Origin of the sequence: Streptomyces sp. F001, from assembly GCF_004187715.1 — a bacterium.
GTDB classification, from domain to species: Bacteria; Actinomycetota; Actinomycetes; order Streptomycetales; family Streptomycetaceae; genus Streptomyces; species Streptomyces flavusporus.
In genome coordinates this window covers 620,239-733,211 of the sequence record NZ_QZWF01000002.1, presented here as the reverse complement: position 1 = coordinate 733,211, position 112,973 = coordinate 620,239, and the positions used below count along the sequence as shown (strand labels likewise).

103 protein-coding genes and 15 pseudogenes (1 of these 118 running past the window's edge) are annotated in these 112,973 nt (G+C 68.8%); 39 read left to right on the top strand and 79 right to left on the bottom strand.

The genetic code is table 11. The features are described from left to right. The 6 genes and pseudogenes from StrepF001_RS11050 to StrepF001_RS47480 form a co-directional block, all read right to left on the bottom strand. A protein-coding gene (locus StrepF001_RS11050; RefSeq protein ID WP_129798101.1) for an amino acid adenylation domain-containing protein crosses the window boundary here: on the bottom strand, positions 1 to 671 show its 5' portion. Its footprint begins 2,488 nt before the window's first position; only the first 671 of its 3,159 coding nucleotides appear in the window; its start codon is at positions 669 to 671; the stop codon falls past the left edge of the window. Further along, a complete protein-coding gene (locus StrepF001_RS11045) occupies positions 671 to 3,172 on the bottom strand; it encodes a Pls/PosA family non-ribosomal peptide synthetase (RefSeq protein ID WP_129798100.1) in 2,502 nt (833 codons plus the stop codon). The genes StrepF001_RS11050 and StrepF001_RS11045 overlap by 1 nt, the downstream gene beginning before the upstream one ends. 176 nt (positions 3,173 to 3,348) lie before the next feature. Then, positions 3,349 to 5,139 (bottom strand): pentapeptide repeat-containing protein, encoded by a 1,791-nt coding sequence (locus StrepF001_RS11040; RefSeq protein ID WP_240797380.1) that lies wholly within the window; start codon positions 5,137 to 5,139, stop codon positions 3,349 to 3,351. A 177-nt stretch (positions 5,140 to 5,316) separates the two neighbouring features. Next, positions 5,317 to 5,748, bottom strand: coding sequence for a DoxX family protein (locus StrepF001_RS11035; RefSeq protein WP_240797379.1), 432 nt, complete (start codon positions 5,746 to 5,748; stop codon positions 5,317 to 5,319). 172 nt (positions 5,749 to 5,920) lie between these two features. Then, complete coding sequence (locus StrepF001_RS11030) at positions 5,921 to 6,103, bottom strand: hypothetical protein (RefSeq protein WP_240797378.1); 183 nt, start codon at positions 6,101 to 6,103, stop codon at positions 5,921 to 5,923. A 67-nt stretch (positions 6,104 to 6,170) separates the two neighbouring features. Next, positions 6,171 to 6,611: pseudogene (locus StrepF001_RS47480) on the bottom strand (AbfB domain-containing protein); the annotation flags it as partial. 616 nt (positions 6,612 to 7,227) lie between these two features. Here StrepF001_RS47480 and rpmG (StrepF001_RS11020) point away from each other — a divergent pair. The 5 genes and pseudogenes from rpmG (StrepF001_RS11020) (at position 7,228) to StrepF001_RS47470 (ending at position 8,626) form a co-directional block, all read left to right on the top strand. Further along, positions 7,228 to 7,392 carry a 50S ribosomal protein L33 gene (gene rpmG, locus StrepF001_RS11020; protein ID WP_129798097.1) on the top strand — a complete coding sequence of 55 codons (165 nt, stop codon included), beginning with the start codon at positions 7,228 to 7,230 and terminating at the stop codon, positions 7,390 to 7,392. Between the two features lie 48 nt (positions 7,393 to 7,440). Further along, a pseudogene (locus StrepF001_RS11015) lies at positions 7,441 to 7,617 on the top strand (50S ribosomal protein L31); the annotation flags it as partial. A gap of 72 nt (positions 7,618 to 7,689) precedes the next feature. Continuing rightward, complete coding sequence (gene ykgO, locus StrepF001_RS11010; RefSeq protein WP_129798095.1) at positions 7,690 to 7,812, top strand: type B 50S ribosomal protein L36; 123 nt, start codon at positions 7,690 to 7,692, stop codon at positions 7,810 to 7,812. Between the two features lie 64 nt (positions 7,813 to 7,876). Then, positions 7,877 to 8,164: a hypothetical protein gene (locus tag StrepF001_RS47475; RefSeq protein ID WP_240797377.1), complete on the top strand. Its 288-nt coding sequence runs from the start codon at positions 7,877 to 7,879 to the stop codon at positions 8,162 to 8,164. A gap of 48 nt (positions 8,165 to 8,212) precedes the next feature. Beyond that, a complete protein-coding gene (locus StrepF001_RS47470) occupies positions 8,213 to 8,626 on the top strand; it encodes a hypothetical protein (RefSeq protein ID WP_240797376.1) in 414 nt (137 codons plus the stop codon). 96 nt (positions 8,627 to 8,722) lie between these two features. Here the strand turns inward: StrepF001_RS47470 and StrepF001_RS11000 are convergent, their stop codons facing one another. The 3 genes from StrepF001_RS11000 to StrepF001_RS47460 are packed head-to-tail and all read right to left on the bottom strand — an operon-like array spanning position 8,723 to position 9,800. Then, complete coding sequence (locus StrepF001_RS11000; RefSeq protein WP_129798094.1) at positions 8,723 to 9,145, bottom strand: spore germination protein GerW family protein; 423 nt, start codon at positions 9,143 to 9,145, stop codon at positions 8,723 to 8,725. Next, complete coding sequence (locus StrepF001_RS47465; protein WP_240797375.1) at positions 9,142 to 9,543, bottom strand: class I SAM-dependent methyltransferase; 402 nt, start codon at positions 9,541 to 9,543, stop codon at positions 9,142 to 9,144. Before StrepF001_RS47465 ends, StrepF001_RS11000 begins: the two co-directional genes overlap by 4 nt. After that, the gene (locus StrepF001_RS47460; protein ID WP_240797374.1) at positions 9,474 to 9,800 is read right to left on the bottom strand and encodes a class I SAM-dependent methyltransferase; all 327 of its coding nucleotides are present in this window, start codon (positions 9,798 to 9,800) and stop codon (positions 9,474 to 9,476) included. The genes StrepF001_RS47465 and StrepF001_RS47460 overlap by 70 nt, the downstream gene beginning before the upstream one ends. 92 nt (positions 9,801 to 9,892) lie before the next feature. Here StrepF001_RS47460 and StrepF001_RS10990 point away from each other — a divergent pair, with 92 nt between their 5' ends. Continuing rightward, complete coding sequence (locus StrepF001_RS10990; protein WP_165396220.1) at positions 9,893 to 10,348, top strand: MarR family transcriptional regulator; 456 nt, start codon at positions 9,893 to 9,895, stop codon at positions 10,346 to 10,348. 715 nt (positions 10,349 to 11,063) lie between these two features. Then, entirely contained in the window at positions 11,064 to 11,708 is a 645-nt protein-coding gene (locus tag StrepF001_RS10975; RefSeq protein WP_129798092.1) for a dihydrofolate reductase family protein, read from the top strand. Positions 11,709 to 11,941: 233 nt separating this feature from the next. Here StrepF001_RS10975 and StrepF001_RS10970 read toward each other — a convergent pair. The 5 genes and pseudogenes from StrepF001_RS10970 to StrepF001_RS10950 all read right to left on the bottom strand — a co-directional run. Further along, a pseudogene (locus StrepF001_RS10970) lies at positions 11,942 to 13,156 on the bottom strand (IS256 family transposase). Positions 13,157 to 13,436: 280 nt separating this feature from the next. Beyond that, positions 13,437 to 16,238, bottom strand: a complete 2,802-nt coding sequence (locus StrepF001_RS10965; protein ID WP_129798091.1) for a SpoIIE family protein phosphatase/ATP-binding protein — start codon at positions 16,236 to 16,238, stop codon at positions 13,437 to 13,439. Positions 16,239 to 17,027: 789 nt separating this feature from the next. Beyond that, positions 17,028 to 18,146, bottom strand: coding sequence for a PP2C family protein-serine/threonine phosphatase (locus StrepF001_RS10960; RefSeq protein ID WP_240797373.1), 1,119 nt, complete (start codon positions 18,144 to 18,146; stop codon positions 17,028 to 17,030). A 358-nt stretch (positions 18,147 to 18,504) separates the two neighbouring features. Beyond that, complete coding sequence (gene ltrA / locus StrepF001_RS10955; RefSeq protein ID WP_346656917.1) at positions 18,505 to 20,349, bottom strand: group II intron reverse transcriptase/maturase; 1,845 nt, start codon at positions 20,347 to 20,349, stop codon at positions 18,505 to 18,507. 599 nt (positions 20,350 to 20,948) lie between these two features. Then, positions 20,949 to 21,873: pseudogene (locus StrepF001_RS10950) on the bottom strand (IS200/IS605 family accessory protein TnpB-related protein); the annotation flags it as partial. Between the two features lie 198 nt (positions 21,874 to 22,071). On the opposite strand from StrepF001_RS10950, the gene StrepF001_RS10945 reads away from it, so the two are divergent. Then, positions 22,072 to 22,605 (top strand): hypothetical protein, encoded by a 534-nt coding sequence (locus tag StrepF001_RS10945; RefSeq protein WP_129798089.1) that lies wholly within the window; start codon positions 22,072 to 22,074, stop codon positions 22,603 to 22,605. Between the two features lie 330 nt (positions 22,606 to 22,935). Here the strand turns inward: StrepF001_RS10945 and StrepF001_RS10940 are convergent. Both StrepF001_RS10940 and StrepF001_RS10935 read right to left on the bottom strand, forming a co-directional pair. Further along, positions 22,936 to 23,190: pseudogene (locus StrepF001_RS10940) on the bottom strand (helix-turn-helix domain-containing protein); the annotation flags it as partial. 11 nt (positions 23,191 to 23,201) lie between these two features. Continuing rightward, entirely contained in the window at positions 23,202 to 23,492 is a 291-nt protein-coding gene (locus tag StrepF001_RS10935; protein ID WP_346656928.1) for a helix-turn-helix transcriptional regulator, read from the bottom strand. Positions 23,493 to 23,935: 443 nt separating this feature from the next. Between StrepF001_RS10935 and StrepF001_RS10930 the strand changes: the two genes are divergently transcribed. Beyond that, a protein-coding gene (locus StrepF001_RS10930) for an IS5 family transposase (RefSeq protein WP_165396255.1) occupies positions 23,936 to 24,732 on the top strand; the annotation gives its coding sequence in 2 pieces (ribosomal slippage) (positions 23,936 to 24,269 and positions 24,269 to 24,732; 798 coding nt in all). A 44-nt stretch (positions 24,733 to 24,776) separates the two neighbouring features. On the opposite strand, the gene StrepF001_RS10925 is transcribed toward StrepF001_RS10930, so the two are convergent. After that, entirely contained in the window at positions 24,777 to 25,952 is a 1,176-nt protein-coding gene (locus StrepF001_RS10925; RefSeq protein WP_240797372.1) for an IS630 family transposase, read from the bottom strand. Positions 25,953 to 26,021: 69 nt separating this feature from the next. On the opposite strand from StrepF001_RS10925, the gene StrepF001_RS10920 reads away from it, so the two are divergent. The 5 genes and pseudogenes from StrepF001_RS10920 to StrepF001_RS47455 all read left to right on the top strand — a co-directional run. Then, positions 26,022 to 26,357, top strand: coding sequence for a hypothetical protein (locus tag StrepF001_RS10920; RefSeq protein ID WP_206306814.1), 336 nt, complete (start codon positions 26,022 to 26,024; stop codon positions 26,355 to 26,357). A gap of 258 nt (positions 26,358 to 26,615) precedes the next feature. Continuing rightward, complete coding sequence (locus tag StrepF001_RS10915) at positions 26,616 to 26,840, top strand: hypothetical protein (RefSeq protein WP_165396187.1); 225 nt, start codon at positions 26,616 to 26,618, stop codon at positions 26,838 to 26,840. Next, positions 26,834 to 27,016 (top strand): annotated as a pseudogene (locus tag StrepF001_RS10910) (chitinase); the annotation flags it as partial. The gene StrepF001_RS10915 and the pseudogene StrepF001_RS10910, both read left to right, overlap by 7 nt. A gap of 70 nt (positions 27,017 to 27,086) precedes the next feature. Then, complete coding sequence (locus StrepF001_RS10905) at positions 27,087 to 29,351, top strand: RICIN domain-containing protein (protein ID WP_240797371.1); 2,265 nt, start codon at positions 27,087 to 27,089, stop codon at positions 29,349 to 29,351. A gap of 23 nt (positions 29,352 to 29,374) precedes the next feature. After that, positions 29,375 to 29,684 (top strand): annotated as a pseudogene (locus StrepF001_RS47455) (1,4-beta-xylanase); the annotation flags it as partial. 98 nt (positions 29,685 to 29,782) lie between these two features. Here the strand turns inward: StrepF001_RS47455 and StrepF001_RS10895 are convergent. Next, the gene (locus StrepF001_RS10895) at positions 29,783 to 30,397 is read right to left on the bottom strand and encodes a TetR/AcrR family transcriptional regulator (RefSeq protein ID WP_129798423.1); all 615 of its coding nucleotides are present in this window, start codon (positions 30,395 to 30,397) and stop codon (positions 29,783 to 29,785) included. Between the two features lie 184 nt (positions 30,398 to 30,581). Between StrepF001_RS10895 and StrepF001_RS10890 the strand changes: the two genes are divergently transcribed. Together StrepF001_RS10890 and StrepF001_RS10885 are read left to right on the top strand one after the other, a co-directional pair. Continuing rightward, the gene (locus StrepF001_RS10890; RefSeq protein ID WP_129798084.1) at positions 30,582 to 31,352 is read left to right on the top strand and encodes an SDR family oxidoreductase; all 771 of its coding nucleotides are present in this window, start codon (positions 30,582 to 30,584) and stop codon (positions 31,350 to 31,352) included. A gap of 240 nt (positions 31,353 to 31,592) precedes the next feature. After that, positions 31,593 to 32,639, top strand: a complete 1,047-nt coding sequence (locus StrepF001_RS10885) for a LacI family DNA-binding transcriptional regulator (RefSeq protein ID WP_129798083.1) — start codon at positions 31,593 to 31,595, stop codon at positions 32,637 to 32,639. A gap of 108 nt (positions 32,640 to 32,747) precedes the next feature. On the opposite strand, the gene StrepF001_RS10880 is transcribed toward StrepF001_RS10885, so the two are convergent. Next, the gene (locus tag StrepF001_RS10880) at positions 32,748 to 35,018 is read right to left on the bottom strand and encodes a glycosyl hydrolase family 65 protein (RefSeq protein ID WP_129798082.1); all 2,271 of its coding nucleotides are present in this window, start codon (positions 35,016 to 35,018) and stop codon (positions 32,748 to 32,750) included. A gap of 47 nt (positions 35,019 to 35,065) precedes the next feature. On the opposite strand from StrepF001_RS10880, the pseudogene StrepF001_RS10875 reads away from it, so the two are divergent. Next, positions 35,066 to 35,858: pseudogene (locus StrepF001_RS10875) on the top strand (IS5 family transposase). Positions 35,859 to 35,867: 9 nt separating this feature from the next. On the opposite strand, the gene StrepF001_RS10870 reads toward StrepF001_RS10875, so the two are convergent. The 4 genes from StrepF001_RS10870 to StrepF001_RS10855 form a co-directional block, all read right to left on the bottom strand. After that, positions 35,868 to 36,728: a carbohydrate ABC transporter permease gene (locus StrepF001_RS10870; RefSeq protein WP_129798081.1), complete on the bottom strand. Its 861-nt coding sequence runs from the start codon at positions 36,726 to 36,728 to the stop codon at positions 35,868 to 35,870. Further along, complete coding sequence (locus StrepF001_RS10865) at positions 36,725 to 37,678, bottom strand: sugar ABC transporter permease (protein ID WP_129798080.1); 954 nt, start codon at positions 37,676 to 37,678, stop codon at positions 36,725 to 36,727. The genes StrepF001_RS10870 and StrepF001_RS10865 overlap by 4 nt, the downstream gene beginning before the upstream one ends. A gap of 21 nt (positions 37,679 to 37,699) precedes the next feature. Then, on the bottom strand, positions 37,700 to 39,064 hold the full coding sequence (locus StrepF001_RS10860; protein ID WP_240797370.1) for an ABC transporter substrate-binding protein: 1,365 nt from the start codon (positions 39,062 to 39,064) through the stop codon (positions 37,700 to 37,702). 151 nt (positions 39,065 to 39,215) lie between these two features. After that, on the bottom strand, positions 39,216 to 39,887 hold the full coding sequence (locus tag StrepF001_RS10855; RefSeq protein ID WP_129798079.1) for a hypothetical protein: 672 nt from the start codon (positions 39,885 to 39,887) through the stop codon (positions 39,216 to 39,218). A gap of 337 nt (positions 39,888 to 40,224) precedes the next feature. Here StrepF001_RS10855 and ctaD point away from each other — a divergent pair. Together ctaD and StrepF001_RS10845 are read left to right on the top strand one after the other, a co-directional pair. After that, positions 40,225 to 41,951: pseudogene (gene ctaD / locus StrepF001_RS10850) on the top strand (cytochrome c oxidase subunit I). Continuing rightward, positions 41,948 to 42,289 carry a hypothetical protein gene (locus StrepF001_RS10845; protein ID WP_129798078.1) on the top strand — a complete coding sequence of 114 codons (342 nt, stop codon included), beginning with the start codon at positions 41,948 to 41,950 and terminating at the stop codon, positions 42,287 to 42,289. The pseudogene ctaD and the gene StrepF001_RS10845 overlap by 4 nt, the downstream one beginning before the upstream one ends. Positions 42,290 to 42,336: 47 nt before the next feature. On the opposite strand, the pseudogene StrepF001_RS10840 reads toward StrepF001_RS10845, so the two are convergent. Next, a pseudogene (locus tag StrepF001_RS10840) lies at positions 42,337 to 42,608 on the bottom strand (IS481 family transposase); the annotation flags it as partial. Here StrepF001_RS10840 and StrepF001_RS47450 point away from each other — a divergent pair. After that, a pseudogene (locus StrepF001_RS47450) lies at positions 42,603 to 42,835 on the top strand (leucine zipper domain-containing protein); the annotation flags it as partial. The pseudogenes StrepF001_RS10840 and StrepF001_RS47450 overlap by 6 nt on opposite strands. Positions 42,836 to 42,948: 113 nt before the next feature. Here StrepF001_RS47450 and StrepF001_RS10830 read toward each other — a convergent pair. From StrepF001_RS10830 to StrepF001_RS10805, 6 genes are all read right to left on the bottom strand, one after another. Then, positions 42,949 to 44,289: a DUF2254 family protein gene (locus StrepF001_RS10830; RefSeq protein WP_129798077.1), complete on the bottom strand. Its 1,341-nt coding sequence runs from the start codon at positions 44,287 to 44,289 to the stop codon at positions 42,949 to 42,951. A gap of 216 nt (positions 44,290 to 44,505) precedes the next feature. Next, positions 44,506 to 44,628: a 50S ribosomal protein L36 gene (locus tag StrepF001_RS10825; protein WP_129798076.1), complete on the bottom strand. Its 123-nt coding sequence runs from the start codon at positions 44,626 to 44,628 to the stop codon at positions 44,506 to 44,508. A 38-nt stretch (positions 44,629 to 44,666) separates the two neighbouring features. Next, complete coding sequence (locus tag StrepF001_RS10820; RefSeq protein WP_129798075.1) at positions 44,667 to 44,927, bottom strand: type B 50S ribosomal protein L31; 261 nt, start codon at positions 44,925 to 44,927, stop codon at positions 44,667 to 44,669. Between the two features lie 51 nt (positions 44,928 to 44,978). After that, positions 44,979 to 45,143 carry a 50S ribosomal protein L33 gene (gene rpmG, locus StrepF001_RS10815; protein WP_129798074.1) on the bottom strand — a complete coding sequence of 55 codons (165 nt, stop codon included), beginning with the start codon at positions 45,141 to 45,143 and terminating at the stop codon, positions 44,979 to 44,981. 361 nt (positions 45,144 to 45,504) lie between these two features. Further along, entirely contained in the window at positions 45,505 to 45,744 is a 240-nt protein-coding gene (locus StrepF001_RS10810; protein WP_129798073.1) for a hypothetical protein, read from the bottom strand. A gap of 7 nt (positions 45,745 to 45,751) precedes the next feature. Then, complete coding sequence (locus StrepF001_RS10805; protein ID WP_129798072.1) at positions 45,752 to 46,495, bottom strand: methyltransferase domain-containing protein; 744 nt, start codon at positions 46,493 to 46,495, stop codon at positions 45,752 to 45,754. A 240-nt stretch (positions 46,496 to 46,735) separates the two neighbouring features. Between StrepF001_RS10805 and StrepF001_RS10800 the strand changes: the two are divergent. Beyond that, positions 46,736 to 47,591, top strand: a pseudogene (locus StrepF001_RS10800) (GNAT family N-acetyltransferase); the annotation flags it as partial. Positions 47,592 to 47,701: 110 nt separating this feature from the next. Here StrepF001_RS10800 and StrepF001_RS10795 read toward each other — a convergent pair. Continuing rightward, the gene (locus StrepF001_RS10795) at positions 47,702 to 49,144 is read right to left on the bottom strand and encodes an NAD(P)/FAD-dependent oxidoreductase (RefSeq protein WP_129798071.1); all 1,443 of its coding nucleotides are present in this window, start codon (positions 49,142 to 49,144) and stop codon (positions 47,702 to 47,704) included. 539 nt (positions 49,145 to 49,683) lie between these two features. Between StrepF001_RS10795 and StrepF001_RS10790 the strand changes: the two genes are divergently transcribed. Continuing rightward, entirely contained in the window at positions 49,684 to 50,157 is a 474-nt protein-coding gene (locus StrepF001_RS10790) for a VOC family protein (RefSeq protein WP_129798070.1), read from the top strand. 782 nt (positions 50,158 to 50,939) lie between these two features. On the opposite strand, the gene StrepF001_RS47440 is transcribed toward StrepF001_RS10790, so the two are convergent. Then, a complete protein-coding gene (locus tag StrepF001_RS47440) occupies positions 50,940 to 51,113 on the bottom strand; it encodes a hypothetical protein (protein ID WP_240797484.1) in 174 nt (57 codons plus the stop codon). A 94-nt stretch (positions 51,114 to 51,207) separates the two neighbouring features. On the opposite strand from StrepF001_RS47440, the gene StrepF001_RS10785 reads away from it, so the two are divergent. Continuing rightward, a complete protein-coding gene (locus tag StrepF001_RS10785; protein ID WP_346656916.1) occupies positions 51,208 to 51,645 on the top strand; it encodes a BlaI/MecI/CopY family transcriptional regulator in 438 nt (145 codons plus the stop codon). A gap of 443 nt (positions 51,646 to 52,088) precedes the next feature. Here StrepF001_RS10785 and StrepF001_RS10780 read toward each other — a convergent pair whose 3' ends face one another. Together StrepF001_RS10780 and StrepF001_RS10775 are read right to left on the bottom strand one after the other, a co-directional pair. Continuing rightward, positions 52,089 to 53,453 (bottom strand): MFS transporter, encoded by a 1,365-nt coding sequence (locus tag StrepF001_RS10780; RefSeq protein ID WP_129798069.1) that lies wholly within the window; start codon positions 53,451 to 53,453, stop codon positions 52,089 to 52,091. A 205-nt stretch (positions 53,454 to 53,658) separates the two neighbouring features. Next, positions 53,659 to 54,168 (bottom strand): nuclear transport factor 2 family protein, encoded by a 510-nt coding sequence (locus StrepF001_RS10775; protein ID WP_129798068.1) that lies wholly within the window; start codon positions 54,166 to 54,168, stop codon positions 53,659 to 53,661. A gap of 465 nt (positions 54,169 to 54,633) precedes the next feature. Between StrepF001_RS10775 and StrepF001_RS10770 the strand changes: the two genes are divergently transcribed. Next, positions 54,634 to 55,173: a MarR family transcriptional regulator gene (locus tag StrepF001_RS10770; protein WP_129798067.1), complete on the top strand. Its 540-nt coding sequence runs from the start codon at positions 54,634 to 54,636 to the stop codon at positions 55,171 to 55,173. A gap of 219 nt (positions 55,174 to 55,392) precedes the next feature. Here the strand turns inward: StrepF001_RS10770 and StrepF001_RS47435 are convergent. The 5 genes and pseudogenes from StrepF001_RS47435 to StrepF001_RS10745 all read right to left on the bottom strand — a co-directional run. Further along, positions 55,393 to 55,655 (bottom strand): annotated as a pseudogene (locus StrepF001_RS47435) (PIG-L family deacetylase); the annotation flags it as partial. A 75-nt stretch (positions 55,656 to 55,730) separates the two neighbouring features. Beyond that, entirely contained in the window at positions 55,731 to 56,699 is a 969-nt protein-coding gene (locus StrepF001_RS10760; RefSeq protein WP_129798066.1) for an NADPH:quinone reductase, read from the bottom strand. A 2-nt stretch (positions 56,700 to 56,701) separates the two neighbouring features. Beyond that, positions 56,702 to 57,601: an alpha/beta hydrolase gene (locus StrepF001_RS10755; protein WP_206306812.1), complete on the bottom strand. Its 900-nt coding sequence runs from the start codon at positions 57,599 to 57,601 to the stop codon at positions 56,702 to 56,704. After that, positions 57,598 to 57,903, bottom strand: a complete 306-nt coding sequence (locus StrepF001_RS10750; protein WP_129798064.1) for an antibiotic biosynthesis monooxygenase — start codon at positions 57,901 to 57,903, stop codon at positions 57,598 to 57,600. Before StrepF001_RS10750 ends, StrepF001_RS10755 begins: the two co-directional genes overlap by 4 nt. Positions 57,904 to 57,950: 47 nt before the next feature. Continuing rightward, complete coding sequence (locus StrepF001_RS10745) at positions 57,951 to 59,054, bottom strand: NAD(P)-dependent alcohol dehydrogenase (RefSeq protein ID WP_129798063.1); 1,104 nt, start codon at positions 59,052 to 59,054, stop codon at positions 57,951 to 57,953. A 124-nt stretch (positions 59,055 to 59,178) separates the two neighbouring features. Here StrepF001_RS10745 and StrepF001_RS10740 point away from each other — a divergent pair, with 124 nt between their 5' ends. Continuing rightward, entirely contained in the window at positions 59,179 to 59,733 is a 555-nt protein-coding gene (locus tag StrepF001_RS10740) for a YceI family protein (protein ID WP_129798062.1), read from the top strand. On the opposite strand, the gene StrepF001_RS10735 is transcribed toward StrepF001_RS10740, so the two are convergent. Next, complete coding sequence (locus StrepF001_RS10735; protein ID WP_129798061.1) at positions 59,720 to 60,058, bottom strand: hypothetical protein; 339 nt, start codon at positions 60,056 to 60,058, stop codon at positions 59,720 to 59,722. The two genes, StrepF001_RS10740 and StrepF001_RS10735, sit on opposite strands and share 14 nt — an antisense overlap. Positions 60,059 to 60,265: 207 nt before the next feature. After that, positions 60,266 to 60,910 carry an isochorismatase family protein gene (locus StrepF001_RS10730; RefSeq protein WP_206306811.1) on the bottom strand — a complete coding sequence of 215 codons (645 nt, stop codon included), beginning with the start codon at positions 60,908 to 60,910 and terminating at the stop codon, positions 60,266 to 60,268. Positions 60,911 to 61,588: 678 nt separating this feature from the next. Between StrepF001_RS10730 and StrepF001_RS10725 the strand changes: the two genes are divergently transcribed. Then, on the top strand, positions 61,589 to 62,389 hold the full coding sequence (locus tag StrepF001_RS10725; protein WP_129798059.1) for a DUF427 domain-containing protein: 801 nt from the start codon (positions 61,589 to 61,591) through the stop codon (positions 62,387 to 62,389). 466 nt (positions 62,390 to 62,855) lie between these two features. Further along, complete coding sequence (locus StrepF001_RS10720; protein WP_129798058.1) at positions 62,856 to 63,131, top strand: hypothetical protein; 276 nt, start codon at positions 62,856 to 62,858, stop codon at positions 63,129 to 63,131. Between the two features lie 156 nt (positions 63,132 to 63,287). On the opposite strand, the gene StrepF001_RS10715 is transcribed toward StrepF001_RS10720, so the two are convergent. After that, a complete protein-coding gene (locus StrepF001_RS10715) occupies positions 63,288 to 64,172 on the bottom strand; it encodes a PhzF family phenazine biosynthesis isomerase (RefSeq protein ID WP_129798057.1) in 885 nt (294 codons plus the stop codon). A 360-nt stretch (positions 64,173 to 64,532) separates the two neighbouring features. On the opposite strand from StrepF001_RS10715, the gene StrepF001_RS10710 reads away from it, so the two are divergent. Both StrepF001_RS10710 and StrepF001_RS10705 read left to right on the top strand, forming a co-directional pair. Beyond that, positions 64,533 to 65,774 (top strand): SpoIIE family protein phosphatase, encoded by a 1,242-nt coding sequence (locus StrepF001_RS10710; protein WP_129798056.1) that lies wholly within the window; start codon positions 64,533 to 64,535, stop codon positions 65,772 to 65,774. Positions 65,775 to 66,346: 572 nt separating this feature from the next. Then, positions 66,347 to 66,562 (top strand): hypothetical protein, encoded by a 216-nt coding sequence (locus tag StrepF001_RS10705; RefSeq protein ID WP_129798055.1) that lies wholly within the window; start codon positions 66,347 to 66,349, stop codon positions 66,560 to 66,562. A gap of 24 nt (positions 66,563 to 66,586) precedes the next feature. On the opposite strand, the gene StrepF001_RS46315 is transcribed toward StrepF001_RS10705, so the two are convergent. The 3 genes from StrepF001_RS46315 to StrepF001_RS10690 all read right to left on the bottom strand — a co-directional run bounded on the left by StrepF001_RS46315 (position 66,587) and on the right by StrepF001_RS10690 (position 69,580). After that, positions 66,587 to 68,014, bottom strand: coding sequence for an IS1634 family transposase (locus tag StrepF001_RS46315; RefSeq protein ID WP_206306810.1), 1,428 nt, complete (start codon positions 68,012 to 68,014; stop codon positions 66,587 to 66,589). A gap of 285 nt (positions 68,015 to 68,299) precedes the next feature. Further along, complete coding sequence (locus StrepF001_RS10695) at positions 68,300 to 68,821, bottom strand: hypothetical protein (RefSeq protein ID WP_129798054.1); 522 nt, start codon at positions 68,819 to 68,821, stop codon at positions 68,300 to 68,302. 399 nt (positions 68,822 to 69,220) lie between these two features. Further along, positions 69,221 to 69,580 carry a peptidoglycan-binding domain-containing protein gene (locus StrepF001_RS10690; RefSeq protein ID WP_129798053.1) on the bottom strand — a complete coding sequence of 120 codons (360 nt, stop codon included), beginning with the start codon at positions 69,578 to 69,580 and terminating at the stop codon, positions 69,221 to 69,223. 323 nt (positions 69,581 to 69,903) lie between these two features. Here StrepF001_RS10690 and StrepF001_RS10685 point away from each other — a divergent pair, with 323 nt between their 5' ends. Continuing rightward, positions 69,904 to 70,143 carry a hypothetical protein gene (locus StrepF001_RS10685; RefSeq protein WP_240797369.1) on the top strand — a complete coding sequence of 80 codons (240 nt, stop codon included), beginning with the start codon at positions 69,904 to 69,906 and terminating at the stop codon, positions 70,141 to 70,143. Between the two features lie 326 nt (positions 70,144 to 70,469). Then, entirely contained in the window at positions 70,470 to 70,658 is a 189-nt protein-coding gene (locus StrepF001_RS10680; protein WP_079077019.1) for a hypothetical protein, read from the top strand. An 84-nt stretch (positions 70,659 to 70,742) separates the two neighbouring features. Here StrepF001_RS10680 and StrepF001_RS47430 read toward each other — a convergent pair. Further along, positions 70,743 to 71,647: pseudogene (locus tag StrepF001_RS47430) on the bottom strand (transposase). Between the two features lie 309 nt (positions 71,648 to 71,956). On the opposite strand from StrepF001_RS47430, the gene StrepF001_RS10665 reads away from it, so the two are divergent. After that, positions 71,957 to 74,038 (top strand): NPCBM/NEW2 domain-containing protein, encoded by a 2,082-nt coding sequence (locus tag StrepF001_RS10665; RefSeq protein ID WP_129798048.1) that lies wholly within the window; start codon positions 71,957 to 71,959, stop codon positions 74,036 to 74,038. Positions 74,039 to 74,351: 313 nt separating this feature from the next. Here StrepF001_RS10665 and StrepF001_RS10660 read toward each other — a convergent pair whose 3' ends face one another. From StrepF001_RS10660 to StrepF001_RS10620, 10 genes are all read right to left on the bottom strand, one after another. Next, positions 74,352 to 74,840 (bottom strand): hypothetical protein, encoded by a 489-nt coding sequence (locus StrepF001_RS10660; RefSeq protein ID WP_276322809.1) that lies wholly within the window; start codon positions 74,838 to 74,840, stop codon positions 74,352 to 74,354. A gap of 71 nt (positions 74,841 to 74,911) precedes the next feature. Continuing rightward, a complete protein-coding gene (locus tag StrepF001_RS49455; protein WP_276322808.1) occupies positions 74,912 to 75,076 on the bottom strand; it encodes a hypothetical protein in 165 nt (54 codons plus the stop codon). After that, positions 75,076 to 76,062: an NAD-dependent epimerase/dehydratase family protein gene (locus StrepF001_RS10655; protein WP_129798047.1), complete on the bottom strand. Its 987-nt coding sequence runs from the start codon at positions 76,060 to 76,062 to the stop codon at positions 75,076 to 75,078. The genes StrepF001_RS49455 and StrepF001_RS10655 overlap by 1 nt, the downstream gene beginning before the upstream one ends. Next, complete coding sequence (locus StrepF001_RS10650; RefSeq protein ID WP_129798046.1) at positions 76,053 to 76,826, bottom strand: phosphotransferase; 774 nt, start codon at positions 76,824 to 76,826, stop codon at positions 76,053 to 76,055. The genes StrepF001_RS10655 and StrepF001_RS10650 overlap by 10 nt, the downstream gene beginning before the upstream one ends. 43 nt (positions 76,827 to 76,869) lie before the next feature. Beyond that, entirely contained in the window at positions 76,870 to 77,379 is a 510-nt protein-coding gene (locus StrepF001_RS10645; protein WP_129798045.1) for a topology modulation protein, read from the bottom strand. A gap of 30 nt (positions 77,380 to 77,409) precedes the next feature. Then, the gene (locus StrepF001_RS10640; RefSeq protein WP_240797368.1) at positions 77,410 to 78,459 is read right to left on the bottom strand and encodes a hypothetical protein; all 1,050 of its coding nucleotides are present in this window, start codon (positions 78,457 to 78,459) and stop codon (positions 77,410 to 77,412) included. After that, on the bottom strand, positions 78,441 to 80,159 hold the full coding sequence (locus StrepF001_RS10635; RefSeq protein ID WP_129798044.1) for a carbamoyltransferase C-terminal domain-containing protein: 1,719 nt from the start codon (positions 80,157 to 80,159) through the stop codon (positions 78,441 to 78,443). Before StrepF001_RS10635 ends, StrepF001_RS10640 begins: the two co-directional genes overlap by 19 nt. Beyond that, positions 80,156 to 81,124 carry a thymidylate synthase gene (locus tag StrepF001_RS10630; protein ID WP_129798043.1) on the bottom strand — a complete coding sequence of 323 codons (969 nt, stop codon included), beginning with the start codon at positions 81,122 to 81,124 and terminating at the stop codon, positions 80,156 to 80,158. Before StrepF001_RS10630 ends, StrepF001_RS10635 begins: the two co-directional genes overlap by 4 nt. A 27-nt stretch (positions 81,125 to 81,151) precedes the next feature. Further along, positions 81,152 to 82,753 (bottom strand): hypothetical protein, encoded by a 1,602-nt coding sequence (locus StrepF001_RS10625; protein WP_129798042.1) that lies wholly within the window; start codon positions 82,751 to 82,753, stop codon positions 81,152 to 81,154. After that, positions 82,750 to 83,415, bottom strand: a complete 666-nt coding sequence (locus StrepF001_RS10620; RefSeq protein ID WP_240797367.1) for an HAD family hydrolase — start codon at positions 83,413 to 83,415, stop codon at positions 82,750 to 82,752. Before StrepF001_RS10620 ends, StrepF001_RS10625 begins: the two co-directional genes overlap by 4 nt. Before the next feature lie 373 nt (positions 83,416 to 83,788). Here StrepF001_RS10620 and StrepF001_RS10615 point away from each other — a divergent pair, with 373 nt between their 5' ends. Then, a complete protein-coding gene (locus StrepF001_RS10615; RefSeq protein ID WP_129798041.1) occupies positions 83,789 to 84,232 on the top strand; it encodes an ATP-binding protein in 444 nt (147 codons plus the stop codon). Here the strand turns inward: StrepF001_RS10615 and StrepF001_RS10610 are convergent. Both StrepF001_RS10610 and StrepF001_RS10605 read right to left on the bottom strand, forming a co-directional pair. Continuing rightward, positions 84,159 to 84,893 carry a 2'-5' RNA ligase family protein gene (locus StrepF001_RS10610; protein WP_129798040.1) on the bottom strand — a complete coding sequence of 245 codons (735 nt, stop codon included), beginning with the start codon at positions 84,891 to 84,893 and terminating at the stop codon, positions 84,159 to 84,161. The genes StrepF001_RS10615 and StrepF001_RS10610 overlap by 74 nt on opposite strands. 19 nt (positions 84,894 to 84,912) lie before the next feature. Beyond that, entirely contained in the window at positions 84,913 to 86,280 is a 1,368-nt protein-coding gene (locus StrepF001_RS10605; RefSeq protein WP_129798039.1) for a hypothetical protein, read from the bottom strand. Between the two features lie 217 nt (positions 86,281 to 86,497). Between StrepF001_RS10605 and StrepF001_RS10600 the strand changes: the two genes are divergently transcribed. Together StrepF001_RS10600 and StrepF001_RS10595 are read left to right on the top strand one after the other, a co-directional pair. Then, positions 86,498 to 87,379 (top strand): helix-turn-helix transcriptional regulator, encoded by an 882-nt coding sequence (locus StrepF001_RS10600; protein WP_129798038.1) that lies wholly within the window; start codon positions 86,498 to 86,500, stop codon positions 87,377 to 87,379. Next, positions 87,376 to 87,600: a DUF397 domain-containing protein gene (locus tag StrepF001_RS10595; protein WP_346656914.1), complete on the top strand. Its 225-nt coding sequence runs from the start codon at positions 87,376 to 87,378 to the stop codon at positions 87,598 to 87,600. The genes StrepF001_RS10600 and StrepF001_RS10595 overlap by 4 nt, the downstream gene beginning before the upstream one ends. A 126-nt stretch (positions 87,601 to 87,726) precedes the next feature. Here StrepF001_RS10595 and StrepF001_RS10590 read toward each other — a convergent pair whose 3' ends face one another. The 7 genes from StrepF001_RS10590 to StrepF001_RS10555 all read right to left on the bottom strand — a co-directional run bounded on the left by StrepF001_RS10590 (position 87,727) and on the right by StrepF001_RS10555 (position 94,172). Then, positions 87,727 to 88,605, bottom strand: coding sequence for a hypothetical protein (locus StrepF001_RS10590; RefSeq protein ID WP_129798037.1), 879 nt, complete (start codon positions 88,603 to 88,605; stop codon positions 87,727 to 87,729). A gap of 191 nt (positions 88,606 to 88,796) precedes the next feature. Further along, entirely contained in the window at positions 88,797 to 89,159 is a 363-nt protein-coding gene (locus StrepF001_RS10585; protein WP_129798036.1) for a hypothetical protein, read from the bottom strand. A gap of 76 nt (positions 89,160 to 89,235) precedes the next feature. Continuing rightward, positions 89,236 to 89,763 (bottom strand): transposase, encoded by a 528-nt coding sequence (locus tag StrepF001_RS10580; protein ID WP_240797467.1) that lies wholly within the window; start codon positions 89,761 to 89,763, stop codon positions 89,236 to 89,238. Continuing rightward, complete coding sequence (locus StrepF001_RS10575) at positions 89,760 to 90,299, bottom strand: winged helix-turn-helix domain-containing protein (protein WP_129798035.1); 540 nt, start codon at positions 90,297 to 90,299, stop codon at positions 89,760 to 89,762. The genes StrepF001_RS10580 and StrepF001_RS10575 overlap by 4 nt, the downstream gene beginning before the upstream one ends. Positions 90,300 to 90,651: 352 nt before the next feature. Then, on the bottom strand, positions 90,652 to 91,971 hold the full coding sequence (gene ltrA, locus StrepF001_RS10565) for a group II intron reverse transcriptase/maturase (protein WP_206306809.1): 1,320 nt from the start codon (positions 91,969 to 91,971) through the stop codon (positions 90,652 to 90,654). Between the two features lie 698 nt (positions 91,972 to 92,669). After that, a complete protein-coding gene (locus StrepF001_RS10560; RefSeq protein WP_129798032.1) occupies positions 92,670 to 93,224 on the bottom strand; it encodes an AAA family ATPase in 555 nt (184 codons plus the stop codon). A 198-nt stretch (positions 93,225 to 93,422) separates the two neighbouring features. Further along, on the bottom strand, positions 93,423 to 94,172 hold the full coding sequence (locus StrepF001_RS10555; protein ID WP_129798031.1) for a transposase family protein: 750 nt from the start codon (positions 94,170 to 94,172) through the stop codon (positions 93,423 to 93,425). A 393-nt stretch (positions 94,173 to 94,565) separates the two neighbouring features. Here StrepF001_RS10555 and StrepF001_RS10550 point away from each other — a divergent pair, with 393 nt between their 5' ends. Next, entirely contained in the window at positions 94,566 to 94,982 is a 417-nt protein-coding gene (locus StrepF001_RS10550) for a DUF6093 family protein (RefSeq protein WP_129798030.1), read from the top strand. A gap of 113 nt (positions 94,983 to 95,095) precedes the next feature. On the opposite strand, the pseudogene StrepF001_RS10545 reads toward StrepF001_RS10550, so the two are convergent. Further along, positions 95,096 to 96,377, bottom strand: a pseudogene (locus StrepF001_RS10545) (IS701 family transposase). 220 nt (positions 96,378 to 96,597) lie between these two features. On the opposite strand from StrepF001_RS10545, the gene StrepF001_RS10540 reads away from it, so the two are divergent. The 3 genes from StrepF001_RS10540 to StrepF001_RS10530 all read left to right on the top strand — a co-directional run bounded on the left by StrepF001_RS10540 (position 96,598) and on the right by StrepF001_RS10530 (position 98,909). Continuing rightward, complete coding sequence (locus StrepF001_RS10540) at positions 96,598 to 97,161, top strand: hypothetical protein (protein WP_129798029.1); 564 nt, start codon at positions 96,598 to 96,600, stop codon at positions 97,159 to 97,161. Positions 97,162 to 97,775: 614 nt separating this feature from the next. Beyond that, positions 97,776 to 98,321, top strand: coding sequence for a hypothetical protein (locus StrepF001_RS10535; protein WP_129798028.1), 546 nt, complete (start codon positions 97,776 to 97,778; stop codon positions 98,319 to 98,321). Positions 98,322 to 98,396: 75 nt separating this feature from the next. After that, the gene (locus StrepF001_RS10530; RefSeq protein WP_240797366.1) at positions 98,397 to 98,909 is read left to right on the top strand and encodes a hypothetical protein; all 513 of its coding nucleotides are present in this window, start codon (positions 98,397 to 98,399) and stop codon (positions 98,907 to 98,909) included. On the opposite strand, the gene StrepF001_RS10525 is transcribed toward StrepF001_RS10530, so the two are convergent. The 13 genes from StrepF001_RS10525 to StrepF001_RS10460 all read right to left on the bottom strand — a co-directional run bounded on the left by StrepF001_RS10525 (position 98,881) and on the right by StrepF001_RS10460 (position 112,568). Continuing rightward, positions 98,881 to 99,822, bottom strand: coding sequence for an IS5 family transposase (locus StrepF001_RS10525; protein WP_206306808.1), 942 nt, complete (start codon positions 99,820 to 99,822; stop codon positions 98,881 to 98,883). The two genes, StrepF001_RS10530 and StrepF001_RS10525, sit on opposite strands and share 29 nt — an antisense overlap. Positions 99,823 to 100,686: 864 nt before the next feature. Then, positions 100,687 to 100,983 (bottom strand): GYD domain-containing protein, encoded by a 297-nt coding sequence (locus StrepF001_RS10515; RefSeq protein WP_129798026.1) that lies wholly within the window; start codon positions 100,981 to 100,983, stop codon positions 100,687 to 100,689. A gap of 349 nt (positions 100,984 to 101,332) precedes the next feature. Further along, positions 101,333 to 102,334, bottom strand: a complete 1,002-nt coding sequence (locus StrepF001_RS10510; protein ID WP_129798025.1) for a sugar kinase — start codon at positions 102,332 to 102,334, stop codon at positions 101,333 to 101,335. Beyond that, the gene (locus StrepF001_RS10505) at positions 102,331 to 103,221 is read right to left on the bottom strand and encodes an SMP-30/gluconolactonase/LRE family protein (protein ID WP_129798024.1); all 891 of its coding nucleotides are present in this window, start codon (positions 103,219 to 103,221) and stop codon (positions 102,331 to 102,333) included. Before StrepF001_RS10505 ends, StrepF001_RS10510 begins: the two co-directional genes overlap by 4 nt. Then, on the bottom strand, positions 103,218 to 103,850 hold the full coding sequence (locus StrepF001_RS10500; protein WP_129798023.1) for a bifunctional 4-hydroxy-2-oxoglutarate aldolase/2-dehydro-3-deoxy-phosphogluconate aldolase: 633 nt from the start codon (positions 103,848 to 103,850) through the stop codon (positions 103,218 to 103,220). Before StrepF001_RS10500 ends, StrepF001_RS10505 begins: the two co-directional genes overlap by 4 nt. 28 nt (positions 103,851 to 103,878) lie before the next feature. Then, positions 103,879 to 104,697, bottom strand: coding sequence for a hypothetical protein (locus StrepF001_RS10495; protein ID WP_129798022.1), 819 nt, complete (start codon positions 104,695 to 104,697; stop codon positions 103,879 to 103,881). Beyond that, a complete protein-coding gene (gene dgoD / locus StrepF001_RS10490) occupies positions 104,694 to 105,839 on the bottom strand; it encodes a galactonate dehydratase (protein ID WP_129798021.1) in 1,146 nt (381 codons plus the stop codon). Before dgoD ends, StrepF001_RS10495 begins: the two co-directional genes overlap by 4 nt. Beyond that, complete coding sequence (locus tag StrepF001_RS10485) at positions 105,836 to 106,567, bottom strand: FadR/GntR family transcriptional regulator (protein ID WP_129798020.1); 732 nt, start codon at positions 106,565 to 106,567, stop codon at positions 105,836 to 105,838. The genes dgoD and StrepF001_RS10485 overlap by 4 nt, the downstream gene beginning before the upstream one ends. Positions 106,568 to 106,607: 40 nt before the next feature. Next, complete coding sequence (locus StrepF001_RS10480) at positions 106,608 to 107,357, bottom strand: glucose 1-dehydrogenase (RefSeq protein ID WP_129798019.1); 750 nt, start codon at positions 107,355 to 107,357, stop codon at positions 106,608 to 106,610. 55 nt (positions 107,358 to 107,412) lie between these two features. Then, a complete protein-coding gene (locus StrepF001_RS10475) occupies positions 107,413 to 109,491 on the bottom strand; it encodes an alpha-galactosidase (RefSeq protein WP_129798018.1) in 2,079 nt (692 codons plus the stop codon). Beyond that, entirely contained in the window at positions 109,488 to 110,342 is an 855-nt protein-coding gene (locus StrepF001_RS10470; protein ID WP_129798017.1) for a carbohydrate ABC transporter permease, read from the bottom strand. Before StrepF001_RS10470 ends, StrepF001_RS10475 begins: the two co-directional genes overlap by 4 nt. Beyond that, entirely contained in the window at positions 110,342 to 111,277 is a 936-nt protein-coding gene (locus StrepF001_RS10465) for a sugar ABC transporter permease (RefSeq protein WP_129798016.1), read from the bottom strand. Before StrepF001_RS10465 ends, StrepF001_RS10470 begins: the two co-directional genes overlap by 1 nt. Position 111,278: 1 nt before the next feature. Then, a complete protein-coding gene (locus tag StrepF001_RS10460) occupies positions 111,279 to 112,568 on the bottom strand; it encodes an extracellular solute-binding protein (protein ID WP_129798015.1) in 1,290 nt (429 codons plus the stop codon). Between the last annotated feature and the right edge of the window lie 405 nt (positions 112,569 to 112,973).

Sequence of the window (112,973 nt, the reverse complement as noted above, 5' to 3'; positions counted from 1 at the left end):
GCGGCGAGGTGGTATCCGGCGATCCGGGCCGCGCAGTCCGCGTCCAGCAGATCGGTCCGGTAGCGCAGGCGCACGACGCGGCGGCCCTCCTGCTCCGCCGCCGTCACCATGAGAACGGTGCCGTTCTCGCCCGCGGGCCCGCGTCCGGTCGGGTCGTACACGGCCTCGGGGCGGGGTGCGGTCCCGCCCGTGCGCGGCGGCGCGTCGGCCGACGAGCTGGTCCGGGACGACAGCAGCTCCGATTCGGCCCGGTGGGATGCCAGCAGCAGTTGGCGCCAGGTACCGGGCCCGACGGTCAACTGGACGATCAGGGGCGTGGTGCCCGCCGTGGACAGGTAGCCGGTGCGGACGACGGGGTCACCGGAGAGTGTGGCGAGCACCTTGGCGTGCGCGGCCAGGAACACCGCCGTGAGCGGCACGCCGAGTTCCCGGGCCCGCCGGTGCAGGGCCGTCGTCACCGCTGCGGGGACGGGCGTGACATGCTCGGCGGTGCCGGGCACCGGGGCACGGGTCCAGCGCGGTACGGCTGTGAAGCCGCCCTCGGCCGGTGTGCCGCCGACGGCGGGCGCGGCGTCCCCGGCCTGTGCGGCGACGTCGGCCGTGGGCCCCCCGCCGGACCGTGCGTCGCCGCCGTGGGTTCGGTCGTCGGTCGGTGCCGTCGCCCTCGCCATCACCCTTCACCTCCGCCGCCGTCGAGTGCGGGACGAGCCGGATTCCCTGCCCAGCGAGCACGCTCGGGGACCACCTCGCCCTTCATCAGGAAGGAGTCCGCCGCCAGCACGGCACCGTCACCGACCTGCACGCCGTAGTGCACGAACGCTCCGACGCCGAGGGTGCAGCCGGAGCCGATCACGCTGCGGTCCGACTTGAACGTGGCGTCCTCCTGCGAGTGGGGCTGGACGACGCTTCCCGCGTTGAACGTGCAGCTGTCCCCGATCGTGACCATCCCGCGTTCGGTCACGCTGAGTCCGTCGTCGAACAGCCTGGTGCCGACGCTTGCACCCAGCAGGCGCCACGCGGATCCCTTGAACGGCGTGCCGTTGAGGACCTGCACATACGTCTCCGAGGGAACTTTCCAGTACCGCTCACGCCGCCAGAAGCGGCGGTCGTAGATCGAGCAGAACAGCGGTCCCGGAGGGTGCAGTGCCGTCACGGCCCGCTCGACCAGGATGAAGTACAGGACGGTGAACGGCAGTGCGAGGGCGTTGGCGAGCGCGATGGCTGCCGTGCCCCACTGCGGGTAGAGGCTCGCGGCGCACGCGAAGAGCAGAGTGATGCAGAAGAAGTACAGCCATCCCGCGAACAGGAACCACGCCATTGTGACGACGTTGTGCCGGTTCTTGGCCGCCAGGCGGCGGCGCAGCCCGTTCCCGTTCGTCAGCTCGTCGAAGGTGCTGTCCCGCATCACCGACCGTGGGATCTCGAAACAGGGAGACCCCAGCAGTCCCACGTCGTGCCGGACCGGGCCGTCGACGGGGACCATCACCTTGGTCGCCAGGAGGCAGTTGTCACCGGTCCTGCCGCGTGTGGGGTAGGCGACCCGGTTCCCGAGGAAGTTGTGCGCTCCGATCGCGGTCCGCGACAGGCGGAAGGACGTGCTGGAGTAGTCGGCGTTCATCAGGGAGAGGCCGTCGGCGACCATGGTGCCCGTGCCGATCGCGCTCATGAACGGGCTCTCGTGCTTGACCCGGGTGCCGAAGTTCGATCCGGTCTGCTCCACGCGGGACAGGTCGTAACCGATCCAGCGCAGATAGTGCACGATGCACGTGCTGTCACCGAACAGGCGGGCGAGGAACCTGCTGTTGGTCAGCAGGAGGATCGCCCGGTGCACGGCATGGTGGAAGCCGAACAGCGGATACGTCCGGCCCGGGGTGACGAACCGGGCGAGCAGCCGCGGGACGGTGGCCAGGACGACGAGGGCGGCGGGCACGGCGCAAGCAAAGATCACGGCCGTGACCACCAGCACGTCCACGTAGAAGGCCCAGCCGGCCGGGGACGTCTGCGCCTGCTCCAGCGCCGTGTCTCCCTCCAGGATGCGGGAGAGCAGCACGTCAAGGCAGCCCACCGCCAGCGGCACGTACGCCAGCACCGCGGTCAGCAGCAGCAGGACTCCGTGGACCGCTCGCCGCAGGGTGCCGCAGCGGGCGGGCTCCACCGGCTGGAATTCGGCGTCCGTGGGCTGGGCCGGCGACCCGTGCCAGTGCTCGCCGTCCGGGACCTCCTGACCGGTCTGCAACGAGGACGCGTGGCCCAGCTGGGATGCGTCGCCGAGGCGGCTGCCGATGTCCAGCACCGTCGCCTCACTGACGACCGCGTCCCGGCCCAGGGTGACCGGACCCGTCTCGATCACACCGTCGTGGGCGCGGTAGCAGTTGATCAGCGAGTCCTTGCGGACCACCGTGCCGTCGCCGATCGTCAACAGGTCGGTGCAGACAGGCACATTGCGCGAGAGGAAGGTCACCCCCCGTCCGATCCGGGCGCCCAGGACTCTGAGGTACAGCGGGTACAGCGGCGACCCGGCGAGCAGCAGGACCGGACTCGACCGGATCAGCGTCTTGACCAGCCAGAAGCGAACGTAGACCAGACTCCAGACGCGAATCCGCTGCGGTTTCCACCGGCCGATCAGCAGCCACTTCACGATCACGGGCAGAGCGCACAGGACCACCAGCAGGATGGCGCCGAACACAACGGACCGCAGGTAGGCCTGCAGCAGGCCGCTCCCGCCCGAGATCCAGTCGTAGCCGCGGGCGGTGACGACGGCGAGGAGGCAGGCGTAGCCGAGATAGCACAGAACTTGCAGGACGCCGCAGAGCACGTAGTGGGGACGGCCCGTCGGTTCCGCCGGTGGCCGTGGCCGTGTGCCGGGGGCGGGAACCGGCGGCGTACCCGGAGCCGTGCCCTGAGGTGCGCCGTCCACCATCGCCGCCGACAGCGCGCTGATGGTGGGGTACCGGTAGATGTCGCGCATCGACACCGACGGCAGGTCGGGCCGCTTCCTGACACGCGCGCAGAAGTGCGCCATGACCAGGGAGTCGGCCCCCAGATCGTTGAAGAAATGACTGTCGAGCGGCACCTCATCGAGCTTCGCGACGTCCGCGAGCAGCCGGGCGAGCGTCTCTTCCCTCCCCGGGACGGCCGCGGTGCCCATCACCTCGAGCTGGTGTCCCGTCATACGCACTCCCTGGGCTGGCGGCGACCGACCGTCCTGCTTGCCAGGTATTCGTTGCCAGGGGGACGAGGTATGAAGGCGCCGTGCACCTTCTTGCATCGTGAGCGCCCCATCTCGCCAGGTGACACCGACCACGGTGGCCCGGACCCAGCGCCCAGAGTCGGTGCAGCGGTCGCCGACTACCGTTTCACTCTGCTGCGTACAGCAAGGACGGCAAGGCCGAGCAGGGCCGGCTCCACCAGACGGGAGGCCATCTCCGTGTACGTGCCCGCCGTGGTCAGGTCCTGGCCGGAGGAGCGGAAGACCACCGAGTTGATCACCACCCGCAGGGACTTCTCGAACCGCACGGTCGACATCCGCTGTGCATACGGCCCATGGGGATTGGCCGGATCGGGGGTGTCTGTGGTCATGGCGATGGTGCGGCCGGTGAGAGTGCCGGTGCTCTGCGGTTTCGGGTCGTCCTGCGGGAGGCCCCACAGCATCATCGCCAGCACAGTGGTGGTCATGGTCGCCAGCAGCCAGCCCAGGGCACGGGAGGCCCGCAGCCCGTAGCCGGACAGAGCCCAGTACGCGGCGATCAGGGCCCGCTCGGCGCGCGGAGTGCCGGGGTCGTGACGGCGCATCTCCATCTCGCCGTAGTAGAAGTCGGCCGCCCCCGGCTCGTCCTTGCCGTCCTCGAAGGCCTTGCGCAGCTGCCGGTACACCGGTGCCAGCGCGGCCGGATCCAGCACCGCCTCCCCCTCGGGCGCAGGGACCCAGCCATCCGCGCCGCGGGTACGGGTGGCACGCCAGTGGTGTTCTTCGGCCAGCGTCTGGCGCGGCGTGCAGCGCACCGGCCACACGCCGCGCCATCGCAGCCCGGAGGGGGTGGGGGCCAACAGACACCGGCCCTCCAGCCGCAACTGGTCAAGGTGGATGGTCCCGACGAAGAGGCAGTCGGTCAGGTCGACGTCGGTAAGGACCAGGTGAGCCGCGTCCACTCCCCGCAGTGATACGACCTGCACCGGAAGATCCGTCGAATCGGGTTCGGGCATCTCCAGACCGTTCACGATGAAGGGTCGGGCACGGGCGGCGATGCTCACCGGGTACTCCAGGACCGCGTCGCTCAGATCCACAGCCGTGTGGCGCAGCCGCAGCGCGGCGGTGGAAGCCCACCGTGTCCGCGTGCACTGCAGGGCCGCTGTCGACGCCTCGATGGTCACGGCACCGTGGAACACCGCCTCCGACACATCCAGCGTCCCGGCACACACCAGCGGACCCACCTGGGCGGTGCGCTCGAACACCGTGCTGTGGAAGAAGACGTTGCCGTTGAACGTCGCCCCGGCAAGCGATGCACTCCCCCGGATCGTCGCAGCGGAGAGCCAGAGGTCGCCGTCGAACTCCATGTCGTCGAACCAGGCGTCGCCGCCGATCTCCGTCGCAACGACGTGGGTTTCACCGGCGATCTGCGCCTTTTGGAACAGCGCGTCACCGCCGACGTGCACCCGGTAGAAGTCGGCGTCACCGCTGATCTTGGCACTGACAAACCAGGCGTTGCCGCCGATCTCCGCGTCGTCGAACCTGGCGTCGCCGCCGATTTCCGTCCCGTAGAACCAGGCATTACCGACGATCTCTGTCTCATAGAACGACGCGTTCCCGCTGATCTTCGCCCCGTCGAAGTGGGCGTCGCCGCTGAACCGCGCCGTGTCGAACACGGCGTTGCCCAAGTGAGGCTCGTCCGTTGCAGGGTCTGTGAGTGCGGCGAGCAGTTCGCTCAGCAGTTCTTCGGTGAACGACGTACCACGGTGATCGAGGTCAACGCCGGGCTGCAACCCGGCGAGGTAGGCGGAGCGGTCGGCGTCGGTGAGATGGGCCAGGCAGACGGTGTGCGGCTCGACGATGCGGCCACGACAGCCGGCGCCGTCCGCCCCGGAGCCGTGCACGCAGTACGGCCACACCTGTGTGGTCGGGTCGGCTGAGGTGGCAGTCACGTCGTGTGGGACGTGGAGGAACATGCGTCGGTTGCGGCGGGCCGCCCGTGTGAGCGTCTCTGATCAGCTCGGTGAGGTGCTCCTCGCCAGGCGATGCCGAGAAGACAGGGGGGTGGTTGCCGGCCTGCGCGTCGCGGCGGGGCGCCCTCCTGTGGGCGCTCCCGCGTGCACGCGGAGTCAGACGGACGAAGGGCTGGGCTGTGGAGCATCTGCGGGGCGACGAGCGCGGAGCAGACCGCTCACCGACAGGGCTCCAGGCCCTGTGAAGACGAGCAGAAGAAAGGCCCAGCAGTACAGAGCCGGGCTTTCGCCGCCGTTCTGCAACGGGAACAGTCCATCCTTCTGGTGGACGGTGAAGTAGGCGTAGGCCATGGCGCCCGAGCTCAGGAAGGCAGCGGAACGCGTACCCATGCCGACCATGACGAGCACCCCGCAGACCAGCTCGATCAGCCCGGCGTACCAGTAGGGCCACTCACCCGCGTCGGTCGCCTTGCGGCCCAGCAAGCCGAACACGGTCGCCGCCCCTTGACAGGCGAAGAGAAATCCGATCACGACACGAAACAGCCCGAGGGCCAGAGGTTGGTGACGGGTCAGCTTCGAGGTGTCCACCGTTGCTCCTGAGCTCCACAGAGACAGCTGTTGGGTGACCTGGCCACTATGGGCGCTGTGATCACCTTCAGTCGCTTGTACGTGTCCACGGGCTCCCCCGTTCACCTCACCTCAAAAGTTACCGAGCGGATACAGCAGCGCTGCACAACAGGCATCGGGCAGGTGTGCCCCCTCACCCCTTCACCGCGCCGGACGTGAGTCCCTGGACGAGGTGACGACTGGCGAAGGCGGACGGCACCATCGTGGGCAGGATGGTCAGCACGGCGGCCGCGGACATCGAGCCCCGGTCGACGTTGAAGCTGGAGATGAAGCCGTTCAGGGTCGTGGGGACGGTCTTGTTGCTGTCGCTGTTCATCAGCGTCACCGACAGGAACAGTTCGTTCCAGCAGTTGACGAAAGCGACGGGATGGGTCCTGGCGCGGTCAGTACCCGACGGCGAAAGTGGCGTCGGCCCGGTCGGTCGCGGTGGACACGGGATCGAGGCGCAGGGCGTAGTCGTAGTGCCTGATGTATCTGTCGGAGAAGTTGTGGGAGCGGAACGACGACCAGGACGAGTTCGCCAGCCCCGCCGTCCGGTGGAACGTGGCGTCCTGCGCGAAGGACACCGTCCCGTCATTGACGTCCAGCCGCAGTGCGTAGTTGTAGTGCCGCAGGTAGCGGGTCGGGTAGTTGACCGACTGGAAGGACACCCCGGACGAGTCGGCGAGGCCCGGCACAAGCCTCCACTGCGCGTCGGTGTACGGATCGAACGGATACGTGTCGATGCGCGCCGCGAAGCCGGCATGGCGGACGTAACGGGCCGGCTGGTTGCTGCACTTGATGCGGTGCCAGGCCGGAGCACCCCAGCGGGTCACGAGATTGTCGAGCAGGTGGTGCAGGGACACGGCCCGCACCCGGGAAACCGCCGGTGCGGGGCAGGCGCGTGCAGATCTCGGCGAGTCCGGTGTCGATGCCGGGTGCGTCCCAGTCAGTGTCCGGTCGCAGGAACCGCAACTGCCCGAAGTTGTCGTCGTCCCGGACGCTGCCACCCGGAACGCTCCGTCGGCTCCCGGGAAAGGGCTCCCACAAGATCGCCCGGTCAGGGTTCGGCGGCGCCCCCACACCAGGGCACGAAGGTCCAACAGCCCTGGCTTCTCGCCACCTGTCAACGACGGCGCCTCCAGCCGGTCCGCCGTCTCCTCCGGACAGGTCGTCAACGACTCATACCGCGGCGTGTGATCTCCGTACCGGTCCCAGCGACAGATCCGCCCGGTCTCGGATCCAGGTAGATCCGCGCACGACCTGCCGGCGACATCCCGCCACAGGCGCGGGACGCCGGCCCGACCGCAGGCGCGGCCGCGCCGGGTGGCGGGCGATGACCCGCAGGTGAGCGCCGCTTCCGTCGGTCGGGGGAATGTCCCGGCACGGCCCGCTGTTCTACAACCTGACTGGCATGCACTGATCAAGGTAGCGCCTGTCAGTCGGTGAAAGGAGAGCCTCGTGGCACGCAGCACCGCGCGTCCCGTCGTCCGGCTGAGGTCGGCGGCCGGGACCGGTGTCACCTATGTGACGCGCAAGAACCGTCTGAACCACCCTGACCGGCTGGTTCTGCGCAAGTACGACCCGGTGGCCGGGCAGCACGTTCTCTTCCGCGAGGAGAGGTAGGACCAACGGCCTGCGCCGATCGGCGGAGGGCCCGAGAAAGGACATCTCATGAGGCCGGGCGTCCATCCCGTCTCCCGCCCGGTCGTCTTCCGCGACCGAGCCGCGGGCGAGGTGTTCCTCACCGGCCCGACCGCCGACTCGCCGCGGGCGCTCGAGCGGCAGGACGGCAACGCCTACCCGCTGGTCGACGTCGAGATCTCCTCGGCGAGCCACCCGTTCCACACGGCATGACGGCCATGCGGCCCCGGGCCACCCCTCAACGCGTCCGGAGCCAGAGGGCCCAACGAAAGGACATCCATGAAGGTGCGCAAGTCTTTGCGCTCGCTCAAGGCCAAGCCCGGCGCCCAGGTGGTGCGCCGTCGGGGCGTGACCTTCGTCATCAACCACAAGGATCCCCGTTTCAAGGCCCGCCAGGGCTGAGCCTCCCCAGTCGGATGCGTCGACGGGCCGGTCTCCTTCCAGGGAGCCGGCCCGTCGCTGCCATATGCTCGATGTCTTCGTGGAGTCCGAGGACGAGGCGGAGGTGGTGATGTTCTCCGGCGGAGAGATCGCCATCCACAAGCACATCCTGGACTTCGTCGACCTGGCCCAGGCCCGCCCGATCAAGAACGTCACCCTCAACACGGCATCCGCCTCGCCACCGACCGGCGCTTCGTCGCCGAGCTCGGTGCGCGCAACCGTGTGCCGGCCACGTCGGCCACCGTCTACCTGCAGTTCGGACGAATTCGACCTACCTGCAGTTCGACGGATTCGACGCGCGCACCCATCGTGAGATCCGCGGCCGGGACCTGCGCGCGCTCGAGCAGCGGGCGCTGGACCAGTGCGCCGCCGAGGGCTGACCGTCACCCTGGTCGCCGCCGTCGAGCGCGGTCTGAACGAACACGAGCTGGGCGCGATCATCGATTTCGGCATGGCCCACCCGGCCGTCCGGTCGGTGGCCTTCCAGCCGGTCTCCCACTCCGGTCGGCATGTTCCGTTCGATCCGCCGAACCGGCTCACGAACCCTGACGTGATCCGGCCGATCAGCGAGCAACTGCCGGCCCGGTTCACCAAGGGCGACTTCTTCCCGGCCCCCTGCTGCTTCCCGACGTGCCGCTCCGTCACCTACCTCTTGGTCGACGGCGAGCCGAGCAATCGCACAGTCGCACCGGTGGTCGTCGGCGCTTCTGCACGATCGGTCGCCACTGCAACCGCGCAGTCCAACGGGTGCAGCCGAGTTGATGGCGATTCTTGAAAACGGCTCTGGTCGTGGCTGAGCAGAAGGCCGATGAGCACAGCAGGCCCGCAACGAATGACCGTCTCAGACCCGCGCTTGGAAGGTTGGACAAGCTCAGCGAATGCGGTGCTTGGCGAGGCGGCGGGCGAGACGCGGGAGGGCTGTGCCTACCAGGAGGGCGGCGAGTGGGAGGACGACATCCGCCCATGGATCCCGGAGAGGCTTGTACGTCGCGGTGCCCTCCTTGATTTCGATGAACCCGATGGGCCGGGCCCCCGCTCCGCCGCCGCCTCCTCCGCCCTCGCCGGTCTTGTCCTTGCCGACTTCGCGTCCCGCGCCGCCGCCGAAGCCGAAGCCGACCTCGGCGACCGGTATGACGGTGATGCCTTCGCTGACCACAGGCTCGCCGTAGACGGCGGTCACCGAGGCCCGGCCGCCGAGTTTGTCGGCCAGGCGTTCCAGGAGGGTGACCGAGGCGTGGGCTGCGGTCATGTCCGCCAGCGGGACGGACTGTGCCGTGTCGTCCGAGGTGGTCATCGAGTGCCTTCCTGGTAGGGGCGTTCGGCGGTGCCGAGGATGAGGGTGCCGGCCGGTGAGGGCATCCGGGTGGCAGGAAAGGGGAACCGGTCGACAGTGGTAACGGTGAAGCCGGCGGCGGCGATGGCCGTCTGGGTGTCACGGCCGGGGTGACAGCCGCCCATCAGCCGGGGCCAGACGGTGGCATCGAGCCCGTGCCGGACGCGCCGCGCTGCGGGCGAGTCGGCCTGGACGCGTTCGAAGAACCGCAACTGGCCGCCCGGCCGCAGAACCCGGTGGAGTTCGGCGAGAGCGGTGTGCGGATCGGCCACGAAGCAGAGGGTCATGCTTACGATCGCAGCATCGAAGGAGGCTTCGGAAAAGGGCAGTTGCTCGGCTCGGCTGTCGTGTGTCTCCACCGGGACGGGGCGGTGGGGGCCTGTTGTTCGGCCAGAGCACGCAGGCGGGGTTCCGGTTCGACGGCGAGGACCCGTTTCACCTCGGGCGGGTAGTGGGGGAATTTCAGTCCGTTGCCTGCGCCGACCTCGATGACCTCGCCGGACAGGCCGGCCGGCAACCGACGGCGGTGTTCGGTGACGCCGGCCTTCTCCAGGACCGGGGCGGCCGGCTCGGCGTAGAAGCGGGCGAAGACCGGGTGCTTGATGCGCTGGGTCATGGTGGCCGTCTCCCTCTGCGGCAGCATCCCTGCGACGTCGCTGGGGCTACTCTGATATGCGGAGGTGCTACATAGTGAAGTCACTTCACGGTATGCCGAAGCGACCCTCTTCCGCCAGAGTCTCACTGGACCGGCTCTTCGAGCTGACCGAGGTGGTGGGCGCCATGATGCAGCGCGGGGTGGCCGAGCACGGCCTGACCACGGCACGCGCCGGTGTGCTGTGGGCCCTGTTCCACGGGGGACCGATGACTCAGCGGGCGCTGGCCGGCCGGCTGGGGGTCACGCCTCGCAACGTTACCGGGCTTCTGGACGCGCTGCAGGAGGACGGACTGGTGGTCCGTGAGGCCCACCCGACCGACCGGCGCGCGACCCTCGTCCACCTCACGGACAGGGGCCGCGAGGTCACCGCCGGGTTCCGCGAGGGACACGACGACCTGGCCGCCGTACTGTTCGCGGACATGCCTCCGGGGCAGCTCGATGACTTCACCATTTCCCTGGCTCAGGTGATCGAGCGGCTCAAGGCCGTTGATCCCACCCGGCAGAGGTGATGGCCTGGGCAAGCCCGCAAGCCGTCGGAAGGCGTGGGGAGCGGACGGCAGTTTTCGGCTCTGTGCCACGGCGCGTCGGACGAGTGACACTGCGTCGGCGGTGAGGCGGAGGGCATACACCGACCGGTCGCCGGGGACGGGGCCGAGGTGGTCGTGGCCGGTCATCGGCCTCGGAGAACAATGGAACAGCCATCGGCGCCAAGCACTTGATCTTCGGCCCCGGGAATCAATGGAACCGTGCTCGGCGCCGAGATTGATCATGGTCGTCGCGGAGCGGGCGCCGAATGTCAGGCGAGGGGTTCGGCCTGTGAATGGTTGAGCTGCCGACGAGATTCCCTGACCAGCGGTTTTCTGCGGCTTCAAAGGTGCAGGTCCCCATGTTGGTGTGCCGAGTTCCCAACATTCCAAGTCGTCCCGCTCCACCAGGACGCGCGGCTCGTCGGCCGAAGGTGGCCGACGCCGTCGTGCACCGGCCCATGGCGCCGGTCGGCGGTCTCGGACCCCGGACTGGCGCTCAGGCATCCGCCACTGAGTCCGTCGCCCCCGTACGGGTGGCGGGATCCTCCGAGCGGGTCACCCGCATCACCGTGAGCTCGCGCTGCTGCCTCACATGGATTGGTCAGATAGCCCGATTTCACGCCGGTCACGAGCGCAGCGATGAGTTTTCCCGGCCCGGAGAGTCTCACCACCGTTATCGGCAACACAGGAGGAACACGTGGCTCAGCTACTGCGAGTCCAGAACTTCAACGTCTCGAGTGACGGAATCGGTGCAGGTGAGGATCAGAGCTTCGAGAGGCCGTTCGGCCACGCCTCTCCCGAGAGGCTGTTCGCCTGGGCCGGCGCCACGGCGAGCTGGCCCATGCGCACCGACCCCGGCGGGAGCCGGGGCCTCGACGACTACTTCACGCGGGACTACGCACGCAACATCGGCGCCGAGATCATGGGCCGCAACAAGTTCGGGCCCCAACGCGGGCCCTGGCACGACCATGAGTGGCGCGGCTGGTGGGGTGACGAGCCCCCGTTCCGCACCCCGGTGTTCGTCATGACCCACCACAAGCGTCCTTCGTTCACGCTCTCCGACACCACGTTCCACTTCGTCGACGGCGACCCGGCCACGGTCCTCGAGCAGGCGCGGGAGGCGGCGCAGGGCAAGGACGTCCGACTCGGCGGCGGGGTGACCACGATCCGGCAGTTCCTGGACGCCGACCTCGTCGACACCATGCACGTGGCGGTCTCACCGGTGAAGCTCGGGTCCGGACTACGGCTCTGGGAGTCACCCGACGAGCTGCTCGACCGGTTCCACCTGGATGTCGTGCCCAGCCCGAGCGGCGTGACGCACCACCTGTTCTGGCGAAAGTGAACTCGGCACCGCTGCAAGGCCGCGCCGAGGAAGACGGGATGGCCGTGGCGCGAGCGGGACCGGGAGAGCGAGGGCGTGGCGACTCGTCTGCACGACTGACTGTCTCGATTGAGGTGGGACAAGCCGCAAGGAGCGTTTTGGCCTGCGGTGGAGCGGCTCGTGTGCGGGGTCACGTCCGAGCATGACATTGATGGAGTGGTGTATCGACGGCCACTCGGTGATCTCGTTTGAGGCTATGCGGTGAGTTCGGTTGGCATGACGGTGTCGTCGGTTTCTGACTCGATCGGGTGGAGGCGGGCTTTGGTGAGAAGTTCGCGGCCCATGTAGCGGCGGGCCTCGGTCCACTCGTCGTTCTGCTCGGCCAGGACCGCTCCGACGAGCCGGATGACCGCGGTGCGGTCGGGGAAGATGCCGACCACGTCGGTGCGGCGGCGGATCTCCTTGTTCAGCCGCTCCTGCGGATTGTTCGACCAGATCTGACGCCAGATCTCCCGTGGGAAGGCTGTGAAGGCCAGCAGATCGTGCTGGGCAGCGTCCAAGTGGGCTGCGGCCTTGGGGAACTTGGCCTCCAGCGCGTCCAGGACGTGCCTCATCTGCGCTTGGACCGCGTCGGTGTCGGGTTGTTCGAAGATGGTCCGCAGCAGCGTGGCCACCCAGGGCTGGGCCGATTTCGGAACCTGGCTCAGCAAGTTCCTCGCATAGTGGGTGCGACAGCGCTGCCACGACGCACCGGGCAGGACCGCGCCGATGGCGTCAACGAGGCCGGCATGGGCATCGGAGATGACGAGCTGGACGCCGGACAGGCCGCGGGCGATCAGCGAGCGCAGGAAGGCGAGCCAGCCGGCGCCGTCCTCGGCGGTGGCCACGTCCAGACCGAGGATCTCGCGGTGGCCGTCGGAGTTGACGCCGACCGCGATCAAGGCGTGACGTGATATCGGCCGCCTTCGCGACCTTCTGGGTAGTCGACCCAACAACGATACGGCCGCGTCCAGGGCCGGTTACGGAAGGCGGCGACCTGCTCGTCCAGGTGCTTGGCCATCGCGGAGACCTGGGACTTCGACAACTGGGTGACGCCAAGGGACTCGGCGAGTTTCTCGACCCGGCGAGTGGACCCCGAGATAGCTAGCGACCACCGAGATGAGGGCCTGTTCGGCCCGGCGGCGGCGTTCGAGGAGCCAGTGCGGGAAGTAACTTCCCTGCCGCAGCTTGGGGACAGCGAGCTCGACGGTCCCGGCGCGGGTGTCCCACTCGCGTGGGCGGTAGCCGTTGCGATGGTTGACGCGTTCCTCGCTGACCTGGCCGTACTCCGCGTTGCAGAGGGTGTCGGCCTCCGCCGACATGAGCGCGTCGGCGAACGTCTTGACCATCGCGCGCAGCAGGTCCGGACTCGCCGAGGCGAGATTGTCTTCCGCGAGGGCGTGCAGGGGCACACTGTCGGGTGCGGTCATCGTGCTGATCTCCTTCAAAGACTTGGTCGTCTTGAAAGATCAGCCGGTGGCCGTTCTCATATCCAGACACTCACTCCGACGCCGGGCCAAACGCCCGGATCAGGTGGGAGCCCGTACACCACTTCCCAGGACGCAACCGTGTGCGGGCCTCCGGGACGGCCCCGAACGCGGGTGTACGAGACGGGAACTGAGACCGCGGGAGTCGCTTGCCGACGCTGCCGTCACGTTCACCGATCGTCCTGGTCGGCGCAGTCGCACCCCGGCGAGAGGGCTGTCCAAGTCACAGGGCAGGATCACCGAACTGCTCGAGCAGAACGTCGACAGGTGTGTGGCCCGTGGCGGCGGATGCGCCGTCGTCCGTACTCTGTTCCGCCCAGATGACCTTGCCCCGGGGTGTGTACCGCGTTCCCCAGTGCTGTGCGAACTGCGCCACGAGGAACAGCCCCCGCCCGCCTTCGTCCATGGTCGTCGCCCGTCGCAGGCGCGGCGAGGTGCTGCTGCCGTCCGACACTTCGCAAATCAGACAGCGCCCGTACAGAAGCCGCACCGTGACGGGCGGCGATCCGTACCGGATCGCGTTCGTGAGCAACTCGCTGACGATCAGCTCCGTGGTGAATCCGGTGTCCTCCAGACCCCACTCCCGCAACTTCTCCGTGCAGTGTGCCCGCACCGAGGGCACCACCGCAGGATCCGACGGCACGTCCCACTGGGCCACGCACGAGGGCGGGAACAGCCGGGTACGTGCCACGAGCAGCGCGATGTCGTCGGAGGAATGCGCCGGCGTCAACGCATCGATCACCGCTTGACACGTCTCCTCCGCAGTACGCCCCCCGGCCCCGTCCAACGCCCGATGCAGCGTATCCAGCCCGACGTCCGGGTCGCGGGTGCGGTCCACCACCAAGCCGTTGGTGTACAGCACCAGTTGTGACCCTTCGGGCAGGTACAACTCGGCGGTTTCGAAGGGGTGGCCTCCCAGGCCGAGCGGGACCGATGCCGGCGCGTCGGAAAAGGTGACGGTCCCGTCCGGACTCACCACCACCGGGTCGGGGTGTCCTGCACGGGCCATCGTGCATTTCCCCGCTGTCGGGTCGTAGATCGCGTACAGACACGCCGCACCCGTCACGCCCTCACCCTCGTGTCCCTCCGTGGCATTGCCGGTGCTCTCCTCGTTGTCCATGCGTACGACCAGGTCGTCCAGGTGCCCGAGCACCTCCTCCACGGGGAGGTCGAGGGTGGAGAAGTTGTGCACCGCGGTGCGCAGTCGCCCCATCGTCGCCGCGGCGTGCAGCCCGTGACCGACGACGTCGCCCATCGCCAGCGCCACTCGAGCGCCCGGCAGCGGGATGACATCGAACCAGTCGCCACCCACCCCCGCCTCCGCCGGCAGATATCGCCAGGCCACCTCCAGTGCGTCCTGGTCCGGCTGTCCCCGCGGCAGCAGACTGCGCTGCAGCGTCACCGCCATCGCGTGTTCCCGGGTGAACCTCCGGGCGTTGTCGAGGGCCACCGCTGCCCGCGCGGCCAACTCCTCCGCGAAGGACACGTCCTCCGGTTCGAACGGCGGGGAGTCACCCGCCCGGTAGAAGTTCGCCACGCCCAGTGGCACACCCCGCGCCCGCAGCGGCACGGTGACCAGCGCGTGCAACCCGCGCTCCAGAGCCTCTCGAGCGCGATCCGGATCCTGCGCCTGCCAACCGTGAGCCTGCCGCAGGTCCGCCTCCAGTACGCCCCGTCCCTCCGGCAGCGTCCGCATCTGCGGGGTCCCCGGCAGGTACGTGATCACTTCACCGACACGGAACACCGGCATCAGCCGGTGCTCGCCGCTGGTCGCCACACGCCGAAGATGCCGCCATCCCTCGGCCGTCGGCTCTGATCCTTGCAACACCGAATCCAGCAGATCCACCGTGACGACGTCTGCGAACTGCGGCACGGCCACTTCGGCCAGCTCCTGGGCCGTACGCGTTACATCCAGCGTCGTCCCGATCCGCACCCCGGCCCCGTACAGCAGCTTCAGTCGCTCCCGCGCGGCCTCGGCCCGCCCCGAGACCGCAGCCAGCTCGGTCGTGTCCCGCAACGTCACCACGCTGCCTCCCTGGACAGCGTGCGGGAACGTGGGCCGCTTGTTCACTGCCAGCAAGCGGTCCTCCGCGAGATGCACCTCATCGGTCACCACCTCGGGCGACATGATCAAGCGCCCGATCTGCTCCGGCAGCCCCAGTTCCCGCACATGGCGCCCCTGCGCCGCCGCCGGAAGGCCCAGCAGTCGCTGCGCCTCGTCGTTGGCCAGTACCAGTCGGCCGTCGGCGTCAGTGATCAGCACCCCTTCCCGCACAGCGTGCAGGACGGCCTCGTGGTGTTCGTACATCCGCGCCAGCTCCGCCGGCGCCAGACCGCGCGTCTGCCACTGCAGCCGCCGGGACACAAGTGTCGTGCCGGTCGTGGCCAGCACGAGCGCCGCCGCCCCGGCACCGAGGATGATCGGCAGCTGTGGCATCCACAGTCTTGCCACGTTCCTGACCGTGATCCCTGCGGAGACCAGGCCGACGACCATGCCGCGGGAGTCGGTCACCGGCACCACAGCCTGCACGGCCGTGCCCTTGCCTGCGGGCAGAGGCGGGCCTCCGGCCTGCTCGATGACGGTACGCCCTTCCAGGGCCGGTTCGAAGGTGCCGACGAACTTCTTCCCGATCTCCTCCGGGTAGGGGTACGTATAACGAATTCCCTCTGTGCTCACGGCAACGATGAAATCCACGCCCGCTCGCTTCCGCGCCTCTTCGGCTCGCGGCTGCAGCACCGCGGACGGGTGCCGGCTGCGGAACGCCTGAACAACACCAGGGGCACTCGCGAATGCCTGGGCCGCGACGACCGACTCCCTGCGCCCCTGCTGCAGAGCGTCGTTTGCCGCTTGGAGCAGCATGGCAGCCACGGCAGTCACGACCAACAGCACCACGATCGCGACCTGGAGAAGGAACACCTGCCCGGCTGTGCTGTGCGGGTTCAGCAGGGAAGCGCGACGATCGTACGAACGTCCGGTGGGCGGATGACGCGACGGAGTCAGATATCGCCTGATCGATGCCCGCATATACCTTTCATATCACCGCCGTGCGAGCCTGGACCGACGCAACCGACACCGTTGGCGGGCCCTGGTCCTGCCGGACATGCTGGAACAGAACTGCGCCCGTGCCACTGAGCCCGGGCTTGAACCGGCACCGGGCTTGAACCCTCTGGCGCAACGCCGACGGGTGCCGCCGGCCGCAGCCGTGGCGCTCCGGCCGGCGTTCCGGAACGACCAGGCATTCCGGGGCGTCCGGACCCCGGAGCCCGGCGGTGGGGTCCGCCCGCCCTTTCGGCTCAGCCCGGCACCCCCTGACACGCGGATCGAACGGTGAGCGGTTCACCCCCCATGTCCCCATGCGGGACGGAGGGCCACGAGACCTGGCAGGAGGACGACGGCGCGGCAGGCTCGAGGCGCTGTGCAGCCGGTGAGACCGCGCATGGATACGGCGCAACGCCCGGCTCCTGGAGGTGGACGAGGAGCGATGTGCCGACCGGGTTCGGGTGAGAGTGCTGACCACGAGAGGGAGGCCTGGGGAGATCGTGGATGAGTATGCGGCATCCTCATCCACCTGTCGGCTCCGCGCGGCTGACCGGCCGACGACGGCGACGGTCACCCAGGTGGCCTCATCCGCAGGCACGGGGCCCGGCCGGGGATGCAGGCGATGACCCGGCCCGGTGATCACGCCGACCACGCGGATTTCATGACCCACCCCCGCTGCCCGGCTGGCGCCGCTGCGACGAGCTCGCGACCGTCGGGCGCGTGAGGGCGTACTGGAAGCGAGCCCAGGCCCCCGACGATCAGGAGTGGGGCCACCTACGCGGAGAGCTCGGGAGCCCCTGTGGGCCGGCAGCGCACGGCGAGCGCGGCGATGTCGTCGTCGAGTCTTCCGCCACTGTAGTGGAGCAGGTCCCGGTGAAGCCGGTCCAGCAGCTCACGGGGCGGCGCCGGGCTGTGCTGCCGCATCCAGTCCGGCAGCGGGAAGAACTCGCCGGCGCGATCCCGGGTCTCCGAAACCCCGTCGGTGTAGAGCAGAATCTGGTCACCCGGAACGAAGGCGACGGTGTCGACGCAGTAGTCGCCTCCGACGAGCGCCGCGAGATTGAGGGGTGCCGAGGGGATGGTCGGCTCGAGGATCTGGACCTCCCCGCGCTGCACCAGCAGCGGTGGCGGGTGCCCGCAGTTGAGAACTCTGATGTGCCCGCCGCTGTACGGGATCTCGGCGATCAGAGCGGTGGCGAAGTGCTCCGGCTGATCGTGGGCGGGAGTCGTCATGCTGTAGCGGGCGATGCTGGTCTCCAGGCGACGGATGATGCCCTTCAGCTCGGGCTGGTCGTACGCGTTCTCCCTGAAGCAGTTGATCACCACCGAGGCCGCCCCCACCGCCGACAGGCCCTTGCCGCGCACATCGCCGATGAGCAGCCGAAGTCCGTACGGTGTGTCGGCCGCCTCATAGAAGTCTCCTCCGATCCGGGCCTGCTCTTGGGCCGCCAGATACAGTGACTCGATTTCGACGTCACGGATCCGGCGCGGCAGCGGGCGCATCAGTACTTTCTGGGCTGCGTCCGCGACGAGCCGGACCTGGAAGAGCGTCTCCTCCCGTTGGAGTCGGAGATGGCTTGCATACGCGGCCGCCAAGGTGACGGCAACGATCGCAGCAGCCGTGTACGGCGTCCCCAGATCGGAGTAGAAGAAGCTGAGCCCGATCATGACCAGTAGGCAGACCGCCCCCAGCAGGACCGTCGGGATTACCGGCCACATCGCGGCGGCGAGGGCGGGTGCCGCGGGCAGCAGGCGACTGAAGGCGATCTCCCTCGGCGTGGAGAAGGCCAGGCCGGCAATGACGACGGTAAGAATCACCGGTGACATCAGTACGGCTTTCCCCTGGCCACCGTGGGGAGGGTGGCGGCGCCGCAGCCGTCCCGACTTGATCACAAAATGCATCTTATCGGGATTAAATGGGCACCTGCTGTGCTGCAGCAGGCACTCATGCACGACTGTCAGCCGCCTTGAACCGTCCCCAACAGACCCAGGCGACGGCCCACGAGCCGCAACCGTTTCTCGCACAGGGCAACCGAGGGCTGGGATCGGTTGCGCCTCCGGCGCCGTCAGGACGCCGGGTGCGCGGCCCGGCAGGGCACAGGCCCCCCACGTCGCTTCGTGGCGGGTGATCTTGCGGGTCTTGCTGGTGAGGGGTTTCTGCCAGTGCCGGGCGCCCCGTCGGGTAGGCCTCCCGCATTGCTGCGGGAGGCCCCCCTCAGAACCGGACTGGCGAGTTATCCCCGCATCCGGCTCAAGCAGACCGCAAGGGCCGTGCAGCGGCAATCCTGCCGTTCTCCCACCTGTCACCTGCGTGGTGATGTTGGTGGCATTCTGAGTGCACAAGGCGGAGATTTGACCGTGCGTCCGACCCGCCGAGACTTCGGTAGACGAGGTGGTGTTTCTCCAGCCTCTTCCTCGCCGTTGCGAACCATTCAATCCACTCGCGTGGGTTGTCAGGCTGGTATTCCGCGTCGGCGATCAGCGCTTGACGGCACACTGGGCAGATTCCCTTTTGCAGGTAGGCCATTGAAAGGGTTTTCTTGTCCAGTGTCGTCGGTGCCGTCTTGTGCCGCCTCTTGTCCCAGTAGTCGGCCAGGGTGGGGTCATCAACGGATGCCGCTCCCTTGACCATGTCGTGGCGCACGATCTTTGTCCAGGCGAACTTGACCAGGTAGGAGGTGTTCTCGGGGTTGCCGAACACCCATTTGTCGTCCCTGGAGGGGTTGAATCTGCCGAAGTACCTGTCGGCTACCCAGGTCCTCGACTTATTTGGATGCGTGTATCGCGCCCACTTGAAGGTGAGCCGCCACACGTACGTGTCCAGCGAGCTGAAGACCTTGCTGGACACCGCGACGCGGTAGTAGGCCGCCCAGCCCCGGATGATGGGACTCAGCTTGGCTATCAGCGCGGCAGCGTTCGAGCCACGCAGGGCCTTGACCTCTTCCCGTAGCCGCTCCTTGATTCTTTTGATTGCCGTGCGGCTCGGTTTGATGAGCAGTTGACCGTCGTACCGACGTACGTTGAACCCGAGGAAATCGAAACCTTCATTCAGATGGACCGTCTTGGTCTTCTCCGTGTTGAAGGCGAGTCCCCGCGGAGCCAGCCACTCCCCGAGCCGCTGCCTGACCGTGTTCGCTTCTTCTTCCGTGTGGCACAGGGCCACGAAATCATCGGCGTAGCGAATCAGGATCGGTGTGCCAGGTACGGCCACGGGCTCTCGCCCGACACCCTTCTTTTTGTACCGGCACCCTGCGGCTTCCTCCATGCCATGAAGAGCAACATTGAGCAGCAGGGGGCTAATCACACCACCCTGCGGCGTCCCCTCCTCTGTGGGTGCGAAGCGCCCGCGTTCCATCACTCCGGCTTTGAGCCACTTCCGGATCATTTCCCTGGCAGGGAACGTCCCGAGTGACTCCAGCAGGTGTTGATGGCTGATGCGGTCGAACGCGCCTGCAAGGTCGGCGTCCAGGAGCCACACCCTCTTGCCCCGTGAACTGGCGGCGTTGAAGACGGCCTCGCGTGCATCATGGCAACCCCGTCCGGGACGGAAGCCGTAGCTTCTCGGCTCGAATCGGGACTCCCATTCCGACTCAAGCGCGTTCTTGACCCGCGCCTGCATCACGCGATCCCGGATAACTGGGATTCCCAGTGGACGTTGCTTTCCGTTGCTCTTCGGAATGTACACACGTTTTACTGGCATTGCCCCGTATGGTTTCTCCTCTGCGTGGATCGCAGAGGAGAGTTCATATTTCTGGGCCGGGGTCAGACTCTTGACCCCGTCAACACCGGCAGTGTTGCGGCCAGAACTCACTTGAGCCACCCGCTTCACGCTTGCCAGCGTGTTGGAATAGCTGCGTAACATGAGCTTCTGTAGATTGCGGACCTGCTTGAGGTCCCCTTGCTGCGCGGCCTTGAAGATCCTCTGCCTCAGTCGCCGTACATTCTCCTCGGCCTGTGCCCAGTCGATGCTGCGCCAGGCTTTGGAGCCGTCCTCAGGTCCGTTCGCAGGAAGCGCCACAACTTCCGTAACGTCCGCCATGACCCTCCCTTCGTCTAACTTGTCCTTCGGTTCCGGGTTCCTTGCTTCGTTCTTCAAAGGTCCACCAGGCTCACGTCTGCTCCCTTTCGGGCCGGGCACCAGTCCCGTATCCGGCGAGTTATAGGAATCACTTTCCCTTTCCTCTGAGCTTTCGCCCTACCGGCCTTCGCTTCTTGAGCCTTCCTGTTCCCGCTGAGGAGTTCTGCCCTTCTTACGTCCGGCTTACCGGCCTCTCGGCCGGACCTCAACGGGGTTTCCACGTTCCACACCGCGAAGATGCGAGTGGTGCGGGTGCCTCCTGCAGCCCGGGGAAGAGGGTGGTGTCTTGAGTCGCAGCAAAATTCCTACGACTCCACCCGCCGCTTCAGCGCGGCCCTTCCCATACCGTCTTTTTACATGCCATCGACGGGCTACACTGACGAGCCATCATCGGAGGTTCACTTGCGTTCACCCTGCCACTCTTCCCCCACTGCCCCGGATTTCCCCGATGGCCGAGGCTATCCTTAGGCTTTCCGTTCACTCAGCTTCGCACCCCGTCATTACTGTCGACGCACGTGAGTGCAGGGGACTGGCCTATGACACAAGCCAGAGAATAGCGCTGGTTATATAGCTTCCATTGCTACTCCACTTCTTACGGTGCGACTTCGTGTCGCACACTTCGAGGTGTAGGCCGGGTCGACGGCGACGACAGTGATGCCGAGTCCGGCCGCCATGCTGACGAGCCGGGCCCGCAGCCTGGAGGTAGGTAGGCCGGAGATGAGCTTGCGGAAGCGTTTTCGGCGGCCGTGCTTCTCGCGGGTCTTCTCCGCGGTGAAGTCGAGGTCTTCGATCGCGACCGCGAGGCCGTGGCGCTTGGCCCAGTGCAGCAGGCGGATGAGGGCGTGCCGTACCTGGGCGTCGCGGTGCTGGGCGGTGCCGGACAGGTCGTAGAAGAAGCGTCGGGGATTACCGACGGGGTTGCCGTGTTCGTCGAGGCGCCAGGCGGCCAGGTGGTCGGCGCTGGTGTCCACGCCGGCCAGGCCGCCGCGCGGGCCGCCGCCAGGGGGACGGTCCGGACCGGAGGGATCGTCCAGGACGCGGTCAGGTACCAGCGCCCGCGGCCTACGTCTTCGTGGATGCGGTAGGCCACGGCACGGTTGGCTGCCACGCGGTCGGCCCACCGCTCACCCCGGTGCGCGAACGACACCTTCGCCGCCAGCACGTACCGACCGTGCGCAGCGTTCGCCAGGTGCGCCAGCGGCGCGGGGAGCTTGATCGAGACCTCGCCGTCGGGGTGGCGCGGATGGTCTCGTTGCCGAACCGCTTCCCGGACTCGCCGTCCGCGGCAAGGAACCGGCGCCCGGCCTCCCACCGCGTGCGCCACTCGGCCTCGGTGAGCCGGGCGGCATCCAGGTGGTGGCGGGTGTTCAGCAGCCGCGTCCCGCCACGCACCACGCGCACGGCGCCGGCCTCACGGTCCGCCCGCGCCGCCCGGTGCCGGTCTTCGAGCAGGTGCAGGCGGCGGGACTTGACGAACCACTCCTGCCTGCTGCGGTAGCCGCCCGGCACCTGCTTGGCGCCCTTCGCGCCCACGGGCAGGGAACGGCCTCGGCACGTCGCTGATGCCGGAGCGGCCAGGGCCTGACCTCCTCGGCAGATCCGACGGTTGGGCCGCGCCGAGCGGCTGATGCACCGCACAACCGGTGACTGATGCTGCTCTGCCCGAGCACCGCGGCCTGCCCCTACCAGGGTCGCCGGCCCCACTGGCCGTCCAGCACGACCTGGCAGCAGCATTTACACATGCACGATATGAAGACCAATGAACGGGCCAGTCAGGTTCCGGACATCACCAAGACAAGCAAGGCGCGATACCTGAGCGCAGCTGCCGCAGTAGCTGTGGCCCTCGCCTGCGGTGCAGCGCTCTCGCCGTCGGCGTCGGCCGCGGCGCCGGCCGAGAAGCACCGTGTGGAGATCTTCGAGCTGGTCGGCAAGCAGACCTCGGCCGGAGAAGTCGACCTGGGCAAGCCTGGAGTCAGCGTGGGTGATCAGCGGATTGTGCACGAGGATCTCTACCGTGACGGCAAGAAGGTGGGTGATCACAGCGCGGTCTGCACCTACACCCAGGTCAGTCCGGCCGCCCTCCAGTGCCTGGGCACCTTCGCACTCCCCGAGGGACAGTTCGCCGCGCAGTCACTGCTGCACCTGCCCGCTCCACCCTCCGTCGACGTCAGCATCACCGGCGGATCCGGCGACTACCGCACCGCTCAGGGCTTTGTCCGCACCGTCCCCGCGGGCGAGACCGAACGGCACTTCACCGTCCACCTGCAGCACTGACGAGTCCCCTGACAGAGCGCGCCGGCGGATGGACCAGTCGGCACGGTCCTGACCGAAGCCCCGGCTGCATCACGCAAGACACGCCAGGCCGACCGCCCGGCTTCGGCAACCCCCCGGAGATCATCTGCCGGGACAGAGCGAGCGCCTGCACGGAAGCGGTGCGCACCGCCGCCCCGGAAGCGGTCCAGGTTGCGCTGCCCCGTCCCGCCCGAGGGCGAGGAGCATGAGGAAGCGATGGAGCCGTCAGCCGGCCTCCCGCCGGGTTTCCGGGAGGGCCCCGACCTCGTCGACCTCGTCACCGGCCGGGAGGTCCGCCTCGCCTGTGGCGACTTCCGTTTCCTGGGTGGGGGCCTGCAGTTTGGTGCGTGCCCCGTCGAGGAAGTACGCGTATTTCTCCCGGATCTCGCCGCTCGGCTCCCGTCCGGACTCCCAGCCGCCGACCGTGGAGAAACTCACGCCGAGGGCCTGCGCCACCTGTGTGCGCGGCAGGTTCCATCCCTCGCGGAGCGCGCGCCGTTCCTCGACGGGCGACAGCGGGACCTCTTGCCTGGCCCACAGGGCGTCGATCGCGTCGAACTCTGTCATCGTGCGGTCTCCTACTGCTCCACCTGGCTGGCAGCGGGCACTCGCCGGCCGAGCGTGCGACGGCGGGCGTCGAGCAGGGCTTCAGCGGCCCGGGCCGGCCCGGCCATCAGATCCAGCACGTCGATCTCGAAGTACGCGGCCACCGCGTCGCAGTCGCCCAAGCTCCACGGGGCGTCTCCAGCTTGACGGCGACTCACCTGCGCCTGGCTCACTCCCAAAGCCGCTGCGAGGTCGGTCTGCGACTCGTCCGTAGCATGCAGGAGTGCCGCCACCGCCGATCGGACACACTCGGCCAAGGTCATCCGCATGCTGCAGCATCTACCGCGTCAGTCACATTGATTATGCGAGATGCGTATAGCTTGAACCAAGGGTGCGCGCCGCCACTTCGACGCCGCCTCGGCGTGTGGGCTCCTACGGACAACCGTCACGAGCGAGCTGAACGCCGGCACGGACTGCCACTCCTGATGTTGTGCACGCTCGCAGGCAGGGCTCTCCGCCGGTGACGGGATCGAAGTCGAAGAGGTCGTCCCGCTTCTCCAACTGCACGGCCACGTCCGGGAGTTGAAGGATTCTCGCATGGCTGGGACTCCAAGAACACCCACATGAACAAGGCTCACCGATGTGAACAGCACTCGGGATTGGACCAGACCAAACTCTTGACAGGGGGTTTCCGTCACTTCTTAAATCACGTAGTGAACTAAGAGGTCGTCTCATTTGGAATGTTCGATAGTCTGTCGTCGTGGGGATCGTTGAGCGTCTGGTGCCGGATGAGTTGTGGGGGTTGTTCGAGCGGGTGGTGCCGCCTGCTCCGTCGCGGCCGCAGGGCGGTGGCCGCCGTCGGTATGGGGACCGCGAGGTGTTGGCAGCGATCATCTTCGTGGCCACGTCAGGCTGCACATGGCGGCAGTTGCCCCCGTCGTTCGGGCCATCGGGTCCGACGGCCCATCGGCGGTTCACCGAATGGAGCAAGGCGCGGGTGTGGGCCAAGCTCCACCGCCTGGTCCTGGACGAACTCGGCTCTCGCGGCGAGCTGGACTGGTCCCGGTGCGCGATTGACTCGGTGAACATGCGGGCCTTGAAAGGGGGGACCTGACAGGTCCGAATCCTGTCGATCGGGGCAAGAAGGGCTCGAAGATCCACTTGATCACGGAGCGGACCGGTCTGCCCCTCTCGATCGGCATCTCCGGCGCGAACCTCCACGACAGCCAGGCCCTCGAACCACTGGTCCGGGGCATCCCTCCGATCCGCTCCCGCCGCGGACCCCGCCGACGCCGCCCCGCCAAGCTGCACGCGGACAAGGGCTACGACTACGACCACCTGCGGCGATGGCTCCGCAAGCGAGGCATCCATCACCGCATCGCCCGCAAGGGCATCGAGTCCTCCACACGTCTGGGCCGCCACCGCTGGACCATCGAACGCACCATGGCCTGGCTCGCCGGCTGCCGCCGCCTCCACCGCCGCTACGAGCGCAAAGCCGAGCACTTCCTCGCCTTCACCAGCATCGCCTGCACCCTCATCTGCTACCGCAGGCTCGCCAAATGAGATGACGTCTAAGTGGTCTGCGTCGTAAGTCCTTCGGGGGTTGATCATGTTGCCGGGGCGGCGGAGGATTCTTCTGGGTGATCGGCGGTGTGCCGGTCGAGCCTGGCCAGGAGATCGTCCAGGTCGGAGGTGGTGAATCTCCACTGGAACGGCTGTGCCGTGGCGTTGTAGCGGTCTTCGAAGGCTCGGAGCCGGTCCGCGACCTCGTTGAGGTCGGTGAAGTCGTTGGGTGTCACGACCTTGCGCTGCACAACGGAGAAGTAGATCTCCACCTGGTTTAACCAGGAGGCGTGGACCGGGGTGTGGACGAGGACCGTGTTCGGGTAGGCGGCGGTCAGCCGGTCGGCGGCCTTCTTGCCGCGGTGGGAGGAGCCGTTGTCCACGACCCAGAACACACGTTTCGCGCTGGCGTAGGGCTCTTGGGTCATGACCTGGTCGACCAGGGCCATGAACGGGGCGATGCCGGTTCTCGGCTCGCAGCGGCCGAAAGTCTTCGCGTGGTGGACGTCGTAGGCGGCCAGGTAGGCCAGGGCGCCACCGCGGCCGTAGGTGTGGTTCACCCGCATCGCCCTGGCCTGCCCGGGGGCCAGGGCGGGGTGGCAGCGGCAGCGGGCCTGGATGGAGGTCTTCTCATCCGCGCTGATCACGTACTCGTCCGCGCAAAGCGCTTCGCCGTTCCAGATGCGGGCATAGAGGTCGAGCACGCGCTCGGCCCTGGACCGGAAGGCAGGGTCGGTGATGAAGATCCAGGACTGGTACTGCCAGGGCTTGAGCGCGTCCTGCTTGAGCCAGCGCCGCACGGTGGAGGCGGAGATCGCGCCGGCGATGGCGCGGCCGACGACCTCGCGGGCCAGCTCCGGGGCCGACCAGCGCGAGAGCGGTGTGCCGCTCTCGGCGGGCAGTTGGCAGGCCAGGGCCTTGACCTGGGCGGTCTGCAGCGGTGTGAAGGAGGCGGGACGCCCGGAGCGCTTGCGGTCGGACAGGGCGGGCAGCCGGTGCTCGGCGAATCGGCCGCGCCAGGTGCGGACGGTGTCCAGGTGCAGCCCCATCTCGCGGGCGATGCGGGCGTTGGGGCGGCCCCGGGCCGCGTGCAGGACGACCTGGGCGCGCTGACGGAGCCGGTGCTCGGTCTTGTGGCCGTAGGCCATCGTCTTGAGCCGCTTGCGCTCGGAGGCGGTCAGGGTTATCGGGCGGGCAGGGGCAACGGGCAAGGCGGGCAAGCCGATCACGAGAAGTGGATCACGACAGGCCGTATCCTGCCCGCCCCCGATCGCCGACCCTCCGGCAGGATGTCCGCTGTGCCAACGCCCTCGGAACATGCCCGGCTCCAACTCGAGCTGTATCTGAACATGCGCGCCAAGGCCGCTTGGCCGCAGCTGGCCGGCCTGCGCGTCCGCCATCGGGGCCAGTACGCCTACGTGGACGGCGAACTGGCCTACGGCCAGAGCGTCAAGCTGATGCGCCTGCGCTACCACGGCACCGCCAGCCGTTGGGGCTTCGCCCTGCACGACCCGGCCAGCGACCGCTACCAGGACGCCCTCCTGCCCACCGGCAGTGGCAGCGGCACCCCGGAGGACGCCCTCGACACCGCCTGCCACCTCCACCTCACCGCCTTCGACAGCTGACAGCTGACAGCTGACAGCTGACAGCGCACACACCCACGACCGGCTCCGAAGTCAACCCCCGAAGGACTTACGACGCAGACCACTAAGCGCTCGATCCCCACCCCGGCAGATGTAGTACCGCTCACGTTTCCGCAGGTCCTTCACGCGCGACCTGTCATATACATGCCATTCCGCATTCTCTTAGGGCAGCACCGCCCGCGCCAGCCCGGCCGCAGCCATCGACCTGCGGTGCCGCCCGCCGAAATGGACGGTGACCCGATGACCACGAGGCTTCTACGCCAATCCGCGGTACGCAGTGCACTGGGCACAGCGGCTGCCACCGGGCAGATCACCGGTGTCGGCGGCAGGTGGGGGGACGTCGCGGGTACCGCCACGGCCATACAGCTGTACGACCACAACGGCACCGCCGCCCAGCAGTGGACCGTCACCGCCGCCAGCGACATCGTCAACCTGCAGGCCGACGGCGCCTGGACGCGACAGTGACCGTCGACGACTTCCGCACCGTTCTCGGCTACGCCCAACAGCGCCACCCGGCGCGGCTGACCTTCCGGTCGGTCAACCGCGACCGGCCGTGCACCGGCGGCGGGGCCGACACCTGCTCGGCAGTCTCCCATCAGCCATGGGACTTCACGCGGGTCTTCGCCCAGTACAACGGCTGACGCCCCCTCTTTCGGCCTCTCCTTCCTACCCCCCCCCCACACATGCCGCTTCGTCGGCCCAGGAGACGACATGCTCAGACCCGCGCGCCCCCTCATCGGCGGCCGGCACGGCTCAGCCGCGCCCCATGACCACGGCCGGTGGACCGCTGTCCTCGTGGCCGTCACCACGGCCGTCTCGATCCTCACCACCGCACAGCCCACCCAGGCAACCACCCCTACGGCGGCAACATCGCCGGACTCCGCCACAGCAGCCCTGCCCACGGGCTGGTCCACAGTCGTGAACAGCGGCAGCGGAAAGTGCCTGGACGCCCGAGCGGCCGGCACCGTGAACGGCACGGCGGTGCAGCAGTACACCTGCAACAACAGCACCGCACAGCAGTGGAGCTTCACACCGACCAGCGACGGCTTCGTGCGGATCGACAACCGCAATGACGCCCAGCAGGTGGTGGATGTGAGCAACGTGTCCACGGCTGACAACGCGGCCGTGCACCTGTGGACGTACGGCGGCGGCAACAACCAGCAGTGGCAGCCCGTCGACGAGGGCGGCGGCGCCTACCACTTCGTCAACCGGCACAGCGGCAAGTGCCTCGACGTCCCGTCCGCCTCGACGGCCGACAGCGTCCAGCTGGTGCAGTACACCTGCAACGGAACGGCCGCCCAGCGCTTCCACGTCGCGCCCGTGAGCACCGCGCCCGGGGACGTCGACCTCGGCCCCAACGTGGTCGTCTTCGACCCGTCGATGCCGTCCTCGACGATCCAGAGCCGACTGAACTCCATCTTCCAGCAGCAGGAGACGAACCAGTTCGGCTCCCAGCGCTACGCCGTGATGTTCAAGCCCGGCACGTACAGCAACGACGTCAACGTCGGCTTCTACACGCAGGTCCTGGGCCTGGGCCAGTCACCCGACTCCGTCACCATCAACGGCGCCGTGCACGTGGAGGCAGACTGGTTCCCGCCGCAGAACGCCACCCACAACTTCTGGCGCGGCGCCGAGAACCTGTCGGTGAACCCCACGGGCGGCACCGACCGGTGGGCGGTCTCCCAGGCCTCCGGGTACCGGCGCATGCATGTCCGCGGCAACCTGGAACTCAGTGACGGCGGCTGGTCCAGCGGCGGGTTCATGGCCGACAGCAAGATCGACGGCCAGGTCCGCTCCGGCACCCAGCAGCAGTGGCTGACCCGCAATTCCCAGCTCGGCAGCTGGACCGGTTCCAACTGGAACATGGTCTTCGTGGGCAGCCAGGGCGTGCCCGGCACCAGCTTCCCCAACCCGCCCTACACCACGGTGAACCAGACCCCCACCGTGCGGGAAAAGCCGTTCCTCTACATGGACGACGCGGGCGCCTACAAGGTATTCGTCCCTTCCCTGCGGACCAACTCCTCGGCCACCACCTGGGCGAACGGAACCGCCGCAGGCACCTCGCTCGGCATGGACCAGTTCTTCGTCGTCAAACCGGGCGCGAGCGCCGCACAGATCAACGCCGCTCTCGCCGAAGGCAAGAACCTGCTGGTCACCCCCGGCGTCTACCATCTCGACCAGACCCTGCAGGTCACCCGTCCCGACACCGTCGTCCTCGGACTCGGCCTCGCCACATTCATCCCGGACAACGGCATCACCGCCATGACGGTCGCCGACGTCGACGGGGTGAAGATCGCGGGCATCCTCTTCGACGCAGGCACCACCAACTCACCCACGCTCATGGAGGTCGGCCCGGCCGGCGCCGCCGCCGGCCACGCGGCGAACCCCACCTCCCTGCACGACGTCTACTTCCGGGTCGGCGGAGCCGCCGTGGGCAAGGCGACCACCAGCCTCGTCGTCAACAGCGACCACGTCATCGGCGACCACCTGTGGATCTGGCGCGGCGACCACGGCAGCGGCATCGGCTGGAACACCAACACCGCCGACACCGGACTCGTCGTCAACGGCGACAACGTCACCATGTACGGCCTGTTCGTCGAGCACTACCAGAAACACCAGACCATCTGGAACGGCAACGGCGGACGCACGTACTTCTACCAGAACGAAATGCCCTACGACCCGCCGAACCAGGCCGCCTGGATGAACGGCTCCACGCAGGGCTACGCCGCCTACAAGGTCGCCAACTCCGTCACCAGCCACCAGGCCTACGGACTCGGCAGCTACTGCTACTTCAACGTCAACCCGTCCGTCACCGCCGAGCACGCCTTCGAAGTGCCCAACAACCCGAACGTGCGCTTCCAGAACATGGTGACCGTCTCACTCGGCGGCACCGGGACCATCCAGCACGTCATCAACGACCGAGGCGGCCCGTCCAACTCCTCCACCAACGTGGCCAACCTGGTGAACTACCCCTGAGGCGGCTCACAACACGGCTGCTGATGCTGCTGGCGCTGGTGCTGGGGCCGACCGCCCCGGCCCACGCCGGGCCCCCTTCCGCCGCGCCCCAGGGCTCCCTTCAAGGTCATCACCTTCTACAACGGCGCCTGGGACGCCGCGCACATCGACTCCGTCAAGGAAGCCAACGAGTGGTTCCCGCGGACCGCCGCAGCGAACAACTTCACCTGCACAGCGACAACCGACTGGGACCTGCTCGCAAACGGCGAGGTCAACAACTACCAGGTCGTCCTGTTCCTGGACGACGCACCGCACACCACGGCCCAACGCGCCGGCTTCGAACGCTCCATGCGGGCGCTTCGATGCGGTCCCTGGAGCGCAAGTACGGCGTGACCCACCGGACCGTCCGCAAGGCGGCGAACTCCGATCCTGCGCGGCGACGGCTGATGCCGTCACTTGCCGGTGTGCCCGGTCGCCGATGCCCGTAGGTTCTCGATGGCGTTGTCCAGCGCCGCCTCGAGGTGACTCGTGTCGCCCGTGGACATCATGATCGCCACGCCTCCCTGGATTCCGGCCAGCAACGCCGCGGCCGCCCGGTCCACGTCGAAGGCCGGCGACACCAGGCCGCCCGCCTGAAGGGCACGCATACCGCGGGCGAGTTGCTCCTGCCACTGGCGCATCAGCTCCGTCACGATGGCCCGTGAGCCGGGGCGGGACCGTCCGACCTGCAGGAACAGGGACCCCAGGGGGCATTCATCCCCCTGTCGTTCATAGCGTTCCACCACGGCGTCCCGCCACCGGTACCAGGACTCCCACGAGTCGAGACTCCCCAGGTGCGGCTGCTGATCCGCCAGGACACGATCCGCCTCGAACTGGGCCACCGCCAGCAGCAGTTCGTCCTTGCCGTCGGGGAAGTAGTGGAAGAGCTGACTCTTGCTCGTGCCGGTACGGCCACGGATGTCGTCGAGCGTCGTGAAGACGACGCCTTGCTCTCGCAGCACCTCGGCCGCGCCCTCGACGATGCGGGCCCGAGTGGCCCGGCCCTTGGCGGTCGGCGCGTCCGGCATCATGCCCCCTACCTCAGTGGACTGGCGAGTCCACTTTACATACCGGGACCCGGCCGAGTCGCTCATTCTGGACTTGCCGGTCCATTTTTGGCGACGCACAGTGGATCGCGCGGCTCGGGCACCGGGCCGCCGTCCGAAGCCGGTCGGATGCCCCGACCGCGCAGTGCCAGACAAGGGATCACCCATGAGTGAAAGACTGCGGAACAAATCGGCCCTGGTCACGGGGTCGACCAGCAATATCGGGCAGGCGATCGCCGAGGCATTCGCCGCCGAGGGGGCGCACGTCATCGTGTCCGGGCGCAACCGGGAACGAGGCGCGAAGGTGGTCGAGGGCATCCGGGCATCCGGTGGGCGGGCCGACTTCCTGGTGGCGGACCTCGACGGCAGCGTGCAAGCCTCCCAGGACCTCGCCGAACGGGCCCGCGAGACCTTGAGCGGACGGATCGACATCCTGGTGAACAACGCCGGCATCTACCCGGCCGCCGCGACCACCACGACCGACGAGAAGACGTTCGACCAGGTCTACGCGGTGAACGTGAAGGCACCCTTCTTCCTGACCGCTGCCGTCGTTCCCGTCATGACCGAGGCCGGTGGCGGGGTGATCATCAACCTCGGCTCCTGGATCGCCCGCCTCGGCGTCCCGGTCGGCGCGCTCTACAGCTCCACCAAGGGAGCCATGGAGACGCTCACCCGGGCATGGGCCGCCGAGTTCGGGCCCATGGGCGTGCGAGTGAACGCCATCTCGCCGGGTGTGATCCTGCCCCCGGCGCCGGAGGGAAGCGAACCCCATCCGGGCCAGGTCATGATGAACGGGACCCCGGCCGGCGGCGTCGGCACCCCGGACGCCGTCGCACACGCGGCCGTCTGGCTGGCCAGTGACGAGTCCGCCTTCGTACACGGAACCGTGGTGGACGTCGACGGCGGCCGCACGGGCGCCGCGGTCATCGCCGCGTAGCGCTCACCGCTGCTGCCGGGCAGCACTGGGCGGCGGGCGGGCCGAAGGAGCCGGTGGCCGCGTTCGGGCCCTCCCCCGGTACCCGTCGCCGCCCGGATGCCGCACCGAAGGAGGGGATCGACAACGGCGGCTTGAACGATAAAATCGACCGACTTGGGGGCACGGGGGTCCGAGGACGCGGCCGACCGTCCGCCCCCGTGTACGGTTCATGGTTCGGCCGAGACCATCCAGGGAGTGAGCGTGGCACTCGACTCCGGGCGCGGGCGCCCTGCCGCAGGAGGCTCCGCCACGATCTCGGACGTCGCTCAGGCGGCCGGGGTCTCCCGCCAGACGGTGTCCAACGTGCTCAACGCACCCCACCGCGTACGCCCTGTGACCCGCGAGCGGGTGGAGCAGGTCATCGCCGAGCTCGGCTACCACCCGAACCGGGTGGCCCGCTCGCTGCGGGCCAGCTCGCCCGGGATGGTCGGGTACCGGATCCAGTCGGTGTCCACCGAGTCCGTGGCTGCCATCAACGACCGCTTCCTGCACGCGCTCGTCGAGGCGGGTCAGGCCGGGAACCACCATGTGCTGCTGTTCACGGCAGCCGACACGGACGCGGAGAGCGACCACTGCACCGCGTTGTGGCGCACCGGTGCCGTGAGCGGTGTGGTGCTCTACGACATCGAGCCGCACGATCAGCGGCCGGAGCGGCTGATCGCCGCCGGCGTTCCCTTCGCCGCCTTCGGACGCACCGCTGCCGGCACCGACCGCTACAGCTGGGTCGACATCGACAACGCGGCCGGAACGGAGGCCGCCGTCGACCATTTGGTGGCGGCGGGCCACCGGCGGATCGGGTTCCTCGGCTGGCCGGAGGGGACGAGCGTCGGCGACGCCAGGGCGCGCGGCTGGCTCGCGGCCATGGACCGGCACGGCCTGCTGGCGCAGAGCCACCGGCTGGACGTACGCGGGCCGGACGCGATGTCGACGGGGACATGTCTCATGGCCGAGCTGCTGGACCGACCGGAGCCGCCGAGTGCGGTCGTCGCGGCGACGGACACGCTGGCGGTGGGCGCGCTCCAGGCCCTGCGTGACCGCGGGCTGCGAGCGGGCGAGGACGTGGCCGTGGTGGGCTTCGACGACACGGCGGCGGCGTCGGCGCTGGGGTTGTCGAGCGTGCGGCAGCCGATCGAGGAGGTGGGTCGCTTGATCATGGCCGAACTTCTCCGTGCTACCAGCGGACCCTCGGATCTGGACCCCCTCCAGCGCCTCCTGGAGCCGGAGTTGGTGCTGCGGGCCAGCGGGTGACCACGGGGATCAGCGGATCCCGCGGTATCTACTGCACGGTATTCACTGCAGATCGTCGATCCAGCGAGTGGACCTCGAAGCCCACGGCAGGCGGCATTTCGACGACGTCTACCGGGCCGGGGCGGGTGGCCGGGTGGGGATCGTGATCTCGCCCCCGCTCGGCACCCGGTACCGGCGCCCGCAGGACCCGACCGGCAACGGGTCACCCTCTCGCAGCCGGACAGCCGTGGCGTCCGGGCGGATGTCGACGTCGAAGCTCCGCCCCCGCCACCGCAGGCCCTGCAGCGTGATGCCGTCCAGCTCCTGGGGCAGGATCGGCGCCAATTCGACCCGGTCCGGCCGCCACCGTAGCCCCGAGTAGCCGTACAGGAACACCTGAAGGAAGCCGCCGTGGCCGGTGAGGAAGGTGAAGGCGCCTCCCGTACGGCCCTCCGCGAACTGGTCGAAGGGGTCTCGGAGGAACGGCTCGACGCTGCGCCGCGTGTGCTCGAACGCCGCCTTCGTGTCGCCGAGGTGGGCATGGACTATCGAGTGGACCGAGTCCGTCATCGACGGCCCGTTGTCGTGCGTGCGTGCGCGGTAGTACGCCAGGTCGGCCCGCGTGACCTCGTCGGGCTGCGGGTTCTCCCACGGGTAGGCCAGCATCACGACGTCGGCCTGCTTGATCAGCTGCCCGGCGTACCCGGCGAACTCCGGGTGGACGCCGAGCCGTTCGTCGAAGAGGACGACGAGTCCGTCGGCGACCTCGGCCCACCGCGGGTCGGCCGGTTCGCCGAGCACCACAGCCGCCTCGGTGGCGAAGCGCAGCGAGGCGCGGGCGGCCACGTTGGTGTAGACGGAGTCGTCGTTCGGCTCGTCGGCGTACTCGTCGGGCGGGATCACGCCGTTGATGTGGTACGAGCCGTCCGTTCCGGCCACCGCGCGGCTCGCCCAGAAGTCCGCCACCCCGCGCAGCACCGGCCACCCCTTCTCGCGCAGCCACCGCTCGTCGCCCGTGGCCAGCCAGAACTGCCAGAAGGCGAGGGCGACATCGGAGCTGACGTGCTGCTCGTAGCGGCCGAAGGGGGCCCACGCGGGCGTGTCCTCGCCGCCGTGCAGGCCGCTCTCCCAGGGGAACCGCGCGCCCTCCTGGCCGCACTCGGCGGCATAGGCGCGGGCCGCGTCCAGCCGGTCGACCCGGTAGTCGAGCGCGCTGCCGGCGATGCGGGGGTGCTGGGCGAGCAGGCTCGGCCAGATCCAGGTCTCGGTGTCCCAGAAGACGTGACCGTTGTAGCCGTCGCTGGAGAGCCCGGCCGGGGACGGCGACCACGGGGAGCCTTCGCGCATGCTGGTGAGCAGGTAGAACTTGGCGGCCCGCACCTGCCGTTGGAGCCGTGCGTCGCCGCGTACGACGATGTCGCCCTCCCATTCGCGCTGCCAGGCGCGGAAGTTGTCCCTCGCAAGCCGCCCGTATCCGGCCCGGGCGGCTTCCTCGGCGGCGGTGCGCGCCAGGGCGAGGGGGTCGTCCGCGTCGTGGCCGGTGGCGATGCCCACGTACTTGGTGAAGGTGTACGAGTGGCCCGCGACCACGTCCACGACCACCCGCCGGTCAACCGACCCGTCGTCCTCGGACTCCGTGTACGGGTGGGCCGCCGGGCCCTGCAGCAGGGACACCAGGGCAGCGGGGATGCCGCTGCCCTCGGCGGCCGTCGTCAGCCAGATCCGCCCCTCTCCGGCCCCGGTCCGGGTGTTCCGCACCCGGGTCGCGGCCCGGCCGTCGAGCGCGTCGGTCACTTCGAGCCGCCCGTCCCAGTGTGGCCGCACGGTCACGGCCACCGCGGCGACGTGCGGCCTGGAGCGGTCGGTGAGCACCTCGTAGCGCACGTCGGTGACCCGCCCGGCCGGGGAGGTCCAGCGGGCCTCGGTGCTGATGACGCCGGTCCGCAGGTCGAGGGTCTGCCGGTAGCGCGCGATGCCGCGGGCGGCCGCGGCCGGGGCGGGGCTGCCGACCGCGGCCCAGTCCCCCTCTACCCACTGCTCCCCGCCCACCGGGTGCTCGCTGCTTCGCTCCCAAGCCGGCGGGAGGAAGGCGTCGTTGAACGTTCCGCTGTCGTCGCCGACATCGAGCGTCGACCATGCGGGCAGTCCGGCCTTGCGCGACCACTGCCCCGCGTGCCCGGTGTAGAGGCCGACCACGTGGAACTGGGTACGGACCGGGGCCTCGGCGAATCCGTTCCCGGCGGCCGGGACGCGGGCGGCCAGGTAGCCGTTGCCGGTGAAGGTGGGGTGGTAGCCGGTGAGTGCGGCGAGGTGGTGGTCCCCCCGGCGGGAAGCCGGGGAAGGGTCGTCGGTGGTCAGCACCCATGCGTCGGGGGAGGCTGCCCTGCTCGGGTCCGTCACTTAGAGGTCGTCTCATTTGGAATGTTCGATAGTCTGTCGTCGTGGGGATCGTTGAGCGTCTGGTGCCGGATGAGTTGTGGGGGTTGTTCGAGCGGGTGGTGCCGCCTGCTCCGTCGCGGCCGCAGGGCGGTGGCCGCCGTCGGTATGGGGACCGCGAGGTGTTGGCAGCGATCATCTTCGTGGCCACGTCAGGCTGCACATGGCGGCAGTTGCCCCCGTCGTTCGGGCCATCGGGTCCGACGGCCCATCGGCGGTTCACCGAATGGAGCAAGGCGCGGGTGTGGGCCAAGCTCCACCGCCTGGTCCTGGACGAACTCGGCTCTCGCGGCGAGCTGGACTGGTCCCGGTGCGCGATTGACTCGGTGAACATGCGGGCCTTGAAAGGGGGGACCTGACAGGTCCGAATCCTGTCGATCGGGGCAAGAAGGGCTCGAAGATCCACTTGATCACGGAGCGGACCGGTCTGCCCCTCTCGATCGGCATCTCCGGCGCGAACCTCCACGACAGCCAGGCCCTCGAACCACTGGTCCGGGCATCCCGATCCGCTCCCGCCGCGGACCCCGCCGACGCCGCCCCGCCAAGCTGCACGCGGACAAGGGCTACGACTACGACCACCTGCGGCGATGGCTCCGCAAGCGAGGCATCCATCACCGCATCGCCCGCAAGGGCATCGAGTCCTCCACACGTCTGGGCCGCCACCGCTGGACCATCGAACGCACCATGGCCTGGCTCGCCGGCTGCCGCCGCCTCCACCGCCGCTACGAGCGCAAAGCCGAGCACTTCCTCGCCTTCACCAGCATCGCCTGCACCCTCATCTGCTACCGCAGGCTCGCCAAATGAGATGACGTCTTACTTCAGGCCTCCCGCGGTGAGTCCGTCGACGATCCGGCGCTGGAAGAACAGCACCGCCACGACCAGCGGGAGCGTCACGACGACACCGGCCGCCATCTGCGTACCGAACGGCTGGTCGTACTTGTACTGGCCGGTGAAGAGGGAGACGATCACGTTCGCTGTCATCATCTGCCGGTCGTTCACGACGCTGACGGCAATGAGGAATTCGTTCCAGGCGCAGATGAAGACCAGGATCGCCGTGGTGAAGATGCCGGGCGCGGCGAGCGGGAGCACGACCTTGCGGAACGCCTGCGCGGGGGTGCAGCCGTCGACCTGCGCGGCCTTCTCCAGCTCGGCCGGCATCTGGCGGAAGAACGCGGTGAGATTCCACACGGCCAGCGGCAGAGCGAAGCTCATGCTGGGCACGATCATCGCCTGATAGGTGTTGATCCAGCCCGCGTCCGTGAAGAGCCGGAGCAGCGGCACGACCAGAGTGATCGGCGGGAACATGGACGCGGCGATGATCAGGGTAAGGATCAGGGTCTTGCCGCGGAAGTGGAGCCGCGCAAGCGCGTAGCCGACGAAGATCGCGACGACAAGGGTGAGAGCGGTGGTGGCCCCGGCGACGACGAGACTGTTGAGCAGCGCGCGGCCGAAGCCGTTGCGCGCGTCGAAGGCCGCCGCGTAGTTGTCGAACGAGACCGGCGCCGGGAGCGGGGAGTTGGAGAACTGGTCGGCGGGCCTGCGCAGGCTGGAGACCACCATCCAGTAGAAGGGTACGAGGCAGTAGACGACGATGGCGGCGATGCCGATCCGGCGGGCCAGGGAACCGGTGCGGAATCGGCCGATGGTCGTGATCGTGGTCGGGGTCGTGCTCATTGCGAACTCCTCGTGCCCCGGCCGATCAGGTCGGCGCCGAACAGCTTGACGAACGCGAAGGCGACCGCCGCGATGTAGAGGAACAGCACGGTGGCGTAGGCGGCCGCGGTGCCGAACCGCAGATTGCTCATCTCCTCGAAGGCGACCATCGACAGCGTCTCGACCGAGTGCTTGCGCGGGCCGACGAGCACGTACACCAGGTCGAACATACGCAGGACGTCCAGGAGCCGGAACAGCACCGCAACCACCAACGCCGGGCGGACCAGCGGCAGCGTGATCCGCCAGAAGGCACGCCACGGCGAGGCCCCGTCCACCCTGGCCGCCTCGTACAGCTCGCCCGGGATGATCTGGAGCCCGGCGAGGACCAGGAGCCCGATGAACGGCGCGGTCTTCCACGTGTCGGCGATCACCACGGAGAGCCAGGCCTGGAAACCCTCGCTGCTCCACAGCACCTTGGCCCCCAGCAGCTCGTTGGCGACGCCCTGGCTGTTGAAGATCCACTTCCAGAGCAGGCCCGAGATCGCCGTGGGGATCGCCCAGGGCACCAGGATCGCGGCACGCACCAACGCCCGTCCGCGGAAGGCACGGTGCATCACCAGCGCCATCGCGACGCCGATCAGCACCTCGATGGCGACCGAGACGAGGGCGAAGGAGGTGGTGTTCCACCAGGGCCGCAGGAAGCGCTCCCCGGTGAACACGGCTTCGTAGTTGTCCAGACCGTAGGAGGTGGTGGTCACCTTGAAGCCGGTCTGGGAGTCGATGGATTCGCTGGAGACGACGAACGACAGCCGGAAGGCCGCGAGCACCGGGTAGCCGACGACCAGGCCGAGCACGAGCAGGGTGGGAGAAAGCAGGGCGGCGGCCAGCCTGCCGGTCCCGGCCCTGCGCGAGGTGCGCGGGGGCCGGGACCCGGTGTCGCGGCGGGCCCTTCCCTGGGAGAGGACGGACACCAGGAGACCTCTTCCGCCGGCTTACTTCTTCTCGGCGATCGCCGCGGACAAGTCCCGCTGCATGTCGGCGAGTGCGGCGTCGACCGACTTCGATCCGCTCAGCGCCGCTGCCGCGCCCTCCTGGATGGCGGCGGTGGCGTCGCCGTACTGCACGACCACGGGCCGGGGCACGGCACTGCTCAGGGACGCCTTGAGGGTGGCCAGGTAGGGGAACTGCCGGCGCAGGGCAGGGTCGTCGTACAGGCCGGCGTACGGCGGGGCGGCCGAGGTGACCTTCAGGTTGGTGCGGGCGTTGGCCTCGCTGGAGAAGAACTTGATGAAGTCGAGCGCGGTGGCCTTGTTCTTGGCGAACTTGCTCACCGCCAGGTCGAGTCCGCCGAGGGAGGACTTGCCCGGGCCGTCCAGGCCGGGCAGCGGCGCCACCCCGAACTTTCCGGCGACCTTGCTGGAGCCGTCCTCGGTGTCGGCCAGTGCCCACTGGTACGGCCATTGCCGGTGGAAGAGCAGCTTGCCCGCCTGGAAGGCACGGCGGCCGTCCTCCTCCTGGTAGGTCGAGGACTCCTTGGGGAAGGTGCCGTCCTTGAAGCCGTCGGCGAGGAACTGCAGGCCCTTCTTGGCCTCTTCGGTGTCGACGGTGGCGTTGCCCTCGGCGTCGACGACGGTGCCGCCCGCCGAGGCCACGGCCTCGGAGAAGTTGACGGTCAGGCCCTCGTACTTGTCGAACTGGCCCGCGTAGCAGTCGACACCCCTGCCCTCGGGCAGCTCGGCGACGTCGGCGCAGGCGTCCTTCATCTCGTCCCAGGTGGTGGGCGGCTGCACGCCCGTCTTGTCCAGCAGGTCCTTGCGGTAGAAAAGGAGGCCCGCGTTGGTGTTGAACGGGATGGCGTACTGCTTGCCGAAGTACTCGCCGGTCTTGACGACGGCGGGGAGCATCTTGTCGAGCGGGAACTCCTTGGCGGGCAGTGCGTCGATCCACTGGTTGGCTGCGAACTCGGCGACCCAGATGGGGTCCAGGTTGAGCACGGTGTAGGCGTCCGACTCGGTCTGCGCGTTCTGGATGAACTGCTGCCGCTGTTGGTCCGCGCTCTCGGGCAGCTCGACGAGGGTGACCTTCTCGTCCGGGTGCTCGCTGTTCCAGCGGTCGAGCTGGTCCTGGATGGTGCCGGTCGTGTCCTTGCCGGTGGCGAGGGTGATCGGGCCGCGCCCGGAGAACTCCCCCGGGCTGCCGGCCGACGGCTCGGAGGAGTCCCCGCCGCACCCGGCGAGAGTGGCGGCGAGCAATGCGGCGGACGCCGCGACGGCCCAGGCGGACCGCCGCCTCACCGTCCCCGCCTTGGTGGCGGCCGGGATGCCGGCCTCTCTGCGGCTCATCTGCGACGAACTCACCGTGTTCCTCCTCGCGATCCTGCGCATGCCTCCGAACGGCCCCGCGGCAGGCGCCCCGCCCCCGCGGTCCGCCACCGGGCCGATTTGATCGTTCAACATGCGCCCCGCGAAGCGTCGCGTCAACCCCTGGGAGCCAAGGTGATTGGATCGTTCATATCGCACGACCGGTCCGCATCCGGAAGCTCCCGCCGCGCGGCACGTGTAGGGCACTTCCCTGCCGGAGAGCTACGCCCATCGACGATCGGTGCCGCCCGGGTTGACGCCGGCCGCGGACAGGCACGGTGACCTTGCGGCGGGGGCTGCGGCGCAGTGGGCTGAGCCCGTACTCGTACTCGATGAAGTCGTCCTCGAAGACCTCGTCGTCGGCCCATTTGCGCTCGATCTCAACCCAGTTACCGCTTCGACCGTCAATCCGAAGCGGCGCGGTAATTCTGCCGGTGTTACTGAGACCGCCGCGGAAACGCTCGCCGTCGCCCGTCTTGACCAGTCCGGTGATCTCGCAGTGACCGTTCTTGAACGACTCCGGGACAGGGTCGGCGGGAACGACGGCCACGTTCTCGTAGGCTGCGTGTAGGAATTCGCGATAGCTGCGCCGGACGTTGTACTCGGGATCGGACAGCCACTTGATCAGGGTTTCGGGCCGGACAGTCAGTCCCGCTCGTTCGAGGGCCTCGTAGCCTCGCTGGGTTTTGGTGAGCCGGCTGAGCTGGGCGTGCCAGTGCTTTGCATGGTAGGTGGAAAGGCGTCGCAGGGGCTGAACGCCGTGGTCGCGGAGCAACTGGTTGAGGGCCGCGCCGAGAGAGTTTTCCGTGCCTGTGACCATCAGCTCTGCGGATCAAGCCCAACTCCCCCACCGAACCGAAACAGCTCAACTTCCGCACTGGACACGGCCATCAGCACCGATCCACCTCACATTATGAGCCGTTGCACCTGCAATGCCACCGAGTGGCCGATGCGACACTCCGCCTGGCCGATAAACCTGCGGCGGCGGTCATCGCCCACGTGGCCCAGGATATGCCTCCGATCGGGTGACATGATCGTGTGGGGCATGAGATCGCAGGCCATAGTGGGACAGAAAGTCATTGCAAGTATGCGCTGATCCAGTTGGCTGGACCGGAATCGGGTCAGCACGCAGATCGAGAACAACCAGGAGCCACAGCGTGCCCAAGCATTCCGAGTCCCCACCCAGCACCTCGCCGGTGGATTTCTATGAGAACGAGGTGCCGGTCCAGCGCAGGCGGCCCGGGAACGTGGTGGTGAAGTGGCTGACCACCACCGATCACAAGACCATCGGCACCCTGTACATCAGCACAGCTTTCGGCTTCTTCGCCTTCGGCGGGATCCTGGCGCTGTTCATCCGCGCCGAACTGGCGCGCCCGGGCCTGCAGATCTTGTCGAACGAGCAGTACAACCAGGCGTTCACGATGCACGGCCTGATCATGCTGCTGATGTTCGCGACGCCGCTGTTCGCCGGCTTCACGAACTGGATCATGCCGCTGCAGATCGGCGCCCCGGACGTGGCGTTCCCACGGCTGAACATGTTCGCCTACTGGCTCTACCTCTTCGGCTCGCTGATCGCGGTGGCCGGCTTCCTGACGCCGAACGGCGCCGCGGACTTCGGCTGGTTCATGTACACCCCGCTCTCGGACGCCGAGCACTCGACCAATGTCGGCGCGGACATGGCCATCATGGGCCTGGCGTTCTCCGGCTTCGGCACGATCCTGGGTGCGGTCAACTTCATCACCACGATCATCTGCATGCGCGCCCCGGGCATGACCATGTTCCGCATGTCGATCTTCACCTGGAACGTCCTGCTGACCAGTGTCCTGGTCCTGCTGGCCTTCCCGGTCCTGGCCGCGGCCCTGTTCGCGCTGGAGGCGGACCGCAAGTTCGGCTCGCACGTCTTCGACGCGGCCAACGGCGGCGCGCTGCTGTGGCAGCACCTCTTCTGGTTCTTCGGCCACCCAGAGGTGTACATCATCGCGCTGCCGTTCTTCGGCATCATCAGTGAGATCATCCCGGTCTTCTCCCGCAAGCCGATGTTCGGCTACTCGGGTCTGATCGCGGCGACCATCGCGATCACGGGTCTGTCCGTGACGTGTGGGCCCACCACATGTACGTCACCGGCGGTGTGCTCCTGCCGTTCTTCTCCTTCATGACGTTCCTCATCGCCGTCCCGACCGGCGTGAAGTTCTTCAACTGGATCGGCACGATGTGGAAGGGCTCGCTGTCCTTCGAGACACCGATGCTCTGGGCGACCGGCTTCCTGATCACCTTCACCTTCGGTGGTCTGACCGGTGTCATCCTGGCCTCGCCGCCGCTGGACTTCCACATCTCCGACTCGTACTTCGTCGTGGCCCACTTCCACTACGTCGTCTTCGGCACCGTGGTCTTCGCGATGTTCGCCGGATTCCACTTCTGGTGGCCGAAGTTCACCGGCAAGCTGCTCGACGAGCGCCTCGGCAAGATCACCTTCTGGACGCTGTTCATCGGCTTCCACGGCACGTTCCTGGTCCAGCACTGGCTGGGCGCCGAGGGCATGCCGCGCCGTTACGCGGACTACCTGGCCGCCGACGGCTTCACCGCCCTGAACACGATCTCGACGATCAGCTCGTTCGTGCTCGGCCTGTCGATCCTGCCGTTCTTCTACAACGTGTGGAAGACGGCCAAGTACGGCAAGCCGGTCGGCGTCGACGACCCCTGGGGCTACGGCCGCTCCCTGGAGTGGGCGACGTCCTGCCCGCCGCCGCGGCACAACTTCCTCACCCTGCCGCGGATCCGCAGCGAATCCCCGGCGTTCGACCTGCACCACCCCGACATCGCCCAACTCGAGCACACCGGCGTGGGTGCGCGGAGCGAGAGCGGCCCGGGGAAGGAACTGCGGTGAACTGTCCGCCCCCTGACGATCACGTCCGGGGCGGGCTGCGGCGGCTCGACGGCTACCTCTACTGGCAGGCCCAACTGGCCGAAGCGCGCAGAGAAGCCACGGCTTTCTGCGACAGGCTGCCCTGGCTCACCACCGACGAGCGCCGCGCTCTCGAAGAGGAGTACGCCCGCGCCCACATGGACATGACCAAGGCCGCCATCCGCCGCATCGCCGACCGGTGCATCGAACTGCGCGCCGAATACGAGGCCCGCTACCAGCACCTGCGCCGGCGGACCGTCGCACTCACCCTCGGCGCGACGTCCTGCATCCTCACAGGGTGGGAACTCCTACGTCACTGACCAGCCGGGGCTGTGACCACAACGCTCCAGCGTGATCTTCAACATGTCCGACAGATGCGCTCGAACAGCACCTCCACCGGCTGCGGGCGAGTATGCCGACCGGTAACTGCTTGCCGTTGTCCGGCAGCACCTCGAGGGGACCCCATAGCGGCGCATTGGCGCGGTGAACGCCGAGCACACCGCGCGGGCACCAGGCACCGCGACCACGGAGGCGATCACCACGAGCCGGTGGTGATCGTTGATGCCGGGTGACCGCCTTGCACTCTCGCCCGTGAGCCGGCGGCACTCCGCCAACCAGGTCCAGCTGCCACAGGTGCATGCGACATCTACGTCGAACTACAGAAAGGCCCTCGTACCCCACCGTAATGCGCCCTGACCGAGACCGGTCGCCTGCGGCTGATCCGTCATGTGGTCGAGGACGACTGGACCCTGCATCGGCCTGGCGAACGCTTCAAGGTCTCGCCGACCACGGCCCAGCGCTGGGCCGACCGCTCCAGCCGTTTGCGCACCAGTCCGCGCCGGATGCCCACCCGCACCGAACGCCGCAACGCCCACACCGGCCGACTCGTCGTGCGCTCACTGAGCGCCTACGATCACTGACGCCGTGAATCGATGATCTGGGTGTCAGTCGCACGTCTATGGGGATCTCAGCCGACTGGTCAGTGGATTTGTGACTCGTCCGGTCGCTTGCCGGGTGTGTGAGCGGTCAGCCGATTCTTGGCCACCTGCTGACGCACGGATTCCGCCTCTGCGTACACGAGGGCAAGGTCGGTCGGCTGGGCGACCTGTCGCTCGGCGTCGGTGACAACGATGCGGGCTTGTTCTTCGATCGCCGCGCACCGCTCGGCACCGTCAGCGACCACGGCGGCGCAGTTGTGCAACAGCCGAAGCAGCGCATGGACGACGGTCGGTTCGCGAGCCCCGTAGCGGCGGATGAGCCCGCACATCACGGCGAGGTATTCCGGAAACCGCCGCCCCGGAATGATCACGACGGCGCCGCTGTCGTCTCGAACGACGTGGTTTCCCAGTGGGCGCTGCGCCAGCTCGTAAAAAATCACGGACAGGTGATCGATGGCCTGAACCGCTGTGTACGGATCGTTGACCGCCGGCGACAGCGCCTTACATGCGACGTCGACCAGTTGCCGTATTCCGAACGCGGCGTCCTGTTCCAGGGTGCGCTCGAATCCGACACGGACCCCGGCGTCCATCACTCGCGAGAACCTCTGGGGGTCGGGAGCGGGATCGCTCGGTGAGCCACGCCAGATCCACGCCAGCGTCGTTCCCGCGACGACGTGTTCGCCGACCCGGGGCCGCAGCCGCAGACAGACCTCGTGCTCGGCCGCGGTAGGCAGCAGCAAGTGAGGACACACCACCTGCACGTACCCGGACCGATGGGCGGCGATGGGCACGGCCCACTCCGGTACTCCCATGAGATCCTCGCCGCCGTCGAATACCCCGTCGCGGACCACCTGGACGGTGTTGCGCTCCACCACTCTCATGATCGCGTCGACCTGGATGGAGTGCAGGAGATGGTCGGCGAAGAACACCAGCAGGCCGAGGCTGACGAAGAGCAGGATGATCGCGCCGCTCACCGCGAGGCGGGGAAAGCCGGCGGAGCGGCCCCCTCCCGAGACGCCGACCGTGTAAAGACCAGCCGCGCTGTAGGCGAAGGTCGCCGCGAAGACGCTGAGCACGATCTGGTTGGGCCGATCGCGAAGAAAGTTGCGCAGCAGCCGGGGCGAGAACTGGGTGGACGACAACTGCAGCGCGACCACGGTCAGGCCCAGCAGCAGCGCGATGACCGTGACCATCGTCCCGGCGATCCCGATCAGCAACGTCCGGGCATCGTCTGCGGTCCCCTGGAATGCCAGCGGCGATCCGGAACCGGTCTTGACCAGGGACAGCAGTGACCCAGCAACCAGTGCGCCCAGCACGGACAGCGTGGGAAGCACCCACAGCGACCCGCGAACGTACTCCGCCAGCGCATCACGTCGGATCATGTTCGACTCCCGCACGTCGATGCGTGGCCAACCTGGGCCGACACGGGGCACGTCTCCCCGTGCGGCGCAGCCAACGCTGACCACGGCCCGGCATGGCCCAGTATCCGATGAGTTCGTGGACTGTCCAAGTGATCGCGCCCGGAAGGCCGGCCAACAGCGCCCACCGGCCGGCTCCGCGCTTCACGGGACCAGGCCGGTCGGGTTTTACGGGTGCCGTCAGTCCTGGCGGATCTTCAAGCGCGGGTTCTTCTTGTTGACGACGAAGACCACGCCCCGCCGCCGGACCACCTGGGCCCCCGGTTTGGACTTCAGCGAGCGCGAGGACTTGCGCACCTTCATGGCTCCGCTCCTTTCCTTGTGCGGATACGGGCTCACGGTCAGCGCTGGGCTGCCGCCGTACGGCCGTAGCGGCGCTCGAAGCGTTCCACCCGGCCGGCGGTGTCCACGACCCGCGAGGCCCCGGTGTAGAACGGGTGGCTCGCCGAGGAGATCTCGACATCGACCAGCGGGTAGGTGTTGCCGTCCTCCCACTCGATCGTCCCTGCCGAGTCGGCCGTGGAGCGGGTCAGAAACGCGACGTCTGCGGCGCGGTCACGGAAGACGACCGCACGGGATTCGGGATGGATGCCAGACCTCATGGGGATTGTTTCCCTTCTCATGGTGTCGTCCGCCCGGGGCGGAGGCGTGGTTCAGCGTTCCTCGCAGAAGGGGACGTGCGCCCCGGCCACCGGGTCGTACTTGCGCAGGACCAGCCGGTCGGGGTCGTTGCCGCGGTTCTTGCGCGTCACATAAGTGATGCCGGTCCCCGCCGTCGACCTCAGCGTCACGACGGGACGCGTGGTGTTGCGTGCCATGGGGTCCTCCTTTCACCCCGGCATTGACTGGTGCATGCCAGGGCCTGTGCGCTGGAACAACGGCTCCTGCCGTCGCATTCCCGACCCGGCGCGAGACACCCGCTGCCGCAGGTCCGCCGAGACGGATCGACCAGGGCACCGATGCACCCCACGGCCCCTCCCCCGCTCCGGCCGCGCGGGGAACCGTGTCGACCCCACTCGGCTCACCGCCCACGCCGTCACCACAACGGCTCACCGCTCAGGCGGGTGCGGTTGCCGGGCTCAGCTGCGTCTCATCGTCGGGCGCCGGCAGAGCGTCCGGCGTGGAGAAGTCCGGTCAGAGCGATGCCCATCCAGGCAGTGAGATGGACGAAGGCGACCGTCATGGAAACAGCGGGCCAGAGAATGCCGACGACGTCGGCAGCCAGGTTGCCACGGACCGGACGGTGGCGAGCATCCCGAAGGCTGAGCCACGCGACTCCTTGAGGGCGAGGGCCGGGCCGTCTTCGACCGCGCCGATTCCGACGCCTGCCAGGAGGAACGGGAGCGCGAGCAGGGCGGTCGTTTCGAGGGTGAACAGCCCATGGGCGAGGGCGAACGCGGCAACGCCCCCGGCCGGCATCAGCTGGTCAGAGATCGGTCACGAGTAGCCGGTAACCGACATCGATGGTTTCGAGCGTAAGCAGCTCGGCGTGACGGGTTTGCCAGCGGCCGGTCGTCAGGTCGTCCGCGAGCCGGGTCAGGCCGGGCGCGATGGCGTCTTCGCCGGTCTGGGCCAGCATGGAGATCCCCGCGCGCACCTGCCGGTCGAGGTAGGCGTGGGGGCGGCGCCAGTATGCGGCGCCGAATCCGTCCGTGCAGTCGTGGGGGACGCGGACCGGTTCCTGGCGCGCACCACCTAGCAGGTCGACCAGCTGGTCAGTGGAGATGGCGCGGGTCTCGTCAAAGGCGGATGCCTCCGGGAGGTATTCCCGTACGAGCCAGAACTGCTCGCGGAAGATGCGCTGTTCCCACGTCAGGATGACGATGCGGCGCCGGGCAACCCTGCGCAGTTCTCTGATTCCGGCCGCCAGGTCGGACCAGTGGTGGATGGTCAGCAGTGCCATGACGGCGTCGGCGGCGTTGTCACGCAGCGGGAGGTCTTCTGCGACCGCCTGCACGGCGGGCGCGGATCCCGGCGGGCGCTGGGCAAGCATGACCCGGCTGGGTTCGACCGCGAGGACCGTCTGCGGCGGTTCGTAAGAGCCGGTGCCCGCTCCGACGTTGATCACGTCGGTGACGTTTCCGAGTGCACCGTGGATCTGCGCGGCGATCCGCCGATCAGGCTGTCGTGTCCGGGCATACGTTGCGCCGAGCATGTCGTAGGTGGCCATGCCAGTCAGTATGCGCTGCGGGCACGGTCCCGGGCTTCGCCTTTGGGAAGTCTCGTCTCCCTCACATGCCACACCGTCCCGGGCCCCGCCTGGCGACAGCACTCGCACTCGCGATACCTCCGAGGACAGCAGATGATGCAGTCGGCCGTGCGCGGCATGGAGCAGTTCTTTGTGGACGACCAGATGACGCGCAGGCGCGCACGACGGGCGAGGAGCTGCCTGGATGAGGAACCATGAAGTATGCGCCCGGATGACGGGCACATCACCGAAGACCTCGACTACTTTCTCGCCCGTGCCGGAGACTTCCTGCGCGCGCCCGGCTCTGCACACCATGCAGCTGACGGTGACCGAGACACTGCGAACACGCGGGGCGGACGCGTACGGCGCGGAAGCCCCCGTCTTCGGCCGTCTGGAGCGAGCGGGCGAGGTCTGTGCCACCTTCTTCTTCTTTCGCATCCCGCCCGGTCGCCTGAACCTCACCCCCCTTACCCCCGAGCATGCCGACACGCTCGCCGCCCGCCTGGCCGGCCTCGGCCACCCCCTCCCAGGCGTCAGCGCGGAGCACGACACCGCCACCGCTTTCGCCGAGGCCCGGCAGCGGCACACAGACGCAACGCCGACACTCCGCGAGCGGCACCGCCTGTACCGCCTCGGCACGCTCACCCCGCCGGAGCCGCTCCCAGAGGGCCGGGGCCGACTCGCGGGCGAGCAGGACCGCAAGCAACTCAGGTGCTGGTTTTGCGAGTTCGCCGCCGCCATCGGAGAAATCCCCTCCGCAGACGCCGACGCCTTGGCCGACACACGCTTCGCCGACAGACGCGTCACCCTGTGGGAGACCCCGGACGGCACTCCCGTCTCCATGGCGGGCATGACCGAGATGAGCGCCGGCCAGATCCGGGTGACCCCCGTCTACACCCCGGCCCACCTACGCGGTCGCGGCTACGCCAGCGCTGTGACCGTCGAGGTGAGCCGGGCCGCACTGGCCGCAGGCGCGACGGAGGTCGTGCTGTTCGCGGACTTGGCCAACCCCACCAGCAACAGCCTCTACCAGCGAATCGGGTATCTTCCGGTCACCGACTTCGCTGCGTACGACTTCTCGTGTGACGCGCCGGAAGTCGGGGAAGGACTCTGGAGCGTTCCGCGACGGGCACAGCGAACACGCGGGCCTCCCGGTCAGAGCCGAGGACGTCGAGCGCCTGACCCCGCCTACCCGCGGTAGGTTTCCAGCAGCCGCAGCCAGACTTCGCTGATCGTCGGAAAAGCGGGGACGGCGTGCCAGAGCCGTTCGACGGGCACCTCGCTGGTGACCGCGATGGTTGCCGAGTGCAGCAGCTCTGCGACCCCGGGGCCGACGAAGGTGACCCCGGCCACGGTGCCGCGGTCGAGGTCGACCAGCATACGAGCCTTACCGCGATATCCCTTCGCGTACTGGACCGCGCCGGCGACGCGGCCGATGTCGTAGTCCACCGCCCTGATCCGGCGCCCGGTGCGCTCGGCTTCCCGCGTGGTCAGGCCCACTGACGCAACTTCCGGATCGGTGAACACCACTTGCGGTACAGCGACACTGTCGGCGGTCGCGACGTGCGGGCCCCAGCGGCTGTCGTCCACCGGTTCCCCGTGGGCACGGGCTCCGATCACGGCGCCCGCAATCCGGGCCTGGTACTTGCCTTGATGGGTCATCAGGACGCGGTGGTTGACATCGCCGACCGCGTAGAGCCATCCGTCGTCGATGGCGCTGACCCGGAAGGTGTCGTCAACGGTCAGCCAGTCGCCTGGCGTGAGGCCGATGGTCTCCAGGCCGATGTCGTCGGTGCGCGGGACTCGTCCGGTCGCGAACAGGATCTCGTCGGCGGCCAGTTGCTCGCCGTCTGCCAGGGTGATGCGTACCTCCCCGTCGGCGCCTTCCTCCCGCGTCACGGACGTGACGGAGGCCCCGAACCGCACATCGACGCCGGCCTCACGCAATGCGTCCGCGACCATCTCTCCGGCGAAGGGCTCCATCCGCGTCAGCAATCCGCGGTTGCCTCGGACCAGCATGGTCACCTGGGCACCGAGCGCGCGCCAGGCAGTGGCCATCTCGACGGCCACCACTCCGCCGCCGACCACGGCGAGACGACCAGGTACCCGGTCGGCGCCGGTTGCCTCACGATTGGTCCAGGGGCGAATCTCGTCCAGATGGGGAAGGTCCGGCAGTGCCGTGCCGGTGCCGGTGCAGACGGCGACCGCGTGGCGGGCGGTGAGCCGTACCGTGTCGCCGTCGGGGGTGCTCACCACGACCTGGCGAGGGCCGTCGAGGCGGCCCTGACCGCGTACGAGGTGGACGGAGACCGAGTTCAGCCAGTCGACCTGGTCGTCGTCCTGCCAGTGGTTCACGATGTCGTCGCGGTGTGCAAGGACCGCGGCCACGTCCAGTGGCCCGGCGACCGCCTGTCTCAGCCCCGGCACACGGCGTGCGTCGGCGCGTGTCAGCACCGGCCGCAGCAGCGCCTTGCTGGGCTCGCACGCCCAGAACGAACACTCTCCACCGAGCAGCTCGCTCTCCACGATGACGGTGCTGAGCCCCGCAGCGCTGGTCCTGTCGGCCACGTTCTCGCCGACGGGGCCGGCGCCGATGACGACGACGTCGTAGGTGCGGAGAGTGTCGCTCATTGCTGCTCCTGTGTCTCTCGGGCTTCGCGGGCTTACGTCCTGGGGGGAGAGGTCGCGTGTTGTTGTCCGGATCCGCCTCTGCGTGGCCGACGGTGCTCGGCAGTTGCGGTAGGCCTCGGGGACTGGTGGCTGCCGGCCGCGGAGGACTACGGCTGCACCTGAGGGGGACGGGCAGATCGACGTCTGGTCACGGGCCGGGAAGCCAGGTCGTTTTCAGGGCCATTCTCGTCATCACTCTCAGTGAACCGCGAGTCACAGTGATGATGCCTGATGTGTCTCACGGTAGGGCGACGCCGCGCTCCGCTCCGGGCAAAGACCGGCCCATGGAGGCTCGCGGCCGGCGGAGGGAACCGCCAGTGCTCACGCGGGCTGAGTGGCGTGGTCACCACGCCTCCCAACGCCTCTGCCTCCTTACTGCTGCGGCCGTACGGTCCGGGTGCGGCTGATTGGCGTTCCGCCGGATGTCCCCTACGTCTGTTTGAGCGGTGGACGGACACGGTACGGACAGCTCCACCGCTCACACACAAGGACAGTTCCCCATGGACCTGAAGCTCGAAGTCATCGTGCTGCCCGTCTCCGACACCGACCGGGCCAAGGCCTTCTACGAGAAACTGGGATTCCGCCTGGACCTCGACACGGGGCCCGGCGGGGACTTCCGGGGCGTGCACTTCACGCCGCCCGGCTCCGGGTGCTCGATCCTGTTCGGCGAGGGGCTGACCTCCGCCACCCCCGGCTCGGTGCAGGGGCTGTATCTCATCGTCTCCGACATCGAGGCGGCCCGCGCGGAGCTGGTCGACCGGGGTATCGAGGTGAGCGACATTTTCCACGATGCCGGAGGAGTGCTGTTCCACGGTCACGAGGGCGGAGACGTCACCCATCGGCTGGCGGGCCAGGAGCGCTTGCCCGGCCGGCATCCCGAGGGCGCCTCCTACTCCTCCTTCGCCACCTTCAGCGACCCGGACCGCAACGGCTGGGTCCTGCAGGAGATCACAGAGCGATTCCCCGGCCGCTGAGGGCGCGTCACGGAGCGAACAAGGCCCCGCTGCAGGTGAATGGCCGGGGCCCTGGGCTCGGCGTGCCGCAGCGCCATCTCGCCCAGGCGTGAAGTGATACCCACGATCTGGGCACCCCGGCGGCAGGGATGAGAGAAGCCCCGGCCGACGACGCCGAGTCGCCAGGCGGGGCTGCATGGAGCCCAGGCGCGGCGGAGGGCGGACGCGCACAGCACTGCGCAGCCCCGACCACGGCTGCCCCGCGTCGGCGAGGCCGCGCCCCAGGGCCCCGCACAGCGTTCTCAGCGCGCAGTCGCTGAAGTTCCTCCGTGAACTGCGGTGGGGTGGTAAACGAGGCGGTGAGTTCGATGGAGTGCCGCTTTCCGACGCGAAATTCGGCCTTGGGGCCGACGAGCAGCAGGCATCCGTCGGAGGAGGAAGTCCTCTTCGGTGAAGAAGCACAGGACGGGGCGGCGGATCGATCGAACTGGGCGAGGCCGTTCCGTTGGACCACCAACGTGTATTGAATCGCCGAGAGTTGTGACGGCACGCTCAAGGTCAACGGAAGCACGGCCACATGGCCCGTTGGCGTGCCGACGGTCCCGTAACCCGCCCGGCAGGAGCGTCACCTGGAGCACATGACACAACTCAACGAGAACAATCGGCTCCACTCATCCGTATTATCGCTGTTCAAGACGCCGGGCAGCAGGTGCGGCCCTTTACCGCACCGTCAGACGAACCTGCGCGTGTACGGCGTGGGTTCTGCGACTCGTCAGCGGGCCCCGCGCCAACTCGTCGGCCGGTCAACCGGCAGAAAGGTCAGCATCATGTCCGAGAACACCGCCGCCAGTGACCTGGCAGCGCAGTACGCCGCCCAGGTGAGCAGTGACCTGGAACGCAACCTCAAGGAGCAGGAGCGTATCGGTACGGAAATCGCCGTCCTGCAGGATCAGTTGACCACGTTGCAGCGTGACCACACCGTGCTGGTCAGCATGCAGCAGGCACTCGGCATCACCCCCTCCCCCGCCCAGGCCCCCCAGCCCGCCCGGCCTGCCCCCACGCCACCGCTGCGTGCCCGCCCCCCGGAAGAAGACCGCCTCCGGCGCGGGCAACGCGACACGAGGGAAGAAGGCCACCGCCGCCTCCGGCCGGGCGAAGGCCGGCAAGCCGGCCGCGGGCACGGCGGGCAAGGCCCCAGCCACGGCCGTGAAGCAGGCGCAGCCGACGCTGATCGACCTGGTGCGCGGCCATCTCGGTGAGCAGAGGGAACCGCGCTCCGCCGCGGAGATCGCCACCGCGCTCGGCCAGGCCCATCCCGAACGGCGCATCAAAGCCACCGTCGTGCGCACCACGTTGGAGAACCTGGTCGCCAAGGGCTACGCCCAGCGCAGCAAGCAGGGCACCTCCGTCTTCTACACCGCCCCCGACACACCCGACCAGACCTCCAAGGAGCCGTCCAGCAAACAGTCCGCGGACCAGCCTGAGGCACAGCCCGATCACGGTGCATGAGGCGTGGGGGTTGTGCGGCGCACCCGAGCGTTGGTGCGCCACGGCCGTACGCGGTGTGCGGGGTACGGCTGGTGGTCGTCGGGCATCCCGGAGGCAGCCCCCTGCGGCGGACGCTGGCCGGGATTCCGCCGGGCCGGCGTTCCGCCGGGCCGCATGGACACGGGCGACGGCCCCTCGGTCCGGACAGCGCTGTAAGGGGACTGCAGACGGGACTTCGTGTCTGCCCCTTGATTCCCCTTTCTGGGACCACTGAGGCGCATCCGCTGCAGCGCTCACCTTCTGCAACACGCTGTAACGCGTGTCGCAGAGGGCCGCGAGCACGACAACTCCGTGGCGTGGCCGGAGTTTGAGGGCTGATCGGGAGTGGGTGGGCGCGTTCAGGGGCCTGCGTATGAGCGCGCGAATCCGTGCCCGGGGACCCACGACCGCCGCAGCCCCGAACCTCACGACCTGGTGGCGGAGCGCGGCAGGAAGAGGACCACTGCGACACCGATCGCCGAGAACACGGCGCCGAGGGTGAACACGATGGTGAACGCGCCTTCGCCCGGGACCTCGGAGCCGGCGACCGAGTGGCTGCTCAGGATCGCGATCGCGACCTGGGTTCCGATGACGCCGCCGACTGTCCTGACGACGGTGTTGAGGCCGTTGGCGGTCGCGATCGCGTGGTGCGGCGCGAAGCGGGCCACGAGTGAGGGCAGCGCCGCGAAGCTCGCGGCTGCCCCGGCTCCCAGCAGTAGGGAATCGGCGAGGATCTGTGCCGGCGTTGCGTGCCACAGCGCCAGCGCGGCGCTTCCCGCCAGCACCAGCACCAGCCCTCCGAGCAGCGGGGCACGGTGACCGAAGGCTCGCTCCAGGCGGGGCACGACCGGCGCCACCAGGATCTGCAGCAGTGCGGAGGGCAGCATCAGCAGGCCCGCGGCGGTGATGCTGAAGCCGAATCCCCGCGTGGTGCCTTCGGGCCCGTGGGCGGGCAGTTGGGCGAGCGTCGGCACGAGAAGGAAGAAGATCAGTGCCGCGGCGTAGAAGAGCGCGGCGGCCGAGTGAGTCAGCAGCATCGACCGCTGGAGGACACTCGGTTCGAGCAGCGGGTGCCGGGTGCGCTGTTCGGCCACGGCCAGGGCGGCCAGGAAGACGGCCGCGGCAAGGAAGAGGCCGAGCACCGGGGCGGAAAGCCACCCTGCGTGCGAGCCCTGGGTGATGGCGAGCAGCAGGGCCACCAGACCGAGGGAGAGCAGGAGGGTTCCCAGTGCGTCCTGAGGTTCGTCCCGGCGTGATGCGTCGTCCGGTATCCATTTGGCCACCAGCACGAAGGCGACCGCGATGACGCCGGCGAGTACCGCGAACATCCACCTCCAGGAGGCGTGGTCGACCAGGAGGCCGCCGAGGACGAAGCCCAGGGCGGTGCCCGCTCCGATCATCGCGGAGACGATGCCGAGGCCTTGGCCGATGCGTTGTCTGGGAAGCAGCATGCTGACGAGGGCGTAGGACAGGGGAAGTGCCGCCGCCCCAGCTCCCTGCGCCGCGCGTGCCAGCAACAGGACGGGGAAGTTCCATGCGAGGGCGGCCAGCACGGTGCCGGCGCCGAAGACGGCCAGCGTGGCGAGCAGTACACGGCGCTTGCCGCGCCGGTCACCGAGACGGGCGAGTACCGGCGTCAGTACGGCTCCGGACAGCAGGTAGAGGGTGAATACCCACGCGGACCAGTCGCCGCTCACCCCGAAATGGTTCCGGAATGCGGGCAGGGCAGGAGCGACCAGCGTCTGCAACAGCCCGTAGGCCAGCACGCGGACGGCGAGGCGCGACCACACGACCGGCGGGCGGCGGGTCCGGGCGGTCGCCGCGGCGGGGACGGGTGGGAAGCGGTGGTCGGTCTTCCTGGAACATGACGACCTCTGATGTGGGGCGGGCGACCGGCAGGACCGTCACCGCGCCGCGAGAGCGCGGCACGGTGACGGCAGTCAGCTCGACGAGCGAGCGGAGCAAACGACTGGCAGAGCGCTCCGATCGGCGGAGTTACTGGCTGTTGGGCGCAAGCTCGTCCAGCGTCTGTACGCGCTGGACGATCTCCCACTTGCCATTCACCTTGCGGAGCTTGTCGGTGTAGGTGCCGGTGGCATAGACGGCGTGCTCCGCCTCGGTCTCCGCGACCCAGTACCAGGAACGGGCCGTGGCGGTCGTGCCGTTGACCTCGATCATGGCGGGGCCGGTCATGTGCCGCTTGCCCTTGGTGAAGCCCTTCTCGGCCAGGTCGATGAACATGGCCTTGATCTCGCTGCGGCCGTCGGCGGAGCCGAAGGGACTCCGGTAGTGACCGTCCTTGGCGTACAGGTCGGCGTAGCTGTCGGCGTCCCGCAGATCGATGTACATCTGGTGACGGTCTATCACCTCGCGGATGGCGAACCGGTCACCAGCAACGTTGCTCTCCGTGGCGGTGGCATTCCCGCCCAGCAGCAGGCTCGTGGCCGCCACAGCACCCGCCAGCACACCGACGACGGGTGCGGCCGCCCTCCGGATGGCATTCATGTCGACTCCTTCACGATCCGACCTTAGTCAGTTTCTTGATAGTCACAATCATGACTAACTTGATCGTATTCGAGTCCGAGGTGCGGCGTCCAGTGCCGGAGGGACCAGGAACCGGTCAGCGTGAAGTCCGCCGACGAGCGCCCCGCTCGCGGGCGCTCCCGGACGGCGGGTAGGCGGGTAGTCCTTCTTCGGCAAAGCGCGGCCCCGGCAAGCCTGCCGGGCGGCGGTGTCGATCCGGGCAGGGGCATCCGACAGCCGGGCGGCGGCAGGATGGGCGGGGAGGACTCCTGTCCCCCGCCAGCCGTCTTCGACGGCACACTGGGCCAGACACAGCCCGCCGGCCGGAGTCAGCGAGGCGTTGCGGTGGACCAACGTGGGCGCCGCGCAGAGCAGAGAACGGACGGATCCACGCCGGGCCTGCGACGGCAGCCCCGACCACGCCCTCCGTGACCATTATTATTACTGATGGTGACAGTCAATAACGGTGACGAGGAGGGTGTCATAGTGCGGCGCAGCGAACGGAAGCTCAAGGATCCGGATCTCGGGATTCTGTCCACCCGACTGCTCTTCTCGGTCCAGAAGGAGCTCTTCGACACGCTGGCCGAACAGGGGCATCCCGACCTGCGTCCACAGCACGGCGCCGTGATGGGCTTTCTCGACGAGGAGGGCAGCCGGGCGACGGAGCTGTCACGGCAGTCGGGCACTCATAAGCAGGTCATCGGCAACCTGATCGACGAGCTGGAAGCCCTGGAGTACGTGGAGCGTCGGCCCGACCCCCGGGACCGGCGGGCCAAGCTGATCGTCCCCACTCGCCGGGGGCGGGACCAGATGAAGAAGTCGGACGCGATCATGGCCGCCATCGAGCAGCGGCACGCGGAGTCGATCGGCGAGCGGCAGTACGCGGCCTTCAAGGACGCCTTCCGGGAGATCACCGGCCGGCAGCTCGCGCAGTTCGACGAGGCCGCGGCCAGCAGACGGGATCCGCGCAAGGGCACCGGTCGCTGATCCCGACTCGCAGCGGGACCACTTCGCAGGCGACCACCGGCGGCACTCCCGCGCGGCGCCCGGCATCGACGGCCTGACGGCGCAGGAACCGCTCCGGGTCGAATCCTCCCGCGAGGTTGCCGAGGTACGCCTCGTGTGTGGCCGAGAATTCCCCCCCTCAAGGTGCGCCGTGACGTCGGTGAAGGACTCGGCCTCCGGTGACGAGCCGAACATGGCGCAGCGGACTCCGGACCTCGGCCGGCGTCCTTCGTCGAGCAGTTCGGGGAACACCCGCCGGTTCGCCGCGTCGCGGGCCGCGTCGATCGGCGCGGAGCCCTCGGCGCGGTGGCCGGCCTCGCCACGGGTGACCAGCAGGTCGGCCATGGTCCTGCCCTGGGCGTCCACCGGGCGATCGCCGGTGAGGCCCCGAACTCCAAGTCGTCCGGGTGCGCCAGCACCGTGAGCCCTCGGCGCCAGCCCTCCGGCACGGTCTGCCGCAGCATCCAGCCAATGGTCAGCATTGGTGATAGTCACGATTCTTACTATACCCCATTCGCTCAGGCGGACGGTCTGCGTCGTCACAGGCCGGGAACGACCACAACGCGCCCTCCGGCGCTACCGCTTTCAACTGCTTCATGAGCAGCGGCGATGTCCTCCAGCGGGTAGCGGTGAGCAATGGGATGGACCAGTGCCTTCGCGGCGGCCGCGGCGCTCAGTTCCTCGGCCGCCGCCTGCTTGGCCGCGGCGGGGAAGTCGTCGCTTCCCAGGAAGTGCACGGTGACGTTGGAGAAGCCCAGCTGCCAGAAGGGGATGGCCGTGCGTGCCTCGTCGGTGGCGTAGGCGGCGATCACCCCTCCCACGGCGAGGAGCTCCAGATCGGTGTCCGCACTGGCCCCGAACGCCACCTCGAGCACCCGGTCGACCCCCCGCCCTGCGGTCAACTCCTTCACCCGGCCAGGCAGCGTGCCGTCCGCCAGGAGCACATGGTCTGCGCCGGGCACCGGGCCCGGCCGCCGGACGGTGGCGATCACCCGCGCCCCGCCGCGCCGGGCGAGGGCAACCGCCGAGCGGCCGACCGCACCGGTGGCACCGGTGACGAGCACCCAGGCGTCCCGCAGCGGACCGTCCATGAACAGGGCACGGTGCGCGGTGATCCCGGAGATCCCGAGACAGGCGCCCTGCTCGAAAGAGACACCGTCGGGGAGGTGCACCGCCTTCTCGGCGGGCACGGTCACATAGCCGGCGGCCGTACCGAAGGGCCGGTACGACTGCGCGTCATAGCACCACACCCGCTCCCCCACCCGGGCGGGGGGAACGCCCTCGCCCACGGCGTCGATGACGCCGGCGCCGTCCGAGTGCGGGATCACCCGGGGCCAGGCCATGCCGTAGCCGATCCAGTCCTGCCTCTTGATCACGTCCCCGTGGTTGATGCCCGAGGCGTGCGCACGGATCCGCACCTCTCCGGGGCCGGGCTGCGGATCCTCCGTCTCGCCGACCCGCAGCACCGCGGACGCGGGGCCTGTCGACTCGTACCACGCTGCGCGCATGCTCAGTCCCCCGCGGTCTTGAGCAGGTCCGGCAGCCGCCGCACTACTGCCTGCCAGGACGGGTGGCCCGGGTCGATGACGTCGAAGTGGTCCGCGCCCGGGACCTCCACGCACTCCACCTGGTCTCCTCGTTCCCGGGCGGCGGCGACGTACGCCCGGCTCTGGGTGGGGGAACGCCGTTCGGCGTCCCGTGACGACAGGTGGCGGTCACGATGGCAGGCGTTCGATTGAGCCAGGCGCGCGTAACGGTCGGGCATGGCGTCGGCACGGCCACCGAGCAGTGCGGCGGTCGTCCCGTGGGGCGTCAGGCCCGCGATGGTGGGGGCGAGTTCCGGCCGTGCCGGGGCGGGAGCCTTCGCCGGTGGCGGTACGGTCGGGTCGCCGAACCGGACCCCCAACTCGTCGGCGTCCGCGGCGCGCAGGTCCAGTACGCCGGCCAGTGATACGGCGGCGGCGAGCGGTACGCCTGCGTTGCTGCTGCCCGGCGCCCCAGCGGGCAGCCCGGGCCGGGACGCAAGCCACAGGGCGAGCTGGCCTCCCGCGGAGTGCCCGATCGCCACGACGCGGTCCAGGTCCAGCCTGCCCCGGGCGGAATCGGCCGCGGTCTGCCCGCCGGGCAGGTGCCCCGCCACGAGACCGGCCAGAGTGTCGACGGCAGCGGCGGCATCCTCCAGGGTTCCGGGCCAACCGCCGCCGTCCTCTCCCAGACCGCGGTAGTCGATGTTCCAGACGGCGTAACCGCGGTCCACCAAGTCCTGTGCCAACGGCACGAGTTGGCTGCGGTCGAGCATCGCCGTCCAGAACCCGCCGTGGATGAGCACCACGACCGGGTGGATGCCGTCGCCCGGTGGAAGATACAGATCGCCCGCCTGGGACGGCGCGGGGCCGTACCCGGCGGTCACCACGGCTGGGCAGTCGCGTCGGCGAGGGTGCCGCGCTCGGAGCTGAGCAGCTCGCTGATCGGCGCGAAGAACGCCTGGACGGCGGGGAGGTTGCCACCCTTGGCCTTGGAGGCGTCCAGGTCGTCGGCCGTGTCCCACCACACGATGTCCAGCCACTGCTCGTCGTCGACGCGGACCAACTGGGCGCCGAGGAATCCGTGCCGGTCCGCGCGGAACGCCTCGAGCATCCCCGGCCGCGCGTCGAGAAGTTCCTGGGCCCGCTCGGCGGGGACCCGGAAGCGGGTCAGTTCTACGGCAGTCATGATCGTCCTCAGGAGTCGTACGGTGCCCGGCGCGGTTCGCCGGTGGTTCACAGGAGCAGGACGGGCTTGACGGCCTCGCCCAAGGCCGCGGCCCGGGCGGCGTCGTTGATCCGGTCGAACGGAAACGTGGTGACCAGGCGCTCGACGGGAAGGCGGCCGGCTGCGTGCAGTGCGGCCAGGGTGGGGATGAACACGTGGGGCACACCTCCGCCTTCGACGATTCCCACGATCCGCTTGCTTGCGTTGACGATGTCCGCAACATCGACCGCCGCCTCGCGTCCGAAGGGCGCGCCCACGATGCCGATGACGCCGCCGATGGCCGCGGCGTCGATGGCCTGACGGAACACCAGCACATTGCCACTGCTCTCGAGCACATGACCGGCTCCGCCGCCGGTGAGCTTCCGGATGGCCGCCACCGGGTCGGCCGTGCGGGCGTCGATGGTGTCGGTGGCACCCAGTTCGGTGGCCAGGGCCAGCCGGCCGGGGTTCACGTCGACGGCGATGACCTGCGCGGCCTGGGCGAGCCGGGCCTCCATGACGGCTGCGAGCCCCACAGCACCGGCCCCGAACACCGCGACCGAACCGCCGGGCGCCGGCCGCAGCACGTTCAGCACCGCGCCGGCGCCGGTCTGGATGCCGCAGCCGAGCGGTGCGAGCGTGGCCAGCGGCGCGTCGTCGGGGAGCTTCACGGCGTTCCGTTCGGTGACCAGCGCATGGGTGGCGAAGGACGACTGCCCGAAGAAGTGCCCGTGCAGCGGTGTGTCACCGTGCCACAGCGTCGGGCTGCCGTCCGGGCGCGCCCCGGCGGCGAAGTTGAGCGACAGGAAATCCACGCACTGGCTCGGCAGACCGGAGCGGCAGCTCGCACAGGCACCGCAGGAGGCGAACGTCAGCACCACCCTGTCACCGGGGCGCAGCGAGGTGACGCCCGCTCCGACCGTCTCCACCACTCCGGCACCCTCATGCCCCAGTACGGCCGGATGCGGGAAGGGGGTCTTCCCCTCCCGGGCGGCGATGTCGGCATGGCAGATACCGACCGCCTCGACGCGTACCAGCACCTCACCGGCGCGGGGGTCGTCGAGCAGCACGTCCAGGGTCTCGAAGTCGGCACCCGGCTCCGGTACGACGGCGGCTTGGATCAGCTTCGGCATGACAACTCCTTCGGCGCTCCTGTGGCGGCCCACACAGCCTATTAGTAATAAATCTTGACCGTCAATACTGTGACCATAGGCTGAGTGGGCGGTTCACCTGCGCCTACACACTCAGGAGATCACCATGAACGCAGTGCCGCCCGCCGAGACCCACCAGCTCACCGGTGTCTGGCAGATAGCCCCCCATTCCGAAGTGAGCTTCACCCTGCGCCACCTCATGGCCCGCGTGCGCGGCAGCTTCACCTCCTTCGGCGGGACCATCACGGTCGGGGACGATCCGACACGGTCCAGCGTCCGCGCCGAGATCGACACCGCTTCGGTCGACACACGCAACGCCGACCGGGACAAGCACCTGCGCAGCGCCGACTACTTCGACACCGACACCCACCCGACGGCACACTTCGAGTCCGTCACCGTACGGGTACAGGACAACGGTGGATACCGCGTCGAGGGATTCATGACCATCAGGGGCGAGAGCCGTCCGGTCACCCTCGACCTGGTGCTCCTCGGCGTCGCCGAGGACCCGTGGGGCGGCACGCGAGCCGGATTCCGGGCGTCCACCCGGATCAGCCGCTCCGACTTCGGCGTGACGGGCAATGTGCCCCTGCCCGGCGGGCGCGCGTTGATCGGGGACAGCGTCGGGATCGCACTCGAGATCGAGGCGGTCAGGCAGCAGTAGTCCTGTACCCGACCGGAAGGGGTGCGGGCGAGGAAGTGTCCGCACCCTGGTCCGACCGGCCGTGTCCGGCCCGCGGGTGCAGTGGGCAGGGAACCGTGGGTCCCAGCAGCCCGTGTGGACTCGTCCAGCGGGTGGCGGTGAGCGCGGTGAGATCGATGGCGGCACCCCGGCGGTGCCGGACGGCGTTTTCACTGGCGGCGCGGGCGACCACTTGCCGCACCGCCTCGATACTGCATCGCGCCTGGACGACCCATGTCTGGGTGCCGTGCACTTCTTCCTCGCCCACGGTGTGCACGGTGGGGGCGGTGACGTTCCACAAGGCCATGGCTGTTACTGCTCCTGTTCGAGGACTTCGTGAAGGCCAGTTGGTGGCGGTAGGACAGTGGCCGGATCAGCTGCCGGCGGACGGCGTCGCCCGGCCGAGCGCTGGGCGGTGCCGGGCCCTGCGGGGGACAGGGCCCGGCACCCCGGGGCTCCCGCGGGGCGGCTAACGGGGTGGTGCCCCGCGGGAGCGGCTCGGTGGCGGGACGGGTCAGCCGTTCTTGGAGTAAGCGGCGGACAGTTGGCCCACCAGCGCGGCGAACGGCATGTCCACCGCCCCGTAGACCTCGTATGCCTTCGGGTCGGTGTTGTCGGCGAGGATTTCGACCATCGTGGTGGCGTAGTCGGTGACGATGACACCTGCCTGCTGCATCCGCAGCAGACCTGCCGTGCGCTTGGTCTCGCTGAAGGTGCCCGAGGCGTCGATGGCCGCGTACGCGTCATAGCCGGCGGCCGTTGCGGAGATCGCCGGGAAGGCGACGCACACCTCGATGGAGATACCCGCGATGATCAGCTTCTTGCGGCCGGTGGCCTCCACGGCCTGACGGACACGAGGCTCGCCCCAGGCGTTGACGGTGCTGCGGTCGATCACCTCGAGACCCGCGGGAAGGACCTCGGTCAGCTCCGGTACGAGCGGGCCCCACATTCCGTCCGCCATGGTGGTGGTCACCACGGTGGGGATGTCGAGCACCTGAGCCGCCTTCGCCAGAGCCGCCACGTTGTGCTTGAGCGTGGCGACGTCGATGTCACGCACGCCGGTGAACAGGCCGATCTGGTGGTCGACGAGCAGCAGGGCGGTGTTGTCGCGGGTCAGCGGCTCGTGGAAGCGGCCGGTTCGGGAGGTGTGCTCGCTCATGATGCTTCTCCTGTCTGGGGGGCGGTCGTCCGCCCGGGCAGGGCGGTCGCCCGCCCACATTAGTCAATCTTGTGATAGTCACTAACAATGACTAACTGGGAGCCTATTCCCGGGCTGACAGATAGGCAAGATCACATGCCCTTCCACCACCTGGCCGGAGGCCGCAGCCGCCGCCGGCGGCGGCCACCGACCTGGAGGCCTCCGCCGAACACAGCTGCACCGCACCGCCCAGCGCAGGAGCGGCACGCCGACACTGCGCTGCCCCCGGCTCACCACCCGCTCCTTGAGCGAGGAGGGACGCTCCAGCCTGCCGAAGGACGCCGCAGCCGCCCACCGGGCTCTCGGTGAACGCCGCACACACGGCAAGGTCGCCCTCGAACCGAGATGACGCAGGCCGGCTGCGACCACGTACGGGTACCAGGCCGCACACTCGCCGAGAATCGCGCTTCTCAGGGTCGCGCTGTCACAAATTCCGTGTCCGCCTTGTCTTGCCGATGAAGACGAAACTGACCGGTACCGACGAGCGACGTTCCCGACGGGCCGTCACTTGCGCGATCGGTAGCATTTCCGCCGAAAAGGTAAGAGCCCCAAGTCCGGGCAGAAGCAGCCGTTCTGACGGACACTCGAAATGCTGGGCGTAGGGGGCGCTGGTGGAACGAGTGGACTGAGGTGACTCCGATGGCGGACGAGAGCGTGTTGCACCCGAGTCTGATCGCCCCGGTCGGGCACGTCGAGCCTGTGCCGCGGCGCATCCGGGGGCTGATCGGCGGCCGCGTCGTCTTCGACACCCGGCGTGCCCTGTACGTGTGGGAGTGGCCCGCCTATCCCCAGTTCAGCATCCCGGTCGAGGACATGGTCGAGGGTGTGCTGACCGACGACGACCACGCCGAACTGCTGGGTGCCGGGCCCGCGCGGCGTCACTCCCTGCACGTCGGGTCCGAGGTCCGCGAGGGTGTGGCGTGGGTCTGGGACGACGGCGCCCCGGCGCCTCTGCACGGCACCGTCCGTTTCGAGTGGGACGCGCTGGAATCCTGGCTGGAGGAGGACGAGCCGGTCTTCGTGCATCCGAGGAGCCCCTACTCCCGGGTGGACGCGCTGCGTTCGTCCAGCAGCGTCCGTGTGGAGCTGGACGGGGTCGTGCTGGCGGACGCGCCGAACTGCGTGAAGCTGTTCGAGACCGGCCTGCCGACCCGCTACTACCTCGACCGCATGCACGTCGACTGGACCCGGCTGCGCCACTCCGACACGGTGACCCGCTGCGCGTACAAGAGGACGACGAGCGGCTACTGGTCGTTCGACAGCGACGTCGCCACCCACGAGGACATTCTCTGGGCGTACGACTTCCCGACGATCCACGCCCACCGCATCGCGGGCATGGTCGCGTTCTACAACGAGCACGTCGACCTGTACGTCGACGGCACGCTGCTGCGGCGGCCCACCGACCTCCTGCGCACGGAAGTGACCGGTCGTGCTGGTTGAAGTCGGCATGCCCGATCTGCCTGAGCCAGTTCCAGGTGAACGCCCGGGCGGGCAGGGGCACGCAGCCCGGGGATCGGCTCGTCGGATGTCACCGCCGAGCAGCGCGGGTCGAGGCACTTGAACCGGCGCACCGCCCGCTGTCCGGCGCAGCTGCCGTGCGAGCATGAGTGGCCATGATCAAGACGCAGCCGATTGCCAAGGAGCCGGCGTGAGACAGAGCGTCGCAGTGGCGGGGCCCCTGGCGGCTCTGGCGCTGCTGACTGCGTGCGGGGGTTTCGCGGGTGGCACCCATCCTTGCACCCTGATGGACACGCCCGCCGGGATCCGGGTCGAGGTCCACCCGGATCTGGCGAGCCGGGTGGCAGGCGCGACCCTGACGGCCTGCTGGGAGGACACGTGCCGGAAGCGCACGCTGCAACTGCGGCAGAGGCGGTCGGCTGAACCGGCCACCCCAGGGAATCCCGTGATGACCACGGAATCCGCCACCGCCACAGAAGACCCGGCGGCGCCCCCCGACGTCCCCGAGCGCTTTGTCTGGCCTGGTTTCGCGGACGTACGTGACCTGCCGGGAAAGCCGGTACGCGTCACGCTGGTGTTCAAGGACGAGCGGGGCGCCACTATGTTCGACCGACAGATCACTGTCACCCCGCAGCCCACGTATCCCAACGGCCGAGAGTGCTCGCCGGGCGGCCACCAGGCGCACCTGAGGGTCACGGGTGAGGGCTCGCTGATCCCGCGCTGACCGTGCGCTCCACAAGGGATTCAGGCCGGCGAGGAGCTGGTGGCCGCCCGCGTCTGCCCGATGTGGAACAGCAGCCGCTGTCCGGCCCAGGGCTGCCCGCCCAGCCCCCAGCAATCCAAGGTGTCGCCACTCCGGTCCCCTGACCGCCCGACCGGGTCAGGAGCCCGGAATGATGCGGGTTCCTGTGCCGCTGACACGGACGCGCGGATCCCCCGCGCGCAGAGTCACGGTCAGCTCGCCGGGGCGGCCCAGGTCCTCGCCCTGGTGCAGGGTGAGGACGGCGTCCTCGGGGACCAGGCCGAGCTCGCGGACGTAGGCACCGAACGCGGCGGCTGCGGCGCCGGTCGCCGGGTCCTCGACGACGCCGCCGACGGGGAACGGGTCACGGACATGGAAGACGGTGGCCGACTCCCGCCACACCAGCTGCAGCGTCGTCAGATCCAAGCGGTGCATCAGGGCTTCGAGGCGCGCGAAGTCGTACGCGAGATCCGCCAGGCGGGCGCGCGTCGCCGCCGCGAGGACGAGATGGCGGGCGCCGGCGAAGGCGATGCGGGGTGGGAAGGCCGGGTCGAGATCGGCGGCCGGCCAGCCGAGCGCGGCAAGCGCCTCCGCAAGGTCAGCGCCGACGATCTCCTCGATGTGCGGCTCGACACTGGTGAGCGTGGCCCGCAGCGTCCCGCCCTCGTCGGTCACCTCGACCGGCACGATGCCGGCGCGCGTTGCGAACACCAGCTCCCCGGGGCCCATCTGCTCGGCGAGCGCGACAGCGGTCGCGACGGTGGCGTGCCCGCAGAACGGCACCTCGGCCTTGGGGCTGAAGTAACGGATGCGGTAAGCCCGTTGCTCCGGGCCGCCGAGGCCCTGCGGGGGTGCAGTCAGGAACGCGGACTCCGAGTACCCGAGGTCGGCGGCGATGGCCAGCATGTCACCCTCGTCCAGGGCGGCGGCGTCCAGAACGACGCCGGCGGGGTTCCCGCCGTCGGGGGTGCTGGAGAAGGCGGTGTATCGCAGCACCTCGGGCCGCGGAGCATTCGTCGTCATGCTCCTGGCAACGTGCGGCCAGGCCGCGCCTGTTCCCGGACCCGGGTGGAACGCTCCCGTCGTGGATCATGCTGCGCCCCCGGCAACGTCCGCGACCATGAACACGCCTGCCCCAGCGCTCCGAGGCCCACATCACCGGGGCCCGCGAGCACCCTCATGACCAGACGACTCACCCGGCGGTCACTGCCGGGGGGGGCCGGCGTGGGTACTGCCCGCGGGCCGCTGCTTGACCTGCGCAGACACGGGCGAAGCCGTGGCCCTGCACCGGCGTCCTGATCCCCGTCCGGTGAGCCCGGACGCTGGATGGCCCGTAGAGTGGAAGGGCAGGTGGTCGCGCTCGCAGGCCACGGAGAGCGCGTGATGACACCGGACATCGATTTCACGGCGTTCTTCGACGCCACACCAAGCCCGTACCTGGTGCTGGACACGGACCTGGTGATCAGCTACGTCAACCCGGCATACCTGCAGACCACCGGACGGACCAGGAAAGAACTGATCGGGCAGTACTTCTTCGACGCCCTGCCGGAAAACCCCGCCGTCCCCGACGAACATGCCGAACAGAACCTGAAGACGTCACTGCGCCGGGTCCTGGACACCGGGAAACCGGAAACCCTGGTGCTGCAGCGCTACGACATCCCCGCCCCCGCCCAGCCGGGCGGGTTCGAGGAGCGATGGTGGTCCGAGATCCACACCCCGATTCCCGGGCCGGAAGGCACAGTGAAGTGGATCGTCCAACGAGCCGAGGACGTCACCGCTTTCGTCCGCTCCCGCCGGGCGCGCGAGCTCACCAGTGAGTTCACCGAGCGGGAGAAGGGCATGGCAGCCGAGCTGTACGTGCGGGCCCGCGAGCTGCACCGGCTGAACCAGGAACTGCGCCAGGCCCACGCCCGCGAACGCCAGGTCGCCGTCACTCTGCAGGAGGCCATGCTCTACGTCCCCGACCTGCATCAGCACAACGACAACATCGCCGTGCGGTACCTGCCCGCGACCACCTCACTCAACGTGTGCGGCGACTGGTACGACGTCGTCGACCTGCCGCCCGACCGCTACGCGGCGGCGGTCGGAGATGTCACCGGCCACGGCCTGCATGCCGCGGCCGTCATGGGCATGCTCCGCAGTGCCCTGAGCGCAGCCATCCGGGCCATCCCCAGTCCCGCCCAGGCCCTGGAGGTCCTGGGCCTGTACGCCCGCTCCCTGGAAGGCGCAACGGCCGCAACCGCGGTCAAGGTACTCATCGATCCCCGCAGCAGACTGATCATCTACAGCAACGCCGGCCACCCACCGCCCGTCCTGCTCCACCCCGACGGGACTTTCGAGCTGCTGGACAAGGCCACCGATCCGCCGCTCGGCACCCGCGAGCACCATGTCCCCCGCCCCCAGGCCGGCCTGTCCTACACCCGGGGGGACACCCTTGTGCTGTACACCGACGGTCTCATCGAGCGCCGCGACGAGGACATCGACGCCGGCCTGGCACGGCTGACCACAGCCCTGGCTCAGGACAGCACCCTCGCCCCCGACCAGCTCGCCGACACGCTGCTGGCCCGCCTCGACGTGGCCGACGGCGCCCCTGACGACATCGCCCTCATCATCATCCGCCTATAGCTCTGCGCGGCCTCTGACAGCACACGGCGCTGCCTGCGTCAGGGATCTGGACATCGACGCCCTGCACTGACTCTGGGCACGAGAAACGCCCTCGGCGCGATCGCGAAGACCAGGCAGGGGGCCTTGGCCAGGAGCGGTCGAGGCAGTCCTGCACGGGAGGGAACAGGCCGCGCGGCACGTACTGATGGATCCGGAGGCACGCCCATGTCGCAGTCGATCGGCAGGCGGTCGTCGAACGGGTTCCAGGGGACGGCGTCCACGATGTCGCCGTAGCAGTACATCATCCGCTCGGCACCCGGTTGCCGCGGCGATCATCGTCTCGGCCTTGCGAAGCCACGAAGGATGCCCGGCTGCACCACTCGGCGGGACATGGCCCTTGCCCGCTCCATCAGCCTCATCCGGCACCCTGACCCGGCGCCGTGGTCGGGCAGGGCCCTGTGCAGTGCGCAGCAGAGCGGAGCTGGATGGCGGGGCCATCAGGGTGGTCACAGGCCGTGTCGGGCAGCCGACTCAGGCCCGGCTGGGAATGCTGGACCGGAAGCGGCGCCCTTCCCAGCGACAAGGAGCACGGCATGCCCACGGACCCGGTCGGACGATTCCTGGCGGCTTTGGACCCGGACCACCGCAAGGCCGTCAGCGCCAAACCGCGCGAGGAACAGGAACAGCTCGCGGCAGCCTGGGAACGGGAGCTGGAAGCCGACACCGAGCTCGACACCCTCGACGAGCTGTCCCCGCCGGCGGCGGAAGCCGAGGCGGCCCGTCGCGTCCTGGACCGCGGAACCGGCTAGATCCGTACTTCGCGGGTAGCTCGTTCAGGTCTCTGGCCAGCGGGGATGTGTGGGTTCCAGGCCAAGGAGGTCGAGGAGATGAAGCTGGACTCCTCGGCTGATGACGATGGTGGGCGGGTCGGTGGCATGGCCGACCCGCAGCCGCAGGCCGGAGAGGTGGTAGAGGATCATCCGTCCCGTGGGACGGACTCTCTGGTTTCCCGGATACAGGCCCTGCATCTTCTGATCGCCCCCCAGGGCCCGGCGGACCTGGCGCTCGATCAGGCAGAACACCAGCAGGGCCAGGCAGATCACGGTGACCAGTGCGGCGAGGCGCTTGTTGTCCTGGACGAAGATCGGGGTGACGGCCAGGGGGCCTTTGAAGTTTCCGTAGCGGCGCTCGACGGCACCCTGGCCTTTGTGGCGCCGCAGGACCTCGGCGGCATCGGCCTGTTCGGGGGTGAGGGTGGTCAGCAACGCGTACCAGCCGTCGACTGCCGCCTCGGCATCGAGCACGGCCTGGTCGAAGTGCCAGTGCAGGGCGGGTCGGCCGGCGGTGTCGGTGGTGACGGTCGTGCGCAGGCAGTCGGTCACCCGCCGGGTCTTGGCGATCACGCCGATGCGTGCGGTGACCTTCTCCGCTGTGTTGTAGTAGCGCCCGCCGGCGCCTCGTTGGAGTTTTTCGAGGTCTTCGCGTGCTTTGGCCAGGCGTTTCTCGCGGGCCCGCTGCTGGCCTTTGGCATTGCCGGTGGAGTGCACCAGGATCCGGCGGACTTCTGCCTTGGGGTCACGCTTGCGTGGTCCCGTCAGGACGTGGGTGTCCTCCAGCACGCGGTAGGTCTCCCGCCGGTCGTCCGGGGTGTTCTCGTCCCGGGCCGGGACGTAGTCCACGACGGTGGCCGCATCGAGGTCGAGGGCCGCATAGACCGCGTCGTCGACCATGGAGGCCGGGGCCGGGGCGATGAACGCCGTTCTGGCCGCGATCAGCGCGGTGACGTTGTGGTAGGAGACGAGTTTGGAGTCGGCGATCAGCAAGAACTCCTTGGGCCCTGCTATCGCCCGCAGGCTGTTCATGGTGGAGGTGATCTGGGAGATCTCCGCGGCTCCGCCGTCGATGACGCGCGACAGCAGCGGGATACCGCCGTCGCCGGTCACCGCCAGGCCGGTCTGGATCTGCTTGAGGTCGTACCTGCGGTCCTTGGGATGCCCGTGCCTGACCTGGGGATAGTCCTCGTCCTGGTCATCGGCCGGGTAGGCGCCGTGCAGGGACATGGACGTCATGTCCCAGTGGAACGTGGACACATCGATGCCGAACTCGCCGATCGCGCGGGCGCCGACGCTGTCGGTGATCTCCTGAAGGTGCGGGGCGACGGCGTCCAGCGCCCGGCCCAGGCGGTCGTCGTTGAGCAGCTCCGGCTCGATGCCGAAGACGTCCTCCACCGCCCACTCGCGGCCCAGTCGTCCACCCGCCACAGCGGGGCGGGCGCGGTCAGCCGGTTGGCCACCAGCGTCTCGATGACCGCGCCATGCGTCACATGAGCGATGTCGCGGCCCGGGCACAACCGGTCGACGGTCCCGGCCAGGTCCAGCCGGCGCAGAAACTCGGCAGCGACAGGCAGAGCGCCCAGACGCTTCTCCACCACGGCGCTGACCACGCAGTTCATGCGTGGCCGCACCGTCCGTGGCCGCGGGGACCGGGAAGACTTCGTCACACCCCACCCAACGCCACACCACCGGCCCAGGACACCCCCGGACCGGTCACACCATACGAATCACCGACCCGCGAAGTACGGAGCTAGAGAGAACTGCCGGGATACCGAAGACAACACCCCGGAAACCGGTCAGCATGAACGCGGCCAGGGCGACCCCCAGCCAGGCCACACGGGTCGGCGCAAGCACTCGTGAGGGGTCCTGGGGGTCGTATCGAATCTCGTCGCGGCGCCCTCGCAGTGCCGGATGCGCCGTGACCTTCCGGTCGTCAAGCGTGCGAAATTGGACGATGCAGCTGTCGGCGCTCTCGCTGTACGGGTCCACCTCGAACCTCGCACGCACGGTGATGCCTCGCCGCCACATCACCCACCGCGTGTCCAACTCGGCCATGCCCACCCACATACGCAGCAAAGCGACGCTGAGCGGTAACAACAGCCAGGCGACGAACCCCAGAAAGGCGGGTTCCACCGGCAGCCATACGGTCAGGGGAAACCCCAGGACCACGTACCAGAGCGCACGCCGCCACCACGGGCTGCCACGCAGCACCCGATCACGCAGATCAGCCAGCACCCGCAACGGCCACACCTGCACCGAATGCCGCTGTAGTGGCCGCCGGTTCCCCGACGGGCCAGCGACTGCCCAGCGGCCTCGACCTGGCGGATCTGCGCCCCGGGCACGACGACAGTCGTTCGCCCCCGCCTCCGGTGCAGTGCGCTCTGCTCCATCCACACCCGGGTACGGCCGTTGACCAGAACAACGCCTGCTGCAGGCCCAGCGTTTGATTTCCCCACCACGCGGTGGTCCGCCGTCACCGTCCCAGCCTGCCTGCTGTACAGGACATTCTCCGCCGCGGTCTCCTTTCACTCAGTCCGTCGGCCGAGCGGTGTTCGCGCTTTGGTCTGCTGCGGCAGCACCTCCAGCAGGCCTGCCGATGTCCTGCTCGTGCCGGCCGGGCTGGTGACCGGTTGCTCAGGCCGGATAGGGGTTGTAGCAGTCCAGGGCGGGGTGGTACAGCACCTGCCAGGTGCGCGCATCGATGACGCCGCTCTCCGGCAGGCCATGGCACCCCTGGATCCATTCGATCTTCTTCAGCATGACAGAGTCGAAGACCCCGTCGAGAGCCAGTTTGGGCGGCTGGCCTCCCCACCTGTTGCTCAGGCATTCCGCCTGCTTCACCGCCACCGCAGTGTCACCGTACGCAAGCGTGGGCCGATACGTCGATGAAACGTGGGAGCACTCGCCGGGGACGGCTGCGGCGACCTGTGGCACAGCCGGACCCAGCGATGCGGCTGTGCACAGCGCGGCGGTGACCAGTCTTCGCTGTCTCATGCCGATCCTTCCGGCCCGGCCGCTCGCTGGGCGTCTGGGGTCGAGGAGTACGCCCTATTCTCCCCTCCTTCAGCAAGGGCCGCGAGTTACAACCCGGCACGGCCGAAGGTCCGTGGCGCGACCGAAGCCAAAACCGAGCGGCGGGCCGCGCTGTGCAAGGAAGCGCTCTTGGATGCCGTTGCCCGTGCCGAAACGTATGTGATCTCGCAGCTGCAGGCTTGAAGTCCTTGCCGTCGTCGTCCCGGAGACGTGCTGCGGTACAGCAACGGAGTACAGAGCTCCTGTCGGCAACCGAGGCCGTCCTGGACACCTTCGAGGCCGGGTTGCCCACACTCGCCGAGGGAGACGACGAACGGGTCTTCGCCGTAGTGCGGCGCGTCGTTCTGGCCCTGAACGCCGTGAACGAAGCTCACGACGAGTGCGCCTTCGAGACCGATGAGCGCGAGCAGCTGTGCATCTGCATCGACGAGGCACTCACTGAGCAAGGTGTCGACGTCGCGACCCTGACCGCCAGGCGCGGACTCGGGCGACACGAGCTCACGGACCAGTGGCGGGATTGGTGAGCAAGCCACCGTTATGAGAGGTCAGGCTGACTGTGCCCCGCCTCGGTTCCCGTCTCGTTCATCTGCGTACGCGGGCGTTCAGTTGCGTTCCACAGCTGGCGCTGTACGGGCCGCCGACCACCCATGAACGCAGGTGAACGGCCCTGTACGCGGCCCTGTGAGGCGCCACCACAGTTGGAAAGCGTGTGGGCCGGGAGCTGCATACTGCATCGCCGGTCGACCGCAGCCCGCGTAGGGTCACGCGTCGGGGGCGACTCGCTGATGGACGGCACGCGGCTCGGCGGCAGGGGGCGGCCCGCACGATCGGTGCAGGGAACAGGGGGACCGTGAGCAGGAGACGCTACGTGGCAAGGGGCGTGCCAGGTGGTTACCGGATCTGGGACAACCGAGGACGTCGATGGTGGGGCGATCTCTACGAGTTGTGTCCTGACGATCTCGTGGCCGAGCTCAACGGCCAGGCGGACCACGCACGGATCACTGCACTGATGAAGCGCTACAGGGCGCAGAAGCGGTAGGTAGTGCCGAGCACGGATGACAAATGCGCGCACCGCAGCCGCACCAGATCGGGCGGGGACCAGCCGGGAATCACGGGGAAAGCATCACCTCCCGCCATGGCTTCCTGTCGACCATTCGCCCAGGTCAGCCCCACATCGAGCCCCAGATCCTCTCAGCTTCCCAAGCTGATGCTTCCGCTGTCGCCAGGTGCTGGCCGTCGCGGCTTCCTCTGGTCGACGACACGCCCCTGCAGCGTGGCCGAGGCCGGTGCAGCGAGGCACACGCGCACCTGGTCGGTCGGCACTCCCGACGCCGTGGCTGGCTGTCGTCGACTGAGGCAGCGTCGGATCGGGATGAGTTGTCAGAAGCTGCTGTCTTTTCGATCTTGAGCGGTGGCGGTCGAACGCGGGTTCCCGGCCGGGTGGTCCTGCCGTGGCGAGGGCATGAGGAAGGGACCTCCTGAACAGCTCGTGGGTGTCGGATCCATGGAGCAGCAGGAGGTGCCGGTGCCGCAGCCTTCCGTGTCGATGGCCGGGCAGTCCAACTCGACTGCTCTGTCGTGTGATTGCCTCGCGCACGTGTACGGCGACGCGGCCGGCCCGGCCCGAGCGGCAGCGCCGGTGGATGAACAACCGCCAGTCCACTGCGGCGGAGGCTCGGCCGGGCACCAGGTTGACACTCACGCCTGTCTGGCAAGTGCCGCGCTCGCCCAGGGCGCCGCAGTACATCCGGGCCACCCCAGGGGAGCCATAGCCGTCCTTGGGGAAGCCGCTGTCGTCAATCGCGTACGCCTCCGGGGCGATGTGCGCCGCCGCCCAGCGGGCCACCCGCCGCCGCACTCGACGTAGTCCCAGGTGGAGGAGGAGATGAACTGCTGCAGCTGCTGGTGGTCCACGCCCAGGCGCTCAGCCATCGGCTGCATCGACTTGCGTTTGCCATCCAGCATCAGCCCGCACACATACAGCTCGCCCTTGGCTCGCCGGTCCCGCCGCGCGAGCGAGCCGAGCATCTCTGCCGCGAACGCTTCCAAGCGAGGCGGACCTCGCACTCTGCTCAGGTGTCACACCTGATGCAAGATCACACGCCACACGACAGACGGCAGTTGGGGTACCTGACGAAGCCCTACCTGTAACTCCTAATTTAGGAATTAATATTGACGCGCGCCGGTAACCGCTGCAAGATCCCGGAGACAAACCGCAGGCGCGCGGGCATTGACTGGTCCGAAGACCGACCGCCATCCCCTCCACGAGGGACCGGCACTTCGGACTCACGACCAGGACGGGTCGGCACGCCTGATCGATCGGACAAAGGATCCGACGTGAAACGACATCTCACCGTCCTACTCGCCCTCCTGACCGGCTTGCTGGTCGTGCCGGCACCCGCCCACGCCGGCCCAGCGGCCGGCACTGTCGCCGTCACGGCGCCAGCACCTCAGCAGGTGCTGAGCCCGACGCCGTACATGGGCTGGAACACCTACTACGCGCTCGGTGGCGATCCGACCGAGGCCGAGGTCAAGTCAATAGCCGACTTCCTGGTCAGCAGCGGCCTGCGCGACGCCGGCTACGAGTACGTCTGGATCGACGGCAACTGGGCGGCGCCGACCCCACGCAGCTCGGCCGGCGACCTGGTGGCCAACCCCGACCAATTTCCGAACGGGCTGAAGCCGCTGGTCGACTACATCCACGCCAAGGGCCTGAAGGCCGGCATCTACACCGACGCCGGCCCGTACATCCCGGGCAAGTGCGGACTCGGCAGCGGCGGCCACTACCAGCGCGACGCGGACCAGTTCGCCGCCTGGGAGTTCGACGCGGTCAAGGTGGACTACCTCTGCGGGATCGCCGCGGACCTCGACCCGAAGACCGTCTTCACCGAGTTCGCGCAGGCGTTGCGGAACAACGCCAGCGGGCGCCCCATGATCTTCAACCTCTGCAACCCGGTGACCTCCCCGGACTGGGGCAACTACCCGGAGGAGCAGCAGTCGACGTACTCCTGGACCTATGCGCCGGCGATCGCGCAGTCCTGGCGGACGTACACGGATGTGGGTTTCGTCGGCGAGATCAAGTTCAAGGACGTGCTGCGGAACTACGACGCGAACGCGCGGCACCCCGAGGTCGCCGGGCCGGGGCACTTCAACGACCCGGACTACCTCGGACCTGAGCTGGGGATGACCGACGAGGAGTTCCGTACCCAGATGACGCTCTGGTCGGTGGCGGCCGCGCCGCTGGTGATCGGCAGCGACGTCCGTAAGCTCAGCCGGACCTCGCTCGGCATCCTCGCGGACCGCGATGTACTCGCGATCAACCAGGACACCGCCGGCGTCCAGGCCGTCCGCGTCGGCCCCGCCGGTACGACGGAGACCTGGGTGAAGCGGCTGGCAGGCGGTGACCGTGCCGTGGTGCTGCTGAACCGGGGCGACAGCCCGACGACTCTGACCACGAAGGCGCGGTCGGTCGGGTTGTCCGGGGATCGGTTCACCCTGAAGAACGCCTGGACCAACCAGGTCACCGAGAGCGCCGGCACCATCAGTGCCGCCGTCCCGGCCCACGGCGCGGCCCTGTTCCGGGTCGGCCCGGCCGTCGGCAAGCCCGGTGTTCCGCACGTCGTGGCCGGCCTGCCGCAGGTGACGCAGGTCGGTGGCGACGCGGTGCCGGCCGGGGTCGCCCCGGTGGTCGCCGGCGGCGACCAGGCCCGGGTCGAGGTCACCGTCCGTAACGACGGTGCGCAGCCGGTCTTCGCGCCGCGGGTTGAGCTGACGGTGCCCGCCGGCTGGACGGCCCGTCCGCTCGGCACAGCGCCGAAGCTGCTGGACACCAACAGTTCCGAGACCTTTGCCTTCACGGTGACCCTGCCGGCCACCGCCGAGCCGGGCAGCACCGCGCTGACCGCCACCACGTCGTACAAGGTGATCGACAAGGGACAGTTGCGGCAGGAGACGGCCACGGCGGTAGTTGTCGCACCGGTGGCGCCGGACGGCGACGTCGTACTGTCGCACCACAAGTGGATCAGCGCCACCAGCGGGTGGATGAGCCCGACGGTCGACCTGAGCGTCGGTGGCTGGTCGCCGATCAGCATGCTCGGCCAGGTCTACCCGACCGGTATCGGGGTCGCCTCGCCCTCCGAGGTCCGCTACTACCTGGGCGACCGGTGCAGCCGGCTGACCGCGACCGTCGGCATCGACGATGCGGTGCGCAACGTCGGCCCCGAGGGCGGCACGTCGACCTTCAAGGTGATCGGTGACGGGCGGGTGCTGTTCGACAGCGGTGTGCTGACCCGCGACGACATCCGCCAGGTCGACATCGACCTGACCGGCGTCCGGGTGCTCGACCTGGTGGTCGGCGACGCCGGCGACGGCGGCTACAACGACCGCGCCAACTGGGCCGGTCTGAACGCCACCTGCTGATTCGGCTCGGCCGCACCCAGGTGACACCTCACCTGGGTGCGGCCGATTCACCAGGACTTTGAGACGCCGTGGCGCGGTCAGGCGCCACGGCGTCGTGATGTCGGGCCGGCCCGGATGGGGAGCGGACGGCGTCAGCGCGCCGCAGCACAACGAGTTCGGGGTTGTCCCCATGGATCTTCGACGATGTGTCGGGTGGCCAGGTGGTCCCCGCCCACGCGGGGGTTGTCCCTTTGGCGGGACGATCGCGTCCCCCTCGGCGAGTGGTCCCCGCCCGCGCGGGGGTCGTTCCCCCCTCTTCGGTGATCGTGTCTGGTCACCCCAGTGCCATAGCCCCTGCACGCTCCAGATCTGCAGGAGTATCGATGGCGATGCCGACGTTCTGCACCCGCACCATGGCTACCGGATGCGAGTGCTCAACGAAACGCGGCATCTCAATGCCCTCAACATTTTCCACGTGGCCTGGGCGAAGGCCGGCGAAAGCGCGCAACGCATCGGGCGTGAAAGCGTAGAGGCCCAATTGGCGTAGGTAGGCGGTATGAGCACCTTTCGGGTACGGGATGGGTTGGCGGGAGAATGTCAATGCCGTGCCGTCGGCGCGGAGCGCCACCTTGGCCACGTTGTGGTCGATCACCGCAGCCGGGCACTCGATCTCGGCGTAGGCGTTCGCGACAGCGTGAGGCTGAGTCACTGGCGTCAGGAAGGTCGCGACGACCGCGTCTATGGCGGCCGGTGAGATGAAGGGCTCGTCTCCCTGCACGTTGACGATGACTTCAGCGTCCAGGGACTTGGCGCACTCGGCCACGCGATCTGTGCCGCTGAGTGTTCGCCAGTCATCCGGTGAGGGATGCCGAGCCGTGTGCAGGCGTCGGCTATTCACTCGTCGTCGGTGGCCACGATGGCTTCATCGACGTGCCGGGCCTTCAGGCACTGCTGGTGCACGTGCCACATCAGTGGCTTGCCAGCCAGCGGGGCGAGGGGTTTGCCAGGGAAACGGGTCGATCCGTAGCGGCACGGGATCACAGCGACGGCACGGGGCATCAGACGGACTCCTCCAAGTAGCGGAGTTGCTGTTCCATACCGTCGGTCAGTGAGACCTCCGGCTTCCAGCCGAGCAGGTCGCGGGCCCGGGTGATGTCCGCGAGGGTGGCCGGGACGTCTCCGGCTCGGGCTCCTGCCTGCACGACGGGGACCGGGCGGCCGGTAAGCCGGTAGGCGATGTCGAGTACGTCGGAGACAGAAGTGCTGCATCCAGCGCCGATGTTGATCACGGTGTTGGCGGTGGGCGTGAGAGCCGCCGCGATAGTGGCGTGTACCACGTCGTCAACGTACGTGAAGTCCCGTTGCTGGAGACCGTTGCCGTAGAGCTGCAGCGGGGTCTGGCCGAGGGCGGCGCTGAGGACGCGGTGGATCAGCATGTCGGGGCGTTGGCGCGGGCCGAACACTGTGAAGTAGCGGAGCGCGACGACGCTGGTCGCCGCGTCGAGGCGGGCTGCGTGGGCGAGGCACAGTTGCTCGGCCGCGAGCTTCGTGACGGCGTAGGGCGAGAGCGGGCCGGGGCGGTCGGTCTCTCTGCTCGGGGAACCGTCGGTTGCGCCGTACACGCTGGACGACGAGGCGAGGACCACCCGTTGGATGCGGAGGCGGGATGCGACGATCATGATCCTCTGCACACTCTGGATGTTCGCAGCGACGTAGGCGTCGAACTTGGGCCCCCAGGAGGGGCGGACGCCAGGAAGCGCCGCGAGATGGAAGACGGCGTCGGCATCGAGTAGCACCGGGTCCAGGGGGCAGGTCATCACGTCCGCGGTGAGCGGGACGAAGTTCGGGAACGTGGTGAGCTCGGTGAGGTTCGCGGTGGCCAGGGGGTCGCGCTGCGGGTCCCGTCGGTCGACGCCGATCACGGTTGTACCCGCTTCCAGGAGCGCGCGGCTGAGGTGGGAGCCGATGAAGCCGGCCGCGCCTGTGACGACGACCCGGCGGAGGTGTTGCGGGGTGGACGGGTCGGTGGGGTGAGTCAGGTGCATGTACGGCTCCGGGGCGTCGATGTCGGGTGTACGCGTGTCCAGGGCCAGCGGTAGCCCCCGCGGCCGAGGTAGGGCGCGGTGAGGATGCCGTGGAGTTCGGCGTATTCCATGAGCTGGGTGAGGGTGGTTTGGCTCAGCTGGGGGTGGTGTGTGGCGGCGGCCGAGTTGTACGCGGTGAGGGCCTGCTCGATCAGAGCGACCGGGAGCGGGCCGTACGTCATGGACAGGGTGACCACGAGCTTCGCCAGGTCGTAACCAAATGGGGCGAGGGTGAGGTCATCCGTGTCGACGGTGACTGGTGGACCGGATGGGGCGATCAGGATGTTGCGTGGGTTGGTGTCCTTGTAGAAGGTGGCGGGGCGGTCCGCCGTCCGGTGGAGGAGGGTGAGGGCGGCGTCCAGGGCTCGGGCCGAGGCCATGTAGCCCGCCCGGAGGCGCTGGTGCAGGGCAGCCGCCCGCGGGGCGACGAAGCCCGCGATGACGTGGCCGTCCGATACGTACGCCGTCGTGAGCCGGGCCCTGCGCAGGCTGCTGCGCCATGCCGCTTCGTGACACAAGCCCAGGTGTCGAGCGACTCGTTCCAGGTCGCGGGGTTCCGCATGCCGGCCGTCGGCCCACGCGAACGTCAGCTCCCTCGCCCGAGACCCGGTGATCGGGGGCAGCGCCATGGGTTTGGCATGGCGGCGGAGCCACTCGTGGTTGCGCTGAGCCGCGACGCGCTTCGCCTCAGTGGCGTACGCCTTGGTGAAGATCCGCCCGGTCATGAGCGGTTGCCAGGTCGGACCGAGTGGACGTCGAGAACGTCAGCTACCCGGCCGCCGTTTTGCTGAGCCAACGCCGGGCATGGCGTCGGCTGGTGAGGATGACGACCTGAGCGTGGCTCCGAGCGTGCTCGTCGATCTTCGTCAGCACGCGCGGGCGCATCTTGCGCCGGTACGAGAGGACGTAGCGGATGACGCCCATGTGGATGCGTTTGTAGATCCCGTTGCCCTTGTTCTGGCCGTGGCCGTGTCGGAGCTGTCGGGAGAGGACGCCCCAGAGGCAGGTCAACGTGGGCATGTCCATGAACACCACGGTGTCGCAGGCTTCCAGCCGGATCTGGAGGGTCGAGTTGTAGTTGCCGTCGATCACCCAGCTCGGGGCGGCAACCAGGTCGCGCTGCAGTTGCGCGAACTTGTCCTTCGGCAGCTCGTTCCAGTCGTCGTCGTAGTAGACCGCGTCCAGGTGCGTCACCGGAGCACCGAGGCGTCGGCCGACCTCCCGGGCAACGTACGACTTGCCGCTGCCTCCGCAGCCAACGATCGCGACCCTCTTCATGGTGCTCCAGGGTAGGGGGACGGAGTGGGTTCATCGGGCGTCTCCGGCAGGGGCGACGGTGTCCAGAAGTCCGTTGAGCACCTTGATCTGCTGGCTGAGCCGGAACGGCTCGAGACGGGACACGCAGTCCGCGAGCAGTCGGACATGGGTCTCCGTGCCGGCTTCCGTGTGGAGTCGACGCAGGGTGCGTACGACGTCCGAGCCGTTCCTTACGAGGAGCGCGTCCGGGACGAAGCGTTCGGCATGGCGAATCTCCGCAGGGCAGAGTGGCAGGCAGCCGGACAGGACGGCTTCGAAGATCCGTTGGGTCATCTGTCCGGCTCGGGCGTAACGCTGGGGCAGCAGCAGGACAGTGGCCAGTGCCATGCCGTATAGCGCCATCGCGTCGTGGAAGCCGAGGCGACCGAGGAAGGTGACGTGGGACCAGCGGGCGGTGTCCTGCCACTTGCCCGCCACGGCGTGTGGGACGTGCTGCGCGGCGGGGGCGAAGTAGCGGTCGAAGGCGTCGTCCCGGTCGTACTGGTTGCCGACGTAGGCGAGCGCGAGCGGTCGGTTGGCGCGTACCAACGCTTCGGGAGCGGTTCGGTCGAGCCACTGGTCGGATACGGGGAAGAGCAGGGACGTGGCGCCCGGTGACGGAGTGAGGGTCGCTTCGCAGACGGCGACTCCGGGATGGTGTCGCCACGGGGAGTCGGCTGGGAGGCGGCGGTCCTTGTCCCAGATGACGGTGGGGATGCGGCGACCGGCCGTGTAGTGATGCAGGAGTTCGCTCTGGCGGTGCAGATCGCAGGTGTGGCCGGGGCTTCCGCACTCCGTCGTGTTCCGGCCCGGGATCGGCCAGCGCCATTCCAGGAACAGCACGTCGATCTCGGTGAAGCGTGAATCGAAGTCATAGCCGAGGATGTCGCCGGCTTCACGGCGGTCGCGGTCGGCCTGGAGGAAGACGATCCGGTGGCCGGACGCGATGAGCGCGTCGACGAGGGGGCGGCGGTGGCTGCGGCCGCCGTCGGGAGTGTCTGTGATGCCGGGGCCGAGGAAGCCCCAGAAGCTGTAGCCGATCCTCATCTCTTCGTCACCCACCAGTCCTCGAGGAGAAGCGCGTCGAGCCCGGAGCCGGTCAGGCAGTCCAGGGCCATCTCCGGCGTGCCGCAGATCGGCTTGCCTTTGATGTTGAGGGAGGTGTTGATCAGCACGGGTACGCCGGTGCGTCGTGCGAAGGCATCCAGTACGGCATGGAGCAACGGGTTCTGGTCGGGTCGGACCGTCTGTACGCGGGCGGTCCCGTTGGCGTGCACGATCGCCGGTATCTGCTCACGGGCCTTGGCCGTGACTCGTGATGCCATCGACATGAAGGGCGCCGCTTGGCCGAGTGTGAAGTACTCCCCCGCGCGCTCCTCCGGGACGACCGGCGCAAAGGGTCGGAACGGCTCGCGGAACTTCACTGTGGCGTTCAGCCGGTCCACGACTCCTTCGCTCAACGGCGACGCCAGGATGGAACGGTTGCCGAGCGCACGCGGGCCAGCCTCCACCCGCCCCTGGAAGAGGCCGACGATCCGGCCTTGAGCCAGCTGGTCGGCGAGGAACTCCGCGCGGGCGCGGTCCGACGTGAGGCGTTGCGTCCGTAGCCCCGGCCAGCGATCCCAGCCGACGACCGGAGACGTCCAGGAAGGGCCGAGGTAGCAGGCACCTTCGATGTCCGTCAGCGGTTGCGGGGCCGTGGCCAGGTGGACGGCGGCGGCCGCACCGATCGCCGTGCCGGAGTCCCCCGGTGCGGGCGGCACGAAGACCTCCTCGAAGATGTCCTCCTCGACAATGCGGCCGATGCCGACGCAGTTGGCCGCCACCCCGCCGCCCACGCAGAGGCGCGGTGATCGTGTGCGTCGCCGCGCCATGCGGGCCAGGTGGAGGAGCACCGCCTCCGTACGCTCCTGCAGCGCGGCGGCGAGATCCCGGTGGACCTCCTCGACGGGCTCGTCCGGGCGGCGAGGAGGGCAGGTCTCCGCGATGAACCGCGGAGTGACACGTGCCGCACCGCTACGCAGCGTCCTCGGCGGGAAGAGCTCGGGGGCGACCACGAAACCGTCGTGGGTCGTCCGTACGGCGTGTGCGAACAGCCGCCGGAAGCGGGCCGGGTCACCGAGCGCGGCCAGCGCCATCACGGTCCCCTCCTCGTCGCCGCGCCGCCAGCCGAGGTGCATGGTGACCGCGCCGTACACGTAGCCCAGGGAAGCCGGGTCGTCGATCGCATGGAGGGTGCGCAGGGCGGGGCGCCCGGGGCTCGGCGTCCGCCCGTGGGCGATCGTCGTGGTCTGGGTCTCGCCGAGGCTGTCCACCACGAGGACCGCTGCCTCATCGAATCCGGAAGCGGCAAAGGCATACGTCTGATGAGCCCTGTGGTGTACGAGCGAGCGGACTTGGGCGCCCGAGAACTTCCCTGCCAACGTGCGCTGACGCCCCATCGTCCGCCCCGCGACCGTCGCGAACCCCAGCGCTCGGGGCACTGCCCGGCTGCGCGTCTCGGCGGCGAGCAGCAGCGTCGAGGCGCGCGGCACAGCGCGCAGATAGTGCGCGGCGGTGAAGTTGTACCCGACCGCATCGATGTCCTCCGGCCACAGCCCGGCTTCCTGCAGCAACCAGGTGACGGCAAGCTCGGGATACGCCTTGGTGTGCTTCACCTGGCACAGTCGTTCCTCCTCGACAAACCCGACAAGACGGCCGTCGACGATCAGCGCGGCCGCCGAGTCGTGGGTGTACGAGCACAGGCCGAGCACCGCCTTCATCGCGCCGCTCCGGAAGTCGTCACGCGCGCGGCCCTGCGGGCTCGCAGGTGGGCGTACCAGTCGACGAGTGCGATGCCGAGGGGCCCCGTCATGTCCCCGGCGATGCCCTCCGCGCGCTCCAACTCGCCGCGCTTCCACAGGCGGTAGCTGTGCATCGCCGCGCCCATGTGGCTCCATCCCGGGTGCGCCGGCACCTTTCCGTCCCGCCGGACCTTGCTGAGCAGCTCGTCGAATCCCTCCCAGGGAGCCGTGAGTTCGGGCATCTCCAGGACCGGCCTGGTTTCGGTGAGGGGCAGCGCGACGGCGGCGGGCATGTCTCGTTCGTACAGATGCAGGGAGTCGACGTGGTGGTGGTACGTGCCGAGGCCGGCACCCGCCCACCCCGCCATCAGCTCGTGCAGCACGGTGGCGAAGAACAGGTCGTACGGGAAACCGACCCACACGTCCTGGCTGCGCATCGTGGTCGACATGTGCAGCCGTCCCTGCCGCAACTGGAAGCGGAACCCGAGCGTGCAGGGCACGTCGCGATGCCCCCTGGCATCACGGACCGGGTCATAGAGCTGGATCACCGCGCGCCGGGAGTCAGGGTCCTCCCGGAGGGTCCTGACCGCCTCGGTGAGCTGGTCGACCTGGCCGCCCCAGCGGCGCATCCGCGGCCCGTATGCGCCACGCAGCATGCCGTCGTCGGCGTACCGGCGCAGTCGGCTGTTGTAGTCGAAGATCCAGGGCGCGTCCGAGCCGATCAGGTGCCAGACCGTCTCGGCCGCTGCGAAGGCGGGGTTGAGGATCCGGGCCGGCGGCAGGTGGAGGAGGCGGGCGCGGGGCCTGGTCAGCGTCAGGTGTACGCCGAGGAGTTCCCGGGTTGGCATGCCTCGCGGGCTGACGGGGCGTCCGTGGTCAGCGGTCTCACGTACGGCTTCCACGAAGAGCAGGGCGGCGCTGTCGCCCTCGATCGAGATGGTCATCGGTAGTCCATTTCGTAGGTGGCAGCGTCACGAGGTCGTGTTCTCGGTCATGGCCTTGACGACGATGTCGGCGACGGCCGCGGCACTGCGGCCGTGCCAGCGGCAGATGGAGTCCTTGGCCGCCGCGGGGACCCGGACGGCGTCCGGGGTCCGGTCGATGCGTGCAAGAGCGACGGTGATCTCGACGTCGGACTCGCAGCGCTGAGCGGCCCCGTGGTCGGCGAGTCGGAGCGTGCGGGTCGCGGGCAGGGCAAGTTCCAGCACGGGTACGTCGAGGAGAAGTGCCTCGATGCCACAGGTGGACGAGGCACTGATCAGGGCGTCCGCCCCGGCAAGACAGCCACGGGCGCCCACCTCCGGCGCGGCCACAGCCACCGTGACGTCCTTGACCGAGTCGTGGAGCGCCGTGAAGGCGGATGGCCCCTGTGCGGGGTGCGGAGCCACTACCAGACCCCAGCGGTGGGCCGTGTTCCGCAGCCCTTCCGCAATCACGTCGAACTGGCCGGTCAAACGCTGCTCGCTGAAGGGCTGGCAGGCCCAGACGGCAATCCTCGGCGGCTCAACGTGAGCCTGTCTGGACAACAGGCTGCTCAGGTAAGCGCGTTGCTGGGAGGAGTCAGCGCTCGCAAGTGCGTCGAAGCGGGGCTGGCCGACGATGTGCGTGCGGGCGTCGGCGCGCCGGGTCCAGGTGTGCGCGGTGAGCACGTCACGAGAGCCCATGACGGCGATGTGGCGGCAGTGCTGCGCCCGCCAAGTGACCTGTCCGTCGACCCAGGCGCCGTGTTGGACGTAGACGGTGTTCGCTCCCACGCGTTCGGCCGCGTTGACGGCCAGGACGCCGAGGGGGCTGGTGTCGTTGCTGCACAACAGCACGTCAGGACGGAGCGCCGCGAGGGCGGCGTGCAGCCAACGCTCGGCCACGAGCGCGGACGCCCACGACGGCTGGGTGCAGTCGGCGCTGCGTACGAGGACCTGCGAGACGAGGTGAGCCAGGCGGCCGAGCGAGATCTCATGCCGGCCGACAGGCGCGGTCGGTCCCTCCGAAAGCGCGTCCTGCTGCCGGAACGGCGGTCCTCCGCTGTGGGCAAAGACCGAGCCTGGAAGCCGTACGACCGTGATCCCCGGCATACGCGGCTCGGGAAACCGCTGTGCCACCTCGGTGGACGCGTCCACGACCGTGGTGGCGATGCCTCGGCCGGCCAGCTCGACAAGCACCGGCAGCAGGGTCGCCGCGTGGCGGGACGACCACGAGATGGCGCACACCGGCGTGCTGGGCATGCCGGAAGGCGGCCGCACGCCCTCGGGTTGGGTGCTGTTGAGTTCGTCCTGCCGTTCTCCGCTCTGCAACCCCAGCACGTACGCGACACCGGCGTCGGTCACGTCGTACGAGACGTAGCCGATCGCCGCACTGTCGTGGGCGACGACAAGGGGTTGCTGCCCGTCCACGGCCGACGCGGGCTCGTGCATCGCCAGCAGGCGCCTCACCAGGCGCATGACCAGCCGGCGAACCGGGACGTGGTGCACCCGAAGCCAGCCGACCCCGCCAGGGGTGACGGCCCCGTCTCCGTACGCGGCCTCCAAGGCGGCCATCAGCACGTCGACCTCGCGCTCCAGGGCGTTCGTACTCATACCGAGCCCTTCGCGAGGCGCTCGCGGACCAGGTCGACCAGCTGGGCGGGCTCCTGGAGGATGAGCGGCAGGGGCTCCGTGAGCGCGCCGTATCCCCAGGCGGCGTGCGCGTACCGCAGCCCGGCCCGCTGCGCGGCCTCTTGGTCGACGGCCATGTCGCCGACGTACAGCGCGTCGGCGGGGTCGGTCCCGCATTCGACGAGCGCCAGCAGCAACGAGTCGGGGGATGGCTTACCGCGTCCCTGGTCCGGGGTACGGAGGACAGCGAACGGAGTGCCGAGGGCGTCCACCATCGGCCGTGCCCGGGTAACGGATTTGGACGTCACGACCCCGAGTCGGCAACCCGCCGCGACGATGTCTCGCAGAGCCTGCTCGACGCCGGGGAACGGACGCGCGAGGTGGGAGAAGCGGACGGCCGCGGTCTGGTATGCCTGGGCGAATCCCTCGGTATCCCCCAGCCCGAGGAGCGTCAGGATCTCGTCGAAGGGCCTGCCGAGGTGCTCGACATACGCCTCGAAGGGGACCCGAACCTCCAACTGAGTGCTCACGGCCTCCCAGGCCGCCCGCATCACAGGAAGGGAGTTGACCAGGACGCCGTCCAGGTCGAAGAGCATCAGCCCGGGAGCGGGCTCGCTCCCCGCGGGCGGGGGGTTGCTGAGCACGAGTGACCTCCTGTGTGCAAATCGGTGGCAGTTGGCCCGTGCCGGCCGGGGAGCAGGCGACTGTCAGCCGGCACGGGTGCGGGCCGCCTCGCTGAGGTGCGGAGCGAACCGCCTACGGAAACGGCCCACGAAGACGATCGCCGCGTGAACGACGCGGCGATACGCCGTCCATCCGCCGTTTCTCCGCCACTGCGCACCTGGCAGACGGCGTGTCCCCGTCGTACCGATGCACTTCATGTGTCCGGACCCTGGTGAAGCCCGTCGGCAGCTACCGGGAATGAGGCACAGGGTGTTCCACTCACAGACCGGCCATGTCACAAGGCACGACTTCGCGGACGAGCGCGTCCATCACCGCTGGGTGAATCTGCGGAACGTGGAGGAGCCGCTGGTACTCATCCGCGAGCAGGTGCGCGACGCCCTGGACAGACGCGCCGTCGGCTCACGCGTGGACGACACGGCGATCGTCGCCACCGAGTTGGTCACCAATGCGCTGCGGCATACGAGAAGCGGGCCCACCGGCATGGCTATGGACGTCTACGAGGACACCGCGGTGCTCTGGGTCCATGACGGCGACCAGGACGTCGGCGCTGTTCGCCCGAGCGTGCCATCCGATACTTCGTCTCTCGATCCGAAGGAGGATGGCCGAGGTCTCCTTCTCGTCGCCGCCCTCACCACCAGATGGCTGGTCTGGCCCACCTCGGAAGGCAAGGCCGTAGCAGCCGAGATCGATCTGATGGACGGGGCTACTGCCGTACCTGCCCCACGAAATCCGGAGCTGTCAGCGGAAGGCTCTCCAGGACGTCCCACCGGTACGTGACCCCGTCGCGGCGCAGTTCCACGAGCTGCACGTCAGCGACTTCGACATCGACGGCGGGCAGGGAGCGCAGGGAGGCGACGGCGTCCACCACCGGGCGGGCGTCGCGCCGTCGATTGTTGTAGGCGACGCTGAGATGTGGCCGGAAGTGCGCTGTCGGCTTCGGAGGCGTGAGTCCCTCGGCACGCCCGGCCTGCAGCAGCGCGGCGTGGAGTCGTACGAGTGGCCTCCACGGGCCGACGGAGAAACGCACGGCACCTCGGGAACCGGCCAGCGGCACGGCCCGCAGGGTGAAGGCACCGGGTAGAAGTCGCGCCGCGGTTCGGGCGAGCACGTCCAGCCGCCCGCGGGTGACGACATCGCGTCCGCCGACGCGAGCGAGCGTGATGTGCAGCCCGTCCTCGGGGACCAGGTCGAGCCCGAGTGGGGTCAGCACTTCCTGACAGCGCAATGCGAGATCGGTGAGCGCCGATGCGTCAGGAAACGTCAGCATCCAGTAGTACGCCCTGGCACCGTCGAACCAGCCGGGCCGCGACCAGTGGTCGGTCATCTCCGGCAGCGCGCTGAAGGCGGCCCAGTCGTGCGCCGCGATACACGCGAGGTCGTCCAGATCCACCGGAGGCTCGGCGGGAAACGCGGCGGGATCGGCGCTGAGCAGGGGCACGCGGCGCGCTCCTTCGGCATCACACTGCCCTGGAGTGCGACATGGCCAGGGCTGCTGGCTGGGAGCTCCAGGCCCGGAGCTCCTCGCCATATTCGCCTACGCTCGGCTGCTCCCGCCACGGCATGGCCTGCTCGTACAGGTCACGAGCGCGCTGCCAAACCGACCTGATCGGCGTGTCACCGCACAGCACGAGGGCCTCCCTGCCCAGGGACATCGCATGGTCGAGATCCGGCGACGGCTGCTGCAGCAGCGCCGCGGACACGTCGAGCCGTACCAGCGCACGGCTCCAGGCCGAGTCGGAGTGCTCGACGAGATCGTCGATCTGCTGGGCGTCGCTCAGCACCTGGTCGACATTGCCGAGTGACACGTGGGCAGTGACGGCGTTTGCCAGGGTCCTGGCGTGCCCGTACGGCTCGAAGGAGATGCAGGGCGTGATGTCGGCCGGAACGTCGTGGAGCTCCGACAGCTCCAGCGCCTGGCCAACGGCACGGGCCGCCGCCTGCCGCTGTCCCAGCTTCCCGAGTGCTCGAGCACGGCCGTTTGCCAGGAGTCGGATGGACTGAGCACTGCGCGGTGCAAGATCCAGGGCTGAGGCGGCGCAGGCATCGGCCTCGGAGTAACGCCCGGCGTAGTAGAAGCTGAGCGAGAGCGTACCGCCGGCCCAGAGTTCGGTTTCCATGTCGTCGATCGCGCGACTGAGCTCGCGGGCCTCTGTGCAGTACGCCTCAGCGAGTGTGAAGTCGCCCATGTTGACGGCCATGTATCCGAGCAGGCCGGAGGCTCGGGCTGCAAGGCGGAACAGTTCCCGGCGTGCACGAGGTGGCTGGCGGCCGTCGAGCAGGGTGTGGGCGAGCTGTCGCAGGTGGCGGGTCTGGGGGCGGAGGGCACAGGGCCCATCGACTTCGTATCGTGCGGTGACCCCCTCCAGGGACGAGCTGAGGAACGCAAGGGTCGCCTCGTCGGCGTTGTCGGCGGTGAGCTGCCGAGCGCGGGAGACGATGTCAAGGGGGTTCTCGTCGTCTGCGCGCAGCGGAATGCCCTGCGGCTTGTGGGATTGGAACCCGGGTGCACGCGACGCCGTGCTACCGCTCCGCACATCGCGGTCGGGCTCGCGGCCGTTGTCGTCCGCCACGGAGAAGAGCTCGAACACGGGTCTGCCCAGCATGTGCTCCAGCACTCGGCAGGCGTCCGGGCGGGGCAGGGTCTGTAACTCCCCGCCGTACCAGCGGTCGAACTGGCGCGGAGAGACCCTCAGCGACGCCAGACGGGGATCCCCGTCGAGCTCGGCCAGTCTGGCGGCGGCCCGCTCGAACCGCGCCGAGAAGGCTTCGTACGTCGTGAGGTGCCGCCGCTGGAGCAGCTGGCGGAACAACGTCGTCCGAGGCATGGCACACCCTCCTGGTGCGGCGAGCGGGGCCGACGTGGAGGAGCACGCCGATGGCGGGGAGGGCGTGACGCCCGTCGGTCGGCTGCGGCACGCGCCGTGAGAGCGCGGGCCGTGATGCCAGACAGCATGCCGACGTCACGATGAACTAGGCAATATGTCCAGTGAAGTTGACTCGTTTGGGTTGTAGGAGCGGTGGCTGTACCGAGAGACTTCCGGCATGGCCGTGAAGAGGAGTCTGGTACCGCAGTCCGTGTACCGCCGACAACTCGCCACTCGCCTCAAGGAGTTGCGGGACGCGACCGGGCTCACCCTCACCGAAGTCGCCGAGCAGCTCGAGGTCAATCAGGGGTCACTGAGCCGCATCGAGAACGGGGAGCGTGGCACAACCCCAGTCCTCGTGCGGGCGCTCCTGGACCTGTACGACGTCGAGGACGAGGCCCTGCGGGCCGACGTGCTCGACCTCGTTCGGGCGGACAAGGAGCAGCAGAAGCCCTGGTGGCGGAAGTACTCGACGGTGCTGACCGCGACCCGCTACGACGGCTATCTCGCCCTGGAGGCCGGCGCGACGTACCTCGCCAACTACCAGCCGATGCTCGTACCCGGCCTCCTCCAGACCGAGGACTACGCGCGCGCCGTCATCTCCCAGATGAGGATGGAGCTGCCCCCGCAGCAGGTCGAGTCCCTGGTCAAGGTCCGCCTGGAGCGGCAGAACAGCCGCCTGGGCGGCGAGCAGCCCGCCAAACTCTGGGCGATCCTCGACGAGGCCGTGCTGCGCAGATCGGTCGGATCGGCCGAGGTGATGCGGGAGCAGATGCGCAAGCTGGTGGAGGCGAGCAAACAGCCGAACATCACCGTGCAGCTGCTGCCGTTCTCGCTCGGTGCGCATCCCGGCCTGTACGGTCCGTTCGTCATCCTGGCCTTCCCCGACCCCACACCGAACCTGGTGTGGCTGGAGAACCCCAAGAACTCCGTATACCTCGAGTCCGCCGAGGACGTGGAGAACTACACGGAAATCTTCGACCAGTTGAGGGCATGCGCTCTTGGCCCGTCGGAGACGCGCACCCGAATCACACAGATCAGCAAGGAGCTCGAAGCGTGAGCACGCCGCGCATGACCGTTCCGTCGTACAACGCCCTCCTCGCACAGGCGCGATGGCGGAAGAGTTCGTACAGCGGGGGTGCGAACGACTGCGTGGAGATCGCGGAGCTGGGGGAACACGTCGCGGTGCGCGACTCCAAGGACGTGGAACTTGGGCCGCTGGTCTTTTCGCCGGGAGCGGTGCGGGAGTTGGTGGGTGGGATCGTGTCCGGGAGGGTCTGAGGACCAGCTGCACTCAACTCGAGGCACTGCTCAGCCACTGCGCCTCCTGATGGTGCCTTCGATCAACCGACAGGGTCGGAGGAGCAGATGGGAGGACAGCTCCCGGGCTGAGGGATGCCGTTCTTCCTACCCTGGCGTTGCCAGAGTGTCATCAGGATCACCCTGGTCAGGTGTATCGGCGGCGCTGTCGCTGGCGATCACAGTGCTACCACCAGCCCGTAGCGGTATAGGAATCGTGTCCAACCGTGCCAGGGATGGATCGTTCACCTGGCCGGCTGCTAGCGCCGCTGCGATACCTTGCTCCGCTTCCGTACGCGCCGCCACACCGACATAGATCAAGGTGATCAGGAACGGCAGAGCCAGCAGACACCATGGGCTCCAGCGGATCGCTAGGACGACGCAAGCCGCGGCCAGAGGAGCGAACATCGCGATACGGAAGTCGGCTTCGGAGTCGAGCCGGTTGTGCTCCAGCGCGAGGGGGTCCGACGAGCCGCGCAGGCGCAGGATGATGTTGTAGCTGTCCGCCTTCAATTGATCGGCCAGCGTCTCGGCATCGACGACCCGGCGGACAACCCAGTGGCGGGTCCACCGGTGGGCGAGCGCGAGGTGCTCCCACTCGGCCTTTGCCCGATCCGGTAGATCGGCAGGGGGATCGGCCATCAGCTGGTCAAGGAGTTGGCTGCGGAACGCAGCATCATGGCTGAACCGCTCCGCGAGTCGGCTGACAGCAACGTAGACGAGTGCCTTGTTGGCTTGGACCTCTCGCTGATGGCCAGGAGTGATGGGGGCGATCGCGGTGCGGCGCAGGGCGGCCCCGACCGCGTATGTTGCGCTCAGGCCGAGCCGGGTGGCGATCACACCGAGGATGTAAGCGGCCACGCTGACAGCGATTCCCACCGCGATGAGCCCCGCGGCGTGTGCCAGCCGGTACACATCAGCCAGGACCCCGTGCGCACTGTCTGGCTCAGGCACGCGATAGCCGACAGCAAGCCACAGCACGATCAACCACGTATACCCCACAGTGAGAGGAGTGCGAATCTCCCGTACTCCTGGCAATAGTGTGGCCAACATGCAGCAAGTCTGACCGAAGTCATGATGTCGGGAAATACCCGAACGTGGCGCCGCCCTTCGCTACTGAACTTGAATTCGTGATGTCGGCGGTGTCGCGGAGCCCGCTGGGCGCTGGTCGTTCGGGATCAAGAGCGTGTCTGCAACCAGTGACGCGCGGCGGCCAGTGTCACTTCGATGTCGTCGCTCCATGAACAGACTTCCAGCCACGAGAGGTAGCCGCCCTGGGTGAAGACCAGGATCTCACCGGGACACTCACCGGCTTCGGTGACGAGCTGCGCTTCGGCCGCCACTACCGTGCTGGGGCCGGAGGGTGCAGGTTCCACCTTGCTGGTGTCAAGCTCGAAGTAGGCGGTGCCGCACCCGCATGTGCAGCGTGCTCGCACGCTGAGGTGCGGAACCTGCCTTCGAAGCGCGATATGAACCGAGGTGTCCCCGTTCAGGACTGCCGCAAGCACGTCGGCTACGTCGGCAGGCAGGCTCTCGTTCATCCCGTTCACCGTATCTGACCAGCGACTTTAGACTCCGACCGTGCAGGCCCCATCGCCGATCGGCCAGCCATTGTGTTCACGCTTCCAGCACGAGGCCGGTGCCGGCGAGGCAGCCGTTGATGACCTCCGGTCGGTACTGCAGCATCTTGAGCTTGCGCTTCACGGCACGGGTGATCTGGCTGAGGTCGGCTGCGGCGAGGTTACCGATGTCGCGCTTGACCAGCGACCAAATGCCTTCTTGCGGGTTCAGGGCGGGTGCGTAGGTGGGCAACTGGAAGACCGTGAGCCAGTCCGCGTTCGCTTCGATGAACGCCCGTAAGGACTTGGTCAGGTGCAGGCGGACATTGTCCCAGATCAGGACGATCGGGCCGCCGAGCTGGATGCGGGCGCGGATCAGCAGGTCACGGAAGTCGCGCCAGCCGAAGCCCTTGGGCTGGTCCTTGCGTCCGGTGTACTCGCGGACGGAGTAGAAGAGCCGGGACCGCTCGCCGGGCTTGTAGCAGGTCATGCCTGCCGTCGATACCCGGCCCGAGCCCCGGCCGCGCACGCGGACCACCGGGGTGCAGCCCCGGCGGCCCCAGGACCTGGCTCGCGGCGGCGTCAGCGACTGACCGGCCTCGTCCTCGAAGACGATCCATCCGTCGCAGGCCGCCGCGATGCTCTTACCCGCGGCCAGACCTCCTTCTTCCACAGGTCCACCGCATCGTCGTCACGCTCGATCGCGCGGCGGGCCGGTTGCTGCCACGACCAGCCGTGCCGTTTCAGCAACCGCCATGTCCCCTCGACTGTGTAGCTCACATGGAACAGCCAGCCGATCAGCGTCTTCACACGGGCCAGGGTCCACCGCTGGTCGACCCAGCCGTGGACCAGGGGGCCGCGCTCCAACTCCCGCTCCAGCTTGGCGACCTGCTTCTCACTGAGCCTCGGCCGCCCGGGTGAGCCCTTCGACAGGACTCCAGCCTCGCCGCGCTCTCGCCACTGGCGGCACCACCGCTGCACCGACCGCTCGCTGACTCGCAGCGCGGCAGCGATCTCCCGGTTCTTCTCCCGGCGTTCGAAGCGTTCAACGGCCTGCAGCCGGATCCGCTCCCGCGCGGCCCTCCCAGCGTCGGTCAACCCGCCGCCCTGCGCGTATCTCACGGTCCAGAGCTACCCGAGCTGAGCGGCCGCCGTCAGGCGAACGGCGCCGACATCACCCAATCAAGTTCAGTAGTTGGGGAGATCGAGAGACGGCAGGCGGGCAGGAGCGCAGCAGGACGCGGAGTAGTTGGAAGGATCCGCGGCCGTACATCTGCCGCTTGACCGTCTCCTAACCCGGTTGATGTGGCCTTCGACGAGGCGGAGCCGTACGTCAGCGTCATGCTGCCTGAGCGATCACAGTCGCACAGCCCACCTCGCGTAGGGTCGGGGGCTGGCGCGGTGGCGGAGTACGTCCGCTCCGTTTCCAGCCCCCGCCGCATCGAACCGTGCGTGCGGTTCTCCCGCACACGGCTCACCGACGCCGTTCACCGCCGGCATTCGGCCTGCCCCGCCAGTCCCGGAAGGGTCTGGGGGCGACGACGGTCCCGTGCAGGGCGACCAGCCCCAACGAGTCGGAGGCCGCGTAAGCGACCACCGACCAGCCGAACTCCCGGCTGCGCCGGTGCTTCTTGGCGATGAACCCGCCGATCCGCATCCGCGCATACGAGCTGATCTGGTCAAAGCGATGAGCCGAGTTTCCGAACCGGAAATACGCGGCCCACCCGCGTAGGAACGCGTTCACGTCCTCCACGATCACTTTGACCGGCCGCAACATCCTGCGCCGCTCCGTGAGTTCACGGATCCGGTCACGAGCATGCTTCACCGCCCTGTCCGAGGGCCAGCGGGCAAGGAAGGCGATCGGACGCCGCCCGCCGCGAGGCCGGGACGTGACCCACCGGTGATGGAAACCGAGGAAGTCCACTCCCCCGCCTCCGACCTGCAGGTGCACGATCCTGGTCTTGGCCGCCTTCGGCTCCAGACCGAGTTCGGCCAGCAGGACCTTCAGCTGCCCAAGGGCGGCTTCGGCCTGCTCGCGGGTAGTGCACATCACCACGGCATCGTCGGCATAACGGACCAGGACCCCATGCCGACGTGCGTCCCATGCCCGGTCCAGCCGGTGCAGATAGACGTTCGCCATCAACGGTGAAACCACACCGCCTTGCGGGGTCCCAGTCACCGGCCGACGGACCTGCCCGTCCTCCATCACTCCGGCACGCAGCATCGCGCGCAGGAGTTTGAGGACCGACCGGTCGCAGACGCGTTCCTCGACCGCCTGCATCAACTTCTCATGCGGAATCGCCTCGAAACAGTTGGCGATGTCCGTCTCCACCACCCAGCGCCTGCCCCGCCATGCCTCGTCGATCAAGACTTGGAGGGCATCGTGCGCCCCGCGCCTGGGTCTGAACCCGAACGAGCACGGGAGCATGTCGGCCTCGAAGACCGGCTCGAGCACGATCTTCAGTGCGGCCTGCACGATCCGGTCACGGACTGAAGGAATCGACAGCGGTCTCTGCTCCGCGGTCGTGCCGGGTTTCGGGATGAATACCCGGCGCGCGGGCAGCGGCCGCCAGCGGCCTTCCTTGAGTTCCACGGCCAATTCGTCAAGGAGCCGGTCGATGCCGTACTCCTCAACCTGCGTGAGAGTGGTGGCGTCAATGCCCGGAGCGCCGTTGTTCCGACGCACCGTTGCCCACGCGCGCCGCAGGACGTCCCTGCGGTGGACCTTGTCCCTCAGCGCGTGGAACCGCCGTCCGGGATCGGCCTTGGCCGCCCGGTAGAGCGCATGCTGCAAAGCTCGGACCGGATCCAGCTTCAGGGATCCCGACGTGGCGGAGCTAGCCGTAACGGCACTCACCAAGTCCCTCCAGACAGACTGCGCATCGACGAAGCAGCGGCCCTTCCCTGGCCGGGGGTTGTGTTGTCCCCTGGCTCATCGCGGTACTACGGCCGCCTCCGACGCCCACCCGGCTCGCGCCCACTTCCCGGGGTGCACCCGGTTATAGGACGCGCAACTTCCGGCGGCAGCTGTCCGCAGGCCGCCGGGCCGGGGAGGGCCTCCCCAGTTCCCGCTGTCACCGTCGCAACGTTCCATGCCCCATACGCCGGGGAGTCCTTCACGGCTGCATCTCCAGGATCTTCGCCGCTTCCATGGCCTTCGCCCTGATTTCGGGGGCTCGGCACTCCCTGTCCCCGCCCCGAGAGGCGGGCCTCTAACGACGCCGCAGGCTTCGCGTGATGCTACGGACCGCTGCTTTGCTCCCCCTTCACAGGGCTTTCGACACTGGGTTTCGACGCCGGGCGTTTCCCCCCGACGCCGCCAGTCTGCTACCGGGCCTCCTGGCAGCTACCCGGACCGGACTTCCACCGGCAGGCGACAACGAGCTTACGACCGAAGATCACTTACAACATCAAGACCTCCAGTCTGCTGGGCGCGCGAAAGCGCGAGGTTAACGCGGAAGACCCCACCTCCTGACGGGCCCGCTGGCACGGTCACGGCCCGCTCGCGGAGTGCTGCCCGGCCCAGCCGGTGGCGGCCACCACCTCGCGCGCGATGTCCACAACAGCCCGCCCATCCGTCACCACCCGCACGGTCTCCGCAGGCGCCCGCTGGTCCAGCAGCCGCGCCTTGCGAACACTGCCCTCCAGTTCCTGATCCAGCTCCGAGCCGAGTTCCCGGCGCACCAGCCGCTCGCGGGCGGTGGCATCGGAGGCGGTGAGCAGGACCCGTACGATCCGCACCTCCGCCCCCATGGCGCGCTCGAACATGCCGGTCGCCTCAGGCAGCACGCTCAGAGTGTTCGTATAGATCAGTCGGCGGTAGCCGCGCCGGGCGAAGTTCGCCCACACCGCAGTCAGATTACTCTCGGTGATCTGACTGCGGTGTGGATCTCCCTCCGGGGCCGGATGTACCTGCCCCATGAAGTCACCATCAATGACCGCGTGAGAGACCGCGGCAGCCCGCAGCAACGCCGAAACCTCCCACCCCACCGTCGTCTTGCCGACTCCGGCCCGCCCTCCGATGAGCAGTACTTCCGCGTGATCCATAGAGGCAGCGTGCCAGTACGCATCCGTCTCACGCGATCCGATATCGATCGGCCCCACGGCTGGAGGTCCCCAGCGAGATCATGGTCTTCGGCTGAAGTATTAGGCTCCGCCGATGAACACGCCGAACCGTTTCCAGCTCACCTTCGACGGGCGCTCGTACACCGTTGCCGTCGATGGAGAGGACGTGAGTGAGCCCTTTCAGCGTTGACGCTCCAGGGTGAGGACGGCCTTGGCGATTGACGTCATTCGATTCGGGCTGCATCGCGCCTTGCGGAAGATCTTCCAGGTCTTCAGGCGGGCCGGGCCGCGCTCGACGGCTGCCCTGGTCCGCGACAGCGCTCGGTTGACGGTCTGCTGGGTCGGTGTCAGCTCGCCTCCGGGAGGGCGCCGTCGTGGGGTGGTGACCCAGGAACCGGCCCCGATGTAGGCGCAGTCGGCCAGGATCGGAACGCCCTGGCGCTCGCAGATCCGGATGATCCGGTGGGTGCGGGCGGCGGTCAGGTCGTGGGTGCGTCCGGGCAGGGCCGGGGAGATCCACAGCAGTCGTCCGTCCGGGTCGCTCACCAGCTGCAGGTTCACTCCGTGCCGGCGGTGCTTGGCGGAGTAGTCGCTGCGGCTGTCGCCGACCCGGTCGCACTCGGCGAGCGTGCCGTCGACCAGCACGTAGTCCGGGTCCGCCTCGCGCAGGGCCTTCAGCAGGCCCGGTGCCCGCTCGGCGAGCAGGCTGACGGCGGCCGAGGTGTAGGCGTGGGCCGTGCCGACCGAGATCTGGAAGGCCTCGGCGATCTGTGCCAGGGGCTCGTGCTTGCGCAGGTAGACCAGAGCGACCAGCGCACGCTGGGACGGACGGAGTTTGCAGCGGCGGTCACCCTCACGGGTGACGATGAGCATCGTGAGCCACTCGACGAGAGCGTGCGGCAGGTCGAGTACGGCAGGATGGGGAACCAACAGGGCTCCAGCGCTGATGAGTTGAGACTTCGAACACCTCCCTCAACAGCACCGGGGCCCTGTCGGTTTCGCACCCGCAGCCCGTCACCCGATCGGTGGCCACCCTGAAAGGGCTCAGTCAGTACGTGGCTGCAGTGGACGTCCACTCAGCCATTCACGCTCTGCCGCGCGTTGTACTGCACCTGCGCCCTACCGAAGCGTGGCCGACGGAACTGGACCTCCTCGCGCGCGTCCAAATCGGGATCCCCCCGGAGCCCGGTACCGCAGTCGCCGAATTCCTGGAACCGCTGGACCCGTTGGAGGTCGAGCGTGCTGCCCTTGCCCGGCTGGACGTTGAGAATGTGCCAGGCGGAGGTACTGCGGCGGTACTGCGACAGCTCGTGGAGTGGGCACGTGGCACTTGACCTCTCCGGCGTCCGGCGGGCCGTGGAAAAGCTACTTGACGACGAACTTCAGATTTGGCGGATCACGAAATCTACTGGGTCAGGGACCCTCAACGAGGTGACAGGCACGCTGACACAGAACAGCGACGAGCACTTGCTGGCCTGGTCGGGCCTCGGGGCAGTCGTCCGGCAGGGACCACTCGCCTCGGTGCCACCTCTGTCCGGCGCAATCGCATCACTCCCGGCTACGACCACCTATCAGGCACTGATCCCTCTGTCCGCGCCGTCAGCGATGCCTGACGATATGCTCTTCGTTTCTCGTTCGATGCGAGATGCCGCATTGACTGGACGGAAATTCCGCATCGCAGAGGTAGCTATCGGGACGTTCTCTGCAGTACGGGTCATACTGCTGGAACCACTACAGTGACCCTCGCTATCCACCGCTAATAGGACTCCGTTAGGTCTGTCTTGATCTTGGTGTCGTGGGAGTCCTGCTGGGCAGGGGCTGTTGGCAGGTGGTGCAGATGCCGGTCCAGCACCTCAGGACGTCCTGGAGGGTGCCGGGGGACTTGGTAGAGGGTGAGACCGGTGCGGGGGCTTTTGGGGCGAGACGCTGTTCGGTGAGGAAGGCGTGGGCGGCGGTCACGAGGGTGACGTGGTGGTGCCAGCCGGGCCAGGAACGGCCTTCGAAGTGGTCCAGACCCAGGCCGTGCTTGAGTTCGCGGTAGTCGTGTTCGATGCGCCGGCGGACCTTGGCCAGAGGGACCAGGTCGGCGATCGGGGTGTCGGCCGGCAGGTTGGACAGCCAGTAATCGGTGGGAGCCTCGGCGTCTTCGGGCCATTCGATCAGCAGCCGGCAGTCCGGCAGGACCCCGTCCCACCAGCCCTGCTCGGCTGAGGCAGCGGCTTTGACCGGACGCTCGACGGCCTTGCCCGCAGGGCGGACACGCACGGCAGCGAAGCGGGAATGTAACTCCCCTCGCGAGCCCTGCCGCCAGGTGAGGGTGGTGAAGGCCTCCTGTCCGAGGCCGGCGGCCAGAGCCGCCACCGACGGTGCGGGATCCCGGTAGCGGGGCTGAGGCCGGCAGCCGACAGGCCCGTTGCGGTCCGGGGCCACGGGCTTCGCGTCGAACGGATGGGCGGTGACATCCGCCCGCACGGCGAGTATGTCGGCGAGTTGACGATCGGCCAGTTCGGTCCGCAAGTGCGCGTTGGTGCCGTAGGCGGCATCGGCCACCACGACCGGCGGCCTCATGCCCCAGCCGGCCAGCGTGTCGAGCATGTCCAGGGCCAGACGCCACTTCTCGCGGTGCGTGACCTCGGGCGGGACGCGGGTGACGGTCCGGCGGCCGGTGTCCGACGCCCACTCCGTGGGCAGGAACAGGCGCCACTGCAGCGGGCAGGAGGCGGTATCGCTCGCGGCGTGGACGCTGACCGCGACCTGGCAGTTGGCTCGCTTGCCCAACGCCCCGCAGTACTGCGGCGCCACCCCGACCGACATCCGGCCGTCCTTGGGCACCGACACATCGTCGATCACCCAGGCCGTCGGGTCGATCAGCGGCAGCATCCGCTCACAGATGCGCCGCTGCACCGGCACCGGATCCCAGGTCGACTGGTTCACGAACTGCTGCAGGTTCTGCTCGTTGCCGTCCGGCAGCCGCGAGGCCATGGCCTGGATGGACTTGCGGCGGCCGTCCAGCATCAGTCCCCGCAGGTAGCAGTCGCCCTTGGCCCGCTGGTCCTTCCGCGGCACCGAGGCGAACACATCCGCCACGTACAACGCCAACGTCGCCCGGACCCGGTTCACTTCATGTGCGTCCACCCAACCCAACATGCTCCCGAACAGACCCGACCGGAAGACCTAACGGAGTCCTATTAGGCCTTGATCGATGCCCCTTTGGCAGCAAACACCCCATGCGCACCCTTGTGCGCCATGAAGAGGTTGGGCATCCTTTGTTCTTCGACGGAAGCGGGGGTGCCTCATGGTGGTAGGCCCAGAAGCAACAGCTGTAGCGAAGGCCGGAAGCAGCGTTCTGCGGAGCGTGACCGATCAAGTCTCCGGCGCACCTTCTTGGCCGAACATGCATGAAGCGCTCATGGAACTTCATGAAATTCTGCGCGAATGGTGCGAAGCAGCGAAGAGCACCAGCAAGGTGGTGGAATTGGTAATAGCAGAGCAGCCCGACTTAGCTAAAGCCCAACGCCCATCTAGCAACTTCTACAGCGGGCCTACGCCTTTCAGACGAACCGTTGCTAAGCGCACACGACGTGAAATTGAAGCATTGATGTCACCTCCAGCACCCGTGGCGCAGAGGTGGAGTGGTACCAAGCGTCGCCAAGCCGCCCGGCGCACCCTGCGGAGCTTGATGCATATCTACTGTCCCGACCTGCTCAGCGACTTCGACAGTGCCGTGGAAGCGCGCGCCAACTGGGTTGAGGACCATCATGCCGAGATCAGGAAGGTTCTAAAGAACCGTGCCGCAGACGGTGAGTTCGCAGCCTTGGGCCGGCACATGACTGAAACAGCCGAGATGCTGGAGTCCGTTCGAGTAAGACTGAGCGATCTCATCCAACAGCGGTATCCACTGGGCACCCCCTCGGACTGATGTTGCCGGTGCCGAGGCAGCAGAGGCGATCACGCTGAGTAGAAAGTTCGCTGCCATCACCACACTGCGAGACAAGACCATCCCAGGCCCGTGCGGTGTCATCAGGATCAGCGTCGCGGAGGGCGCAACCAGCTTCCTCATCGCCGACAGCAACGACGACCGCGTCGCCTACGTCGACCTCGCACACGAGGGGCACGCCGAAGCCCTGGCCGGCACCGAGGCAGACGCCCATTCATCGCCGAGGCTCACACCTGGACCGGCCTCCTCCTGGACGAGGTGACGGAACTCCGCGCCCGGTTCGCCCGCTCGAAAGCCCCTCGACGCTCCTGGCCGAGTGGCTGCGACGGCGGAACGGAGCAGACACGTGGTCGCCACACCACCCGGCCCGACCGATGTTCCCTCTCAACGGACCTTGAGCGTTCTCACCGAACCCTGAGCGGCGGGCTCCTCCCGCATCGAACGTTGAGCGAGCTGGTCAGAGCCGGACCAGCCGTCCAGGACTTGGGCAACTTCGGGGTTCGGGGTTGGGCCAACCTGGCTTCATGGGTAGGGCCCAGATCGCGTGCTGCCGAGATGGGCACGCCCGTAGCCAAAGCCTTTGCCGGAGGACATGAATGGCGCTGCTGGATCAACTGCCTGCCCTGATAGGGGTCATGGTCGGCTCGGTGGCGTCGTACGCGGCGCAGAGCCTGACCGAGCGCCGTAAATGGAAGAGGGAGCGTGAGGAGCGCTGGGACGACAAGCGCTTTGAGACGTACGGCCGCTACGCCAACGCCCTCAAGGCCCAGCTCCGCGTTGCCCAACGGATCGGCGCAGCCCTCGGGTTCGCGGACGTGGCCGACCCTCTGGAACCCGCCGAGGGGTTGCCGCTGTTGGCCGAGGCGGAATCACAGCGTGCGACCCAGTGGGAGTCGGTGCTGCTGGTCGGGGACGCCGGGACCATCGCGGCGGCGCGCCGCTGGCACGAGACGATCTGGACCATCGAGCTGCTGGTGCGGGAAGGCACGGTCGACCCGGTGCAGTGGACCAAGGCCCATCAGCTGGCGAGCGCAGCGCGCGATGGCTTCTACGAAAGCGCGCGTCGTGACCTCGGTATCGCCGGTGCACCGCCACCGTCCGGGCAGTGGCCACGCTCTTGGCGGGCCGAGCTCTCAGAGTGAGACGCCATCCGCTTTCCGAACGTGATCCTTTGGTTCGGGGTGGGCGGGCATGAACTCCGGTCGGTGGCGGGAGAGATGAGCGTGTTCGTTGGCTCGTCTCGCTCGTGGAGGTGGCTGGTGCCGTCGGTGCTCGGTCTGCTGGAGGCCCGTGAGAAGAAGGTCCGGGAAGAGATCGCACGGTTGCGGGAGGAAGCCGAGCGAGTTCAGGCCGCGCTCGGCGAGGCGGAAGCGGTGCTTCAGCGTCTTGCGGATGCCCGTGTGACGGTGGCCGAGGTGCTGGCTGTGCCGCCTTCCGCGGTGGTGGAGCCGGTGCGGGATGCGGTGGCGGGGTCGGTGGTGCCGCGACGGGCTGAGGGTGTGACAGCGTCGGTCCTGCCTGCGGACTACCAGCGGATCATGTCCGTGCTGGAGTCGGATGCGGGCCGGGAGGGCATGCGCTGTCAGCAACTGGCAGCGGCCCTGGGCCTGGAGGTGGTCCCGGCGAAGGTCGAAGGACTGCGGTCGAAGGCGAAACGCCTGGTGGAGCGGGGATGGGCGCTGCAGGTGCGGCCGGGGGTGTTCACCCCGCTCGCGGTGCCGGCCGGCTGAAGCCACCTCGGCGGCGTCCGGCCAGGCGCCCGCTCATGAGCATGGTCATCGACCACAGCACCATGGACTCGTGCATGGCGGGCAGCGTCTCGTAGTCACGCACCAGGCGACGCGAGCGCATCAGCCAGCTCAGCGTTCTCTCCACCACCCACCTGCGCGGCAGCACCACGAACCCGCTCGTGTCGTCGGCGCGTTTGACGATGTCGACGGTGAGCCGGCACTTCTCGGCCGCCCAGCCGACGAGCCGGCCCGCATAGCCGCCGTCCGCCCAGACGAGCCGGACGGAGAAGTACAGCCGGCGAAGCCGTTCCAGCACTGGCACCGCGGCGTCCCGGTCCTGCACGTTCGCCGCAGTCACCAACACGACCAGGACCAGGCCGAGGCAGTCGACCACCAGGTGCCGCTTGCGGCCACCCACCTTCTTCCCGCCGTCCCAGCCGGATGTCGAGCGGGGGATGTTCGCCGCCGCCCGCAGTGACTGCGAGTCCACGATCGCCGCACTCGGGTCCGCCGTGCGGCCCTCCTTCTCCCGGACACGGTCACGCAGCCGGTCGTGCAGTTCGGTGAGCAGGCCCGTCACCTGCCAGCGGCGGGCGAAGGCATGCACCCGCCGATACGGCGGGAAATCCGCAGGCAGGTTCGCCCACTTGACGCCGTTGTCGACGACATAGCGAACCGCATCCAGCATCACGCGGTGGCAATAGCCCTCCGGCCGCCCGCCCCGCCCCTGAAGCCAGGCGGGCACCGGCAGCAACGGCCGGACGACCTGCCACTCCGCCTCCGTCAGGTCGGAGCCGTAACACGGGACGCGGTCCGGCCCGTCCGCCGCGTTGCCGAACCTGTGCGCGAGGCAGTCACACGACGGGGACGGCGAGTTGGACTCCGTGGACGCGAGCGCGAAAGACTGCGGCAACAGGGCCTCCCGGGACTGCTCGTTGGCTTCGACAACCCCGAGCTACCGCGAGGCCCTGCCTTCATGCGCCGACCACACCGCGATCACCCGATCAGGACCCCCGTTCGACCAGCCAACACCGTTGATCGGTAAGCGGATGGCATCTGAGGCCAGAGGCGTGCAGGAAGAAGAATGGGAAGGTGACACCGCTCAAACTTCGATGAGAATGCTCAACCTTCACTGCGAGAGGTCAACCGCGCCCCGGATAGTCCGGTCCACCGGCGCGCCAAGCAGGCACAAAAGAATGGCCGGATCAACGCGGCACGGAATTCACGCAATACAAGGGCCAACCGGACACGTACCGCCGTGCCGCGACACGCCTCACGGCCACCCTTGCCTCCGACGCCCTCGACGTTGGAGACACCGACGTTCTCCGCAGCAACCGGGAAAGTGAACCCACCCGCGAAGGTCGAGCGGTGCTCACCCGAACGGGATCCGCGCACCTGCCAGCGCCCCGAATCGCCGCAGGACACCCGCCGCATCTACACCGCCCCACCGGGGACGCGAGGGGGACATCACGGGGACACCCCCCACCCGACGGGGACACAACGGGGACGTAGTGCGTGGGACACTTCGAGAGCGCCCGGGACTGTTCGGGACTCGATGGGACATGATCCGCGCAGGTCAGAGCCCATATCGAAGCCCAGCGCACCCACGCGCCCGGCTTCCTTCCTGCTCAGCCCACTCCCGCCCCAGCAGCCCCAAAACCGATCTTGGCTTTCTCCCGAAGCGGGTGTCGCGGGTTCGAATCCTGCCGGGGGCACAGCGAAAAGGGCCCCGGACCGATCATGTCCCGATCCTTCGGTCTCCAGGTCTGTCATGCCCTCAGCCAGCGGTCTTGGCGATGATGCGATCCATCTCCTCTTGGCCAAAGGCCCGCAGGGTCGTTGTGCGGACGTTGCCCACCCCGCCGAGCTGCAGGAGCGCCGCGGTGGCGGTTTCGTCGTCGGGAGCCTCAACGATGGCCACGAGGTCGTACGGGCCGACGGTCCAGTAGATGTTCAGGAGCTTCGCCCCGAGCTTCTGTACCGCCGATGCGAAGGCCTCGGCGCGTTTCGCGGTGTCCTTGTAGTTCCGGATCCCTTGATCGGTCCAGTTCAGCAACGTGACGTACGTCGGCATAACCTTTCACCTCCATGAGGGAACACACCATGAGGCTGATTCTGGGCATAACATCCGAAACATGCACACGATGCGCACCCGAATGAGCCCGAACGAGAGGACGGGGCGCAGCGTCTCTGATCAGTTGAGTGATCCCGTGTCAGGCGTGGTGTCCGGTGTGGAATCCGCGGATCACCATCTGCCCGGAGGGTGAGGCCGCGTGCGGCGATGCTCCCCCAGAGGGGCACCCCCAGCCAGGCGCCGTGGTCGCGGTCGTCCTGCCGGCCGCATCCGGACTGGGCGGGGCAGATGGCCCACGGACCACACATCGCTGCGGACACCGAAGGAAACACCTGAGCCTGATGGCCGCTCACGAGTTGGGGGCGAGTAGAAACGGACCCTGTGTTTCCCATTCCTGCGCCGGAAGGTCGAGGAGCCGCTGGATCCGGTCCCGATCCGGCAACCGGCCATGATCGCTGGTCACTTTGAGAGCCGACGCGGCCGTGATGTGCCCGAGCCGCAGCGCGCGCGGTATGTCCCCGTCTCGCAGCAGGCCGGCCAGGAATCCGGCGGCGAAGGCATCGCCCGCGCCGACGGGTTCCACCACGTCCGTGCGTAGTGCGGGCACGGTCCATGTGTCTTCGTCGCTGAAGGCAGTGGCCGTGTGGCCGCCGTTCTTGACGACGAGGAGGCGCGGGTGCGGCAACAGGTTGCGTACGTCGGCCGCTTCGGGGCCGGTGTTCCAGAGTTCCTGTGCCTCGTCGAGTCCGACGAACGTGATGTCGGCGCGGTCGGCCAGATCGCGCAGCGCGGCGGCGGCCGTTCCGGACGGCCAGAGCGCTGGGCGGTGGTTGACGTCGAAGCTGATGGCGTAGGGACGTTCGCTCGGCGCAGTGGTGAGTGCCTGTGTCACCAGGCTGCGGCAGGAGGGGGACAGTGCCGGGGTCACGCCCGTGAGATGTACGACGGAGGCCGAGACGAGTCTGTCGTCGTCCAGTACGTCGGGGCCCAGGGCCGAGGCCGCCGAGTTGCTGCGGTAGTAGTGGACGCGGGTACGGGCGCCGGCCGGCTCCTTCACGAGCAGGCCCGTGGGTCGCTCGGGGTCGCAGCGTACGCCACTGACGTCGACGCCCGCCGCGGCAACTGCGGCGCGCACTCGCCGTCCCAACGCGTCGTCGCCGAGCACCGAGAGCCAGGAGACGGGGACGCCCAGGTCCGCCAGGTACATCGCCACGTTCGACTCCGCCCCGGCCACCGACACCCTCAGGTCTTCGGCGGTCTCCAGTGACTCGGACGGGGCGGGGGCCAGGGCGGCCATGGTTTCGCCGATACAGACCACCGCTCCTTCGGCAGGCCGCCAGACGTTCGTCATGACACCTCCCAGGGAGACGAAGCAGACGTGCGGTGACGATATGAGGCCGTCGGCCGGCCTGGTACGTCGACCCGGGCGGTGAAGATCGCTCCGTCGTGAGGTCCGGGCGCGGCGAGTCCCACACGGGCGGTGGTGATGTGGAGGCGGTCCTCCTGCAGGCACACGCCGGCGGGCTGTCGTGCGGGCAGGTGCAGCGTGCGGTCGAGGTGGCCGTCCGGCAGATACCGGCGTACGGTCCCCGTGCCCCACACCGCGACCCACACAGCGCCTTCGACGTCCACCACCATGCCGTCCGGGCTGCCGTCCGCGACGGTGACGAACGCCTCCGGTGCCCCGAGGTCGGCGGTGACCGGGTCCACGGGGTAGCGCCGGATGATTCCCCGTGCGCTGTCGGCCAGGTACATGGTGGCGCCGTCGTCCGTGAACGCCGGCCCGTTCGGGACCGTGATGCCGTCGAGGAGGCGGGCCACCGTGCCGTCGTGGTCGATCCGGTAGAGGGAGCCGGCCCCCTCGTGGGCGTCGTAGGACATGCTGCCCGCCCAGAAGCGGCCGGAGGGATCGGCGGTCGCGTCGTTCATGCGCATGGGCCGTGCGGCGTCCGCTTCGGGCTGTGCCAGCCACCGTGGCGCCCCGTCGGGAGTGAGCAGGCAGATCCCGGTGCCCGCAGCGGCGATCCAGGTGCCCGGAGCACCCACCACGGGGGCCACCGCGCCCAAGGGGACGGGCAGTTGGGCCAGCTGTTGCAGGGGGGCGGCGGGATCGCCGACGGCGGTGAGCAGACGGCCGGCGAGGATGTCCACGAGGACGATGCCGCGGTCCGTCCAGCGGATACCCTCACCGAGCTCGAGGCGGTCGGGACGGAGGGCTTCGGCTTCGGCTTCGGTCACGGCGTGGCGTCCTGTACGACGGTGCGGAAGACACGGGCGCGTTCACGCAGTGCGGCCAGGCTGCCGCCGTCCGCGGCGTCGCCGACCAGAGGTGAGCCCACTCCGACGGCGATGGCTCCGGCAGCGAGATACTCTCGGGCGGCCGCCGCGTCGACACCGCCCACCGGCACGAACGGCTCGTGCGGGAACGGTCCCTGCAGTGCCGTCAGGTAGGCGGGGCCTCCGGCTTGGGCAGCCGGGAAGATCTTCAGTGCGGCGGCGCCCCATGTGCGTGCGGCCAGGATCTCGGTCGGGGTCATCACCCCGGCCAGGACCGGCAGGCCGAGCCCGTGCGCCGCGCCGATGCCGTCGCCGAGCGCAGGGGTGACGGCGAAGTTCGCACCGGCCCGCTGGGCGGCACGAGCATCGTCGGCGGTCAGGACGGTACCGGCGCCCAGGGGCCGGTCGGGGCCGAGTGCTTCGCGGGCCCGCTCGATGACGGACAGGGCGTCCTTACCGCTCAGCGACACCTCGATCAGCTCGACGCCCTCGTCGGCCAGGGTCAGCACGGTGCGCAACGCTCCCTCCGGGTCGTCACCGCGCACGATGGCGATCAGGCGGTGGGCGGCCAGGGCCGCTCGAAGATTCATGGACGAGCTCCTTGTCGGACAGGTCGGTTCACGGGCAGCGGCAGTTCGCGGTCAGCGTCAACCGCCACCGCACCTCGCCGGACGCGGGGACCCGGGCTGCGTCACCGGGGCCTGCTTCGGCGAGGTCGAAGACGCGGCCGAGCATCGGCTCGACACCTGTACTGCGGTAGGGACGCACGGACGGGAAGCCGCCCAGGTTGCGCCACAGGGCGATGGACAACGGCTGACCGTCGGCTTCGAGAGCCCACGACAGACGGTCGGTGTGATCGTGGACGCAGCAACGGGAAGCGTCCACGACGGCTCCGACCGCGCTGCCGTCGTCCGGACCGAACCGGTCCAGGCGCAGTCCGCAGGGAACGGGCCAGCTCCCTGCCACCCACGCGGCGCCCTTCGGCCACGCCCGGTCCAGCAGCGGGGCCGCCTCGGGAAAGAGGCGGGTGCTCGCTCCGTCGTGGGAGTGCACCGTCGCACGGTCGGAGAGGTCGAGCAGGGCGTGGGCGGCCCATACGAAGCGGAAACCGGCGTCGGCTGTCAGCACGTAGTCGGCCTCGGCTCCGTCGCGGGTGCTGCGGATGGCGCGGGCCAGCGTGAACCGGTCGCAGTGGACGACGTCCCTGTCCGCGTCTCGGGTCCAGGGCCGTGACCAGGCGTCACCGTGGTCGGGGATGCCGCGGACGGTGGGGATGCATTCCTCCAGTCCGCCCGCGTCCACGAACAGGTCGCCGGGTGACACGCTGTCCCGCTCGGGTGCCTCGCGCCGCCACAGCCATTCCCGCCCGGCCGTGCGCAGTGAGGTCCAACGGCCGCCGTGCGCGGGGTCGGTGACGATGTCCAGCGGCACGGTCACCACTCCGCGAAGGAACCGTCGGGGTGCCGCCACACCGGGTTGCGCCAGGCATGACCGGTGCGGTCGGCGGCGCGTACGGCGGTCTCGTCGACGGTGATGCCGAGGCCAGGGGCGTCGCCGCGGGACGCGTGGCCGTCGACGAACCGGAACGGCTCGGGGTCGACCACGTAGGACAGCAGGTCGGCATCCTTGTTGTAGTGGATGCCGCGGCTCTGCTCCTGGATGAGGAAGTTGGGTGTGGCGAACGCGACCTGCAGGCTGGCCGCCAGCGCGATCGGGCCGAGCGGGCAGTGCGGGGCGAGCTGGGCGTCGTAGGTCTCGGCGAGCGAGGCGATGCGGTGCACCTCGGAGATGCCGCCGGCGTGGGACAGGTCGGGTTGGACGACGGCGATGCCGGCGGTGAGCGCGGGCAGGAAGTCGGTGCGTGAGTAGAGGCGTTCGCCGGTGGCCAGGGGCACCGGGCTCGCGGCGACCAGGCCGGGCAGCAGGTGGCCGTGGTCGGGAACGACCGGTTCCTCCACGAACAGCGGGTGCAGCGGGGCGAGTTCGGCCAGGACGCGGCGTGTGGAGGCGGCGGTGAAGCGGCCGTGGAAGTCGACGGCGACGTCGCGGTGCGGGCCGAGGAGGTCCCGGGCGGCGGCCACGCGGGCGACGACCGCCGCCGTCTCCGCCGGGGTGACCACCGGTGAGGTGGCGCCGGCGGCGTTCATCTTCACCGCGGTGAAACCGGCCTCCACCTGGGCGGTTATCTGTTCGGACAGCTCGGCGGGTTCGTCGCCGCCGACCCAGGCGTAGACGCGGACGCGGTCGCGCACGGGGCCGCCCAGCAGGGCGTGCACCGGGGCGCCGTAGGTCTTGCCCGCGATGTCCCACAACGCCTGGTCGAGGCCGGCGACGGCGCTGGACAGGACGGGGCCGCCGCGGTAGAAGCCGCCCTTGGTCAGCACCTGCCAGTGGTCCTGGATGCGCAGCGGGTCCTGGCCGGTCAGGTACTCGGCGAGGACGTCGACGGCGGCGCGGACGACCTCCGCGCGTCCCTCGACGACGGGTTCGCCCCAGCCGACCACGCCGTCGTCGGTCTCGATCCGGCAGAACAGCCAGCGCGGCGGGACCAGGAAGGTTTCTATGCGGGCGATCTTCACTTGCCGCCTTTCGTGTCGTCGGGGCTCTCGATCCGGTCCAGGTCGCGGCCGGCCTGATCGAGCAGGGCACGCATGGCGGCCTCGGCGGCCTGCGGGTCCTGGTCGCGCACGGCGTCCAGGACGGCGCGGTGGGCCGGTACGGGGTCCTCGCTGTGCGGGTGGCTGTGCACGATGCGATCGCGGTGGGCAAGGCCCGGCTCGATGACCACCTCCATGCGTTCGAGCAGTTCGTTGTGGGTGGCGGCGAGCAGGGCGCGGTGGAAGGCGAGGTCGGCCTCCACGGCGTGGCCCGGGTCGGTGCCCTGCTCCCGCATCGCGTCCACGGCGCTCTCCAGCGCCGCCAGGTCGGCGTCGGTGCGGCGCTCGGCGGCCAGGCGTACGGCGGCCGGTTCGATGATGGCGCGGACCTCGGCGAGGTTGTGCAGGAGTGCGCGGTCGGTGTCGGTGGTGCGGCCGCCCTCGAACTGCCAGCGCAGCACGTCGGCGTCGAGCAGGTTCCAGTCGGCGCGGGCCCGGACGAAGGTGCCGCGTTTCTGGCGGGCGTCGACCATGCCCTTGGCGGCCAGTACCTTGAGGGACTCGCGCAGGGCGGTGAGGCTGACGTCCAGTTCGCTCTGCAGTGCCACCAGGTCGAGCGTGGCCCCTTCGGGAATCTCGCCGCCCAGGATGCGGCGGGCGAGGGCTTCCACGGTCTGGCCGTGCACGCCGCGGCGGGCGTAGGGCGTCATGTCGTACAGCCTTTCTGCTGGTGTGGGGGCGCGGCAGTGGTCATGCGGAGGCCTTCACGACGCTCCAGCCTCCGTCGACGAGGAGGCTGGAGCCGGTGATGAAGGAGGCTTCGTCGGCGCTGAGGAACGCGATGGCCGCGGCCACTTCCTCGGGGCTGCCGAAGCGGCGGGCCGCGGTCTCGGCGATGCTGCGCTGCCGCTCCTCGGGCGGCACCCTGTCCCAGGCGGCGGTGAGGATCGGGCCCGGCAGGACGGCGTTGACGCGGACCTCGGGCCCGTACTCGACGGCGAGTTGGCCGCACAGGGACAGCAGGGCTCCCTTGGACGCGGCGTAGGCAGGGTGCCCGGGGATGCCCACGCGCGCGTGGACGGACGAGGTCAGCACCGCTGCTCCTCGCCGGTCCCGCAGATCGGGCAGCACCGCCCGGAAGCCGAGGAAACTCGCGGTGAGATTGACGGAGAGCTGCCGCTGCCACGACTCCAGGTCCAGCTCGTGCGCCGGTGCCACGTCCACGGTGTAGGCGTTGCTGACGAGGACGTCCACGGGCCCGAAGTCGTGGGCGGCGGCCACGATCCGGCGCCAGTCCTCCTCCGCCGCCACGTCGGCCCGCACGAACCGGGCCCGGCCGCCGTCCTTCGCGATCCGTTCCGCCACCGCCGCGCCACGCTCCTCCGCCACATCGGCGAGCACGACGGCGGCTCCCTCCTCGGCCAGGCGTACGGCGGTGGCGGCGCCGATGCCGGAGGCCGCGCCGGTGACCACGGCCGTACGGCCGGTGAAGCGGTCCATCGTGGGGTCGACTCCTTCGTGAGCTGGGACAGGCCGTGCGGGAAACATATGCGGCTCACTGACGTGTCAGTACCACCAGGTCGGCATCATGATCGGCACTCCAGGTGAAAGGCAGCCCGTAGTGCAGCAGATGGGCTCCGCTGTACGTCGTCCCCGTCGCCGTGTCCCGATAGCGCGCCGCCGGGTCCAGCGCCCGCAGCCGGAGCCGGTCGGGGCGTCCGGGCACGAGCGGGGCGCCGTCGAGGCGCCCGGTGCTCAGCGCGGCGACGACCGTGCGGTCGCCGAAGTCGTACTGCACACCGCAGGTGGTGTCCGCCGGGGTGCCGAGCAGCCGGACCTCTCCGTGGTGGAGGACCTCGCGCACCTCCTTGTAGCGGGCGATCCACCGAGCGGCCTCGGCCCGCTGGTCCGGTGTCCATGCACGCAGGTCGGCCCCTACTCCCAGTACTCCGCACATGGCGTTCACGAAGCGGAACGCGAGGCTGCGCGGGCGCGGGTCGAAGACGCCCGGGGCGTCGGTGACCCAGGAGCTCATCACGTGCGGTGCGTGGGCGTGCAGGAAGCCGTGCTGGACGGTCATCCGGTCCAGCGGGGCGGTGTTGTCGCTGGGCCAGACGACGTCGGTGCGAGCCAGCGTCGCGTGGTCGATGCGACCGCCGCCGCCCGCGCAGCCTTCGACGGTGACGTCGGGGTGAGCGGTGCGCAGGTGGTCCAGCACGCGCAGGTATCCGGCGACGTGCTCCGCGTCCAGGTCGACGGGGCCGACGGCACCGGGGCGGCCGCGTTCGGTGGGCGGGCGGTTCATGTCCCACTTCAGGTAGCCGATGTCGTACGTGCCGAGGAGCCGGTCCAGGGTGCCGATCACGAAGTCCTGGACGTCGGTGCGGCCGAGGTCGAGCAGGAGCTGGTTGCGGACCAGGCGGGCGGGACGGCCGTCGATCCGGTAGACCCAGTCGGGGTGTGCGGCATGGAGGCTGCTTCCGGGGCTGACCGCCTCGGGCTCGATCCACAGACCGAAGTCCAGGCCCAGGCCGCGCACGTCTCCGACGAACCGGTCGAAGCCCTGTGGAAAAGCCTCCGGATCCGGATACCAGTCGCCGAGTCCACCGGTGTCGTCGCTGCGGCCGGTGAACCAGCCGTCGTCCACCACGAACAGCTCGGCGCCGATGTCCGCGGCCGCCTTGGCCAGTTCGAGCTGCCCGGCGGCGTCGACGTCGAAGCCGGTGGCCTCCCAGGAGTTGTAGAGGACCTTGCGGGTGCGCCGCAGGCGGTCGCCGGCGAGGCGGCGGTCGTAGCGGTGCCAGACGCGGGACAGGCCGTCGAGTCCGTCCGGGCTGAACGCGCAGGCGAGGCGGGGTGTGGTGAGGGTGGCGCCGGGTGCCAGCACGACCGCTCCCTCGTGCGGCACCCGCCCGGCACGGACCCGGATCGCGCCGCCGGGTTCGGCCTCGGCGGTGATGTGCCAGTTGCCGGGCCACTCCAGGGCCACACCATAAGCGGGGGCGGTGTCCGTCGTGCCGTCCTGCACGGCGAGCCAGGGTGCGTAGGCGTGACCGGGCGCGCCCTGGGTGCTGCCCATGGTGAACGTGCCCCTGGTCAGGTCGAGTTGGGTGCGCTGGAACTCCTGGGACCACTGGCCGGTGAGGTAGGTGAGGCGTGCTCCCGCGGCGACGGGGACGTTCACGGCGGCCGAGTCGATGCGTTCGAGGCGCAGCTCCTGGGTTCCGGTGCAGGTGAGTTCGGTCCAGCGGTGCAGGACGTCGGTACCCGGCACGGTGGCGTAGCACAGGGTGGTGCGCAGTCCGAGGACGTCGTCGAGGAAGGTCAGCCGCAGGTTGTGTTCGTCCGCCTGTGCTCCGGCGAAGGTCCACCAGATGCCGCGTTCGTGGCCGGGGCAGCTCGCGATGAGGTCGGCTCCGTTGAACGGCCGCAGCCCGTGCGGCAGGTACTCGGCGGGGGCGACGTCGGCGGGCGTGATGAAGTGGGTGCGGCGCGACCCGTCGAGCGCCGACGGTCCCGTCTCGACGCCGTGCGGTCCCCAGGCGTCCAGTTCGGCCCAGGAGCCGTCCGGGGACAGGCGGACGGTATAGCTGGTGTGCTCGGTGCGCAGGGTCCAGCGCTGGTACGACGTCACTTCACTGCTCCGAGATTGAGGCCCGCCACGAAGTGGCGCTGGAAGCGGAGGAACACGGCCACGGTGGGCGCGGCGGCGATGACGGAACCGGCGGCGATCACGTTCCACATCGACACGTACTGTCCCTGGAGTCCGATGAGGGCGGCCGTGATCGGCATCTTGGTGTCGCTGCGCAGCACGGTGATCGCCCACAGCAGGTCGTTGAAGATCCAGGTGAACGACAGGGCGCTGAGCGCGGCGAGGGCGGGCCGCGCCAGCGGCAGGATGATCCGCCAGAAGATCTGCCAGGGCCCGGCTCCGTCGACGACGGCCGCCTGCTGGATCTCGACAGGGATCGCACGCATGAAACCATGCAGGACGAAGACGTAGAAGCCGACGCCGAAGCCGATCTGCACGCCGATCAGGGCGGGCAGGGTGTCGTAGACGCCCATCGTCTCGCTCAGCTTGGAGACGGGGATGAGCAGGATCTGCGGCGGGAGCAGGTTGCCGCCGAGCATGAGCAGCAACAGGAAGCGGCGCAGGGGCAGTTCGTACCGACTGAGGGCGAACGCGGCCATGGCCGCCAGGGCCAGTGTCACCAGGACGCACGGGACGGTGACGATCAGGCTGTTGATCAGGGCGCGCTGCTGGCCGCCGTCGACCCAGGCCAGACGGAAGTTGTCGAGAGTGAAGGAGTGGGGCCAGCTGCCCAGTCCGTGGGCGGCGATGTCGTCGAAGGAGCGCAGGCTGGTCACCAGGACCAGGAGGATGGGCAGCAGCCACAGCACCGCGAGCGCCCCGGCCGAGAGGTGGAATCCGGCGGTGGCGGCACGGCGGCGGCGCAGCGCGGCGGAGGTGCGGGCGGTCGCCATCAGTCGGCCTCCCGGAAGGCGCGCAGGAGGTAGGACGCGATGACGCCGAACGCCAGCAGGAAGATGACGACGGCCAGTGCGGAGCCGTATCCGAGCCGCAAGGACTGGAAGGCGGTCGAGTACATATAGGTGCTCAGCAGTTCGGACGAGTGGTAGGGGCCGCCGCGGGTCAGCGACCACACGACGTCGAAGGAGCGCAGCGAGTCGATGATGATGACGGACAGAACGACCGCGTTGACGCTGCGCAGTTGGGGCAGGGTGATGTGGCGCAGGCGCTGCCAGGGTCCGGCGCCGTCGACCTTGGCGGCCTCGTACAGGGCCGGGTCGATGCCTTTGAGGCCGGCGAGGTACAGGACCATCACATAGCCGATCTGCCGCCACAGGGCGGGCACGATGACCGCGTACAGGGCGGTGTCCTGGTCGGCGAGCCAGGCGTGCCGCAGGCTGCCGAGGCCGACCGATTCCAGGAGCTGGTTGAGGACGCCGTCGGGCTGGTAGATGGCCTGCCAGACCAGGGCGGTGGCGACCAGGGAGAAGACGACGGGCAGGAACAGGGCGGCACGGTAGAAGCCGACGCCGCGCCGCTCCTGCTGGAGCAGCAGCGCGGCGGCGAGGCCCAGCAGGGCGGACAGGCCGCCGAACAGCGCCAGCCACAGCACGGTGTGGCCGACGGCGCCGCGGAAGATGTCGTCGCTCGCCATCTCCCGGAAGTTGTCCAGTCCGATGAACTCCGGCGCCGACACGCCGTCCCAGCTGGTCAGGGCGAGGTAGAAGCCCTGGAGCGCGGGCCAGAACACCCACACGGCCTCGGCGAGCAGCGGGACGACGACGAAGGCGACCACCAGCGGCGGGGTGCGCCGCGGGCCCCGGCCCCGGCCGCCACGGGACGGCGCCGGGATCGGGAGCTTGCGGTGGGGGGCGGTCAGAACGGCCATGTCAGGCGTTCCAGATCTTCTCGGCGTCGCGCTGCCAGTCGGTGAGGATGTTTCCGATCTCCTTGGGCTTGGCGAGGAACTTGGTCAGCGCGGTGTCGGCGGTGGGCTGGAGGGCGTCGCTGGAGTCGCGGTTGAAGAACTGGGTGATCTCGGCGGCCTCCTCGATGTGTGCGCGGCCCTTCTTCACCAGCGGCGTGCCGGCGTCCTTGGCGTCGGGGTGGCAGGGCAGGACGGTGCCGGACGAGCCCTTGATGTAGATCTCCTGCGACTCGGCGGTGGCGAGGTAGCCCAGCAGATCGAGCACACCGTCGCGGCGTCCGGTGCGGGCGCTGGCGAAATAGCCGTCCGCGGGGGCCTCCTCGGCGAGCGGGACCTTCGCGTCGATGACCGGGAAGCGGAAGAAGTCGATGTCGTCGAGGGCGTCCTTGGGCGCGGCGTCGGCGAAGAAGGTGCCGATCAGCATCATGCCGCTGCGGCCGTTGAGCAGGGCGGTCGTTGCGTCCTGGAAAGCGCCCGCGGCGCCGTTCGGGTCGAAGTACGGCAGTACCTCCTGCCAGCGGTCGAAGACCTTGCGGACCTCGGGATCGTCGAAGCGGTGCTTTCCGGCGAGCAGTTCGCGGTGGTAGATCGCGCCGTTGATGCGGATGTCCAGGTAGTCGAACCATGCGGAGGCCACCCAGGCGGTGTTGCCGCCGGCGCCCAGCCCGATGGGAGCGACGCCCTTGGACTTGAGCTTGTCGCACAGGTCGAGGAATTCGTCCCAGGTCTTGGGTTCGCTCACGCCCCACTTGGCGAAGTTGGACTTCCGGTAGAACATGCCCCACCAGTAGTAGGTGGTGGGGACGAAGACCTTCTTGCCGGAGCTCGCGGTGCACAGCGTGTTCAGCGCCTTGGAGTAGCGCTTGAGGTCGGACGAGCCCCAGAGCTCGTCGAGGTCGAGCAGCAGGTCCTTCCTGGCGTAGGCGTCCGCCACCGAGCCGGGGTACCAGGTGTACACGTCGGGCGGGTTGGCGGAGGTCAGGTACGTCGGCAGCTGGGTGCGGAAGGTCTCCGCGGCGACCGTGTTGAGGCTGACGCGCCCGGCTCCCTTCTTCTTGCCGTAGGCGGCGACGATGTCCTCCATGGCCGCCTTGGCCTGCGGTGCGGACAGGTTGGACTGGAGGGTGACCGCACCCTTGGACGAGGACTTCGAGGAAGAGGTGGAGGTGACGCAGCCGCTGAGCAGCGCCGTCGTCCCGGCGGCGCCGAGTCCGGCGAGGAAGCGCCGTCGGCTGGGCTGAGGGTTTGTCATGGAGGGCTCCCTGTGGATCCGCCCGGCGGCCCGGCCCTCCTGACGGCCGGGCCCGCTCGCGGCGGATCCAGGTTCGCGTGGCGCTTCCGCCACGTCAAGATTAATTACTAATTTATTGGAACTGGGTGCGATGGACGGCGCCGAGCCGGACGGACTGCCGGTGTCGGGTTCGTGGTACGGGTGGGCGTGAAGTCACGGGCCTCTCCCGGAGGTTGGGAAGCAGGAAGAGGTGACGCGGGCCATGCGGATGCCTGGGGCCGAGGGCGTCACGGCGAAGACTGTGGCCCCGGAGCCAGAACCTGTCAATAATTATTACTAATTTAAGGAAACATGTTCCGTGGCGAACTGGAGGTCTTGACGGAACCAGGTCGGCGGTGCAGTGTTCGGCAACGTTGTCACCGGGTC

Excerpts from the sequence above, each read along its gene's own strand:
- StrepF001_RS10725 (WP_129798059.1), top strand. The coding sequence starts at position 61,589 with ATGGCGGACGAGAGCGTGTTGCACCCGAGTCTGATCGCCCCGGTCGGG.
- StrepF001_RS10720 (WP_129798058.1), top strand. The coding sequence starts at position 62,856 with ATGACCACGGAATCCGCCACCGCCACAGAAGACCCGGCGGCGCCCCCC.
- StrepF001_RS10945 (WP_129798089.1), top strand. The coding sequence starts at position 22,072 with ATGCACGATATGAAGACCAATGAACGGGCCAGTCAGGTTCCGGACATC.
- StrepF001_RS10990 (WP_165396220.1), top strand. The coding sequence starts at position 9,893 with ATGCCGAAGCGACCCTCTTCCGCCAGAGTCTCACTGGACCGGCTCTTC.
- StrepF001_RS10655 (WP_129798047.1), bottom strand. The coding sequence starts at position 76,062 with ATGCACCTGACTCACCCCACCGACCCGTCCACCCCGCAACACCTCCGC.
- StrepF001_RS10790 (WP_129798070.1), top strand. The coding sequence starts at position 49,684 with ATGGACCTGAAGCTCGAAGTCATCGTGCTGCCCGTCTCCGACACCGAC.
- StrepF001_RS10625 (WP_129798042.1), bottom strand. The coding sequence starts at position 82,753 with ATGAGTACGAACGCCCTGGAGCGCGAGGTCGACGTGCTGATGGCCGCC.
- StrepF001_RS10500 (WP_129798023.1), bottom strand. The coding sequence starts at position 103,850 with ATGAATCTTCGAGCGGCCCTGGCCGCCCACCGCCTGATCGCCATCGTG.
- StrepF001_RS10740 (WP_129798062.1), top strand. The coding sequence starts at position 59,179 with ATGAACGCAGTGCCGCCCGCCGAGACCCACCAGCTCACCGGTGTCTGG.
- StrepF001_RS10530 (WP_240797366.1), top strand. The coding sequence starts at position 98,397 with ATGAGCGTGTTCGTTGGCTCGTCTCGCTCGTGGAGGTGGCTGGTGCCG.
- StrepF001_RS49455 (WP_276322808.1), bottom strand. The coding sequence starts at position 75,076 with ATGCCCCGTGCCGTCGCTGTGATCCCGTGCCGCTACGGATCGACCCGT.
- StrepF001_RS10870 (WP_129798081.1), bottom strand. The coding sequence starts at position 36,728 with ATGAGCACGACCCCGACCACGATCACGACCATCGGCCGATTCCGCACC.
- StrepF001_RS10760 (WP_129798066.1), bottom strand. The coding sequence starts at position 56,699 with ATGCGCGCAGCGTGGTACGAGTCGACAGGCCCCGCGTCCGCGGTGCTG.
- StrepF001_RS10735 (WP_129798061.1), bottom strand. The coding sequence starts at position 60,058 with ATGGCCTTGTGGAACGTCACCGCCCCCACCGTGCACACCGTGGGCGAG.
- StrepF001_RS10535 (WP_129798028.1), top strand. The coding sequence starts at position 97,776 with ATGGCGCTGCTGGATCAACTGCCTGCCCTGATAGGGGTCATGGTCGGC.
- StrepF001_RS11000 (WP_129798094.1), bottom strand. The coding sequence starts at position 9,145 with ATGACCACCTCGGACGACACGGCACAGTCCGTCCCGCTGGCGGACATG.
- StrepF001_RS10515 (WP_129798026.1), bottom strand. The coding sequence starts at position 100,983 with ATGCCGACGTACGTCACGTTGCTGAACTGGACCGATCAAGGGATCCGG.
- StrepF001_RS10805 (WP_129798072.1), bottom strand. The coding sequence starts at position 46,495 with ATGGCCACCTACGACATGCTCGGCGCAACGTATGCCCGGACACGACAG.
- StrepF001_RS10690 (WP_129798053.1), bottom strand. The coding sequence starts at position 69,580 with ATGAGACAGCGAAGACTGGTCACCGCCGCGCTGTGCACAGCCGCATCG.
- StrepF001_RS10920 (WP_206306814.1), top strand. The coding sequence starts at position 26,022 with ATGTCCGCTGTGCCAACGCCCTCGGAACATGCCCGGCTCCAACTCGAG.
- StrepF001_RS10650 (WP_129798046.1), bottom strand. The coding sequence starts at position 76,826 with ATGACCGGGCGGATCTTCACCAAGGCGTACGCCACTGAGGCGAAGCGC.
- StrepF001_RS10795 (WP_129798071.1), bottom strand. The coding sequence starts at position 49,144 with ATGAGCGACACTCTCCGCACCTACGACGTCGTCGTCATCGGCGCCGGC.
- StrepF001_RS10935 (WP_346656928.1), bottom strand. The coding sequence starts at position 23,492 with ATGACCTTGGCCGAGTGTGTCCGATCGGCGGTGGCGGCACTCCTGCAT.
- StrepF001_RS10460 (WP_129798015.1), bottom strand. The coding sequence starts at position 112,568 with ATGACAAACCCTCAGCCCAGCCGACGGCGCTTCCTCGCCGGACTCGGC.
- StrepF001_RS10645 (WP_129798045.1), bottom strand. The coding sequence starts at position 77,379 with ATGAAGAGGGTCGCGATCGTTGGCTGCGGAGGCAGCGGCAAGTCGTAC.
- StrepF001_RS10890 (WP_129798084.1), top strand. The coding sequence starts at position 30,582 with ATGAGTGAAAGACTGCGGAACAAATCGGCCCTGGTCACGGGGTCGACC.
- StrepF001_RS10820 (WP_129798075.1), bottom strand. The coding sequence starts at position 44,927 with ATGAGGTCTGGCATCCATCCCGAATCCCGTGCGGTCGTCTTCCGTGAC.
- StrepF001_RS10560 (WP_129798032.1), bottom strand. The coding sequence starts at position 93,224 with ATGGATCACGCGGAAGTACTGCTCATCGGAGGGCGGGCCGGAGTCGGC.
- StrepF001_RS10770 (WP_129798067.1), top strand. The coding sequence starts at position 54,634 with ATGGTGACAGTCAATAACGGTGACGAGGAGGGTGTCATAGTGCGGCGC.
- StrepF001_RS10855 (WP_129798079.1), bottom strand. The coding sequence starts at position 39,887 with ATGGTCACAGGCACGGAAAACTCTCTCGGCGCGGCCCTCAACCAGTTG.
- StrepF001_RS10710 (WP_129798056.1), top strand. The coding sequence starts at position 64,533 with ATGACACCGGACATCGATTTCACGGCGTTCTTCGACGCCACACCAAGC.
- StrepF001_RS47460 (WP_240797374.1), bottom strand. The coding sequence starts at position 9,800 with ATGACCCAGCGCATCAAGCACCCGGTCTTCGCCCGCTTCTACGCCGAG.
- StrepF001_RS47475 (WP_240797377.1), top strand. The coding sequence starts at position 7,877 with ATGCTCGATGTCTTCGTGGAGTCCGAGGACGAGGCGGAGGTGGTGATG.
- StrepF001_RS10605 (WP_129798039.1), bottom strand. The coding sequence starts at position 86,280 with ATGCCTCGGACGACGTTGTTCCGCCAGCTGCTCCAGCGGCGGCACCTC.
- StrepF001_RS10750 (WP_129798064.1), bottom strand. The coding sequence starts at position 57,903 with ATGACTGCCGTAGAACTGACCCGCTTCCGGGTCCCCGCCGAGCGGGCC.
- StrepF001_RS10600 (WP_129798038.1), top strand. The coding sequence starts at position 86,498 with ATGGCCGTGAAGAGGAGTCTGGTACCGCAGTCCGTGTACCGCCGACAA.
- StrepF001_RS10810 (WP_129798073.1), bottom strand. The coding sequence starts at position 45,744 with ATGCCGGCCGGGGGCGTTGCCGCGTTCGCCCTCGCCCATGGGCTGTTC.
- StrepF001_RS10905 (WP_240797371.1), top strand. The coding sequence starts at position 27,087 with ATGCTCAGACCCGCGCGCCCCCTCATCGGCGGCCGGCACGGCTCAGCC.
- StrepF001_RS10635 (WP_129798044.1), bottom strand. The coding sequence starts at position 80,159 with ATGAAGGCGGTGCTCGGCCTGTGCTCGTACACCCACGACTCGGCGGCC.
- StrepF001_RS10480 (WP_129798019.1), bottom strand. The coding sequence starts at position 107,357 with ATGGACCGCTTCACCGGCCGTACGGCCGTGGTCACCGGCGCGGCCTCC.
- rpmG (WP_129798074.1), bottom strand. The coding sequence starts at position 45,143 with ATGGCACGCAACACCACGCGTCCCGTCGTGACGCTGAGGTCGACGGCG.
- StrepF001_RS10470 (WP_129798017.1), bottom strand. The coding sequence starts at position 110,342 with ATGGCGACCGCCCGCACCTCCGCCGCGCTGCGCCGCCGCCGTGCCGCC.
- StrepF001_RS11045 (WP_129798100.1), bottom strand. The coding sequence starts at position 3,172 with ATGACGGGACACCAGCTCGAGGTGATGGGCACCGCGGCCGTCCCGGGG.
- StrepF001_RS10730 (WP_206306811.1), bottom strand. The coding sequence starts at position 60,910 with ATGAGCGAGCACACCTCCCGAACCGGCCGCTTCCACGAGCCGCTGACC.
- ykgO (WP_129798095.1), top strand. The coding sequence starts at position 7,690 with ATGAAGGTGCGCAAGTCTTTGCGCTCGCTCAAGGCCAAGCCCGGCGCC.
- StrepF001_RS10965 (WP_129798091.1), bottom strand. The coding sequence starts at position 16,238 with ATGCGGGCATCGATCAGGCGATATCTGACTCCGTCGCGTCATCCGCCC.
- StrepF001_RS10705 (WP_129798055.1), top strand. The coding sequence starts at position 66,347 with ATGCCCACGGACCCGGTCGGACGATTCCTGGCGGCTTTGGACCCGGAC.
- StrepF001_RS10830 (WP_129798077.1), bottom strand. The coding sequence starts at position 44,289 with ATGATCCGACGTGATGCGCTGGCGGAGTACGTTCGCGGGTCGCTGTGG.
- StrepF001_RS10775 (WP_129798068.1), bottom strand. The coding sequence starts at position 54,168 with ATGAATGCCATCCGGAGGGCGGCCGCACCCGTCGTCGGTGTGCTGGCG.
- StrepF001_RS10715 (WP_129798057.1), bottom strand. The coding sequence starts at position 64,172 with ATGACGACGAATGCTCCGCGGCCCGAGGTGCTGCGATACACCGCCTTC.
- StrepF001_RS10465 (WP_129798016.1), bottom strand. The coding sequence starts at position 111,277 with ATGGCCGTTCTGACCGCCCCCCACCGCAAGCTCCCGATCCCGGCGCCG.
- StrepF001_RS10915 (WP_165396187.1), top strand. The coding sequence starts at position 26,616 with ATGACCACGAGGCTTCTACGCCAATCCGCGGTACGCAGTGCACTGGGC.
- StrepF001_RS10630 (WP_129798043.1), bottom strand. The coding sequence starts at position 81,124 with ATGACCATCTCGATCGAGGGCGACAGCGCCGCCCTGCTCTTCGTGGAA.
- StrepF001_RS10485 (WP_129798020.1), bottom strand. The coding sequence starts at position 106,567 with ATGACGCCCTACGCCCGCCGCGGCGTGCACGGCCAGACCGTGGAAGCC.
- StrepF001_RS10745 (WP_129798063.1), bottom strand. The coding sequence starts at position 59,054 with ATGCCGAAGCTGATCCAAGCCGCCGTCGTACCGGAGCCGGGTGCCGAC.
- StrepF001_RS10510 (WP_129798025.1), bottom strand. The coding sequence starts at position 102,334 with ATGACGAACGTCTGGCGGCCTGCCGAAGGAGCGGTGGTCTGTATCGGC.
- StrepF001_RS10895 (WP_129798423.1), bottom strand. The coding sequence starts at position 30,397 with ATGCCGGACGCGCCGACCGCCAAGGGCCGGGCCACTCGGGCCCGCATC.
- StrepF001_RS10585 (WP_129798036.1), bottom strand. The coding sequence starts at position 89,159 with ATGAACGAGAGCCTGCCTGCCGACGTAGCCGACGTGCTTGCGGCAGTC.
- StrepF001_RS10825 (WP_129798076.1), bottom strand. The coding sequence starts at position 44,628 with ATGAAGGTGCGCAAGTCCTCGCGCTCGCTGAAGTCCAAACCGGGGGCC.
- StrepF001_RS11030 (WP_240797378.1), bottom strand. The coding sequence starts at position 6,103 with ATGAACAGCGACAGCAACAAGACCGTCCCCACGACCCTGAACGGCTTC.